This window comes from Streptomyces sp. NPDC054849 (assembly GCF_053610945.1).
This window is the reverse complement of sequence record NZ_JBSGZI010000028.1, coordinates 1-82,291: the sequence shown is the minus strand read 5'-3', so window position 1 is coordinate 82,291 and position 82,291 is coordinate 1. Positions and strand designations below refer to the sequence as shown.

Sequence of the window (82,291 nt, the reverse complement as noted above, 5' to 3'; positions counted from 1 at the left end):
GGGACCCTGTGGGAGAGTAGGACGCCGCCGAACAATCATTGCGGGAAGCCCCGCACCAGACCTTTACCGGTCCGGTGCGGGGCTTTTCTGCGTTCCGGATCAGATGGCGTCCGCAGATCGGCACCCGCAGATCGGCACCCACAGATCGGGGACAAGCATCGGGGACAAGCATCGGGGACCCGGATCGGTGTGGGAGACGGACGACACGGAGGCCGGGGCGGGCACGGCGGAACCGCTCCGCATCCCTTTCCTCCGTAATGTGGGGGTATGGGCTACGACCTCGTCATCTTCGACAACGACGGCGTGCTGGTGGACAGCGAGCCGCTCGCCAACAGCATCCTCGCCGGGTACCTGACCGAGCTGGGGCACCCGACCACCTTCGAGGAATCGGTCCGCGACTACATGGGGTCCGCCGTACGCCGGGTGCACGAGCTCGTCGTCGAGCGGACCGGGGAGCAGTTGCCGGCCGACTTCGACGAAGTGCTGCACGAGCGGACCGTCGCCGCGTTCGAGCAGGAGCTGAAGCCTGTACCCGGCGTCGAGGAGGTGCTGGGGGCGCTGACCGCTCAAGGGGTCGGTTACTGCCTGGTCTCCTCCGGGAGTCACGAGCGGATCCGGGTCGGGCATCGGGTGGCCGGGCTCGACGGGTGGTTCGAAGAAGAGTGGATCTTCAGCGCCCAGGACGTGGGTCAGGGGAAGCCGGCTCCCGATCTGTACCTGCACGCAGCGCGGCAGATGGGCGTGGAGCCCGCCCGCTGCGTCGTCATCGAGGACAGCCCGCTCGGCCTCCAGGCCGCCATCGCCGCCGGCATGGACGTGTACGCGTTCACGGCCATGCTGCCCGCCGACCAGCTTCCCGGGGCCACCGGCTACTTCGGGGACATGAAGCAGCTCACCGGGCTGCTCGGGCTGGAGGCCGGACTCGGTATGTGATCTCTCTACCCACGGGTAGCCCGTGGCCCTACGCTGACGCGCCATGACGGATGATGTGCGGCTGCGGCGGGGCCGCGGCGCCCTGGGGTTCAGCTTCTTCGTGCAGGGTGTCGCCTTCGCGCTGCTCGTGACCCGGATCCCGGCCATCCAGGACCGGTACGGGATATCCGACGCGCTGCTGCCGGCCTTCCTCGCCGCCGTGCCGATCCTCGCGGGCGCGGCGAGCGTGGCCACCGAGCACCTGGTGAAGCGGGTCGCGCCGAGCGTGGTCCTGCGGTGGGCGCAGCCCGTCGTGCTGCTCGCCCTGCTGGGCGTCGGGGCCGGCAGTCAGATGTGGCACGTGGCGGTGGCCCTGGGCGTGTTCGGGCTGTCGGTGGGTGCGCTGGACGCCTCGATGAACATGCTGGGGGTGAGCCTGCAGCGGGCGTACGGACGCAGCATCATGCTGGGCTTCCACGCCGCGTACAGCCTCGGCGGGATCCTCGGGGCCTCGGCGGCCTGGGCGGGGGCGCACTGGCACCTGGGGCTGTTCGTCTCCTATCTGCCCGCCGTGGCCGTGCTGCTGCCCCTCGTCCTGCTGGGGAGCCGCCGGTACGTCGATCAGCAGGACGAGACGGTGGCCGAGAAGGGACTGGGGGCCGGGGGGTTCAAGCTGCTGCTGCCGTTCTGCCTGGTGATGGCGTGTGCGTACATCGGGGACTCGACCGTGGCGAACTGGAGTGCCAAATACCTCCAGGACGTGCTCGGCAGCTCGGAGCAGATGGCGACCGTCCCCTACAACGTCTACATGGTGACGACCCTCATCGGGCGGGCCGTCGGGGACCTGGGCGTGCGGCGCTTCGGTGCGGCGGCCGTGGTGCGGGGCGGGACGCTGGTCGCCGCCTGCGGGTTCGCCGTCGTGGCCGCGGCGCCGGGGGTGTGGACGGGGATGCTGGGCTTCACGCTGCTGGGGATCGGGCTGTGCGTGATCGTGCCGCAGACCTTCGCCGCCGCGGGGAGGCGCGCCTTCGAGCAGTACGGTCCGGGGGCCTCCGACACGGCCGTCGCGCGGCTGAACATCTTCAACTACGTCGGCTTCCTGATCGGGTCACCGCTCGTCGGGGGCATAGGCGACGCCTGGAGCTACCGGGGCGCGATGCTGGTGCCGATGGTGTTGGTCCTGGTGACGCTCCTCCATGCCCGCTCGTTCGGCTCGGACGGCGCCCGATACGGTGGCGGGCATGAGCGGCCGCGGGTTGTTGATGTGGGACGAGGCGGTAACGGGGTATGACTTCGGACCGAGCCATCCGATGGACCCGGTGCGCCTGGCGCTGACCATGGGTCTGGTGCGCGCCTTCGGGCTGGACCGGGCCGTGGAGGTACGGGCGGCCCCTGCGGCCGGGGACTCCACGCTGCGGCTCGTCCACCGGGAGGACTACGTCACCGCGGTGCGCGAGGTGTCGGGCGACCCCGAGACCGCCGACGGGTCGTACGGGCTGGGGACCATGGACGACCCGGCGTTCCACGGGATGCACGAGGCGTCCGCACTGATCGCCGGACAGTCCGTGGCGGGCGCGGAGGCGCTCTGGCGCGGGGAGGCGGAGCACGCCGTGAACTTCGCCGGCGGGCTGCACCACGCCATGCCGGGCGGGGCGGCCGGTTTCTGCGTGTACAACGACGCGGCGCTGGCCGTGGCGCGGCTGCTGGAACTGGGGGCCGAGCGGGTCGCCTACGTGGACGTGGACGTGCACCACGGGGACGGCGTGCAGGCTGCCTTCTGGAACGACCCGCGGGTGCTGACCATCTCCCTGCACGAGCATCCGCGGACGCTGTTCCCGCAGACCGGCTGGCCCGAGGAGACCGGAGGTCCGGCGGCGGAAGGCTCGGCGGTGAACATCGCGCTGCCCGCCGGGACGGGGGACGAGGGATGGCTGCGGGCCTTCCACGCCGTGGTGCCGGAGCTGCTGGCGGACTTCCGGCCGCAGGTGCTGGTGACCCAGCACGGGGCCGATACGCACTTCGAGGACCCGCTCGCGCACCTGGCTGTCTCGCTGGACGCCCAGCGGGCCGTCCAGGAGGCCTGCCACCGGCTCGCGCACGAGCACGCGGACGGGCGGTGGCTCGCGCTGGGCGGCGGCGGTTATGCGGTGGTGGACGTCGTACCGCGGTCGTGGACGCACCTGGTGGCGATCGCGGCGCACCGGCCGGTGGATCCGCAGGCGGCGGTCCCGGCTTCGTGGCGGGACGAGGTGTACGCGCGGACGCGGCAGTCGGCGCCGGCCCGGATGACGGACGGGCGGACTCCACAGTGGCGGGAATGGGACGCGGGCTACGACCCGGCGGACCGTACGGATCAGGCCGTTCTGGCGACCCGGCGGGCGGTCTTCCCGCTGCGCGGCATGCTGACCTGAACACCGGGCGCTTCCGGGCGGGCCGGCGAGGCCGCATCGGGGACTGATGCATCGTTACGCCAACTGTGGGGCTGTTCGCCTGAACTGATGACCCGCCAGGTGCGGTGGGGCAGCATCGGAGGGTGTTGAGCACCGGCGCGCTGCGTGCGCATCTGCTGGCCGCCCGGTTGGCCGGGCCCGTCGCCACCTCCCGGGAGGAGAGCCTGCGCAGTTACCGGCTGTTCGCGGCGCGCGACCCGCGGGTGATGCTGGGGCTCGATCCGGAGTGGGGCTGGGGCGAGGGTGATCTGCTGAGGCTGATGGCCGACAAGTGCGGGGTCTCGGCGGATCCGGCGCACGTCAGCGGGCCGGACGTGATCGACCCGGAGCGGACGGTGGCGGCGCTGGAGGCCTTCGCGGGGCGGCTGCGCGAGGCGGCGAGGGCGCGCTCGCCCGTGCTCTTCGGGACCGGCCACCCGCATCGGCTCCTGGGGTTCTACGCCGGATTGGCCGAGGCGATGTCGGCGGCGGGATGTGTTGTCCTCACCCCGGCGCAGGGGATGAGTGTCGACATGGCGACCCGGTTCGGCGTACGCACGTACTGCATCGAATACGTACGGGGGGTCGCACTGGTGCGGGAACCCGGCGTGCAGGCGCCGGGGAGTGCCACCGGCGTGCACACCCATTCGCCGCTCCCGGTACGGCTCGCTCTGGGGGCCCTCGCCGAGGCCGGCGGGCCGCTGCCGGACCTGGTGGTGGGGGATCACGGGTGGGTCTGCGGCGCAGGTCAGCTCGGTGTGGACGCGATCGGGCTGGCGGACACGGACGATCCCGCGCTGTTCGTCGGCGAGGCCGAGGGGCGGGTCTCGGTGGCCGTTCCGCTGGATGACGCGGTGCGAGCGGACTACTACCGACCGCTTACCCGCTATGTGCTCGGCCGGGCGAGTCTGACGGGGCGGCAGGAGTGGCCGTAGCTCCTCTTCCCCACTCGTATCACGCGCCCCTACTCTGGGGAGTGAGCGTGCGACGACGAGGAGTAACCGGAGGGGAAGCCGGTGCCCGTCATGCGCGGAAGGTCAAGGTGTGTCATGGCTGCTGGCGAGAGGCCTCTCAGCGAGGTTCAGTTCCTGACCGTGGCGGAGGTCGCCTCGGTGATGCGAGTGTCGAAGATGACCGTGTACCGGCTGGTGCACAACGGCCATCTGCCCGCAATCCGGGTGGGCCGGTCCTTCCGGGTCCCCGAGAACGCGGTTCACGAGTACCTCCGAGAGTCCTATGTGGGGGTGGAGTCGGCCTGAGACTGACGGACCCCGACGCCTTCGCAACCCGGGGGAAGCACTCGGATTACAGGCTCAGAGCTCGGGCGGGTAGGCTAGGCCGACGTAGGTCGTGTGGGCCCAGACGCCCCGCACCAGTGAAGAGAAGTGAGCGAGGGTAGTCGTGGGCTCTGTTATCAAGAAGCGGCGCAAGCGGATGGCTAAGAAGAAGCACCGCAAGCTGCTCAAGCGCACCCGCGTCCAGCGCCGTAACAAGAAGTAAACGGCAGCTGTACGTGTTTTCCGCAGCCCCTCCACCATCCTGGTGGAGGGGCTGTGGTGTAGCCGGGGGACTTCTTCTAGGGAGGCGCTGAGCTCGTGGGGAAGGTCGTACTCGTCACCGGGGCTGCCCGGCAGTTGGGCGGCCGCTTCGTGCGCCGGATCCAGCGTGACCCGGATGTCGAGCGGGTGATCGCGGTGGACGCGGTGACACCGCCGCACCGGCTCGGAGCGGCGGAATTCGTCCGAACGGACATCAGACAGTCGGCGATCGCCCGGGTATTGGCCGAGCACGCCGTGGACACGGTGGTCCATCTGGCGGTCACCGGAGGCAGTGCCGTCACCGGCGGGGCGCACAGCACCGTCAAGGAAACGAACGTCATCGGGACGATGCAGCTCCTCGGGGCGTGCCAGAAGTCGCCGACGGTGCGGCGGCTCGTGGTGAAGTCCAGCACGAGCGTGTACGGGGGCACTTCGCGGGATCCGGCCGTCTTCACCGAGACCACGGAGCCGAAGTCGCTGCCGGCGGGCGGCTTCGCCAAGGACGCCGCCGAGGTCGAGGGATACGTACGGGGCTTCGCGCGCAGGCGGCCGGACGTCGCGGTGTGCGTGCTGCGGTTCGCGAACATCCTGGGTCCCTTCGCGGACTCGGCGCTCGCCGAGTACTTCTCGATCCCCGTGATGCCGACCGTGCTGGGCTACGACCCGCGGCTGCAGTTCGTGCACGAGGACGATGTGCTCGAAGTGCTGCAGCTGGCGGCGAAGGAGCCGAGGCGCGGGACGCTGAACAGCGGGACCTTCAACATCGCGGGTGACGGCGTGTTGCTGCTGTCGCAGTGCTCGCGGCGGCTGGGGCGGCCCACGCTGCCGCTGTTGCTGCCGGCGCTGACCTGGGTGGGTTCCGCGCTGCGGACGGTCGGGGTCACCGACTTCTCGCCGGAGCAGATGAGGCTGCTCACGCACGGCCGGGTCGTGGAGACCACGCAGATGCGGGAAGTCCTCGGCTTCGAACCGCTGTACACGACCGCCGAGACCTTCGCGGACTTCGCGCGGAGCCGGGGGAACGGTCTGCTGCCCCCGGAGCGGGTCGGACGGGCCGTGGACCGGGTGGCGGCCATGCTGGACGCAGACGGGCCCAAGGACGACGTCGAGGCTGAAGGAGCGAAGCGATAGTGGCGGACGCCAAGGTCATTCCGTTCGACGAGGACCGGTCGCGCCGGCGGATGCCCCGCCGGGTGCGGGCGGTGGCCGATCCCGAGCCGGTGGTGGAGCCGCCGGCGGCTCCGCAGCGCCCTCCGGCGGAGCCCGGCGACAGCTGGGACCGGCGGATCGCGGGCGGGCTGGCGTTCCTGCGGCGGCGGGTCACCGGGGAGTACGAGGTCGACGACTTCGGCTACGACAAGGAGCTGACGGACCAGGTCCTCATGTCCCTGATGCGGCCGCTGTACGAGAAGTACTTCCGCGTCGAGGTCAGGGGCATCGAGAACATCCCGGCGGAGGGCGGCGCGCTGATCGTGGCGAACCACTCCGGGACGCTGCCGCTGGACGGGCTGATGCTCCAGGTCGCCGTGCACGACCACCACCCGGCGGAGCGGCACCTGCGCCTGCTGGCGGCGGATCTGGTGTTCATGCTGCCGGTGGTGAACGAGCTGGCCCGCAAGGCGGGACACACCCTGGCGTGCGCGGAGGACGCGCAGCGGCTGCTGGAGGCCGGGGAACTGGTCGGTGTGATGCCGGAGGGCTTCAAGGGGATAGGGAAGCCGTTCGGGGACCGGTACAGGCTGCAGCGGTTCGGCCGGGGCGGGTTCGTGTCCACGGCGCTGCGGGCGGGGACGCCGATCGTGCCGTGCTCGATCGTGGGGGCGGAGGAGATCTACCCCATGGTCGGCAACGCGAAGACACTGGCGCGGCTGCTGGGGATTCCCTACTTCCCGATCACGCCGACGTTTCCGTGGCTGGGGCCGTTGGGGGCGGTGCCGTTGCCGACGAAGTGGACGATCCAGTTCGGAGAGCCGATTCCCACCGACGGTTATGCGGCGGAGGCGGCGGAGGATCCGATGCTGATGTTCAACCTGACGGATCAGGTGCGGGAACAGATTCAGCACACGCTGTACAAGCTGCTCGTGCAGCGGAGGTCCGTGTTCTTCTGACCGTGGAACGCCGGGGCCTGTCGCCGGCACTTCACGGGCGGGATGGGGAAGAGGGGCAGGGCTGCCATGGGCAGCCCCGCCCCTCTTCTGCTCCGCTCTGCTACTCCGCGTCCTCCGCGTCGAGGCCCAGGCCCGGGAGGAGACCCGGGAGCAGGGGCGGGAGGGTGATGTCCGGCCCGGGCTTCTCCGGCGTGCCCGAGGAGGGCGGAGCCGACTGTCCCGTGGGCGGGTTGAGCAGGTCGCCCGTACCGCCCAGGAGGCCGCCGGCCGGTGGCCGGGTGCTGCCCGAGGGGGACGGCGCGGGGCTGCTGCCGGAGGGCGTGCCGGCGGCGGGGGCGGACTGCTGCGTCCCGCTGGGGGTGCCCGGCTTGGCGGAGGAGCCGGGCGTGCCGGTGCCGCGGGTCTGCTCCGGGGGCTTGGGGAGCAGGCTCTGGAGCGGCGCCACGTCTTCGTCTATGGCCTGGAAGACCGACTCCACCTCACCGCCCACGTCCGTGAGCTGCGCCGGGAGCCTCTCGCGGAGCTTGCCCCAGGCGTCGCGGTGGGAGCGGGAGAACGACGACAACGTCTGGATCGGGGCGAGCGAGCCGTCCCGTTCGTACGCGAGCTGGAGGAGCCGGTGGCCTTCCTCCGCGTCGTGTTTCACGCCCGCCAGTGCCCGGCGGATCTCGCCGAGGGACTCGTGGTCCAGGACGCCCGTCCGGCCTCGTTCCATCAGCCTGCGGGCTTCCGACAGGCGGTTCGAGGCCTGGTCGAGATAGAGCTCGCCCCGGTCCGAATCGTCGTCGGCCATCCCCAGCTTCAGGTCCTCCATGCCCCGCTTCACGGGGTAGAGGTGGTCACCCGGCAGGGCGTCGGAACTGGCAGCGGCCACTCCGCTGAAGGCCCCCGCGGCCACACCCACGGTGAGGCCGCCCGCTGCGATGCCCTTGGACCAGCGGGAGCGGGGCCGCAATTTCCGGAGCGGGGTCGCCCGGTGGGCGCCGCGGCCGGTCCGCTGTTCGGGCACCTGAGGGTCCGAGGCCGCACCACCCCCGGCCCTCTCCTCCAGCACCATGGTCTCCATGGCGGCAATGAGCTGGGCTCGTTGCACCACTTTGACCTCGGGGTCCAGCACTGGGCGCGGCATTCTTTCGCCGAGCACGCTCGCCAGGGCCAACAACCGGTCGTGGTCGGCAGGTTCGGCAGGTGCCTCGGACTGCTCGGCCGCCGGGTCCGGTTCCGAAAGCTCGGACGGGGTCCGATCCTCCAGGGCCTGGGCGAAGGCGTTCGCCCGCCGGTGCGGGGTCACGTTCGCGATCACTGGCGGCACCTCCTCTCGTCATGACGATCGACTCCCCAAGGTGTCCGGAAGGTTGCCTTCCTTGAGCGCATCCACACTTTCGAGTGAGCGGCTTCGGGCAAAGCGTGTCCACAGGGAGCCTGCATTCCGCACAACGAGCGTCGCGGCACTTGGGTTACGGACGAAGGATGATCGGACCACAGCGTCATCGAGGGGTCACCGAATGTGAGGTCGTGTAGGTCTTGTCGGACCGTCAGCGGGCATCGTCGGGAAGGAGGCGGGCCAGCGTGCGGACCGCCCGGTACTGGAGCGTCTTGATGGCGCCCTCGTTCTTCCCCATCACCCGGGCCGTCTCGGCGACCGAGAGGCCCTGCAGGAAGCGCAGGGTCACGCACTCCTGCTGCTGCGGATTGAGTTTGCGTACGGCCTCCAGCAGGGCCGCGTTGGAGAGGGACTCCAGGACGGAGTCCTCGGGGCTGCGCTCGACCTCGTTCGCGTCGAGCATCTCGCCGGTGGTGACCTCCAGCCGGAAGCGGCTGGACTTGAAGTGGTCCGCCACCAGGTTGCGGGCGATCGTCACGAGCCAGGCGCCGAAGTCGCGGCCCTGCCAGGTGAAGGTGGAGATCCGGCGCAGCGCACGCAGGAAGGTCTCGCTGGTGAGATCCTCCGCCGTCGCCTTGCTGCCGACGCGGTAGTAGATGTACCGGTAGACCGTGTCGCTGTACTGGTCGTACAGGCGGCCGAAGGCGTCGGCCTCGCCCGCCTGGGCGCGTTCGACCAGGTCCATCATGCGGGCCTGGTCGCTGTCCGCCGTGGGGCGGCGGTGGGTGGCCTGGGTGCTCGTGCCGGCGGCGCCGTTCGAGCCCCCGGCCGCGCGGCCTCGTCTGCCCACCGTCGCGCCGCCGTCGGTCAGGGCATAACAAGGACCGGCCGGGCCGAGGCCGGCCGGGGCCGCGCCGGCGAGGGCGGGGACGGCGTACGCGGTGGGGACGAAGCCACGCAGGTGGTCGAGGACCGTTGCGCGCAGCTGAGCCAGGCCCGAGGCGTCAACCCCGACAGGTGGGTACACGGGACTCCCAGAGGCAGAGCTTCCATCACGTGCAGTGCGGGACCGTTCACCCGTCGTGGCGACAGATGGCCGGTGGCATGCGTTTGAGGAGAATAACGCTTCGTACAGGCAGCGCTACACCCAGTTGCTCAAATCACCGCTTCCGACACTTCTGTTGCGTGTCGAGGGCATATTCAGTCGCACTTGGTGATCGTTTCTTGATCGCTTCAGTGCGCGGAATGGACGCTTCCAAGGGGGCTCGCGACCGGGTCGGGCATGCGTGAGTGCCCCGCCGAATGGGGGGTGAGGCTGGGGAGATGCCCCGGGCGGGCGGGGCGGAAACGCGCGGGAAACCGCCCCCCGGGGGCTGTCCCGGAGGGTTGCGGCGCTGGCGGAGGCCGGTGCGGGGCCCGGCGTTGCTACCTGCGGCGGCGGTGCAGGGCGATGGCCGCGGCCGCGCCGCCCGCGATCGCGCCGACCCCGGCGGCGGCCGGGACGCCGACCTTCACGGCCTTGCGGCCGGTCCGATAGTCGCGCAGCCGCCAGTCGTTGATCCGGGCATGCTTGCGCAGTTTTGTGTCGGGATTGATCGCGTACGGATGTCCGACCAGTGACAGCATCGGGATGTCGTTGTGCGAATCGCTGTACGCGGCGCAGCGTTCGAGATCCAGCCCCTCGGCGGCGGCCAGGGCGCGGACGGCCTCCGCCTTGGCGGGGCCGTGCAGCGGCTCGCCGACCAGGCGGCCGGTGTAGACGCCGTCGACCGACTCGGCGACGGTGCCCAGGGCTCCGGTCAGGCCGAGGCGCCGGGCGATGATCGTGGCCGTCTCCACGGGGGCGGCGGTGACCAGCCACACCTTCTGGCCGGCGTCGAGGTGGGCCTGGGCCAGGGCGCGGGTGCCCGGCCAGATCCGCTCGGCCATGTACTCGTCGTAGATCTCCTCGCCGATGGCCATCAGTTCGGAGACCTTGTGGCCCTTGACGATGGACAGGGCGCTGTCGCGGGCGTCCTGCATGTGCTCGGGGTCCTCGACCCCGGCGAGCCGGAACCAGGCCTGCTGCCAGGCGAATCGGGCGAGCTCGCGGCGGCGGAAGAACTCCCGCTTGTAGAGGCCGCGGCCGAAGTGGAAGATCGCGGCGCCCTGCATGACGGTGTTGTCGAGGTCGAAGAACGCGGCGGCGAGATCGTCGCCGGCGACCGGGAAGGCCGGCTCGGCCGGTCGCTCCTCCGGTCGTTCCTCGAGGAGGGTCCCGGGTTCGGCTCCGGGGCTGGTGAGCGGTGGGGCCTCGGCCAGCGCGGTCTTGCGGGCGGCCTCGGCCGAGGCCTCGCCCGCCAGCACACTGCGTGCGGTGGCGGAGCGCCTGCGAGGGGGGAGCCATCCGAGAGCGGCCATGACGCGAGCATAGCCACTGTGTTCGGGAGTTCCCGAACCGATGGGATGCGGAGGCGTGAACTCTGCGGGGCGGCGCTGTTACGCGAAGGCGCGGGAGAATGAGGGCATGAGCCCTTTGTTGCGCCGTAAGGAAAAGAAGCGTCCCGGTGAGCGGATGGTGACGCTCATCGGGAAGCCGGAGTGCCACCTGTGCGATGCGGCGGAGGAGGTCGTCGCGAAGGTGTGCGCCGAGACGGGTGCACAGTGGGAGAAGAAGGACATCTCGCAGGACGAGGAGCTGTACCGGCTGTACTGGGAACAGATTCCGGTGGTGCTGGTGGACGGCGAGCAGCACACCTTCTGGAGGGTGAACCCGGACCGGCTCCGGCGGGCGCTGAGGGACTGACCCTCTTCCCGCTTACCGTCATGGGCGATTTGTGGGGTCTGGGGGCGTATCTGTGAGGAGTGTGCACGGTTTTGCCCCCTTTCGGATTTGAACGGGTTCGGCGTGCCGTTGGTTCCGGCTCCGCGCGGCGAGGTTGCGTGACCCCGGTCACTTTGGGCGGACAAAGCGGACACAATCTTTGTGCACGCGTTCACAAAGGCATAGCCTGCTGTCGACGGGGCGGTCCTGGGACAAGAGGCCGCCTGCAGCCCCGCTCATCCCGCAGGAGCATCGTGGCAACTGGCCGAACTCACCGACCGGCGACCCGCAGCCGAGGTATTCCCGAGGCCACTGTCGCCCGGCTTCCGCTGTACTTGCGTGCCCTCACCGCGCTCTCCGAGCGATCGGTGCCCACGGTGTCCTCCGAGGAGCTCGCGGCCGCGGCCGGAGTCAACTCCGCGAAGCTGCGCAAAGACTTCTCGTACCTGGGTTCCTACGGCACCCGCGGCGTCGGCTACGACGTCGAGTACCTCGTCTACCAGATCTCCCGCGAGCTCGGCCTGACCCAGGACTGGCCGGTCGTCATCGTCGGCATCGGCAACCTCGGCGCCGCCCTCGCCAACTACGGCGGATTCGCGTCGCGCGGTTTCCGTGTGGCCGCGCTGATCGACGCCGACCCGGCGATGGCCGGCAAGCCTGTGGCCGGGATGCCCGTTCAGCACACCGATGACCTCGAGAAGATCATCGAGGAGAACGGCGTCTCGATCGGCGTCATCGCGACGCCGGCGGGCGCGGCCCAGCAGGTCAGCGAGCGGCTGATCGCGGCCGGTGTGACCTCCATCCTGAACTTCGCGCCCACCGTGCTGTCCGTGCCCGACGGCGTGGACGTGCGCAAGGTCGACCTCTCCATCGAGCTCCAGATCCTGGCGTTCCACGAGCAGCGCAAGGCCGGCGAGGAAGCGGCAGCCGCCGCTGCCGCCGGCAGCTCCTCCGTTGGCGGCGCCGCACCCGCCGCGGCCGTGGTGCCGCCGGCCGGGCGGGCCACCGCCGTCGCGCGCAAGGGCAACCCGGAGGGTGACGTGCCGGCGGTGATGCCGGCATGAGTCTGCTCGTCGTAGGGCTGAGCCACCGCAGCGCACCGGTGAGCGTGCTGGAACGCGCCTCGCTGTCCACCGACGCCAAGGTGAAGCTGCTGCACGACACCCTCGCCGCCGAGCCGGCGACGGAGGCGGCCGTGCTCGCCACGTGCAACCGGATCGAGCTGTACGCGGACGTGGACAAGTTCCACGCCGGCGTCGCCGAGCTGTCCACGCTGCTGGCGCAGCACAGTGGCGTCGCGCTGGAGGAGCTCACCCCCTACCTTTACGTGCACTATGAGGACCGGGCGGTGCACCACCTGTTCTCGGTCGCGTGCGGCCTGGACTCGATGGTCGTGGGCGAGGGGCAGATCCTCGGCCAGATCAAGGACGCGCTGGCGCTGGGGCAGGAACTGCACACCGCGGGCCGACTGATCAACGACCTGTTCCAGCAGGCGCTGCGGGTCGGCAAGCGGGCGCACTCCGAGACCGGCATCGACCGCGCGGGCCAGTCGCTGGTGACCTTCGGGCTGGAGCAGCTCGCGGTGCGCACGCCGGTGGCGCAGTGGGCCGTGGGCAAGCGGGCGCTCGTGATCGGCGCCGGGTCGATGTCGTCACTCGCGGCGGCGACGCTGGCGCGGGTCGGCTTCGCCGAGATCGTGGTGGCGAACCGGACCGCCGAGCGGGCGGAGCGACTGGCGGAGATTCTGGTTGCCTCGGGCACCGGGGTGTCGGCCTCGGCCGTGGCGATGTCCACTGTCGCCGATGAGCTGACACGAGTCGATGTGGTCGTGTCCTGCACGGGTGCGACCGGGCTGGTGCTGACCGCCGACGACGTGCTCGGCGCCGTGTCCTGGGGCGCCGCCGGTGGCGCAGCCCCGGCGGGACGAGAGGAGGCCGGGGCTGCGCCCCAGGCCACCGCGGGGCTCCTTCCCCGAACCCCCGCGCCTCGAACGCCGGCGGGGCCGGATACGGCTGCGTCGGCCTCGGCGGAGGTGGATGCGGCCGTCATCGCGCGGCTTGCCGTCGCTGCTCGGGACGGAGGCCGGCTGGCCGACGCCGGGGCTGCGCGGACCATCAGTGCCGCCGTGGAGGCCGACGGGTGCCCCGTGGGGCCCGACGGGCGGGCCGCGCTCACCGGGGTCGACGCCAACTCCCTCGAACTGCACGGGACCTGGGCCGACCAGGGCGAGGCAGCCGCGCAGCGCCAGCCCCGCAAAACCGCCCGTACCCGGACCGACGCGACGGCCGTCCGGCTCGCGCTGCTCGACCTGGCCATGCCCAGGGACATCGACGCGGCCGTGCACCGGATCCCGGGCGTACGGCTCGTGGACATCGAGTCGCTCGCGGAGGCGTCCGCGGACGCCCCGATGGCGGCCGACGTCGACGCCGTGCGCGGCATAGTCGCCGAGGAGGTGGCCGCCTTCGGGGCGGCGCAGCGGGCCGCACACATCACGCCCACCGTCGTCGCCCTGCGGGCCATGGCGGCCGAGGTCGTGGCCATGGAAGTGGCGCGGCTCGACGGGCGGCTGCCCGACCTCGACGAACGGCAGCGCGCCGAGGTGACCCAGACCGTGCGCCGCGTCGTGGACAAACTCCTCCACGCGCCGACCGTGCGCGTCAAGCAGCTCGCGAGCGAGCCCGGCGGCGCCGGGTACGCGGACGCACTGCGCGAACTCTTCGACCTCGACCCTCAGACGGTAGCTTCCGTCAGCCGGGCGGACGCGGCCGATCCGATGAACGACGACGACCCAGGACGGGCATCATGAACACACGTCCCGACCAGCCGCTGCGGCTCGGTACGCGGCGGAGCAAGCTGGCCATGTCCCAGTCGGGGCACGTCGCCGACGCGGTACGGGCGATCACCGGCCGGGCCGTCGAGCTCGTGGAGATCACGACGTACGGCGACGTGTCGCGCGAGCACCTCGCGCAGATCGGCGGGACGGGCGTGTTCGTCACCGCCTTGCGCGACGCGCTGATGCGGGGCGAGGTCGACTTCGCCGTGCACTCGCTGAAGGACCTGCCGACCGCGCAGCCCGACGACCTCGTGATCGCGGCCATGCCGCGCCGCGAGGACGCGCGGGACGCGCTCGTCGCGCGGGACGGCATGACATTCGAGCAGCTGCCCGACGGTGCCCGCATCGGCACCGGGTCCCCGCGGCGCACGGCCCAGCTCAACCACCTGGCGCTGTCGCTCGGCAAGCGGATCGAGACGGTGCCGATCCGCGGCAACGTCGACACCCGCATCGGCTTCGTCCACGACGGCGAACTCGACGCCGTCGTGCTGGCGGCCGCCGGCCTGAACCGGATCGGCCGCGGTGACGAGGCGACCGACCTGCTGTCCGTCGACAGCGTCCTGCCGGCTCCCGGCCAGGGCGCCCTGGCCGTGGAGTGCCTCGCGTCCGACACGGACCTCGTCGCCGCACTCGGCGAACTCGACGACCCGTACACCCGGGCCGCTGTGACCGCCGAGCGTTCCCTGCTCGCCGCCCTGGAGGCCGGATGCAGCGCCCCCGTGGGCGCGTTCGCCGACCTGCTGGCCGACGGACAAGTTGTCAATGAAATGCGCCTGCGCGGCGTCGTCGGAACCCTCGACGGCACGACGCTGGTGCAGCTGTCCACCACCGGTCCCGTGCCCCAGTCGTATGACGAGGCCATGTCTCTCGGTCGCGAACTCGCGGACGAGATGCTGGCCAAGGGCGCGGCCGGTCTTATGGGGGAGCGATCGCTTTGAACCCCTCAAGTCCGACCACCTCCGCTTTTCCGGCCGTCGCCGCCCACGGACGCGTCACCTTCCTCGGTGCCGGCCCGGGCGACCCGGGTCTGCTGACGCTGCGCGCCGTCGAGGCGCTCGCCGCCGCGGACGTACTGATCGCGGAGCCCGAGGTGCTCGAGGTCGTACGGACGCATGCGCGTGCGGGTGTCGACACGCCGCAGCTGACGATTGCTGACGAAATGTCAGCAGCCGCCGGGGTCCCGGTGATCCGTGACGCAGCCAATCTTGTCATGGAGGCCGCACGCTCCGGCAGGCGGGTCGTGCGTGCCGTCACGGGCGACCCCGGGCTCGACGGCAACGCGGCCGAGGAAATGCTCGTCTGCGCCACCGCCGGCATCCCCTTCGAGGTGGTGCCCGGCATCGCGACCGCGGTGGGCGTGCCCGCGTACGCCGGCGTCCCGCTGCGCGACAAGCAGGGTGCGGACGTCCGGTTCGTCGACGCGAAGACCGCCTCGGCGCGCTGCTGGAGCGAGGTGGGGGCGAGCGACGGGATCCTCGTCGTCTCCGCGACGCTGGAGACGGTCTCGGCTGCCGCCACCGAGCTGGTCGGCGCCGGGCGCAAGCCCGACACCCCGCTGACCGTCACCGTCGCCGGCACCACCACCCGGCAGCGGACCTGGAGCGCGACGCTGGGCACCATCGCGCAGGTGTTCAAGCAGGGCAAGGTGCTCCCCTCGCCCGAGGGCGCCCGGCCCGTCATAGCCGTGGTCGGTGAGCACAGCGCCGCCGCGCGGCGCGAGGAGCTGGCCTGGTTCGAGTCGAAGCCGCTGTTCGGCTGGCGGGTCCTCGTGCCGCGCACCAAGGAGCAGGCCGCCTCGCTCTCCGACCAGTTGCGTTCCTACGGCGCGGTGCCGCACGAGGTGCCGACCATCGCCGTGGAGCCGCCGCGCACCCCGCAGCAGATGGAGCGCGCGGTGAAGGGCCTGGTGACGGGCCGCTACGAGTGGATCGCCTTCACCTCGGTCAACGCCGTGAAGGCCGTCCGCGAGAAGTTCGAGGAGTACGGGCTCGACGCGCGCGCCTTCGCGGGCATCAAGGTCGCCGCGGTGGGCGAGCAGACCGCGGCCTCGCTCGTGGAGTTCGGCGTGAAGCCGGACCTGGTGCCGAGCGGTGAGCAGTCCGCGGCCGGACTCCTGGAGGACTGGCCGCCGTACGACCCGGTCTTCGACCCGATCGACCGCGTGTTCCTGCCGCGCGCCGACATCGCGACCGAGACGCTGGTCGCCGGGCTGATCGAGCTCGGGTGGGAGGTCGACGACGTCACCGCCTACCGGACCGTGCGCGCTTCGCCGCCGCCGGCGGACACCCGCGAGGCGATCAAGGGCGGCGGCTTCGACGCCGTGCTCTTCACGTCCTCGTCGACCGTGCGGAACCTGGTCGGCATCGCGGGCAAGCCGCACAACGTGACCGTCATCGCCTGTATCGGGCCGGCGACGGCCAAGACGGCGGAGGAGCACGGGCTGCGCGTGGACGTGCTGTCGCCGGAGCCGAGCGTGGGCAAGCTGGCGGAGGCCCTCGCCGAGTACGGTGCGGCGCGCCGCGAGGCGGCCAAGGAGGCCGGCGAGACGGTGTTCCGGCCGAGCGAGCGCAGGCCGGGGGCGCGGCGTCGTCGCACCACCTAGGGGTGCGCTGAGCAGTACGAGGGCGGGGTCAGGCGCTGGTGCGCCGGGCCCCGCCCTCGTTTTGGCCGGGGGTGGTCGCAGGGGTGGGGCCCGGCGCGCGCCGTGGCGTCTCCTCGGGCGCCGAACCCGGCGGGCCGGGGCACCTTGCGTTCGGCGCCCTGCGGGGAGCGCCCCGACACACACACGGCCCCGCCGGAGCCGCCCCGGGCCACACGACCGTGCCGCAGCCGCGCCGGAGCCGCCCCGGGGGGCCGGGCGCAGGCTGTCGGCCCCTACGCTTGTTCCGACTGTTCTCGATGCTCGAAGAGGCGACTGAAGATGAGCACGTACGGATCCTTCCCCGGCTCGCGGCCCCGCCGGCTGCGCACCACCCCGGCGATGCGGCGGATGGTCGCGGAGAACCGGCTGCACCCCTCGGACCTGATCCTCCCCGCGTTCGTACGGGAGGGGATCAGCGAGCCCCTGGCGATCTCCGCGATGCCGGGCGTCGTCCAGCACACCCGGGACACGCTGCGGAAGGCCGCCGTGGAAGCGGTCGAGGCGGGGGTATCGGGGATCATGCTGTTCGGCGTGCCGGCCGACGAGAACAAGGATGCGCTGGGCACGGCGGGCACCGAGCCGGACGGAATCCTGCAGGTCGCGATCCGCGATGTGAAGGCCGAGGTCGGGGACGACCTGGTGATCATGTCGGACCTGTGCCTGGACGAGTACACGGACCACGGGCACTGCGGGGTCCTCGACGAGCACGGGCGCGTCGACAACGACGCGACGCTGGAGCGGTACGCCGAGATGGCCCAGGTCCAGGCGGACGCGGGCGTCCACGTGGTCGGCCCCAGCGGGATGATGGACGGGCAGGTCGGCGTCATCCGTGACGCGCTGGACGAGACCGGGCACGAGGACGTGTCGATCCTGGCGTACACCGCGAAGTACTCGTCCGCCTTCTACGGTCCCTTCCGGGAGGCCGTCGCCTCCTCGCTGCAGGGCGACCGCAAGACGTACCAGCAGGACCCGGCGAACGCCCGCGAGTCCCTGCGGGAGCTGGCCCTCGACCTGGAGGAGGGCGCCGACATGGTGATGGTCAAGCCGGCCGGCCCCTACCTCGACATCCTTTACCGGGTCGCGCAGGCGGTGGACGTTCCGGTGGCGGCGTACCAGATCAGCGGGGAGTTCGCGATGATCGAGGCGGCGGCGGAGAAGGGCTGGATCGAGCGCGACCGGGCCGTTCTGGAGACCCTGCTGGGCATCAAGCGGGCGGGCGCCGACACGATCCTCACCTACTGGGCGACCGAGGTCGCGGGCTGGCTGCGCGAGACCCGCTGACGGTTGCGCTGAACGCGCGGGGGCGGTGGGCGGTGTCCGGGGTCATGGTGCAGTGAACTCTGTTACGAAAAACCGAACATGGGTGCGTGTGTTCAGGCGCACCGCTCGCTGACCTGCGAAACTCTTGGGCGTGCGTACGTATTTGGTACGGCAGCGTCGAAGAGGGGTGGACATGCAGGACGGCGATCTCAGGGTCTCGGAGGATGGCCTCACCAAGCTCGCGGATGATCTCGACCAGATGCAGGGGCATCTGGAGCGGCAGATCCGCGACATGGACCGGGTGGTCGACAGCATCGCGGCGGGCTGGCAGGGGCCCACGGCCACGGCGTACCGCGCCCTGCACCGGGGGGCCGCCGAGGACGCCGTGCGGATCCGGCAGGTGCTCTCCCTCCTCGAACAGGCGACCAGGGCCTCCCGCGACGGCTTCACGGCCCAAGAGCTGGAGGTCCTGGCCGCGTTCAGGCGCGTCCAGAGCCAGGAGGACGTGTCCGCGTCCGCCGAGGAACTGACCGTGCCGGACCAGCCGGCCGCCCCGCAAAGCCGTCTGCAGGACATCTGAGAGCAGCAAGGAACAGCATCACCATGTCGGACGACGACCGGATAACCGTCGATTTCGCCACCCTGCAGCGCCTGTCGGGGGATCTGGAGGAGATCCTCAAGGACCTCAACGAGAAGCTGGAACTGCTCTACGAGCGTGCCAAGAAGGCCGTTGTGAGCTGGGACGGCGAGGCCCGCGAAGCCTTCATCGACGAGCTGGACAAGTGGGACCGCTCGGCCCAGGACCTCAAGGCCGCGCAGGCCTGGCTGCACGAGGTCGTGGTCAAGGGTCACCTCAACTACGCCGCGGCGAACAGGTCCGTGCTCCAGGGCTGGGGAGGCGGCGCCTGATGGCCGGATCCACTCCGGGCCCCACCCCGGCGCCGCCCGCCGGAGGCGGCACCATCGACGTCAAGCCGTCGAGCCTGTGGACCGTCTCCGGCCGGGTCGCCGGTCAGCAGGACCCCATGATGCGCGGCGGGAACACGCTCGTGCAGGAGCTGCAGAAGTACCCGGACGCCGGCGGGGCGGGCACCAGCGCCGAGAAGTTCGCGCAGGCCTACAAGAAGATAGGCAACCGCTGGCTGGAGGTGTTGGGCAAGAGCGTGGTCAGCATCGGCGGTGTCGCCGTCGGCTTCACGGAGACCGCCAACGCCTACACCAAGGCCGATGCGGCGGCCCACCCGAAGCCGGGACAGGCCCCGGAGCAGCGCCCGTTGCCCACGGTCATCGACAAGGACCCCAAGTTCGCCAGCGTCCCCGACATCAAGTGGGGTGACGACGACGGCGGTGACGACCTGATCCGCGGCGCGATGGAGGGCATACCGGAGATCATCCGGGACGTCCTGCAGCCCGTCGCAAAGCACGTCTTCCGCGTCGGCAAGGTGGCGGACGTCCACCCCTTCCCGCAGCAGCACTACCTCAACTCGCACTGCCACAGCTGGATGAACGCCTCGACCGTCCCGGGCAACACGGCGGCCGAGCTGACGATGATCATCGGTACGATCACCAACCACCAGAAGGCCGACTGGGAAGCCGCCATGCGGACGTTCTGCAGCGCGCTGTGGGGCGCGACGGACTGGGGTCAGTCCGGTCCGTCCCGGCACGGCTACCAGTGGGCGCACACCACCCCGCCGCCCGGGACGCGGACGGCCACGGGCAGTCAGCCGGTGATGAGCGTCCTGAACGACGTGGCGGTCAAGATCAGCGACTGTCTGCTCGAGTACGCGGAAGCGGCCGTCGAGCTGAACCACGACGTCTTCGAGGAGCTCAAGCGGGCCATGAGGGAGGCCGCCACGAGCATCCTCGACGACCTGGAGAAGGCCAAGGAGAAGCCCAGCCTCAAGAGCATCGCCGGCGCGGTCACCAGCGTGGCCAGCGGGATCGGTGGGGCCGCCGGCCTCCTGCTGAAGTTCGACGTCAACACGGTCCTGAAGCTGGACAAGGCCAAGCTCAACCGGATCGTGGACAAGTACACCGGCATCGTGGACGGTCTCACCACGCGCATGGAAGCGCTCGAGGGCGTCCTGAACGAAGCGCACATGAGCGCCCCGAAGTTCGAGGCCGGCGTCGCCCGCGCCCACGGCTTCGGCGCCCGGTCCCTGGAGGACTTCAAGACCACCTCGCAGACCTGGCTGAAGATCGACTCGGCCACCGGCAAGTACGTGCTGGACCTGGCCGCCAACGAGTACATGGCGGACGGCCACACGCTGGACAAGCACGTGGGCAAGACGGACGAGCAGCTGGTGCAGCGCCTGCGCGACCAGCAGGTGGCCGGCCCGACCGCCGCCTGGCCGCACGGCAAGCCGAGGCCGAGTGGCTCCTCTGCCTTTCCGAACTACCAGCGGGCGCAGGAACTCACCCAGTACAACCTCAACCAGAAGGCCGGGGAGATCGAGGCCTGGATCAAGGGGCCGCCGCCACCTGCAGACGGCGCAGTGAAGTCCTTCACGGGGACGGCGCCCCCCGGTGAGACCAGCGGCCGCAGCGTGAGCAAGCAGCCGACCAACCCTGCCGATCCGCTGTCCGGATTCAAGCAGGGCGGCATGCAAGCCAAGGTGGAGGACGTGACGGGCATCGACACGAGGATCAAGTACGACAGCAGCCGCAATCCTCCGTTCACCGTCATGACGTCCATGCCCAGCAAGTGAGAAAGGCCCTTCGAAGATGTCCATCGACCAGGCGTCGTGGGAAGCGGCGGTACGGCACCTCTACGAGGACGGATTCGCGTTCATCGCCACCGGTCCGCGCAAGCACGAGGACTGGCGGGCCGACGTGCTCGCCGTCATGGAACGCGCCGTCCCCGATCCGCGCGGCTGGGCCGGGCTCGACGACACCGCGAACGAGCGCTCCCCGGAACACCCCGCCGTCCCGTTCTGCCGCCCGTCCTTCAGGGACGATCCGTCCCGCCCGCTCACCCCGGCCGACGTCGGGGAACGGTTGCACGAGATCGACCGTGCGAGCGCCGAGAATCTCCTGCTCGCGATCACCGAGGACGGCTGCACCCTGCGGAACCTCGAACGGTTCACCGAGAGCTTCGAAGAGCTGCACGGTATGGCCCGCACCCTCCTCGCCCGCTACGGGGACGCGTTCACCTGCCACACCAACGTCAGCTCTGTCGGGCACGTCGGCACACTGGACTTCGGGGGCACATCCCTGGGCTGGATGCCGATGACCTACTACGGGGAAGACTGCGGCCTGGTCGTGGTCTCCGAGACCGAGGTCGGGCTGTTCTGGGCGTTCGGCGACATCTGATCCCCCAGAGGGGGAATCCATGCCGACCCGTTCAACGCGAATTGAGACGATGATCCGATGCTGACCCGATCCGCCACCTACCCCGACCGGGAGACCGCCCAGTGGGCCACCCAGCAGGTGGTGAACGCCAACGAGCAGGTCATCCACCGCTGGCTCGCCCAGGGGACACGCGCCCGCCTCACCCTTGAGGCCGCCTGGCCGTCCCGTGAGGAGCCCGTCGGCCGGGTGCAGCTGGAGGCGATGCTGCTCGCCGGCCACGGGCCCGTCGACGTCCGCGCCGCCCGCGTCGTTCTGCGCCGTGAGCCCGCCAGCCCGTACGGATTCGTCGTCCTGACGACCGTCCCGTTCTACCCGTAGAGGCGACCGACCGTGTCCATGAAGCCCCTCGAACACGACCGGCGATACGGCGAGCTGGACCAGGTGCTGCGCGCCTACCTCGGCCAGCCCGCCGACGACACGGCGGAGCTGCGCAGCCGCGCGCTGGACGCCTACCTGCGCCACACCTGGCACACCCGCCCCTGGGCCATCGCGGAGGCGGAGCGCCAGCTGCGCGAGTACGGCCGCAACCCCCCGGGGCGCCTGCGGATCGACCTCGGCGAGTTCTACGCAGTCCCCGACGTCGGGATCCCCCAGTCCGCGATCGCCGACTGGCTCTTCGTCCTCGCCGACCACCTCAAGCAGAGCATCGAGAACGGTGAGGTACCGCCGCCTGCGACCCCGCAGACGCACTGGGAGTGGCACGCCCGGTTCCCGGAGACCGGGCAGCTCCTGGGGGGCTGGTTCTCCCAGGACATCGTCGACCAGTTCTCCGACCACGAGGCAGCGGTCGCGGACTACGCCGCCACCACCGACCCCCAGCTCGTCGCCCGCCTCGTCGGTGAGCTCCACGAGCTCCTCGCCCTCCCGATGGACGAGGGCGACTATGCCCTGGCCGCCGCGGAACTCGGCATGGAGGTCAACCCGCCCGCGCCGTTCTCGTACGGAGCGTGGTTCCAGTCGGTGGCGACGGCCCTGACGAGCGGCTGACGGCCCGGAGCCGGGAAGCGCCCGGCTCGCGCTCGCTTGTACGCAGGCGCACTCTGGAGGGAAGGGTGACCCCCTGGAGGTGATGCACCATGGCCACGCTCGTCGGGTGGCATGTGGAGCTCGAATTCACCGAGGAGGGCCACCGCACCAGTGCGGCGGCCCTGGTCAGGCTCGGGGACGGCTCCGAGATCAAGGCGCGAGGCTATGCCTTGCGCCACCCCTCCGACCCGGAGCAGTTGAGGGTCGGGGAAGAGATCGCGGGCGCTCGCGCGCTCATGGATCTCGCGTCGCAGATGTTGCAGAAGGCCCACTCCGAGATCGACGAGGCGACGGGCCGTCATTCCTACCCGCTCAACAGCTGAGCGGGCGGCCTCACAGGCCCGCTGAAGGGCTCCGGCCGGAGCCCTTCAGCGGGTCCTGCCGCGAAACAGGACCGCAGCCAGCGTCACGGCCACGGCCGTGATGCCCGCGCACCAGGTCAGGGCCACCCAGGGGGCGTCTCCCGCGGGCTGTGCCAGGAGCAGTGCGCGCAGGGATTCGATCACCGGGGTCAGCGGCTGGTGGTCGGCGAAGCCGTGGAGCCAGCCGGGCATGGTCTCGATGGGGACGAAGGCACTGGACGGGTACGGCAGGAACATCATCAGGAAGGTGAAACCGCCCGCTGCCTCGGGGGATTTGGCGAGCAGCCCGAGTACGGCGGCCAGCCACGAGATCGCCGTGATGTACGCGAGCAGCAGCCCGGCCGCCGCGAGGAAGGCGAGCGGGCCCGCCTGCGGCCGGAAGCCGATGGCGAGGGCCACGGCGAGGACCAGGGTGGTGGACAGGAGGTTGCGCAGCACGGAGGCGGTGACGTGCCCGGCGAGGATCGGGATGCCGCCGACGTCGAGGGTGCGGAAGCGGTCGACGACCCCGTTCTTCATGTCCTCGGTGACGCTGACGGCGGTGCTCGCCGCGCCGAAGCCCGCGCACAGCAGCATGGCGCCGGGGACCACGTACGTGACGTACGCGGTGCCGGTGTCGATCGCGCCGCCGAAGAAGTAGACGAAGATCAGCATCAGTACGACGGGCAGCATCAGCGCGGTGACCAGCGCGTCCGGATTGCGGCGGCTGATGCGCAGGCTGCGGCCGGCCAGGGCGAGGGCGGCGGTGGAAGTGGTCACCGGGTGGCTCCCGTCAGGGTGAGGAACACGTCGTCGAGGGTGGCGCTGCGGACCGCGAAGCGGGCGACGGCGGTGCGGTCCGGGTCGAGCTCGTCGAGCAGTGCGCGGATGTGCGCGGCGCTCCCGTCGGTGGCCAGGCCGAGCGTGAGCTCGTCCGGGGCGCGGTGCACCGCGCGGGGGGCGAGCGTCTCGTAGGCGGACCGGGTGGTGAGCGTGAGGTCCAGCCGGTGGCCCGCGACGCGGGACTTGAGCGCGGCGGGTGTGCCTTCGGCCGCGATCCGTCCGTCGGCCAGGACGGCGACGCTGTCGGCGAGCCGGTCGGCCTCCTCCAGGTACTGGGTGGTGAGCAACACGGTCGTGCCGTCGGCGCGCAGCTCCCGTACCAGGTCCCACAGGTCCTGGCGGCTGCGCGGGTCGAGGCCCGTGGTCGGCTCGTCGAGGAAGAGCACCTCCGGGCGGGAGACCAGGCTCGCGGCGAGGTCGAGGCGGCGGCGCATGCCGCCCGAGTACGTCTTCGCCGTGCGCGCGGCGGCCTCGGTGAGTCCGAAGCGGGCGAGCAGTTCGTCGGCGCGGGTACGGGCGGCGCGCCGGGAGAGTCCGCACAGCCGGCCCGTCATGCGGAGCATCTCGGCGCCGGTCTGGAGGTCGTCGACGGCCGCGAACTGCCCGGTGAGGCTGATGGCGCGGCGGACGAGGGCCCGCTCGGCGCGGACGTCGCGGCCCGCGACGCGGACGGTGCCGGAGTCGGGCTCGGTGAGGGTGGCCAGGATCCGCACGGCGGTCGTCTTGCCGGCGCCGTTGGGGCCGAGGAGGGCGAGGACGCTGCCGCGCGGGACGGCGAGGTCGATGCCGTCGAGGACGCGGAGGTCGCCGTAGGACTTGGTCAGCCCGGTGGCGTGGATGCCGAGGCCGCCGGAGGCGTGCGTGGTCATGAGGGATGGTGCTCCCTTCCAAGCTTCTGCGTATGCCTTACGCTCTTCTGTGTAAGTAATACACAGAACTAGGATGGGGGTCAATCGAGGAGTGGGCGGTCATGGCGGACGAGGACAGCGGGTCAGGGCTCCCGGCGAGCCTGGAAATGGCCTGGGGCTTGCGCGAACGCCCCGGCAAGGGGCCGCGCCCCACGCTCACGCTGCCCCGGATCGTGCAGACGGCCGTCACGCTGGCCGCCGGCGAGGGGATGGACGCCGTCTCCATGGGGCGGGTGGCCAAGGAGCTGGGCGTCTCGACGATGTCCCTCTACCGGTACGTCTCCGCGAAAGAGGAGCTGTACGTCCTCATGTCGGACGCGGGGGTCGGCACACCGCCGCCCCTGCCGCCCGAGGCGGAGGGATGGGGCTGGCGCGAGCTGCTCACGGACTGGGCGTACGCGCAGCGGTCCGTCCTGATGGCCAACTCCTGGATCCTGCGCATTCCGATCACCGCCCCGCCCGCCTCCCCGAACCAGCTGGCCTGGATGGAGCGGGGGCTCGCGGCGATGGCCGGTACGGGCCTGACGGAGGGGGAGAAGATTTCGACGATCATCCTGGTCGGGGGCCTGGTGCGGAACGAGGCCACCATGGCCGCGGACATGATCGACGCCATCGTGAAGTCGGGGGTCGCCCCGGAACAGGCGCTCGGCCAGTACGTCCGCACGCTGAAGCTGCTGACCCGCCCGGACAGCCACCCGGCTGTGACGCGGCTGCTGGACTCGGACGCCTTCAGCGGCTCCGGCGAGCCGGACTTCCAGTTCCGCTTCGGCCTGGACCGCATCCTGGACGGGCTGGCGGCGCTGGTGGCGGGGAGGACGGGGGCGGCTTCGGCGAGTGCGAGTCACTCAAGCGGTGATCGGTGACGTGCAGCTGGGCCGTCATCGCCCGCGAGGTCAGACGGGCGGCAGTAGATCACTCTCGCTGACGGTGTACGTCAACGGGGGGTAGACGAAGTCCGTTTCGTTGTTCTCGCGGCGCCGCAGTCGGTAGAACTCGCGCCTCTGCTCGTCGTCGGCCGATGTGAGGCGCGCGCCCTGCGGGAGGTGTGCCTGTCCGTCGCGAAACCGGACGAAGGTCTTCGACGTCCGAAACGTCATGCCCAGCCATTGGTTGTCCGCTGTCGAGGCGGGCGCGTCCAGCACGATCTTGTGCTTGAATCGCCGATTCGAGTCGACAGAGAACGCGACGACACTGTTGTGGGTGAGAAGGAACTCGAACGTGTCGGCATCGGACCCCTTTGATTCGAATATCAGCTTCCGTGGTGGGCCCGCTTCGGGATGCCGATAGCAGGAGAAGACGGCGATGAAGGACTCTTCGGCCAGATCCAGGGCCTGGTCGGAATGGCTGCCCATGGTTCTGTAATCATTCGCATAGCTCTCGATGAGGGCGTTGTTGAAGCCGACCGGGATCGCCGTATGTTCCTGAACCTGTCGAGCCAGCCGTTCGTGCACCGCGCGGAAACGCTGCGTCGGGCTGCTGTACTGAGTGGTGGTGCGTACGAGAGGCACACCCTCCGCATCGTCGAGCCTGGTGAGCACGGCACCTTGCCGTCCCTTTCCCACGTCTTCCAGACGAGCCGACGTGGACAGCTCCGCAAAGAAATCCTGCCCGGTCGGCAACGAGCACGAGATGATCTCATCCGAGATCTCATACTCGGGGCGCAACATAGTCTCCCGTGTTCATGCTGAAGAGGAATTCGTCGCCGTAGTCGATGAAGGACGAGGTCCTGTTCTCCTCGGCGTACAGCCTGCGCAGCTCGTCCATGCCCTCTGGCGTGGGTGGCCCCAGCTTCACCCATTCCCCCGCCGCTTTGAGGAACGTGTGTCCGTTCTTGTGAACGGCTTCGGCGCTCGAACAGCGCACCACGTACCCCAGGCGGGTCGGCAGCATCTCGGCGCCCAACGTCGAGGGCCGGATTTCGTGCGTATACAGGCGGTTGGTGGACAGCGGCATGAAGAACACGGAGCCGGGGTACAGAGTCAGGGCGAACTGCGGGGGGAGCGCGGCCCCGTCATGTTCCTCGATCGGCTCCTTGAGGCGAAAGTGGAGTCTGGTCAGCCCGCTGGCACGCTTCACACCGTGGTCGAAGGCGTCTTCGGCCAGAGGCTGCAGCTTTTCGAGCCCGTCATAGAAGGTACAGAAGGCCATGATGCCATTGACGGGCATGTCCTTGGTCTTGTCGGCATGGGCCGATATCTTGGCCTTGGACTGCTTGCGCTCGGCCGTGGCAAGGGTGTTGTGGTAAATCTGCGCGAGGACATGATTCAGCGGTGCCTGGCCCTGGAAGACGGTGGCGGCCTCGCGATTCAGAGCCTCGACCATGCGGATGTCGGTCGCGCGAAAGCCCTCGGTCGGCCCCGAGAGATTCGTGGAGCACCGGAGCAGGCGGAAATGCAGCTCGTCACCGTTCTGCTCGACGGGCGTCAGATAGATTCCGCTGCGATGGGCAGTTCCAGGCTTGGTGGACTCCGTCAGGGACTGGAAGGCGTGCTCCGCACGGATCCGTCCGAAGTGATCGGCGTCGAGGTCGAAGAAGCGGCGGTAGTACACGCCGGCGCCGTGTACCCGGATGGGAACTCGGCCGACATCGACGAGGTTCCAAGGTGTGTCGACGCCCTCGTCGTAACCGTGCGACAGCTCCCGGATGACGAACACCCGGTCCGCGGCCTCCAGTTGGCGGCCGCTGATCCCGGATACGTCGCCACACAGGTAGACGGTCTTCTGTGCGAGGCCGGGCGAAACGGAGGCGAGCTCCTGCGGTGTGATCGTGGACCCGAAGAAGTCCCTGATCAGTTCGTTGTCCCGCAACGTCGAAGGCGCAACCAATATGCTGCTCGCATCATCGATGCGGGCTTCCGTCAGCTCTGTCGGGTACATCAAACGGCACCTGCCATTCGCAGATCGTGACCTGGGTGGGCTATCGGGCAAGCCAGCCGGTCAGCGCCGCCCAGCTCGCGGGCGCGAGCGCCAGGATCGGGCCGTCCTGGACCTTCGAGTCCCGGACGTGGACGGTGTCCGGGCCGGTGGCCACCTCGACGCACTGGCCGCCGTCGCTGCCGCTGTAGCTGGACTTGAACCACTTGAGTGCAGTCGTGGCGCTCATGTCTCTCCTAGCAGGCGGCCCAACAGGCCCCGCGTCTGCTCGGTGTTGAGGGCCTGAGTTCGCAGCATTGCATACCTGCGCGCCATGATGCTGACCTCATCGGGGTCCGAGATGAGCTGGCTGCCGCGCTGGGTTTCGGTGTAACCGAGGAGCTGGTGATCCTGCGTCTCCACGATGGTGAACGGGCCGTCGAGAGCGGCGTGTGAGGTCCGGCCCAGCGGCATCACCTGGAGGCTCAGGTCCGGCAGGTCGGCGCAGATGCGGAGGTGCTGCAGCTGCTCCGCGTGCACCTCGTCCCCGCCGAGCCGGTCGCGGAGTACCGCCTCCCAGACCACGAAGCTGAGGGTCGGCGGCGTGCTGCGGCGCAGAATCTCCTGGCGTGCGATGCGGCGGGCGGTCAGCGCCTCGATCTCTGCTTCAGGGTGAGCTGGGACGCGGCACCTGAAGACGGCCCGGGCGTAGTTCTCCGTCTGAAGCAGGCCAGGTACCACCTGGTTGTCGAACCAGGAGAGTGCGATCGCATTCTCCTCAAGGTCCATGTACTCCTCGGCCCACGGCGGAGTCGCGTCGATCGCCGGCAGCCCGTGGGCCGCTACGGACAGCAGCCCCGGCAGCCCCAGATGCTGGTCCATCAGCTCGGCGACGTTCGGCATCAGTGCCCGGCGGCCCTGCTCGATGGACGCGATGGTCTCCGCGTCCAGCCGGACCAGCTCTCCTAGCTGCTTCTGGGTCAGGTTCTTGGCGATGCGGGCCGCGGCCACCATCGCGCCGACCATCTTCATGGTCGTCGCGTTCGGCCGTGCGCGTTTCCTCGGTGGCATGACAGCGAACTCCCCGCCTGTACACGTGGGCTACCCCGTGCGGACCCGTACTCATCAATGAGTACGGGTCGGCGCTCAGCCACACGCTAGTCACGCAACGCGACGATCGTCCCGTGAATCCAACTATTCAGGCGGCTCTCGTGCGCGAGCGTCTCTACCCGCGCTCACCCCGATCCACCGCAGCTGCGCGGCAGTTCACACGTGACACCCTGCGGGCGTGGGGCGTGGACGAACGTCGCGACGACATGTTGCTCTGCGTGAGCGAGCTGGCCACCAACGCCCTGCGGTACGGGGTTCCGCGCGGCCGCGGGTATCTGCTGCGGCTGTTCGGCTTTGAGGACGCGACAGTCCGGGTCGAGGTGCACGACAGCGGGCCCGGGTTTTCCGGGATCACCGGGCGTCCGCACGGTCACGGCCTGACGCTTGTGGCCGCGCTCTCCGACGACTGGGGGGCGCTGGCCCGGACGCCCGGGAAGGTCGTCTGGTGCGAGTTCCGCCCAGAGGTGACGGCGAGCCGGGCCGCCGCCCAGCCGGCGGTGAGGCAGAGCGGGGTGTAGAGCGCCAGGTTGAGGGTGTGGAAGGGGCTGTCCGGCGGACTGTCGAGGAGGCCGGCGGCCCAGCCCAGGCCCGCGAAGCCCCGTACGGTCAGGCCGGCCGCGACTGCTCCCGTGACGGCGCGGGTCGCCCAGCCGCCGCGACCCCGGGCATGGGCGAGTACGGCGATGGCTCCCGTCAGCAGTACGGCGGCCAGGGGCAGCACAGCGGCCGGTCCGAAGGAGGTGTCCAGACCGAGGACGGCCAGGGACAGCGCCCGTTCGTCCGCGGCGGGCCAGGTCGCGCCGGTGGCCCAGTACAGGTGGAGCAGTCCGTCGGCCGCCAGCAGTCCGGCCACGCCCGTTCCCGCGTGCTTGTTCCTCATGTGAGCCCCCTTCGTGGTGGACGAACCGTCACCGTGAAGGAGGGGGCGCACGGGGAGGACATTCCCTGTGCGCCCGGTCACATCAGGCGGGCTGCTCGGGCGCCGTCGCCGTGATCACCGCGAAGGGGGCGCCCTGCGGGTCGGCCAGGACGGCCATGCGGCCCGCCACCATGTCGAAGGCGGGGGCGAGGACCGTGGCTCCCGCCCGCGTGGCGGCGGCCTGGACGCTGTCGACGTCGTCGGCGTGGAAGTACGGGAGCCAGTTCGGGGGCGTGCCGGGCGGCAGGTTGTCGAGGCCCATCATCCCGGCCACCGAGCGGTCACCGACCTTGAACTCCGTGTACGCCGGGCCGCCTTCCATCTGAGAGGCGGCCGTGGTGACCGGCAGGACGGCGGAGTAGAACGCGGCCGCGCGCGGGACGTCGGCGGTGCTCAGCTCGTTCCAGATCAGGGCGCCGTGCTCGTTGACGATGCCCGCTCCGTCGAAGGTGCCGGGCTCCCAGAGGCCGACGGCGGCGCCGGTCGGATCGGTGATCACGGCCATCCGGCCGAGGTCCATGACGTCCATCGCGCCCATCATCACCGAGCCGCCCGCGTCGGTGACCGCCTTGAGGGTGCCGTCGAGGTTGTCGGTGGACAGGTACGTCGTCCACACGGTCGGAGGCATCGGGTCGGGGACGGTGCCGTCCGGGTTCATCGCCTTCATGATGCCGGCGACCGGCTTGCCCTTGAGCGTGCAGACGGAGTAGCCGCCCTGCTCGGCCGGACCGATCTCGCCCTGCCAGCCGAAGAGGTCGCCGTAGAAGTCGAGGGCGGCCTGTTGGTCGGGGACCATCAGGTCGATCCAGCAGGGGGTGCCGGGCTTGTAGGGGCCGTTCATGTCGGGCACGGATGCCTCCGATGGTCGAGGGGGGAAGGACGGGCCGTCCCCTACCCGGCCGGCACGGCCCGAACCGGGCCGTCCGGGTGAACCCCCGCCCGGCGGGACAAGGAGCGGGCCCACGGGGAGGCGCTCCCCGTGGGCCCGTCGTCATCCGGCTGCGGCTGCGGCTGCGGCTGCGGCTGCGGCTCAGGCGGTGGTGCGGCGGCGGCGGCCGGTACCCGCGACCAGGGCGGCGCCCAGGGCGAGGGCCACGCCCGCACCGCCGAGGGCCCAGGTGGTGGCAGCGTCGGCGCCGGTGGCGGCGAGTTCTCCGCCGGTGTGGCCGGTGGTGTTGTCGACGATCGGCTTGGAGCCGCCGTTCGGCTTCGGCTGGTTGCCGTGGTCGCCGGTGGCCGGGTCGGCGGCGACGATCTTCGTCAGGCGGGCCTTGGAGTGCGACTGTGCCCACGGCGTCGGGGTGTCCGGGCCGACCTGGGAAGAGCCCCAGGAGGAGATGCGCAGGTCGCCGAGCGGCGCGTCGGCCGTCACGCGGATGCGGACCTGGATGTCGAAGCTCTGGCCGGCTGCGACGGGGCCGCCCGCCAGGTCGACCCCGAGGAACACGCCCTCCTCCTCGGACCGGATCTCGGCCTCGTGCCAGCCGGTCTTGCCGTTCTTGTCCTTGCTCAGGACCTCGACCTTGACCTGGGAACCCTTCATCGGGACCCAGTCCGGACGGGCCAGGACCAGGCCGACGTTGAAGCCGTCCAAGGCCTTCTTGCCGGAGTTGTCGACGCGAACGGACAGGTTGGTCCAGTCGCCGCCGGCCTTGACGGTCTCCGGTACGCCGTTCACCGCGAGCGCAGGGCCTTCGACGAACGGGTCCTCGTCCCCGCCCTCGGCGCCTTCGATCTTGGTGTTGTACCAGCTGGCGGGGCCCCAGTTCCAGCCGTCGGCACTGATGCTCACGGCGTCGGTGTACATCTCGAAGTTGATGCGCGGGGCGTCCGCGGTGAAGCGGATCCGCACGTCGAGGTCGTAGCTCGCGCCGCGGTCGAGGGTGCCGACGGTGCCGATGAAATAGCCGAGCGTGTCGCCGTCGTCGCCGTCTTTGCCGAGCGCCGTGGCGGGCCACCAGTAGCTGCTGCCGTCCGTGCGGACGATGCGGGTCTCGATCTCGTAGTGGCCGGACTTGAGCTTGCCGTCGGCCTTGCTCATCGAGAGGTGGGGCTGGAGCCCGTTGACCCAGTCGCCGCCCGAGTTGTCGACCGTCACCTTCAGCTGGGTCCAGTCGCCGCCCGGCTTGAAGCCGTTCTTCGGGAGGCCCGCGACGGTGACCTCGGGGCCCATCATGATGCCGTTGGCGTCGACCTGCTGCTTGTCTGCGGCGGGCTTGGGGTCCTTCGCGGGCTGCTCCGCGGGCGCCGGCGCCGGCGCGGTCGGCGCGGGCGACTCGACGACGGGCGCGGGCTTGTCCGCGACCGGCTTGTCCGCGACGGGCTTCTCGGCGACGGGCGTCTCGACGACGGGCGTGGTCGGCGCGCCGGCGTCGGCGGTGGCGTCGTCCTTCGGCGCCACGTCAGGAACGATCACGGCCGGCTGGTCGGCGGCCATGGCGGGCGTGGCGGTCAGGATGGTCGGTCCGGCCACGGCGACCGCGGCGACCGCAGCCATGCGCTTGATCTTCTTCATTTGTTTCCCCCCAGGCATTTTCTTTTGAACATGATCAGATTAATGGGGGTGGGGGGATGGTTGATGGCTTAAACATCACGAAACGCCAACGACCCCGGCAGCCGCTGCCGGGGTCGTTGACCTTTGGTGCGTTCTGTCCTTCCGGACGTCAGAGCTTCTCGGGCGTCCGGATCCCGAGGAGGGACATGCCCTTGCTGAGAGTGCGCGCCGTCAGCTCGCACAGGAACAGGCGGTTCTCGCCGACGACCAGTTCCGGCTCGGGCTTCACGACCGGGCACTGGTCGTAGAACGTCGTGTACAGCGAGGCCAGCTGATAGAGGTACGCGGCCAGCTTGTGCGGGGCGTGGTCCGCCGCCGCCTCGGCGATGAGCTCGCCGAAGTGGTCCAGGTGCAGGCCCAGCGCACGCTCGGCCGGGGCCAGTTCCAGCTCCGGGTGGGGAACCGCCTTGCGGTCGCCCGCGTTGCGCAGGATGGACCTGATCCGGGCGTACGCGTACTGGAGGTACACCGAGGTGTCGCCGTTCAGCGCGACCATCTGGTCCAGGTCGAACTTGTAGTCCCGCGCGGCCGAGGTCGACAGGTCGGCGTACTTCACCGCGCCGATGCCGACGTACCGGCCGTTCTCGACGATCTCCGCCTCGGTCAGGCCCACCTTCTCGGCCTTCTCGCGTACGACCGCCGTGGCCCGCTCGACGGCCTCGTCCAGGAGATCGACGAGGCGGACGGTCTCCCCCTCACGGGTCTTGAACGGCTTGCCGTCCTTGCCGAGCACCGTGCCGAAGGCCAGCTGCACGGCCTTGACCCCGTCGTTCAGCCAGCCCGCGCGGCGCGCCGTCTCGAAGACCATCTTGAAGTGCAGCGACTGCCGCGCGTCGACCACGTAGATCAACTCGGTCGCGCCCAGGTCGGCGACCCGGTTGCGGATCGCCGAGAGGTCGGTGGCCGCGTAGCCGAAGCCGCCGTCCGACTTCTGCACGATCAGCGGGGTCGGGTTGCCGTCCGGGCCCTTGACGTCGTCGAAGAAGACACACAGCGCGCCGTTGGAGCGGACGGCGACGCCCGACTCCTCCAGCAGCTTGCAGGTCTCCACCAGCATGTCGTTGTAGCCGGACTCGCCGACCACGTCCGGGTCCTGGATGTCCATGTCCAGCTTGTTGAAGACGGAGTAGAAGTAGATCTTCGACTCGTCCACGAACCGCTGCCACAGGGCGAGGGTCTCGGCGTCACCGGCCTGCAGGTCGACCACCCGGGCCCGCGCCCGCGTCTTGAACTCCTCGTCGGAGTCGAAGAGCGCACGCGAGGCCTTGTAGAGCCGGTTGAGGTTGGACATGGCCTCCTCGCCGGAGACCTCCTCGTCGGACTTGTGGTCCAGCTCGTGCGGGTGCTCCATCAGGTACTGGATGAGCATGCCGAACTGGGTGCCCCAGTCGCCGATGTGGTGGCGGCGGACCACCTTCTCGCCCGTGAACTCCAGGATCTCCACCATCGCCGCGCCGATCACCGCGGACCGCAGGTGGCCGACGTGCATCTCCTTGGCGACGTTCGGCTGCGCGTAGTCGATCACCGTGGTGCCCGGATTCGCCGCGAACGGGACGCCCAGACGGTCGTCGCCGGCCCGGGCGGCGAGGGTCTCGATGATCGCCCGGTCGGTGAGGGTGATGTTGAGGAAGCCGGGACCGGAGACCTCGATCTCCTGGATCAGGTCACCCGTCGCAATGCCCTCGACCACGGTCGCCGCCAGCTCGCGCGGGTTGGCCTTCGCCTTCTTCGCGAGCGCCAGGATCCCGTTGGCCTGGAAGTCGGCCCGGTCGCTTCGTCGCAGCAGCGGGTCGGCGGCACCGGCCTCCGGCAGAGCGGAGGCGAGGGCGTCCGCGACGCGCTGATCGACGGAGGAAGCGAGGGAAGGGACCGAGGCCATGAGCTGCCGTTCCTGTGAGGTTGTGCCGGTGGGTGCACTTGGTTGTTCCGACAAGAGCCGAGTATCCCACGCGAGGGCCGCCCCTTTCGCGGGATATCAGACGGTGGAGCAACCTCGGAGCGGCCTCTTCCGTCTGGGAGAATGGCTGAAGCCAGCATTCGAGATAGAAGGACGTGTCGTGGCTCAGAGCAGCACCGAGACCGACTGGGTCTCCCGTTTCGCGGACGAGGTCATCGCCGAGGCGGAGCGCCGAGCACCCGGCAAACCTGTCGTCGTCGCGTCCGGACTCTCCCCCTCCGGCCCGATCCACCTGGGCAACCTCCGTGAGGTCATGACCCCGCACCTGGTCGCGGACGAGATCCGCCGCCGGGGCCACGAGGTCCGCCACGTCATCTCGTGGGACGACTACGACCGCTACCGCAAGGTCCCCAACGGCATCCCCGGCGTCGACGAGGAGACGTACGGCCAGTACATCGGCCGCCCGCTGACCGCCGTCCCCGCCCCGCCCGGATCGCAGTACGGCAGCTGGGCCGAACACTTCAAGGCAGCCCTGGTCGAGGCGCTGGCCGAGCTGGGCGTCGAGTACGACCCCATCAGCCAGACCGAGCAGTACACGACCGGTGTCTACCGCGAGCAGATCCTGCACGCGATGAAGCACCGCGGCGACATCGACGCCGTCCTCGACCAGTACCGCACCAAGCAGAAGCCCGGCAAGAAGCCCCAGCAGAAGCAGGTCGACGAAGCCGAGCTGGAGGCCGCCGAGGGCTCCGGCGCGGCCGCCGAGGACGACGGCAGCAGCGCCGAGGGCGGGTACTTCCCGTACAAGCCGTACTGCGGCCAGTGCGGCAAGGACTTCACCAAGGTCACCTCGTACGACGACGAGACGACCGAGATGACCTACGTCTGCACCGAGGACGAGTTCACCGAGACGGTCAAGCTCAGCGAGTTCAACCGCGGCAAGCTCGTCTGGAAGGTCGACTGGCCCATGCGCTGGGCCTACGAGGGCGTGATCTTCGAGCCCTCCGGCGTCGACCACTCCTCGCCCGGCTCGTCCTTCCAGGTCGGCGGCCAGATCGTGCACATCTTCGGCGGCGAGCAGCCGATCGGACCGATGTACGCGTTCGTCGGCATCAGCGGCATGGCGAAGATGTCCTCCAGCAAGGGCGGGGTCCCCACGCCGTCCGACGCGCTGAAGATCATGGAGCCGCAGCTGCTGCGCTGGCTCTACGCACGCCGCCGCCCCAACCAGTCCTTCAAGATCGCCTTCGACCAGGAGATCCAGCGGCTCTACGACGAGTGGGACAAGCTGGAGGCCAAGGTTGCCGACGGCTCCGTGCTGCCCGCCGACGCCGCCGCGCACACCCGCGCCGTGCGCACTGCCGTCGCCGAACTGCCGCGCACCCCCCGGCCGATGCCCTACCGGACACTCGCGTCCGTCGCCGACATCACCGCCGGACACGACGAGCAGACCCTGCGCATCCTGAGCGACCTGGAGCCGGACAAGCCCCTCACCTCCCTCGACGAGGTACGACCGCGCCTGGACCGCGCCGAGAACTGGATCACCACCCAGGTCCCGGCCGACCAGCGCACCCTCGTCCGCGAGGAGGCCGACGCCGAGCTGCTGTCGTCTCTGGACGACGAGGGCCGCGAGTCCCTGCGGCTCCTGCTCGACGGGCTCGACTCCCACTGGTCCCTCGACGGACTGACCACCCTCGTCTACGGCGTTCCGAAGGTCATGGCCGGGCTGGAGCCCGACGCCAAGCCGACGCCGGAGCTCAAGGTCGCCCAGCGCACCTTCTTCGCGCTGCTGTACCGGCTGCTCGTGACCCGGGAGACCGGGCCGCGACTGCCCACGCTGCTGCTGGCGGTCGGCGCTGACCGCGTGCGCAAGCTGCTCGCCGTCTGAGATCCCGCAGGCACGCGAAAGGGCCCGCACCCCCAGGGGTACGGGCCCTTTCCACTGACCGGGCGGCCTGACCGGCGGACGCTGACCGGTCGGCCTGACCGGCGGACGCTGACCGGCGGCCCTGAGCCGCCGGCGCCCGCCTACGCGATGTGCTCGGCCTCGCGGTCCTTGTTGTAGCGCAGCTTGAACGCCGGGATCATCCGGCGGAGCAGGGAACCGCTCCGCGGGTGAGTCACGCCGTAACCGTCCGAGAGGTGTATGTCGAGCGCCTCGGCCGACGGGTAGTCCTGCTTCTCGTCGGACAGTGCGCAGAACACCTTGTACGCGACCTCGGCGAACTCCGCCTCGTCAGGGGTCTCCGGGTCCGCGCCCTCCCCCGGGGCGGGCGCGCCCTGCGGCCCCTCCTCGCCGCGCGGAGGGGGGATCGGGACGTCCGGCTGCACCTGCCGCTGCTCCTCCGGGCCCATCGGCGGCGACACCGGCGTCGGCTCCAGGCCCTCCACGTACTGCGGGTTGTAACCACCCTCGTACGCAGCCTGCGGGGCCAGCGGCGCGGCGAACCAGGCGCTGTTGTGGGCCGCGGGCATCGCCGTCGGCTCCACCGCGAAGGGCGGCGGGGCGTGCGTGACGGCGGCCGGGGGCTGCACCGCAGCCGGCCCGCGGGCACCGTCCCCGCCCTGCTGGCCCTGCTGGCCCTGCTGGCCCTGCTGGCCCTGCTGGCCCTGCAGGCCCAGCTGGCCCTGCAGGCCCTGCAGGCCCTGCTGGTACTCCTGGGGCTGCTGCTGGGCGAACTCCGGCGCAACGGCCGCGGCCGCCAGGGCCGGCGCCACCGCCCCACCCTGCTGACTCAGCGGAGGCAGCACCGCCGGCTCGATACCCGCCACCGCCAGCGCCTCCGGCGCCGTCTCCTTCAGCGGAACACCGATCCGCGCCAGCTTCAGCGGCATCAGCGCCTCCACCGGGGCCTTCCGCCGCCAGGAGCGCCCGTACCGCGCCTGCAGGCGCGCCTGATAGATCAGCCGGTCCTGCTCCATCCCGACCGCCTGCTCGTAGGAGCGCAGCTCCCACAGCTTCATCCGCCGCCACAGCTTGAACGTCGGTATCGGCGACAGCAGCCACCGAGTGATCCGCACACCCTCCATGTGACGGTCCGCGGTGATGTCCGCGATCCGGCCCACCGCATGCCGCGCGGCCTCCACCGTCACCACGAACAGGACCGGGATCACGGCATGCATCCCGACACCCAGCGGGTCGGGCCAGGAAGCCGCACCGTTGAACGCGATCGTCGCCACCGTCAGCAGCCACGCCGTCTGCCGCAGCAGCGGGAAGGGTATGCGCAGCCACGTCAGCAGCAGATCCAGCGCCAGCAGCACACAGATGCCCGCGTCGATGCCGATCGGGAACACCAGCGAGAAGCTGCCGAAGCCCTTCTGCTCGGCGAGGGTCCGCACCGCGGCGTACGAGCCCGCGAAACCGATCGCCGCGATGACCACGGCTCCCGCGACCACGACGCCGATGAGTATCCGGTGCGTACGAGTCAGCTGCATCGCGGCCACACGCGATCCCCTCCCCTTGTCGAGCACATACCGAGCGCCGGGTACCGGGCGCTGCGCGCCGAGCGCTTATCGAGCCTTTACGGACCTGCGGCAGGCACAGCGTACGGGTGACTGGATATCAGCACCCCAGGAGGCCCCGCCCCACGACCTCTACTGCTGAGGCTGCGGCGACTGCGGCTGCTCCGCGGGCTGCTTGTTCGCCGTGTCGACCGAGGCCACGGCCTCCTTCGCCGCCGTGATCGCGTCCTGCAGCAGCTTCGCCCGGTCCGGCGCCCCGGCACCCTCGTACGCGGCACCGTTGTAGTCGAGCGTGATCACCACGTTCTGCGTGCGCGCCACGATCGTCGTGTTGGAGAAGTCGACCTCCTTCTTCACGGTGTAGACGACCGACGTCCCCTGGTCGCCGATCCCCGCCGCCGCCTCCGCCTTCGGATCCTGCGCACCCTCGGAGGTCTTCGCCGCCTCGACCTGCTTGTTGTACTGCTCCTCGGCACGCGCGTTGGCGGAGCCGAGCGAGGCGTGCGAGTCGTAGCGGAAGAAGGACAGCGAGAGCCAGCGGTACTGCGAGCCCTTCAGACCGTCCTCGTCCAGACCGTTCCAGGAGCAGCTGGCACGGCTGGTCAGGTCGTTCGACTTGGTCGCCGTGCCGTTCTTGTCCTTCGCCTCCGGAACGAGCGCTTCTATCGTCGCCGTCTGGACCGCCTTGCACGGGTCCGGAAGCGCGGCGAAGGCCGCCTTCTCCAGCGCCGGGGAGGATTTCGCGTTGGGCTTCGCGGACGAGGAGGAATCGGACTTCTTGCCGCCGTTCGAGCCCGAGTCCTTGCCCGAGTCGGAGGAACACCCGGCGACGGTGAGGACCACCGGGACGGCTGCGCAGGCGAGAACGCGGGTGAGGCGCGAGGCTGATCGGTGCATGGTTCCTTCAGTACGTTTGGGGGGTGTGCTTCGGACGCGGGATCCGGGCAACGGTAGCCCGACCGGGTACCCGCATGCTGTGCGCGCCGTCACCCCCGGACGCGGCGCGCACCGCTCACTCGTTGAAACGCTCGACCAGAGCCTGCGCCAACTGCCGTGTCCTGTCCTGGGTTTCGGCACTCGGCGGGACCGCTCCGGGCAGGGACGGCTGCACGCTGTACTCGACCGTGACGATGACATTCGAGGTGCGGAACACGATCCGCACGGTGCGCGCCTGCGCCGCAGTGGCCCCGGCCGGGCTGAGCTTGTCCTCCAGGTAGGACTCGCTGCCGAGGCCCTCCAGGACGCGGGATCCCAGCTCGACCGGGGCGGACGGGCCCACGCTGCCGGACGGCGCTCCCGGCGACGGCGCTCCCGGCGACGGAGCACCGGGCGACGGAGCACCCGCGGAAGGCGTGGGGGCGGCGGGCGGAGGAGCCGCGGACGTGGGACTCGCCGGAGCGGGACTCGCGGTCGGGCCGGGGAAGGGCAGGTGCGCGTCGGTGAGCCGGCGGACGTAGACCTGCCTGGCCTTGTCGTCGTCGCTGGTGGCGGCCCGGTCGTAGGAGACCACACGCTCGAAGCGGACCGAAAGCAGCCGCGTCTCCTCCGGCGTCTGCGCCGTCCAGCGGCAGCCGACGTGCCGGTCGTTGTCGTAGGAGGCGTCCGCGACGCCGGCGTACATCTGGTCGCGCTGCTCGGTCGTGAGGGTGTCCGCGGCCGGGAGCATGACCTTCAGCTTCTTGCTGTCGACGCCGGCCTTGCAGGGCGCGGGCAGACTGCGGTACTTCCCCGGTTGGGCGGGCGCGGCGGAGCTGCCCCCGGCCTTCGAGTCGCTGGTGCTTCCACCGCTGCTCCCGCCGGTGCACCCGGTCAGGCCGGCCGCGCCGGCCGCGAGCGCGGTGAGCATCGCGATGCCTGGCAGGACTCGCCCTACCGCCTTGCGCTGCACGTCCACTGGCTCCCTTCGACCGGCGGGCCCCCCGACGGTCAGGAAAATGCGTTGCCGCGACTTGGGCACGGCTGGACACAATGTCTATCGCACACGCTGGTGCTGGCGCCGGTCCCCTGTCGTATTTGGGATCAAGAGCGAGGCTTTTTGCGCATTATGATTTTTCTGCTGGTTTCGGGGGATTGATTCCATATGTCGTATGTAGAGGTACCCGGGGCGAAGGTTCCGATCCGGATGTGGACCGACCCGGCGTCGGTCGAGGACGGCGCGATGCAGCAGCTTCGCAACGTCGCCACCCTTCCGTGGATCAAGGGCCTGGCCGTCATGCCGGACGTCCACTACGGCAAGGGCGCCACCGTCGGCTCGGTGATCGCCATGAAGGACGCGGTCTGCCCGGCGGCGGTGGGCGTGGACATCGGCTGCGGCATGTCGGCGGTGAAGACCTCCCTGACGGCGAACGACCTGCCGGGGGACCTGTCCAAGCTCCGCTCGAAGATCGAGCAGGCGATTCCGGTGGGGGCGGGGATGCATCGCGAGGCGGTGGATCCGGCGAAGCTGTACGGGTTCGCGGAGGCGGGCTTCGGGGACCTGTGGGAGCGCTTCGACTACGTCACGGATGCGGTGAAGTTCCGGCGGGACCGGGCAATGCGGCAAATGGGAAGCCTTGGCCAGGGAAATCACTTTTGTGAAGTGTGTATAGATGTGTCCGGTTCGGTGTGGCTCATGCTGCATTCGGGGTCCCGGAACATCGGTAACGAGCTGGCTGCCTTCCACATCGGCGTGGCCCGTGGGCTCTCGCACAACCAAGGCCTCGTGGACCGGGACCTGGCGGTCTTCCTTGCGGCCACTCCGGAGATGGAGGCGTACCGCAACGACCTTTTCTGGGCGCAGGAGTACGCGAAGTACAACCGTGCCGTGATGATGAGCCTGTTCAAGGAGGTGTTCCGGAAGGAGTTCCGGAAGGCGAAGGTCTCCTTCGACCGGGAGATCAGCTGCCACCACAACTACGTGGCGGAGGAGCGGTACGACGGCATGGACCTGCTGGTCACCCGCAAGGGCGCGATCCGCGCCGGCAGCGGTGACTACGGGATCATCCCAGGTTCCATGGGCACGGGTTCGTACATCGTGAAGGGCCTCGGCAACGAGAAGTCCTTCAACTCGGCCTCGCACGGCGCGGGCCGGAAGATGAGCCGTACGGCGGCGAAGAAGAGGTTCTCGGCGCGCGACCTGGCGGAGCAGACCAGGGGCGTCGAGTGCCGCAAGGACGCCGGCGTCGTGGACGAGATCCCGGGCGCGTACAAGTCGATCGAGCAGGTCATCGATCAGCAGACCGACCTCGTGCAGGTCGTGGCCAAGCTCAAGCAGGTCATCTGTATCAAGGGCTGAGGCCCGGGTGCAGTTGTCGGGGGAGCGGAGGGGCCCGGACCGTGATCGGTCCGGGCCCCTCCGTGTCGTGTCCTCAGACCTTGCCGGTCCGCAGGCGCCAGAGACGCATGGAGCAACTCTGCTCGGTCCGGTCGAGGGCGATTCCGGCTGCGGCGGGGTCGTTCAACGCCAGAAGAGTCTCGTCGTCCTTCGGTGTCCAGCGGCGGCGGGGCGGAGCGATGCGCATATCGGTGGGCCGGACCCAACTGCGGATTACGGCAGCCTTGGCCTTTTTGCGGTCGAGGCCCAGGCAGCCGTCGTAGTACAGGTGCGCGGCCAGTTCCATCGCCGGTTCCTTGGTGTAGAGGATGTTGTAGACGCCGTCCCGGGCGTTGCGCTTGATGGTGCGCTCTGCCCCTGTGACCTTCTTGGCGAAGTGGCACAGGTAAGCACCCACTGCCGTGCTGGCTGTGGTGAGTGAGACGAACGGAAGGCCCTGGCCCGTGTAACCGACGGATCCGTCGGCGTCGATGACCCCTCGAAGGTAGTCGCGGCGCGCGAATTCGACGCGGGGCGGCTTGATCGTCATCGACTTGCGTCCGTAGGGGATTCCCAGTTCGTTGAGCGTGCTCCGGGCTTCGAAGGAGCAGAGGCTCCACGTCACGGAGTTGTGAGACTCGGTGAAGTTGGTCGCCCGGGTGCGCTCGGTGATGGAGCTGTAGTACGGGGTGAGGGCCTGGAAGTCGCGCAGGATGTGGATGTCCCGCTCGTTGATTTCGACGCTCAGCTTCCCCTTTTGCCCTGCTCCCTGTGCGAGGTGACCGTCGGCTTGGATGAAGCCGAACATGTAGGCATAGCGGGGATCTTGGAGGTCCATGAAGTGTGCGGGGGCGCTAGGGTCCTGGTCAGCCATAAGGAAGTCCTTCTTCCCTGTTGGTGAGGCCCTCGGCTGGGACTGCCATCCCGTCGGGGGCCGTTTGTTGAGGCTGAACCTAGGTGGGGGCGCGGCGTGCGGTGGGTCGATCGAGTGTCGTTCACTCGAACGTATGGCGGAATGTCACATGGCCGCGAAAGGACTTAGTCCTCGTCGCCGTCGAGGAGACGGTCCACGGGCAGTTCGAGTGTGATGCCGGTGGACTCGGGGAGGGGGATGGACATGCCGCGCTTGAAGGGCTTGCGGGAGCGGTAGGCGCCGGCGCGGGGGTCGGTGAAGAGGACGGCTTCGTCATGGCGGCGGTCGGCCACGAGGTAGACGGGGACGCCGGCCTGGGCGTAGCAGTCGACTTTGGTGCCCAGGTCGTCGGACCAGTTGGAGGAGGTGACCTCCAGGACCATGCGGAAGGCGTGCGGGGCGAAGCAGTTCTTCTCGACGTGTGCGTCGCGGTAGTCGGCCTCGACGAGGGAGAGGTCGGGTACCGCGAAGTCGCCCGGCCCGGAGGGCAGCCACAGACCGATGCCCTGCAGGTATTTGAGACCTGCTTGACGTGCTCCAGCTGCGGACAGCTCCTCGATGAGCCAGGTCAAGGACTCCGCGTGAGCCCCGTCGGCAGGTGGTGTCACGGTGAGCCTCCCCTGGAGAATCTCCACTCGGTGCCCGGGAAGCTCCCTGGAGAGTCGATCGGCGGCCTCCGCGATCGTGGTCTCGTGCTGTGTCACGGCCATAGCTTCCTCCTGTTCGTGACTCACGCTTTCGGAGCGTAGCCGCGCCTGCCGGCATTCCGCGTGGATTCACCCGTACGGGCCTGCGAGACGTATGCGAGGACAACTTCCGCTTGAAGAAGCAGGGTTATGCCTCGAACGGACTGGACGCTGATCGCGGCACGGGGAGATCTCGCGTGCCGCTTGCCGCGCTCGTGTCGTCGTCGCCCGGGCGGCCCTCGTGCCGCACCTGCGGAGTGCACGGGCCCTCTAGAGCTCGCGGTGGACCTTCGTGTTCGAGGCCTGGGCGCGGGGGCGGACCACCAGGAGGTCGATGTTGACGTGGCTGGGGCGGGTGACCGCCCAGGTGACGGTGTCGGCCACGTCGTCGGCGGACAGCGGCTCCGCGACGCCCGCGTACACCTTCTCCGCCTTCTCCGCGTCCCCGCGGAACCGGGTCTTCGCGAACTCCTCGGTCTTGACCATGCCCGGGGCGATCTCGATGACGCGCACGGGCTGGCCGACGATCTCCAGGCGGAGGGTCTCGGCGAGGACGCGGGCCCCGTTCTTGGCGGCGACGTAGCCGGCGCCGCCCTCGTACGTGGAGTGGCCGGCGGTGGAGGAGAGGACCACGACCGTGCCGTCGCCGGAAGCGGTGAGGGCGGGGAGCAGGGCCTGGGTGACGTTGAGCGTGCCGATCACGTTGACCTCGTACATCGTGCGCCAGTCGGCGGGGTCGCCGGTGGCGACGGGCTCGGCTCCGATGGCGCCGCCCGCGTTGTTGACGAGTACGTCGCAGCGGTCGAGGGAGGCCGCGAGGGCGTCGACGGCGGCGCGGTCGGTGACGTCGAGGGCGTGGGCGGCGGCGGAGTGGCCGGCCTCGGCGAGCTCGGCGGCGAGGGCCTCGATGCGGTCTTTGCGGCGGGCGGTGAGGACGACGTGGTAGCCGGCTGCGGCGAGCTGCCGGGCGGTGGCCGCGCCGATGCCGCTGCTCGCGCCGGTGACTACGGCGGTTCGGGGGGCGGCCGTGCTCATGTGCGGGCTCCTCGGTCGTTCGGTCGTTCGTACGGGCGATTAACCGCCAGCATAGGCGCGGCTCAGCGGCCGCGCGGGGCGTACATGATCACGGCCATGCCGGTCAGGCAGACGAGCGCGCCGACGACGTCCCAGCGGTCGGGGCGGTAGCCGTCGGCGACGACGCCCCAGGCGAGGGAACCGGCGACGAAGACTCCGCCGTACGCGGCGAGGACGCGGGCGAAGTCGCCCTGGGGCTGGAGGGTGGCGACGAAGCCGTAGAGGCCGAGGGCGATGACCCCGGCGCCGATCCAGGCCCAGCCCTTGTGCTCGCGGACGCCCTGCCAGACGAGCCAGGCGCCGCCGATCTCCAGGAGGGCGGCGAGGGAGAAGAGGGCGGCGGAGCGGGCGATCAGCATGGCTCAAAGGTACGCAGCGCAGAGGTGCAGATGGGGGTGGGCGCGCCCTCGTTCGTGTGATGGTCCGACCGGTCCGGGCTGCCGGTGGCTAGCCTCCGCGCGAGGACGCGAGGACGCGAGGAGGTGGTGGCGGTGCGCCGTGGTGCCGTACGGAGTGTGGTGGTGGCGGGGTTGCTGGCGCTCGGCACGGGTACGCCCGCGGGGGCGTCGGCGTGGGCGTCGGCGGCCGGGTCGGCGGGTGCCGGGCCGGAGGCCGATGTGGCGTACCACGGACAGGTGTACCTGTCCGGGGAGCAGTTGCGGATCCGGCTGGTCCCGGAGAACGACGGCCCGGCCGCGCTGCCGAACGCGACGGTGCGGGTGCGGCTGTCGGCCGATCTCGCGGACCGGCAGGAGCTGGCGGGGGGCTGTGCGCGGGCGGGTCTGCACGAGGTGGTGTGCGAGACGGGGCCGCTGCCGCTGCGCGGGCGGGGCCGGCACATCGGGCTGGCGCTGGGGCTGCGGGAGCAGGCGTCGGAGGTGGTGGTGCAGGTGGACACGTGGTGGAACGGCGGCGCGACGGACCGGAACCACATGAACAACGAGCACGTGGTCCTGGCCCTGAACACGGGGGACGCCTACGCCTTCTAGCCGCTCGTGTCCGGCCTGCGTGGTCCGGCTGCCTGGTCCGGCCTGCCTGGTCTGAGCGCCGGGGCCGGGCCGGTCGGGGGAGGCCGGCCGTGCGGCGGCGGTCCGGCCCCGACCCGGCGATGTCAGGCCGTGCCGAATTCGACGAGCGCCTCGTCGACGATCCGTTCCAGGCGGGCGTGGTGGGCGCCGCGCCAGTAGACGCGCTCGCACTCGGCGCATTGCGCGAACACGTCGTAGGTGCGGTGCGTGCCGTGTTCCAGGCGGTCGCCGACGCTGTCCTTGTCGGCTTCGTGGAGCGGGCCGTTGCAGGCGGTGCAGCGGGTCCAGGGTGCGAGGGTCGGGGCGAAACGGCTGAGGACGTCCCGCAGTTGCTCGTCGGGGTTGTCGCTGTAGACGTACGCACCGGCGAACAGTTCGCGGCGGCGCAGCAGGCCGCGGTCGCGGGAGAGCAGGACGCGCTGTTCTGCGGCGGAGCGGGTGGCGAGGGCGGGGTCGCCGATGTCCTCGTTCTCGTAGGCGGCGTCGACGCCGAGCAGGCGCAGGCGGCGGGCGAGCGTACCGAGGTGGACGTCGAGGAGGAAGCGAAGCGGGGCGCCGGGCACCTGTTGGGGCCGGTCGACGCCGAACACCTCGACGTTCTCGCCGTCTTGGGGGACGTAGGAGACGGGCACCTCGTGGCCGTCGACGAGGAGGCGGCCGACCTCGGTGAGCGGGACGCCGGCCGACTCGACGACATGGCCGAGGCTGGAGGCGCCGTCGGTCGGGGTCGGTACGCGTTCGGCGCGCCGGCTGGGCGAGGCGAAGAGGCGCAGTTCGGGCGCGAGGGTGAGCTGAATGCCGGGTCCGTTCACCCTGTCAGCATGCCATTGCCCAGGTGGTCGCCGCGGCCGATTTTACGAGGTCGCGGCGGCCTGGTCGAAGGTGTCGCGATGGGCGCTGACCTCGTCGAAGTGGTTCTCGGCCCACAGCTTCACGGAGGACAGGAGGCCGCCGAGGCTGCTGCCGAGATCGGTGAGCCGGTAGTCGACGCGGACGGGAACGGTGGGGGTGACGGTGCGGGTGACGAGGCCGTCGCGTTCCAGTGAGCGCAGGGTCTGCGTGAGCATCTTCTGGCTGACGCCGGGGATCTTGCGGCCGAGGTCGCTGTAGCGCATGGATCGGTCCTCGGCCTGGCCGAGGGCGCTGACGATGAGGCCGACCCATTTGTCGCTGATCCGGGCCAGGAGCTGGCCGGTGGGGCACTCCCTGAGGAAGGCGTCGTAGGCGAGGCGGGCTTCTTCGCGGCGGGCCGCGGCGGTGCTGGTGGCCATGGGTGCCCCACTTCCGGGTCGGGTACGCACCCGCAAGTACGTACTTACGAAAAGAGAGTACCTCTCCCTAGGTTAGTGCTCATCGCGAATGAGCGAGAGCCAATGAGCCAACGAGCCAACGAGCCAACGAGCCGATGAGCCGATGGACGAATGGGAGAAGTGAGATGAGCGAGCAGACAACGACGACGACGATGCTGGCGGCCGTGGTGACGGACTTCGGCGGCCCTGAGCGCGTCGAGCTGGCCGAGGTCCCGGTACCCCGCCCGGCGGCGGGCCAGGTCCGTGTCCGGGTCCGGGCCGCGGGGGTCAATCCGGTCGACGGCGCGGTCCGCGGCGGCGTCTTCGGCGGCGCCGGGCAGCGGCTCGGCCTCGGCTGGGACGTGGCCGGGGAGATCGACGAGGTCGGCGCGGACGTGACCGGCTGGAGCCGCGGTGACCGGGTCGTGGGGCTGCACTACGGGATGGTGAAGCCGCTGGGCACGCACGCCGAGTACGTGGTGCTCGACGCCACCGCCGTGGCGGCCGCACCGGCCACCGTGGACGCCGTCACCGCGGCGGGGCTCCCGCTCGGCGGGCTGACCGCCGGGCGTGCGGTGGACCTGCTGGGGCTCGCCCCCGGCTCTTCGGTGCTGGTCACCGGCGCCGCGGGCGTGGTCGGCGGGCTCGCGGTCCAGCTCGCGGCTCGGGCCGGCCTGGTGGTGACGGGCTTGGCGGGTGCGCAGGACGAGACCTTCGTACGCTCGCTGGGCGCGACCGGCTTCGTCCCGCGCGGCTCGGCTCCGGCCGGGCCGGTGGACGGGGTCCTGGACGCGGCCGTCCTGGGGGAGGCCGCGCTGCCCTTCGTACGTGACGGCGGGGTCTACGTCGGCCTGATCCCTCAGCACGCCCCGGCCGCGGAGCGCGGCATCCGGGTCGAGGAGCAGGAGGTCGCGGCGGACGGGGCGCACCTGGCCCGTCTGGTGTCCCTGGTCGACGCGGGCGCGCTCACCCTCCGGGTGTCGCGGACCTTCCCCCTGGGCGAGGCCGCGAAGGCGCACGCGCACCTCGGGACGCCGGGGGTCCGCGGCCGCATCATCCTGACGGCGTGATCCCACCCTGCGGCCCCACCGGATCCCCTGGTCCGCGGGGGCCCACCGGCTCGGCCCGGTCCACCGGCCAGACCGGCTCGGCCCGGTTCACCTGGTGGCGCCAGTCGAAGCTCGGGTGGGGCACTCCGGGCGGGTACTCGAAGACGACCTCCCCCAGGCACTCGAACCCGGCGCGCCGGCACACCGCGTTGGACGCCGGGTGGTCGGTGCCAGGGAAGGCGTGAACGCTGTCACGGGAGCCGTGGGTGCGGACGTAGACCAGGAGTTCCGTCAGCGCGGCCACGGCCAGCCCCCGGCCCTGGAACTCGGGCAGGACGCCCCAGCCGGCCTCGTAGACCGACAGGCCCTGCCACTCCCGCTCCCAGAAGCCGACGGATCCGACGCTCTCGTCCCGCCCGGCGGCCTCCCGCACGACCCGGAACATCCGTCCCGCGGCCGGCTCCCGCGCGCTCATGGCCTCGTACCGCCGCTGCCGGTCGGCGAGCTTCGCGGCGGGTTCGGGGCCACCGAGGTGCGCGGTCATGGCGGGCTCGTTCTTCCGCTCCAGCAGCCAGAAGTCGTCGGCGCTCCAGGGCTCCAGGCGTACGCGTGTCTCCATCGGGCCACGCTATGCCAGTGCGGCGGGCGTCGACGTGGGGTGTATCCCAGGGTTGTCCTGCGGCCAGACCGGGCTGGCCGCAGGATCCGGCCTGATCCGGCAGGACACCCACTGGCCTGATGCCGGCCGGCCGGGGGAGGGGCTTCGGTGGCCCGGCCGTACCGTCAGGGCAACACGTCACGGTCTTCCCGTCCGGCGGCGGCGTTCGGGCAGCTACAGGACCAGGACCAGGACCAGGCCCAGGCCCAGGCCCAGGCCCCGGCGCTGAGCCGGTCCTGACCGGGAATGTCGTCGGAGAAGCCATGGAGGCGTACGCAGGCGCGGAGTTCCGGCGAGACGCCCGCAGACGATCGTCGCGAGCACGGCTGAGCCCCTGGACGGAGTGTCCAGGGGCTCAGCCGCCGAACGGCGGACCCGACGTCCCTCTGTGTCTGATCGAGCTTCAGCCCCTGCCGCCGATGAGTACGGAGCTGTCGGTGACCGGACGGGACGGGAGACGGTCACGCCTGCGATCGGCTGGTCCTATCGGGTCGTGGTACCTCGCCGGGTCCACTTCATGGCGAAGATGGCCGAGCCTCCGATGAATGCCAGCGCGGCTGCAGTGGCGGTCATGATGCCGGCCTCGCTGCCGGACTCGCTGCTTGAGCCGGTCGAGGCGAGGTTCGGCGACGCCCCCTTCGGCTGCTGGCCGGTGGTGGCGCTCACGGGCGCGAAGTTGATGCTCTTGGCGGTGTGGCCGGGAAGGAACTGGCCCAGAGGATCGTCGAGGCCGCCCGGCAGGAAGTCGGCCCACGGGGGCTTGCCCTGGCCGGGGCCCTCGGGACCGTGGCCGGGGCCCTCGGGACCGTGGCCGGGGCCGTCGGGACCGTGGCCGGGCTTGCCGTGGTCGTCGTCGCGACCGTGGTCGCCCTCGTCGCCGTGACCGTGGTCGTGGTCGTGATCGCCCGAGTCACCCTTTTCACCCTTGTCGCCGCGAGGCCCCTTGGGCCCGGCGGGTCCTGCGGGTCCAGCGGGTCCGGCGGGTCCGGCGGGTCCGGCAGGGCCGGCGGGTCCTACGGGTCCGGCAGGGCCGGCGGGGCCGACGGGTCCGGCGGAACCCACGGGGCCGGGGGCACCGGTCGGTCCGGGGGCACCGGTCGGGCCGGGGGCGCCGGGGCTGCCGTCGGGACCAGGGGCGCCGGGGCTGCCGACGGGGCCGGGGGCTCCCGTCGGACCAGGGGCACCCGTCGGGCCGGGGGCGCCGGGGCTACCGTCGGGGCCGGGGGCACCCGTCGGGCCGGGGGCGCCGGTCGGGCCGGGGCTGCCGTCGGGGCCGGGGGCTCCCGTCGGACCAGGGGCACCCGTCGGGCCGGGCGCGCCGGTCGGTCCGGGGGCGCCGGTCGGGCCGGGCGAGCCGGTCGGGCCGGGAGGCCCGCTCGGCCCGGGCGGGCCAACGGCGCAGGCCGCCCTCGTGATGGTGTTGGTGTCCAGCGTAACCGCGCCATTGCGCGCCAGGGCGCGGCCCTCGAGCACGGCGCCGGTGTTCAGCGTGATGGATGTCAGGGCCAGGATGTTGCCCTTGAACTGGGTGTTCGTGTCGAGCGTGGCGGAGCTGCCCACCTGCCAGAACACGTTGCAGGCATTTGCTCCGTTGATCAGGGCTACGACGCTGTTCGGAGCCGTGATCAGGGTCGAGGGGATCTGGAAGATGAAGACGGCCTCGGGGTTGTTCTGGCCGTCAAGAGTGACCGTTCCGGTGAGGTTCAGTGTCGACGAGGCCGTGTAGACGCCGGGCGCCAGCGTTTGTCCGCCGATATCGGGCGGAGTGGCGGTGCCGGGTCCCCGGCTTGCCGCGTCGTTGTAGGCGATCACGAGGTCGGACTTCGCCTGAGCGGCGGCGGCGTCGGTGATGTGCTGCGTTCCGTTGACGATGCCGGGCGGGAAGCCGGTCACCGATGTGCCCGGGTGGAGCCCCAGATCGCCGTTGATGACGGTGGGGCCCGTGTTGGTGACCGTCGAACCGGCCAGGACCGCGTAATTGGTGGCGGTCCCCAGGTTCACGGGGGCTTCCAGGGCGTGAGCGAGGTTCGGGACCAGGGCCGCCGCCGCCAGGAGCGCTGCGGGGAACAGGGCGAGCGCTCGCCGTTTGAACAGATTGCGTCTAGGCCGTCTGTCGGGTGGAGCCGACTGGATGACATCCAATGCCATAGCAGGACCTTTCTTGTTGCTTCGGGTCTCAGTCCTCCCGAAGGAGATCCCGAGCGCCCGCGACGATGGCGGCGCAGGGGCCGAGCCCCCTGCCTGCGCCCCCGCGCAGGCACCCCCTGTGAGGGGGCCGAGAGCGGCTCCCGCCCGAGGTAGTGATACGCGGTCATGCGGGAGGAGTCACGCATATTTCGCAGTAATGAGCTGTAAATAAGAAAAAACGGTCTATGTGAGTGACGTGACAGAGCCCGGCCGGGGTGCCTGTGGACCGGCCGGGCTCTGGGGGTGTGGGCGAGTGGTGCTCGGGTCAGAGGTTCTCGTCGTGCAGGTCCTCTTCACGCAGCAGGTCGTCCTCGCGGCGGCGCGAGGTCTGCTTCTGGCCCCGCTTCTGCTCCTGCTCGCGGGACGGCTTGCCCGGCTGCGGGTGCGCGGGGTCTCCGGAGCGCTGGTGCCCCTGGGGTTCGCGGCCCTTGCCCTGCTCCTGACGCCCCTGCTCCTGACGCCCCTGCTCCTGATGCTTGTCCTGCGTACCGTCCATGGCGGCTCTCCTTGTGCTGCGTGGGGTGCGGATTCCGTGCGGATTCCTCGGACCACGCTGACACGCGCGGTGACACTCTGCATCACGTCGACTACGCAGTGAGGGGGGGCGGATGGCGCCCGCCCGCAAGCCGCCCCCGCAGCCGTCTGCACACCTGAGGCGTGAGTCCCCGCGGGCGGGGAGGTGCGAGACGGCCCCGGACGCCGTGCCCGGGGCCGTCGTCGCCTGCGAAGGGGAAACCCCGCGGAAGGCCGCCCACGGGTGGCGGAAGATCAGGTCAGGTCAGGGCCAGACCAGGCAGTACGGCTGGTGGCCCGCCTCGTGGAGGCGGTGGCTGAAATCCTGCCATTCGTGGAGCAGCTGGTAGACGTTGAAGGCGTCGCTCGGGCCGCCGCGGTCCGGGACCGTGGACCAGATGAAGGCGGCCGCGCCCACCGACTCCTCGCCGATTCCGCGCAGCGGGTCGACCACCGTCATCGGGAGCTTGACGACCGCGTAGTCGGGGTGGAGGACGACCAGCTCCAGCGGGGGCACTTTGTGCAGGGGTATGCCCTCGATGCCGGTCAGGACCATCGCGGCGACCGTCTCCGGCTTGATCTTGGTGAAGAGGCCGCCCATGCCGAGTTCGTCGCCGCCGAGCTCCTCCGGCCGCATCGTGACCGGGACCCGGGCCGCCGTGGCGCCGTCCGGGGCGCCGAAGTACTTGTACGTCACTCCCATACCGCGACCCTTGGGGAGGTCGTCCGACGGCGACGCGGGCTCCGGGACGGCGTCCGCCGCCTCGGTGCCGCGGCGGCGGTGCTTGCCCCGCCGGCGGGCCTCGCGGGCTTCGCGGGCGCGCTGCGGATCGAGGCCGTCCGTACCCTCGCCCGGTCCACCACCGCGTTGCATATCTCCACCCGACTGGTCTTGCTCGCCCCGGCTCCGCGGCCCCCGCCACGCAGCCTGATCATCATGGCAGTGACCTCCCCCGCGGCGACGCGGTGAAACGCCCGCCCGCAAGTCTGTCGCGGCCTCTGAGACCATGGCTGGTGTGAGCTACCCGTACCCGTATGAAGCCCCAGTTTCGCAGACGCTCTTCGAGCGCGCCTCCCTCGTGACCCCCGGCGGCGTGAACTCTCCTGTGCGCGCCTTCCGCGCCGTGGGCGGTACGCCCCGGTTCATGGTGTCCGGCACCGGTCCGTACCTCACCGATGCCGACGGTCGCGAGTACGTCGACCTCGTGTGCTCGTGGGGACCGATGATCCTCGGCCATTCCCACCCCGAGGTGATCGAGGCGGTCCAGGCGGCCGTCGCCCGCGGCACCTCCTTCGGCACGCCCGGCGAGGGAGAGGTGGCGCTGGCCGAGGAGATCGTCGAGCGCATCGCACCGGTCGAGCAGGTGAGGCTCGTCTCGTCGGGGACGGAGGCCACCATGTCGGCGATCCGGCTGGCGCGAGGCTTCACCGGCCGCGCCAAGGTCGTGAAGTTCGCCGGGTGCTACCACGGTCACGTGGACGCGCTGCTGGCCGCCGCCGGTTCCGGGCTCGCGACCTTCGCGCTGCCGGACACCCCCGGTGTGACGGGCGCGCAGGCCGGCGACACGATCGTCCTCCCCTACAACGACCTCGAAGCGGTCCGGGCGGCCTTCGCCGCGCACCCGGGCGAGATCGCCTGTGTGATCACCGAGGCCGCCCCCGGCAACATGGGTGTGGTGACCCCCGCCGAGGGCTTCAACCAGGGGCTTGCGGACCTCTGCCGCGAGAACGGCGCGCTCTACATCTCCGACGAGGTCATGACGGGCTTTCGGACCTCCCGCGCCGGCTGGTACGGGGTCGACGGCGTCAGGCCCGACCTGATGACCTTCGGCAAGGTCATGGGCGGCGGCTTCCCCGCCGCCGCGTTCGGCGGCCGCGCCGACGTCATGGGCCACCTCGCGCCCGCCGGCCCGGTCTACCAGGCCGGCACGCTCTCCGGTAACCCGATCGCCACCGCCGCCGGCCTCGCGCAGCTGCGGCTGCTCGACGCGGCCGCGTACGAGAAGGTCGACGCGGTCTCGAAGGAGATCCAGGGCCTGGTCACCGGCGCGCTCGCCAAGGAGGGCGTGGCGCACCGGGTGCAGACCGCGTCCAACATGTTCTCCGTCTTCTTCACCGAGGACGAGGTGCGCAACTACGACGACGCCAAGAAGCAGGAGAGCTTCCGCTTCAACGGCTTCTTCCACTCGATGCTGGCGCAGGGCGTCTACCTGCCGCCGTCCGCCTTCGAGTCCTGGTTCGTGTCCACCGCCCACGACGAGAAGGCGATCGAGCGCATCGCGGCGGCGCTGCCCGCCGCCGCCCGAGCAGCCGCGGAGGCCACCGCATGAGCAACGAAGGCCGCGACGCCCGCGATGCCCGCGACGTGACGCCCGACATCACCGTCGTGCACCTGGTGCGCCACGGCGAGGTGCACAACCCGGACGGGGTCCTGTACGGGCGCCGCGAGGGTTACCACCTCTCCGAGCTGGGCCGGCAGATGGCGGACCGCGTCGCCGAGCACCTCAAGAGCCGGGACATCGCCTACGTGGTGTCCTCCCCGCTGGAGCGGGCGCAGGAGACGGCGGAGCCGATCGCCAAGGCCCACGGCCTGGACCTGGCGACCGACGGGCGGCTGCTGGAGGCGGAGAACGTCTTCGAGGGCAAGACCTTCGGCGTCGGTGACGGCGCGCTGCGCAAGCCCGGCAACTGGAAGCACCTGACGAACCCGTTCAAGCCCTCCTGGGGCGAGCCGTACGTCGAGCAGGTGGTCCGGATGATGAGCGCGGTGGAGGCCGCGCGCGATGCGGCCCGCGGTCATGAGGCGGTGGCGGTCAGTCACCAGCTGCCGATCTGGATCGTGCGCAGCTTCGCGGAGAAGCGCCGGCTGTGGCACGACCCGCGCCGCCGCCAGTGCACACTCGCCTCGCTGACGTCCTTCACGTTCCAGGGCGACAAGCTGATGTCGGTGGGCTACAGCGAGCCGGCCCGGGACCTTGTCCCGGCGCATCTCCTGGCGGGAGCGAAGCCGGTGAAGGGTGGGTCCAAGGCGTTCGGCGCCTGACCGCCTGACCGCCTGACCGCCTGACCGCCTGACCGCCTGACGGCTCGTCGCCTCGTCGTGGTCCTTGATCGGCGCTCTGTTACGAACCGTTACAGCTTTACCTAAATAAATACAAGTTGCGCCGGGAATCACCGTTCCAGTGCTGCAAGTCGCTCCAAATTGTCCGTTCACAGGGGATTTGGCAGGTCTTGCAAGTGACGAGGGGGGGGACGGTGGCATGCGCGACTTCAGTCGAAGGGGAGTGCTCGGGCTCGGACTTGGGGCTGCCGCCGCGGTGGGGATCGCGGGCTGCGGATCACCCGGCAAGGCCGAGCCCGGCGCCCCCGGGTCGATCAGGAACCCCAAGCCCGGCGGGAAGCCGGCGCCCCGGCCCATCGGTGACGGCTCCACCGCCGACACCGGCCCGCAGCCGAACCAGCCGGCCCCGCCCGTGCCGCTCCAGCCGGGTGAGACCCCGCCGCAGTTCGTCGTCTTCAGCTGGGACGGCGCGGGAGAGATCGGCAACGGCCTCTTCCCGCGCTTCCTCAAGCTGGCCAGGGATCACGGCGCCGCCATGACCTTCTTCCTCTCCGGCCTCTATCTGCTGCCCGAGTCGAAGAAGGCCCTCTACCGGCCGCCGAACAACCCCGTGGGGGCCTCGGACATCGGCTACCTCAAGGACGAGAACGTCCGCTCCACCCTCACGCACGTCCGCGAGGCCTGGCTCGACGGGCACGAGATAGGCACGCACTTCAACGGCCACTTCTGCGGGGGCTCCGGCTCCGTGGGCAAGTGGACCCCGGCCGACTGGCAGAGCGAGATGGACCAGGCCGTGTCGTTCGTCACCAACTGGCGCACGAACACCGGCTTCACCGACCTCGACCCGCTGCCCTTCGACTGCCGCAAAGAGCTGATCGGCGCCCGTACCCCCTGTCTCCTCGGCCGGGACAACCTCCTGCCGACCGCCCAGAGGCTCGGCTGGCGCTACGACTCCAGCTCGCCCGGAGGCCTCCAGGTCTGGCCCGTGCGCAGGTCGGGCCTCTGGGACCTGCCGCTCCAGTCCCTGCCCTTCCCGGGACACTCCTTCGAGGTGCTGTCGATGGACTACAACATCCTCGCCAACCAGTCGAAGAACACCACGCACGGCGTGCCCGCCAACTATCCGGCTTGGCGCACCCAGGCCACGGCCACGTACCTCGGAGGCTTCCGGCGGGCCTACGAGACCAATCGCGCGCCGCTGTTCATCGGCAACCACTTCGAGCAGTGGAACGGCGGCATCTACATGGACGCCGTCGAGGAGGCACTCAAGGGCATGGCGGACAAAAGGGATGTACGGCTCGTATCGTTCCGGCAGTTCACCGAGTGGCTGGAAGTGCAGGACCCCAAGGTGCTCGCCAGGCTTCGCGGTCTGGCCCCCGGCCAGGCGCCGGCCGGCGGCTGGAGCGCGTACCTGGCCGCGGCCTGACCGCCGGCGCTCGACTCCCGGCCGGGCCGGCTGCCGTCCATGGCTGTCGTCCGGCGGTCGTCGATGGCGGTCGTCCATGGCGGTCCATGGCGGTCCTCCGGCGGTCCTCCGGCCGCCGCGCCGCCGCCGGCCACATCCCGGCCATCGCCTGACCAGGGCATTGACATCCCCGCGGGGGGCGCGGTAGATCCACGAATTGCTCATGCGAAACTTTTCACATGAGCCTTAGCCGCGCCCGTGTCCGTCGATGTAGCCGCCGTTCGACCAGCGGCCGCGTCCTCCTGCTGACCGCGGCGACCGTCGCGGGCGTCATGACGCTGACGTCCTGCGGCGGATCGGACGGCGGCGGCAAGTCCAGCAGCTCCGGCGGCAACTACGTCACGGGGCCGAGCGGCATCTCCAAGGTGGCCAGGGGCGAGCGGGACGAGGCCCCGAAGCTGGACGGCGAGACCGTCGACGGCAAGACCCTCGACACCACCACCCTCAAGGGCAAGGTCGTCGTCCTCAACGTCTGGGGCTCCTGGTGCCCGCCCTGTCGCGCCGAGGCCCCCAGCTTCGCGAAGGTCTCCAAGGAACTGGCCGACGCCGGCAAGGACGTCGCCTTCGTCGGCATCAACACCCGCGACACCAGCACGCAGAACGCGAAGGCCTTCGAAGAGACGTACGGGATCACCTACCCGAGCCTGTACGACCCCGCCGGGAAGCTGATGCTCCGTTTCCCCAAGGGCACGCTCAACCCGAACGCGATCCCCTCCACGATCATCATCGACAAGGAGGGCAGGATCGCCGCCCGCACCCTGGCCCCGGTGGGCGAGGAGCACTTGCGTTCGATGATCGACCCGATCCTCGCGGAGCAGTGACCTCGTGGTCGAGTACGTACTCGCCGCCGAGGTGACCGGCGTGAACACCACCGTCCTGAGCGGGGCCCTGCTGCTGGCGCTGCCCATCTCGGTCCTCGCCGGACTGGTCTCCTTCTTCTCGCCCTGCGTGCTCCCGCTGGTCCCCGGCTACCTCTCCTACGTGACCGGCGTCAGCGGCGCCGACCTCGCCGAGGCCCGGCGCGGACGGATGCTGGCGGGCGCGCTCCTGTTCATCGCCGGCTTCACCGCGGTCTTCGTCTCCACCGGAGCGCTCTTCGGCTACTTCGGCGAGACCCTCCGGGAGAACAACGAGATCATCTCGCGGGTCCTGGGCGGCCTGGTGATCGTTCTCGGCCTCTTCTTCATGGGAGCCATCCCGGGTCTGACGATGCGGGAGTTCCGCTTCCACAAGAAGCCGACGGCGGGCCTGGTCGGCGCCCCGCTGCTCGGCGTGCTCTTCGGCGTCGGCTGGACCCCCTGCATGGGCCCGACCCTCGCCGCCGTCACCACGCTCTCCCTCGACCAGGCGAGCGCCGGCCGGGGCGCGCTGCTGACCGTCGCCTACTGCATCGGGCTCGGCCTGCCGTTCATCCTCACCGCGATCGCCTTCCGCAAGGCGCTCGGCGCATTCGGCTGGGTGAAGAAGCACTATGCATGGGTGATGCGCATCGGCGGAGGCATGCTGATCCTGACCGGCCTGCTGCTCGTCACAGGAATGTGGGCCAGCATCGTGAGCGACATGCAGAGCTGGACCCAAAGCTTCACGGTGGGGATCTGAGGACTACACGGACATGAGTACGACTGACAAGGCACCCACCGAGGCGTCCGGCGACCCCTCCGACGAGGCGGCGCGCGCGCCCGCCGCCACGGACCCCTCCGAGGCCGCGGCCGGTGCCCAGCTCTCCACCGCCCCGCTGGAGGACAGCCCCACCGGGCCGGCCGCCGGCATCGGCGTGATCGGCTGGGTCCGCTGGTTCTGGCGGCAGCTCACCTCCATGCGGGTGGCGCTGATCCTGCTCTTCCTGCTGTCCTTGGGCGCCATCCCCGGCTCCCTCATCCCGCAGACCAACGTCGACCCGATGAAGGTCGCCCTCTGGAAGAGGGACAACCCCTCCTGGGTGACGGTCGCCGAGAAGCTCCAGCTCTTCGACGTCTACAGCTCGGTCTGGTTCTCCGCGATCTACCTGCTGCTGTTCATCTCGCTGATCGGCTGCATCGTGCCGCGCTCCTGGCAGTTCGCCGGCCAGCTCCGCGGCCGCCCGCCGGGCGCCCCCAGGCGGCTGGACCGGCTTCCGGCCCACACCACCTGGCGCACCGGGAAGACCCCGGACGAGGTCCTCTCGTACGCGAAGACGCTGCTCGGCGGGAAGCGTTTTCGCACCGAGCGCGGCGAGGGCCACGTCGCGGCGGAGAAGGGCTACCTCCGCGAGGCCGGGAACCTGATCTTCCACGTCGCGCTGATCGTGATGCTGGTGGCGTTCGCCTGGGGCCAGTACTTCAAGTCCGAGGGCGGCAAGCTGGTCCTGCGCGGCAGTGGCTTCTCGAACACGCTCACCCAGTACGACGACTTCAAGTCGGGCACGCTCTTCAACCCGGACGACCTGTCGCCGTTCAGCTTCACGCTGGACAGGTTCGACGCGACGTACGAGATGAGCGGACCGCAGCAGGGCACCCCGCGCGACTTCAAGGCGCACGTCACCTTCTCCGCCGGCGCCGACGGCAAGCCGCAGAAGCGCGAGATCCAGGTCAACGAGCCCCTCGAAGTCGACGGCTCCAAGGTCTACCTGCTCGGCCACGGCTACGCGCCGATCATCTCGGTGACCGACCCCACCGGCAAGGTCGTCTTCAAGGACGCCGTGCCGGTGCTCCCGCAGGACGCCAACCTCACCTCCACCGGAGCCATCAAGGTCACCGACGGCTACAAGGACAAGGACGGCAAGCAGGAGCAGCTCGGCTTCAACGCGGTCTTCGTGCCGACCTTCGCCGGCGACGGCCACGGCACGATGTTCTCGCAGTTCCCGGCCCTGCTCCAGCCGCGGCTCATGCTCAACGCCTGGCACGGCAGCCTCGGCGTGGACTCGGGCCTGCCGCAGAACGTGTACCAGCTCGACACCACGAAGATGCAGTCGTTCAAGGACGAGTCGGGCGAGCTGTTCAAGCAGAAGCTGGCGCTCGGCGAGACGATGACCCTGCCGAACGGTGCGGGCTCCGTGAAGTTCGAGGGCATCGAGCGGTGGGCCACCTTCTCCGTCACCCAGCAGCCGGGCAGCGGCCTCGCCCTCGCGGGCGCGGTCGCCGCCATCGCGGGCCTGGCCGGATCGCTGTTCATCCAGCGCCGCCGGATCTGGGTCCGCGCGGTGACCGGCAAGGACGGCGTGACCGTCGTCGAGATGGCGGGCCTGGGCCGCAGCGAGTCCACCAGGCTTCCGCAGGAGCTGGCGGACCTCGCCGCCTCGCTGCACCGGCAGGCGCCGTCCGCGCCCGCTGCAATGGCCGAACCACGTGTTGAAGAAACCCCTGAAGGAGAGCGCGGATGACGCCGCTCGCAGCCGCAGCCAACGAGAATCTGGCTGAGATCAGCAATTACCTGATCTATTCGTCGATGGCGGTCTACACGCTCGCCTTCTTCGCGCACATCGCCGAGTGGACCTTCGGCAGCCGCAGCAAGGTGGCCCGTACGGCCGCCGCGCTGACCGCCGCCGAGGAGGACCGGGCCGCCCCCGCCGTGCAGGTCCGCGGCAAGGGCGCCGGCACCGCCGTCCTCGACAAGCCGAAGGTCGTCACCCGCTCGGCCGCCGGGACCCGCGACGTGCCGGACGGTCCCGGCGCCGCCGGCGGCACCGTGCAAGGTGACCTGTACGGGCGGATCGCGATCTCGCTGACCGCGCTGGCCTTCCTCGTCGAGGCGGCCGGAGTCGTCGCGCGCGCGATGTCGGTGGAGCGGGCCCCCTGGGGCAACATGTACGAGTTCTCGATCACCTTCTCCACGGTGGCCGTCGGCGCGTACCTGGTCCTGCTCGCCCTGAAGAAGAACGTCCGCTGGATGGGCCTGATCCTGGTCACCACCGTCCTGCTGGACCTCGGCATCGCGGTCACCTGGCTCTACACCGAGAGCGACCAGCTGGTCCCGGCCCTGCACTCGTACTGGCTGTGGATCCACGTCTCGACCGCGATCTTCTGCGGAGCCGTCTTCTACCTCGGCGCGGCCGGCGTGGTCCTCTACCTCTTCCGCGACGCCTACGAGGGCAAGCTCGCCGGCGGCGGGAAGCCGGGGAGGTTCGCCACGTCCGTCCTGGAACGGATGCCCTCGGCGGCGTCGCTCGACAAGTTCTCGTACCGCATCAACGCGGCCGTCTTCCCGCTGTGGACCTTCACGATCATCGCGGGCGCGATCTGGGCGGGCGACGCCTGGGGCCGCTACTGGAACTGGGACCCCAAGGAGGTCTGGTCCTTCGTGACCTGGGTGGCGTACGCCTGCTACCTGCACGCCCGCGCCACCGCCGGCTGGAAGGGCCGCAAGGCGGCCTACCTGGCGCTCTTCGCCTTCGCCTGCTGGATCTGGAACTACTACGGCGTGAACATCCTGCTGAGCGGCAAGCACTCGTACGCGGGCGTCTGACCGCCGGGAGTGGGACGCTGGTGGCATGTCCCTCGTGAGCCATGCCACCAGCGAGCGCCGCGGCGAGGACCACTGGCTGCTCCGCTTCGAGCTGCACCTGCCCTACGCCTACGAGGCGTTGTGGCCCGCCCTGACCACGGAGGACGGACTGCGCGGCTGGCTGGCCGCGGCGGACGTCCTGGAGCGCAGGCTCGGCGGGGCGGTGACCCTGCGCTGGCTGAACACCGGGACCGTGGCGACCGGGCGGGTCACCGCCTGGGACGTGGAGCGGGTCGCGGAGTACACGCTCGGCGAGCACGGGCGGATGCGCTTCCACCTGGAGGCGGTCGGAACCGATTCGACGGTGATCCGCTTCGTGAACGAGCGAGGTGGGCCGGAGGACGTCCGCCTCGACTGCCTGGCCGGCTGGCACGAGCACTTCGAACTGCTGGAATCGGCACTGGCCGGGCGGCCGGCGGACTGGTCCGCCTGGACGAACGCGCGCCGGGCCCGGCTGCGCGAGACGTACGCGGCCTTGACCCGGGCGTAGGCGCGGCGCTTCCCCTGGGCCGTCTCTTCCGGATCTTGCCTGACCCGCGACGCCCGATGCACCGCACCAGACGCCGCGGGGTCAACCGGCAAGATCCGAAAATGACGGCCTAGTCCTTGTCCTCGTCCTTCTTCTCCTGCTCGTCGCGCAGGGACTTCAGGAATTCCGGGTTGTCGTCGGGTGCGACCCACTGCGCCCGGCCCCGAGGGCGCCGCCCGCCGCCGCCGACGGCCGACCGCTTCTTGCCCGCGAACAGCCACACCACCGGGCCCACGATGGAGAAGATCAGGATGATGAGCACCCAGACCGCCTTGGGAAGGTGCTTGACCTCCTCCTCCGGGGTGTTCAGGCAGTCGATGAAGGCGTAGATGGTCAGCGCGAGGATCAGCAGGAACGGCAGATAGCGCAGCACGGTGTGGGACCGACTCCCGGGCAGTGGCGGCGGGGCCGCACAGGGCCCCGGTGACGCTTCCAGGGTAGTAGGTGACGGATACTGACCCCTATGGCTTACGACGATCTCCGCTCGCTGCTCCGGGCTCTGGAGCGGGAGGGCGACCTCAAGCGCATCAAGGCCGAAGTCGACCCGTACCTGGAGGTCGGGGAGATCGTCGACAGAGTGAACAAGGCGGGGGGCCCGGCGCTCCTCTTCGAGAACGTCAAGGGCTCGGCGATGCCGCTGGCCATGAACGTCTTCGGCACCGACCGCCGCCTCCTGAAGGCCCTCGGCCTCACGTCGTACGGCGAGATCAGCGAGAAGATCGGCGGCCTGCTGAAGCCGGAGCTGCCGCAGGGCTTCATCGGGGTCCGCGAGGCCTTCGGCAAGCTCGGCTCGATGGTCCACGTACCGCCGAAGAAGGTGAAGGGCGACTCCGCGCCCGTCCAGGAGGTCGTCCTGACCGGCGACGACGTGGACCTGGACCTGCTGCCGGCCCTCTTCACCTGGCCCAAGGACGGCGGGTCCTTCTTCAACCTCGGCCTGACCCACACGAAGCACCCCGAGACGGGCGTGCGCAACCTCGGTCTCTACCGGCTGCAGCGCCACGACAAGCGCACCATCGGGATGCACTGGCAGATCCACAAGGACAGCCGCAACCACTACGCCGTCGCCGCGGCGAAGGGTGAACGGCTGCCGGTCGCGATCGCCTTCGGCTGCCCGCCCGCCGTGACGTACGCCTCCACCGCGCCGCTCCCGGGTGACATCGACGAGTACCTCTTCGCCGGCTTCGTCGCGGGCAAGCGGATCGAGATGGTCGACTGCAAGACCGTCCCGCTTCAGGTCCCCGCCCACGCGGAGGTCGTGATCGAGGGCTGGCTGGAGCCCGGGGAGATGCTCCCGGAGGGTCCCTTCGGCGACCACACCGGCTTCTACACCCCGCAGGAGCCCTTCCCGGCCCTGAAGATCGACTGCGTGACGATGCGCAGGCGTCCGCTGCTGCAGTCGATCGTGGTCGGCCGGCCCCCGACGGAGGACGGTCCGCTGGGCCGTGCGACGGAGCGGTTCTTCCTGCCCCTCCTGAAGATCATCGTTCCGGACATCGTGGACTACCACCTGCCGGAGTCGGGCGGCTTCCACAACTGCGCGATCGTCTCGATCGACAAGAAGTACCCGAAGCACGCGCAGAAGGTCATGCACGCCATCTGGGGCGCGCACATGATGTCGCTGACCAAGCTGATCATCGTGGTCGACAAGGACTGCGACGTCCACGACCTGCACGAGGTGTCCTGGCGGGCCCTCGGCAACACCGACTACTCCCGCGACCTCACCGTCGTCGAGGGCCCGGTGGACCACCTCGACCACGCCTCGTACCAGCAGTTCTGGGGTGGCAAGGCGGGCATCGACGCCACGAAGAAGCTCCCCGAGGAGGGCTACACCCGCGACGGCGGCTGGCCCGACATGGTCGAGTCCGACCCGGCCACGGCCGCCCTGGTGGACCGACGCTGGAAGGAGTACGGCCTGTGAGCCCGATCGCGGTGGGCGGACCCGTCCTGTTCATCGGCAGTGACACGCCCTGCGTGGCGCTGATGCGTCCCGAGATCGACCCGAACCAGCCGGGTGTCCGGTTGGCCGCCGAACGGGCGGGCGTGACGCCCGAGGAGTTCGCGGGGCCGTCCGACGTCTGGCAGCTGATCGCGGACCGGACCGACGGGGAGGGCCGCGAGATCGACCTGACCGGGCTCGGCGACGCCGACGCGGCCGCCTTCGCGGACCGCCTGCTGGCCGCCGTCACCGGCCCGGAAGCCGAGTTCTCGGTGGAGCTCACGGCGGACGGGCACGAGGTGCTGCGCCTGGACGGCCGCCCCGCCGGCGAGGGCTTCGCCTTCCTGGCGTCCGTCGTCCCGCCGCCCTCCGAGGAAGCGTCCCCACTGGAGGTGGAGATCGGCCCGGCGTCCGTCACGGACCTGCGCGCCGAGATCGAACAGTTTCGGAGGTCCCTCGGATGACATCGGCAGCCGAGGGCGTCCTCGGACCCGGGCCCGTTCCGGAGGCGAGCGGCAAGGTCAAGGCCTTCCTGCGGCTCGTGATGATCGAGCACTCGGTCTTCGCGCTGCCCTTCGCCTACATCGCGGCGCTCACCGCCATGTTCCAGCTCGACCGGAACGTGCACTGGGGCAAGCTCCTGCTCGTCACCGTCTGCATGGTGGGGCTGCGGACCTTCGCCATGGCGGCGAACCGGATCATCGACCGCGAGATCGACGCGCGCAACCCGCGCACGGCCGGCCGTGAGCTGGTCACCGGCGCGGTGTCGGTCCGCTCGGCCTGGACCGGCGCCGGGATCGCGCTCGTCGTCTTCCTCGGCTCGGCGGCGCTGCTGAACCCGCTCTGCCTGATGCTGGCCCCCCTCGCGGTCGTGCCGATGGTGGTGTACCCGTACGGCAAGCGGTTCACGAACTTCCCGCACGCCATCCTGGGCCTGGCCCAGGCGATGGGTCCGGTCGGCGCCTGGCTGGCGATCACCGGCGCGTGGTCGTGGGACGCGGTGATCCTGGGTCTGGCGGTGGGCGTGTGGATCGGCGGCTTCGACCTGATCTTCGCCTGCCAGGACGTGGCCGCCGACCGTGCGGAGGGCGTCAAGTCCGTCCCGGCCCGCTTCGGCGTCCCGGCGGCCCTCTGGGGGGCGCGCGGCGCGCACGTCGTGACCACGGCCCTTCTGGCCTGGTACGCCCTCGCCACCGACGCGGGCGGGCTGTTCTGGGCCGGCCTGGTGATCGTGGCCGCCGCCTTCCTCTACGAGCACACCCTCGTGAAGCCGCACGACCTGTCCCGCCTCAACCGCGCGTTCTTCACGGTCAACGGCTTCATCGGGATCGCCCTCTTCGTGTGCGCGCTGGTGGACCTGTCGGTCCGCGGCCTCACGCCGTGAGCACGCCGCGCTCCGCCGCCCGGTCGGGGCGGCGGTAGTAGAGGGCGGTCAGCACGCCGGCCACGAGGCCGATGAGATGGGCGTACCAGCCCACCCCGGAGTCCGTTGGCAGGACGCCCAGGAAGATCGTGGAGCCCCAGACGGCGGCGACCACCACGCCGACGACCGCGTTCATCGGCCTGCGCTCGACGAAGCCGCGGACCACCACGTAGCCGAAGAGGCCGAAGACCAGTCCGGAGGCGCCGGCGCCGAGGGTGTTCGGCGGGGCGACGATCCAGGCGCCGACGCCGACCGCGAGCGTGATCAGGGCGCTGACGGCGAGGAGGCGGCGGATGCCGCTGAGCGCGGCGATGAAGCCGAAGACCAGCAGCGGCCAGCTGTTGGACGCCACGTGGCCGAAGCCGAAGTGAAGGAACGGGTGGGCGAGCACGCCGATCAGGTGATCCGGGTCGCGCGGGGTGATGCCGTACGGGTCGAGGGCGTGACCGGTGGCCAGATCGACCGCCTCGATCAGCCACAGCAGGGCGATCCAGGCCGCCATCAGCTTCCCTGCCGCCTTGGCCCGCCCGGTCCGCGTCCAGGCCGGATCCGCCGTCGTGCTCATCGTCGCCCCCTCGAAACGTCCCACCCCTGGAACGTCCGGACACCTTACCGAGTGCCCGCGCGGGGTGGCCGGATAGTCTCGGAGGTATGACTGAGCGCAAGCGCACCCCGTGGGTGGTCGGGGTTTCCGGGGCGTCCGGGACGCCGTACGCGGCGGCGGTGCTCCGCGGGCTGCTCGCCGCGGGGGAGAGCGTCGACCTGGTGGTGAGCCGGGCGTCGCGCCTCACCCTGCTGGACGAGACCGGGATCGCCTTCCGCGACGCGCACTGGCGCGAGGACCTCGCGGAGTGGCTGGCCCGTGGTGCCGACGGCAAACCGGGGACCTTCGAGGCCCCCGCGGGTGACGCGGACGTCCGCTACTGGGGAGCCGGGGACCTGGCGGCCGGCCCGAGTTCGGGCTCGTATCCGGTCAAGGGGATGCTCATCGTCCCCGCGTCCACGGCCTGTGTGGCGGGGGTGGCGCTCGGACTGTCGAAGGACCTGCTCCAGCGCGTGGCGAGCGTGACGCTGAAGGAGCGGCGCCGACTGGTGGTCGCGGTGCGGGAGACCCCGCTGAACGGTCAGACGCTGAAGCATCTGGTGGCGCTGGACGAGGCGGGCGCGATCGTGCTGCCCGCCTCTCCGGCGTTCTACGCGGGTGCGACGCACATCCAGGATCTGGTGGACTTCGTCGCGGGGCGGGTGCTGGACGCGGCAGAGGTGCCGCACCGGCTGTACCGCCGTTGGGAGGGGGAGTTGGGAGGGTCCCGGTCTCCCCAGGGGGACAAGCCGCGGTGACTAGGCCTTCTTGGCGCCGAGCGGCTTGCGGGTCTTGTCGACGCGGTAGGCGGCGGCGGGCTGGTGGGCACGGGATCGGTTGGCCAGCTCCTGGAGCTGTCGCATGTGTGCGTGGGCCATCTCGATCGTGAACACGGTGAACCACTCCTGAAGATCGTTACTGATCTGCTGAAAGAATTCACAGGGCGTTGACCCTGTGTGCCTTAGATTCTATACCTAGACTTGCAGGATCGCCGAATAATGGAAGGCTCCACGTAATGGACACGGTGGACAGGCAGCTCATCCAGGCACTCCGGGAGAACGGTCGTGCCTCGTACGCGGAGCTGGGCCGTCTCGTGGGCCTCTCCGGCCCCAGCGTCACCGACCGCATCAACCGTCTGGAGACGGCCGGCGTCATCACCGGCTACCGCGCGACGGTGGACTCGCGTTCGCTCGGCCTCGGCGTCACGGCGCTGATCGGACTCTCCATGTCCGATGCCGCGGACCACGAGGACGTGGCCCGGCGGCTGCGCGACCTCGCCGAGATCGAGGACTGCTGGTTCATCGCGGGCGACGACTCCTTCATGCTGAAGGTGCGCGCCAACGACGTGGACGGCCTGGAGAAGATCATCCGCAGGCTCTCCGGCACCAAGGGCGTCTCGCGCACCCGCACCACCATCGTGCTCTCCACCAAGTGGGAGAACCGGGTCGGGGAGCTGCCCGAGGAAGCCTGAGAGTACGGTGGGCCAGGGCTTGCAGGACCGTGCAGGACAGGTAGAGGCATCTAGAGGAGGCGACCGGTACATGGACGCTGGGCTCAAGCGTGAGCTGGAGGAGAAGGTCCGCTCCGGCGAGCGGCTGACCCGTGAGGACGGCATCGCCCTCTACGAGTCGGACGACCTGGCCTGGCTCGGTGGCCTCGCCCACGAGGTGCGGACGCGCAAGAACGGTGACGTCGTCCACTTCAACGTCAACCGTCACCTCAACATGACGAACGTGTGCACCGCCTCGTGCGCGTACTGCTCGTTCCAGCGCAAGCCGGGCGAGAAGGACGCGTACACGATGCGCATCGAAGAGGCCGTGCGCCTGGCCAAGGCCATGGAGAACGACAACCTCACCGAGCTGCACATCGTCAACGGCCTGCACCCGAACCTGCCGTGGCGCTACTACCCGCGCTCGCTCTCGGAGTTGAAGAAGGCGCTGCCGAACGTCTCACTGAAGGCGTTCACGGCGACCGAGATCCACCACTTCGAGACGATCTCCGGCATGTCGGCCTCCGACATCCTGGACGAGCTGATCGAGGCCGGCCTGGAATCGCTCACCGGCGGCGGCGCGGAGATCTTCGACTGGGAGGTCCGGCAGCACATCGTCGACCACCGCACCCACTGGGAAGACTGGTCGCGCATCCACCGGCTCGCGCACTCGAAGGGGCTCAAGACCCCCTCGACGATGCTGTACGGGCACATCGAGGAGCCGGGCCACCGCGTGGACCACGTGCTGCGGCTGCGCGAGCTCCAGGACGAGACCGGCGGCTTCCAGGTGTTCATCCCGCTGCGCTACCAGCACGACTTCGTGGACATGCAGGACGGCAAGGTGCGCAACAAGCTCCAGGCGCGCACGACGATGGCGACCGGCGCCGAGGCGCTGAAGACCTTCGCCGTCTCGCGACTGCTCTTCGACAACGTGCCGCACGTCAAGGTGTTCTGGGTGATGCACGGCGTGCAGACCGCCCAGCTCGCGCTGCAGCACGGTGCGGACGACATGGACGGCTCGGTCGTCGAGTACAAGATCACCCACGACGCGGACAACTACGGCACCCCGAACAAGCTGGGTCGTGAGGATCTGCTGGAGCTGATCCGGGAAGCGGGCTTCCGCCCGGTCGAGCGCAACACGCGCTACGAGATCATCCGCGAGTACCCCGGTCCGGACGCGAACCTGCGCGAGACCCCGCAGGCGATGCGCGTCTGACCGTCGTCCGACTTCTCGGCGCGTCGAACCCCGGTCCCAGGGCCGGGGTTCGGCCATTCCTGGACGGTCCGATGAGGTAATAGATAAGCTGGCTCTATGCCCCTTACCTTCACCCTGGACCCGGTCATCGACCCCTCCTTGCGGGCGGGAATCCTCGAACTGTGGGCCGACGTCTCCAACGCGGGCGGCGCCGTGGGCTTCGTGCCGCCGGTCACCTGCGACGACATCCGCCCCGCGCTCGAGCAGCAGCTCGCGGGCGCCGCCGACGGGAGCTGCCGGCTGCTCGTCGGGCGCACCGAGGACGGCTCGGTCGCCGCGACCTCCTTCCTCACCCACAACACGCACCGGCTGCAGCTCCACTGGCTGTGGGCGTACACGGTGATGGTCCACCCTCGCCACCAGGGCAGGGGCCACGGGCGCGAGCTGATGGCCGCGACGGAGGCCGCGGCCCGCTCCATCGAGGGGATCGACGCGATCCGCCTCGGCTGCCGCGGCGGCCACGGCCTGGAGCACTTCTACGCGGCCTGCGGCTACAAGGAGGTCGGCCGCGTGCCGGGCGCCATCCGGGTGGGCCCGGGCGACGACCGCGACGACATCACGATGCTGCTGCCGCTGCGCTGACGGCATCGGTACATGCGGCGGTACCTGCGGCCGTACGGGCGGCGGTGCGCGCAGTCGTTCCCACGGCGGTACGCGCGGTCGTACGCGCGGTCGTACGTGCGGTCGTGCCGGCGGACCGGCCGCATCGCCCGGCGCCGTACCCCGGAGGGCCGCGGCCCGGTCCCGTCGTGCTTCACTGGACGGGCACCAGCCGCCGTACGACGTACGACCACGACGAGAGAGAAGGGGTCACCGTGTCCCTCAAGCCGAGCGCAACGATCCGCTACACCGCGATGCGCCTGGGCATCTTCGTCGGATGCCTCGTCGTCGTCACGGGTCTCGTCCGGCTCCGCTGGGTGCCCGCCGGGCTCGGGGACGCCAATGTCGCCTGGGTCGTCCTGCTCGCGCTCGTGCTCTCCGCGCCGCTCTCCTTCGTCCTCCTGCGCAAGCAGCGCGACGAGATGTCCCAGCAGATCTCCGGCCGTGTCGCGGGCGCGAAGCAGAAGCTCGCCGCGAACCGCAGCCAGGAGGACCAGGCCGACGACGCGGCGCGCGTCTAGGGCGTAACGCCCCAGTTGGCTTCATCACACATCGAACCGCCCCAGCACCGGGTAAACCGCCCGTGAACGCTGGGGCGATCGTGTTTTCCGGGCCGGCGCAAGAGGGCCTCGTGCGCCGCTGTCTCAAAGTGCCCCTTTGAGTTTCCCAAAGCAGAAGTGTTAGCGTGCTCGACATGTTGACCCCAGTTGCGCACCCGATCACCGCGAGCGTCCCGCTCGTGGGGCGCCTGCACGTCGACCTCTGCCGCCGCGCGTCCGCGGCCTGTTGCTGTTGAGCTGAATCGATACAGCAGCGGTCCCGGCCGGCCCTTCCTGGCTGCTGCCGCACCGCAACACCCCGCAGAACCTCCCCCCTCAGTCTTTGTGCGTCACCACCGGAGAGTGTCCGTGTCCGCGACCCCCCAGGCCCCCGCCAAGGCCTCCTTCACCTTCCCCTTCTGGGCCCAGATCGTCGCCGGTCTCGCCCTCGGCGTCCTCTTCGGGTGGATAGCCCGCAGCCAGGACGTCAGCTGGCTCGCCACCACCCTGGAGAAGACCGGCGACATCTTCGTCCAGCTGCTGAAGCTGGCCATCGCCCCGCTCGTCTTCTTCGCGATCCTCGTGTCGATCACCAACCTGCGGAAGGTGAACAACGCCGCACGGCTCGCCTCCCGCACGCTGCTCTGGTTCATGATCACCTCGCTGATCGCGGTCGGCATCGGCATCGCGATCGGCCTGCTGACCGACCCGGGTGCGGGCACCGGCCTCACCGCGGCCGACGGCAAGGAGCCGAAGAAGGCCGGCTCCTGGATCGACTTCCTGACCGGCATCGTGCCGACGGACATCGTCACGCCGTTCACCGAGCTGAAGGTCCTGCAGATCGTCTTCCTGGCCGTCGTCGCCGGCATCGCCGCCCTCCAGCTGGGCGCCAAGGCCAAGCCGGTCCTCGACCTCGCCGAGTCCGCTCTGGAGCTGCTCCAGAAGGCCCTGTGGTGGGTCATCCGCCTCGCCCCGATCGGCACCATCGGCCTGATCGGCACCGCGATCGCCACGTACGGCTGGGAACTGATCGGCAAGTACGCGACCTTCACCGCCGACATCTACATCGGCTGCGCCCTCGTGATGTTCGGCGTCTACCCGCTGCTGCTCGCGACGGTCGCCAAGGTCAACCCGCTCCAGTTCTTCAAGGGCGCCTGGCCCGCCATCCAGCTGGCCTTCGTCTCCCGCTCCTCGGTCGGCACCATGCCGGTCACCCAGAAGGTCACCGAGCGCCTCGGCGTCCCGAAGGAATACGCCTCCTTCGCCGTCCCGTTCGGCGCGACCACCAAGATGGACGGCTGCGCCGCGATCTACCCGGCGCTCGCCGCGATCTTCATCGCGCAGATCTTCGACGTGCAGCTGGGCATCAAGGAGTACCTGCTCATCGTCTTCGTCTCGGTCATCGGCTCGGCCGCCACGGCCGGTCTGACGGGCGCGACGGTCATGCTGACGCTGACCCTCTCCACGCTGGGCCTCCCGCTGGCGGGCGTCGGCCTGCTGATGGCGATCGACCCCATCCTGGACATGATCCGCACGGCCACGAACGTGGCCGGCCAGGCTCTGGTCCCGGTCATCGTCTCGGCCCGCGAGGGAATCCTGGACAAGGAGGCCTACGCCTCCGCCTCGTCGGCCTCCCCGCTGGACGACCCGGCCCCCGCCGTCGCCGACGCCGCGCCGCAGCCGGTCGCCGCGACCGCCTGATCCGCCCGGCAGCCGTACGCGCCGCAGCCCCCGCCCCCGTCCGGGCGGGGGCTGCGGTGTTCCGTCTCCCGGAGGCGTGCCGCAGACGTCAGACCGTCTGCGCGCGCACGTACGCGGCCGTCGCGAGCAGGAACGGCGCGGCGAACCACCATCGGCCCAGGGTCCGCCGGAACACCGGGGTGATGGTGATCAGCAGCCCCACGAGACACAGGACCAGGGAGAAGCCGGACATGAACCGGACGGTGTCGCGCAGCCGGCCGTCGTCGGCGTCCGGGCGCAGGGCGAAGGCGAGGTAGCACGCGTACAGCGCGGGGCCGTAGACGAGGGCGAGCGGAATCCCGAGCACCCACTGCAGGCAGCCCCGGTCCTCCGGCCGGTCGGCGTTCTCCCGGGGAAGCCTCAGCCGAGCGTCGCGCCACGCACCCACGCGATCACCCCCAGGACGAGCGGCGGGACCAGCCACCACAGGCCCATGGCCCGGCGCACGCTCGGGAGGAGGGTGATCAGCAGGCCCAGCACACTCAGGGACACCGCGAGGAAGCACATCGCGCCGACGTTCTCGTAGCCCTGGTGGTCCCACTCGGCCTGGGGCCCGGCGAACAGGGCCAGGGACACGGCGGCGCCGTTCAGCAGGTGGATGATCCCGAGCGGAACACCCAGCACCCACCGCAGACGTCCCCGGTCCCCGGGCACGTCGGTGTTCTCGCGCAGGTCCGTCATCGCATCGCGTTCCTTGCCTGCCCGAGGTCGTCGACGAACCGGTCGCCGTAGCCCTGGGCCTTGGGGAGGTCCCAGTAGGGTCCTCCGTTGTACCGGGCGGCGATCTCGCGCATCTGGGCCTCCGTCATCTCATCGGCCGGGACGTCGGCGAGACCGCTCTCCGCCTTGATCTGGGCCAGGTAGCCGGCCGCTATGAACGCATTCTGCTTGGGGTCCTGGAGTGCCTCCTCCACCAGGGTCCGCTGGTGGTCCGTGAGGTTCGCCGGATCGTAGCCGAGCACTTCGGCGCCGCGCCGGAGCTGAATGGCGATCGGGCCGTACGAGGTCTCGTCGAGGCCGCCGCCGAGCCGCCACGGCAGGTTCTCGGGGGTGACCGGGCTCAGTCCCCACGGAGCCGCGGCCTGCTCGCGGATGGTTCCGGTCACGTCGTCCATGAACCCGGGCTGCAGACCTCCGACCTCCTGCCAGGCCACGCCGGCGAGGAGTTCCTCCGGGAGCCCCGCGTTCTTGGCCGCCGCCCGCAGGAGTTCCTTGTTCTGGGCGATCCAATCCGCGTGCATGCCGTCCGTGGCCACGGGGATCCAGTAGTTGTCCGCGGCATCCGGCAGGCCCGACACCCGCATCCGGATGTCGCGGAGCTGCGGGGAGACCGGCGTGTCCGCACCGACCGGCCCCGGCATCTCCCGTTTCGCGGCGCTGCCCGGCAGGTGGGTCAGCGGGCTGGTACGGGCCTCCACCGCCTCCTGGCGGATGTCCGCCATCGCCGCGTACAGGTCGGGCCGGCTGTCACCGCCCTTGACCTTGAACTCCGGCAGCAGCTCGTACGCCTGCTTCAGCGCGTGCACGCACGTGCTGCGCGCCTCCTGCTCGACGGTCTTCGCCAGGTGGAAGTCACCCCCCGCGGCGTCGTGGAGGCGGTTCGCCTCGTCGCGGATGTCGTCCACGTCCATCGTCAGCTCGGCCAGCCCGTCGAGGAACCCGGTCGTCGCCCGCATGTCCTCCCACTGCCGCATCGGCTCCGCCTCCTGCGCCGTGCGGGTGATCGCGGTGCCCTTCGTCCCGATCAGCGCGGCGAGTGCGCGCTCCGAGCGCTTGCCGTTGTCGTAGTGGGTCTTGGCGGTGGCGAGGGCGAGGGCGTACGCGTTCAGGGCGCTGGCCGCCTTGTCGTAGCCCTCGGCCATGTGGGTCACCAACTGCCGGGCCTCGGCGAGGCGGCCGGTGTAGGTGTGGCTGCCGTCGCTCTGCCACTGCGTCCCGGTCTCCGCGCGCCGCGCGGGTTCCCCGACCTGGACGAGGAGATCGCGCAGCCGCCGGAACTCCGCCGCGTTGCGCTCGACGAGCGGAGGATTGCACTCCTGCAGGAACTGGACGTCCTTGCGGTAACTCAAGCCGCTCACTTGGCCTCCGGCTTCACGTACGTGCCCTCGTCCACGATGCGGTTGAGGAAGGACGCGGCGGTGCCGTCGTCGACCCGGGCGAAGCTGGTGCCGGTGGTCTTCAGACGGGTGGCCAGGCCTGCGAACAGGGCGACGGTGTCCTTGAACTGGTCGTCGGCGAACCGGGCGAAGCGGAGGGCTTCCTTCGCCACGTCGTCGTGGGCGCGCGGTGCACGGGCCATGGTGCCGGCGTCGCCGTCGGGCCGGCCCTCGTGCAGAAGCGCGGCGATCTCGATCAGGAGGTTCGCGTTGCCGTTGATGGAGGTGGCCCCGGCCAGCAGACTGCCCGCCGGGCCGCCGCCACCGCCCGGCTCGGGCGCCACCTGGTTCAGCCGCATGCCGGGCGACTGGGTTCCGGCGAGCGCCGCCGCCTTGTGCTGTGCCCACTCCGCGTCGAATGACATCTGGTTCCCCCCGACTTGATCCGGAAGCACTGGATCATGTCCATGCTAATACGTGGAAATCAGCCACGCCGACGTGAAGAAGCCGTCCTGGGGCGGCCGGTGGCGGGTAGGCGGAGCCGACGCTTCCACCGCGGGGGGCCTGCCGTCGTCCCTGGTGGCACCGCGTCCCGCGTATCCGAGACGCGGCAGAAGGCGTGAAGGGTGGGGGCGGAGGTCTTCTTCCTCGCCACCGGGTCGCGGCGGGCCGTGACCCGGTGCGCTTGGACGTATGAGAACCCAAAGAACCGGGGGAAAGAACCACCCCACCCCACCCCACCGGCCCCACGTCGCTCGGATGGGTGAAACGTGCCAACTGGGCTGGATTTCAGACTGGTTGGCGGGCATATGCTCGCCCCGACAACCGCAGACATGAGACGGCCCCCGGCGGGACTGCAATCCCGGCCGAGGGCCTGACCAACCAGGAAGTGGCTTCTTCCCTATGGCTCTCCAGCACCCTAGCGCGCCCTCGCGCGCAGCGTCCCGTGTTCGAACCGGGACCGCCCGATCCGGTGTCACCCACGTCAACACAGGGCACACGCGTCACTTCACCGTGGTCGGCAACCACCTGCTCCAGCACCGCGAGTTGTCGGCGACGGCGATCGGGGTCGCGGCACACATCCAGTCGCTGCCGGACGGGACCCGGGTCGGCGTCAAGGCCCTCACCGACCGGTTCCCGGAGGGGCAGGACCGGATGGCGTCCGCCCTGCGGGAGCTGGAGCTGCACGGCTATCTGGAGCGGCGGCGCGAACGGCTGGGGAACGGGCAGGTGGTGACCCGGACGTACTCGTACAACAAGCCGGGGTCCGTCGCCCCGGACGATGCGCCGCCGGACCCGCCGCCTGCGCCGGACCGGGAGCCCGTACCGGAGCCGGAGCCCGTACCGGAGCCCGTACCGGAGCCGGAGCCCGTACCGGAGCCGGAGTGTGGTCCCGTACCGGAGCCTGCTCCCGGACTCGGACTCGGACTCGGACCCGGACCCGGAATCGGGCCCGTTCCCGGACTCGGACTCGGGGCGGTGGACGTCTGCGAGCCCGTTGCCGCGTCCGTCCCGCGGCGACTGCACCCGGGTGCGGCCGATCTGCTCGCCGGCCTGCGGCGGTACGACCCGCGGCTCCTGCTCGCCGAACGGGATGTACGGCGGCTCGCGCCGGGCGTGTCGGACTGGCTGGAGCGCGGGGCGGAACCCGAGGCGGTCGGCCAGGTCCTGTGCGCGGGCCTGCCCGCACGCATGCGCCATCCCGCGTCCGTCCTCGCGTACCGGCTCAGGGCGCTGGTCCCCCCGCACCTGCCACCGGCCCCGGCGGCCGGACGGGTCCGGCGCCCGGAGCCCTTCCAGACCTGCGACGGGTGCGACCGCGCCTTCCGCGCCCGCGAGCCCGGCCGCTGCCGCGACTGTCCGCCCGGCCCGGCGACGCAGCCGGCCACCTGAGCCGTGCCGTCGAAGTCCCGTCTGGCTCGCGGGGTCCGGCACGCACGCTCCTGGGCGGTCGGATCACACTCCCACGAGCCCGAGGCCCTCGGGCCCCGCCAGGCGGGCGAGTTCCGCTGTGGCGGCGGCCGAGAGGGCCTCGACGGCCGCCGTGAGCTGCGCGGCCAGGTCCGGGAAGGGGGCCCAGGCCCCGGCGGGCAGGGCGAGGGCGGCGAGGAGCAGGTCGCCCTCGTAGAAGTACGCGTCCAGCATCGGGTCTTCGAGGAGCAGCGCCACGGCGAGGGGGAGGACGTACGGGAGGCACACGCTCTGCGCGACGAGCGTGCGGAGGTCCGCCGGGGTCAGGGTGCACAGCGGGCGGCGGCGCAGGGCGTGGATTCTGGTGACGAGCGCCGTCGCGTGCGGCGGCGGGGCCGCCCACGCCGGGCCGTCGAGCTCGTCGAGGGTGCGGTCCAAGTGGAGGAGGCGCGGACGGTTCATACGGCCATGGTGGCCCCGCCCGGTCGAGGGGCGGCATGCCGCTTGCTCAAGTCCGCCGCGCGCCACGGGCGGGCGGGCGTGCGGCGGACGGTGAGGCGTGAGGGGCGGCCGCGGCTCAGGAGCGGGTGGCGCGGACCGAACCGGTGCTGGAACCGCTGGGGTCGCCCACGAAGCAGGTGACCTCACGGTCGCCGAGGAGCCAGGTGGAGGACTGCGGGTAGTAGTAGTACACCTCGAGCTTGTCGTCGAGCTTCGCGTCCTTGCCCACGTACGTCGTGAGCGCCGGTCCGGCGCACTTCTCCTCGACGATCGAGATGACCTTCTCCGTGCCGGGGTACGGTCCCTCCTCCAGCTCGAAGACGGAGTACGCCTCCCCCTCGTGAGCCTGGTCGCAGGGCACGATGCTCACTGAGAACGAGGCCTGTCCGCCGTCCTTGTCCTCGTACTCCGCCAGGTCGTCGTCCGTGTTGAAGCAGTCCCCCATGCGGATGTCGTTGACCTTGCTGGAGCCCGAGTCGGTGACCTGGCCACTGGTGTCGCGCTTCGGCGCGGCGCCCTCGTCCAGCGCCCCGGAGAGTCCGAGCACCAGCACGACCGCGTAGAACGCGATGGTCAGGCCGTGGATGACGATGGCCGCGACAGCGAGCCCCTTGCCCTTCTCGCCGCGGGTCCGGATCTGGGAGAGGGCGACGATGCCGAGGATCAGCGGGATCAGCGGCAGCGCGCAGGCGAGCGACATGACGAACGCCACGATGGCCAGCGCGTTGGTCTTCTGCGACGCCGGCGGCGCGTACCAGCCCTGAGGGCTGCCTCCGTACGGCCCGGGCTGCCCCGGCTGTCCGTACGGTCCCGGCTGTCCGGGATGTCCGGGCTGCGGGAACGAATCGTGGGGCGGCGGCGGCGGTATGGACATGCGCGTGGAGCTCCTTGCTCAGAGGGTGAGACACGATCAACAGGCAGGCGGTGACACCGCGGCCGCCGGGTGGGGACCGATGGGCGCAGGGTGCGCGGACCGTCCCTCGGCTGGTTCCCGGGTCCGTCCGCGCGAGCCGGCCGACGCCGCGGCGGCAACGTGGCCGCTCCCTGTCGGGCGTGGTCGTGGACGCCTTCGGCGGGCGGCAGTCGGACCGCACCGACGCATGCCTGCCGCCGCTGGTGTGGTGCCGCCTCTACGCTACCTGCCGTGTCCGACAGGCCGTGGACTGCCTGCCGGTGAACCGGCCACCTGCCCCAACGCCCGTCGGCCACAGGGGCGGTTGGGGGGCCGGTCGGGGGCCGGTCGTGGATCAGCCGCGGCGCCCCCCGCCCCGGGGTCGCCGAGCGCGCGGCACCAGCCGGGCGGATCGGCCTCCTTGGCGGGTGAACCACTCCCGCAGGGTGGACAGCGGCGACAGGTCCAGGAGCCGGTCCAGGACGGCCTGCCGGCCGGGGTCGTCCCGGCTTACCTCCATGACAGTGAGGTCCGGGACGGGATCGGGCGTGCCGCCGGATCGGGGTGGCCGCGGGGCACGGCGATGGCCCGGGCGGGGGGTGCCCGCCGCCTGCGCTCCGTCGTGGGGTGGTCGCGTGGAGCGTCCGTGAAGAAGGGCTCCGAGGTCTGGCCGGGCGCGGTCGCCGCTCCGTAGATTACCGGCGGTAACCGTCGCGCCGAGCCGAGGAGACTGCGCCGTGGAAGCCGAACTGAGGCTGGTCAGGCCCGTCGAACCCGTCAAAACCATGATCGACGGGGTGGTGCGCGAGGTGAGAGTTCCCGCGCTGGTGGGCCCGCCGGGGCGGGGATCCCTGGGGGACATCCCGTTCGACAACGCGCGCGAGGCCCCCCGCGAGGCGGTGCTCGCCCGCAAGGAGCGGGACGGGAGCTGGCGCGATGTCACGGCCGCCGAGTTCGCCGCCGAGGTGCTCGCCGTCGCGAAGGGACTGATCGCCGAGGGGCTGCGTGAGGGGGACCGGCTCGCGATCATGGCCCGTACGACCTACGAGTGGACCCTGCTCGACTTCGCCGGATGGGCCGCCGGGCTGGTCACCGTACCGATCTACCCGACCTCCTCCGCCCTCCAGGCGCGCTGGATCATCCAGGACTCCGGCGCCGTGGCCTGCGCCGTCGAGGACACGGCGCAAGCCCGGCTCATCAGCAACGAGCGGGCGAACCTGCCCTGGCTGGCGCACCTGTGGGAATTCGACACCGGCGCGATCGCCCGGCTGGTCAGGGCCGGGGAGCGGATCCCGGAGGCGCTGGTGCGTGCTCGACGGGCGGCCCGCACCCCGGACTCCGTCGCCACCCTCATCTACACCTCCGGCACCACCGGGCAGCCCAAGGGATGCGTGATCACCCACGCCAACTTCTTCGCCCAGGTGGACAACGCGGTGGAGCTGCTGCACCCGGTCTTCAAGTCCGTCAGCAAGGACCCGGCGTCCACCCTGCTGTTCCTGCCGCTCAGCCACGTCTTCGGGCGGATGGTGGCCGTCGGCTGCATGCGGGCCCGCGTCAAACTCGGGCACGCGCCCAGCATCCGTACCGAGGACCTCCTCGCCGACCTCGCCGGCTTCCGGCCGACCTTCCTCCTGGCCATTCCGTACGTGCTGGAGAAGGTCTACAACACCGCCCGGGCCACCGCGGAGAAGATGGGCCGGGCCTCCTCATTCGACCGGGCCGCCCGCATCGCGCGGCGCTTCGGCGAGGTGGCCGAGGGCAAGGCCGCCGGCCTCGTGCTGCGCGCCGCACGGGCCCTGTACGACCCGCTCGTCTACCGGCGGATCCGGGCCGCGCTCGGCGGCCGCGTCCGCTACGTCCTGAGCGGCGGATCACCGCTGGGCCGGCGGCTCGCCGCCTTCTACACCGGCGCCGGCATCGAGGTCTTCGAGGGTTACGGCCTCACCGAGACCACCGGCGCGAGCACCGTGACCCCGCCGCAGCGGCCGCGGCTCGGCACGGTGGGATGGCCGCTGCCGGGCACGGCCGTACGGATCGCTGACGACGGAGAGGTGCTGCTGGGCGGCGCACACGTCTTCGCCGGCTACTGGAACAGCGGGCACGCCCTCCCGTACGGAAGCTGGCTGGCGACCGGCGACATCGGGGACCTCGACGCCGACGGGTACCTCACCATCACCGGCCGCAAGAAGGACCTGATCATCACCTCCGGCGGCAAGAACGTGGCCCCGGCGCCGCTGGAGGACTGGCTGCGGGCCCACCCGCTGGTCGGGCAGTGCATGGTGCTCGGTGACAACCGGCCGTACATCACCGCGCTGATCACCCTGGAGCCCGACGGGCTGCAGCACTGGCGCCAGATGCACAAGAAGCAGGGGGTGCCGATCCGCGAGCTGGTACGGGACGAGGAACTGCGGGCGGACCTCCAGCGGGCGGTGGACGACGCGAACCGGCTGGTGTCACGGGCCGAGTCGATCCGGCGCTTCGCCGTGCTGCCGGGCGATTTCACCGAGGCGCGCGGACACCTTACCCCGTCGCTGAAGCTCAGGCGGGCGGCGATCGCCCGCGACTACGCGGACCGGATCAACGAGCTGTACCGAGGACCGCGCCAGGGGTGAGCGGGGCCGGGCGGTCGCCGGCCGAGGCCGCGGGAGGGGTGACCACGGTCCGTCACCACGGCCGGGGGGCGGGGTCCGGGGAGCCGGTCTATGGTGGGCTGATGGTCCGGGGGGCCACCGAGGAGGGTGCTGTGCACCGTTCCCACGCCAGTACCGCCATCGTCGCCGGGACCCTGTTCCTGGCCTCGCTGGTGGCCGCCCCGGCTCCCGCGCCCGCGCCGCCGCCCGCCCCCATGCCCACGCGCATACCCACGCCCACGTCCACGTCCACGTCGACGCCCGTGCCCACGTCCACCGGGGGCGACCCGCTGGCACGATTCCACGCACAGCGCGTCCGGTGGGGCGACTGCCCCGACCGGCCCGTCCCCGCCGCAATGCAGTGCGCGACCGCCGACGTCCCACTCGACTACGCGGCCCCGGGCAAGGGCACGGTCAAGGTGGCCCTGGCCCGTCTCCCGGCCACCGACCGCAAGAACCGCCTCGGCTCGCTCCTGCTGAACTTCGGCGGCCCCGGCGCTCCGGGCGCCGCGAGCCTGGCCGACAGTGCCAAGTTCTTCGCCGACCTCGGCGAACGGTACGACCTCATCGGCTTCGACCCGCGCGGGGTCGGCCACAGCGAACCCGTCTCCTGCGGCGGACCCCAGCAGGCCGATGAGGAGATGATCCCCGACGCCGCCTCGCTGCTGGCCGCCCTGCGTGCCCTGGCCCGGCGCTGCGAGCTCGCCTCCGGCCCGGTCCTCCCGTACATGGGGACCGTGAACGTCGCCCGCGACATGGACGTGATCCGCCGGGCCCTCGGCGACGAGAAGCTCAACTACCTCGGATTCTCCTACGGGGCCCGGCTCGGCTCCGTGTACGCGGCGCAGTTCCCCGGCAGCACCGGCCGCATGGTCCTCGACGGCGTCGACACCCTCGTCGCGCCGCTGGCGGAGCGGGCCCTCGTCTCCACGCGCGCCCAGCAGCGGGCCCTGGACAACTTCCTGTCCTGGTGCGCCCGCCGGCAGGACTGCGTCTACGGGACCAACACCCGCACGGCCAAGGAGAAGGTGACCGCCCTGGTGACCCGGCTCGACGAGGAGCCGCTGGTCGGCAAGGACGGCACGTACCTCACGGGGCAGGTCGCCGCCGTCGCCATGGGCAACGCCCTGTACGCGCAGCAGACATGGCCCGCGCTCGCCGACGCGCTGGCGCGAGTGGAACGCGACGGCGACCCGCAGGGCCTGCTCGAACTCAGCGGACCGCTGATCCCGTCCGACGACGAGGAACAGGACGCCGGCCCCGGCACGGTGCCCGCGGACAACGCCCTGGCCGCGCTCGCCGCCGTGAACTGCGCGGACGATCCGGACCGGTCGCGCGACAAGGCCGACCCGGCGGCCATCGAGCAGGAACTGCTGGACATGGAAGGCGAGTTCCTCAAGGCCTCGGAGATCTTCGGACCGCGCCAGCTGATGACGGTGCTCTCCTGCTACGGCCGCCCCGCCGGTACCGACTTCATCCGGAAGATCGACCGGCCGGGCGCCCCGCGGATGCTTCTGGTGGGCACCCGCGGGGACCCGGCGACCCCGTACGAGTGGACGGAGGAGACGGCGGAGCGGCTCGGCTCGGCGGTGATCGTGGACCACAAGGGCGAGGGGCACACCGCCTACGCGGTCTCCTCCTGCGTCAAGGAGTACGTGGACCATTTCCTGCTCGACGGGCGGCTGCCGTCCGGGACGCGGTCCTGCCCCGCCGAAGAAGGACCCGCCGAGCAATGACCCGCCGGGGGCCGGCCCGGGGACCGGCCCGGGGACCGGGACCGGCCCGGTGGGGGTTGGCCGGTGGGTCGTCGGACGCTCCGCCGCTAGCAGTTGGCGTGTGTGGGGCGGCCGGCGAAGCGGTCCGCCAGCCAGTTCACGGCCGCGAGGGACTGGGTGATCACGCCGCTGACGTGCTCACCGACCCAGACGGTGTCGAATTCGACGTTCGCGCCCCGCGCGCACCAGTCGGAGCGCAGCCGGCGGCCCACCCCGTACGGGATCAGCTCGTCGCCCAGCGCGTGGTACTGGTACACGGGCGCGGCCGGGGCGGTGCCCCCGAGCCTGCTCTGGTTCAGCCGGGCCTGCCAGTCCGGCTGGTCGAGCGGGTTGCGGGTGGTCAGGTCGGAGATCCGCTTGAAGGAGCCGGCGATCGAGTTGATCGCCACACAGTTCTCCTTCATGCCGTCGACCAGCAGTTTCCCGGCAGGGTTGAGGTAGGAGTCCAGCCTGAGCTCGGGGAAGGCCGCGTCCTGGCCGGCCGCCGCCATGAAGATCAGCCCGGAGCCGAAGGAGCCGTTGTTGAAGTCGGCCACCTTCAGCAGGTCGGCCGGGACACCGCCGGTCGCCGTGCCCTTCACCTGGAGCTCGGGGGCGTACGAGCCCTGCAGCTCGGCGGCCCAGCCGCCGGCCTGGCCGCCCTGGGAGTAGCCCATGATGCCGACCGGCCCGCCCGCCGACAGGCCCGCCTCGGGCAGTCGCTGGGCGGCGCGTGCCGCGTCGAGGACGGCGTGCCCGGCGGAGGGGCCCACGGTGTAGGTGTGCACGCCCGGGGTACCGAGGCCCTCGTAGTCGGTGACCACCACGGCCCAGCCGCGCAGGGTGAGCTGCTGGATGAGGTTGGCCTCCATGGCGGTGCCGTACGGGAGGTTGTTGCTCGGCGCGCAGGAGTCGCCCATGCCGACCGTGCCGACGGCGTACGTGATCAGGGGGCGGGGGCCGGTGCGGCCGTCCTGCGGGACGACGACGGTGCCGGAGACGACGTTCGGGGTGCCGTCGGCGGTGGTGGAGCGATAGTGGATCTTCCATGCCTTGGTGCGGGTGGGCTGCCCGGGCAGGGGGTGGAAGGCGGACGGGGTGCCGGCGACGACATCACCCGGGGCGCCGGCGGTCGGGGCGTCGGCGGTCGGGGCGCCGGCGGTGGACGAACTGGCGGCGGTGGCCGTGGGGAGGGCGGCCGGGGCGGCCGAGACGGCCAGGGCGGCCACGGTGGCGAGTGCGGTGCTGCGGAACCGGGTGGGGGCGAGGAAGGACACGGCGGGTCTCCCGAAGGGGTTGATTCCGTGCGGGGCAGGTGAGGTGAAGGTAGTGACCGACCGATGGCGAGGTCGCTGACCGCGCAGCTCACCTTTCCTGGCCCCGATTCGCACCCGCGGTCGGCGCCCCCGGGCGCTGCCGGCGGCAAGCGGGGGCCGGCGCGGCCCGGTCATCCGTTTGCCGATAATCCGCGACGGATCGGTTGTCGTTACGCTGGCAGCCATGACAGCCATGGCACCCGCCCGCACCGAACCGGATCTGTCCTTCCTCCTGGACCACACCAGTCACGTCCTGCGGACGCGGATGAGCGCGGCGCTCGGCGAGATCGGGCTCACCCCGCGTATGCACTGTGTGCTCGTCCATGCCATCGGAGAGGAGCGCACCCAGGCGCAGCTCGCCGAGATCGGGGACATGGACAAGACCACGATGGTGGTGACCGTCGACGCACTGGAGAAGGCCGGCCTGGCCGAGCGCAGGCCGTCCGGCACCGACCGGCGGGCGCGGATCATCGCCGTCACCGACGAGGGGGCGAAGGTCGCGAAGGAGAGCCAGAAGATCGTCGACCGCGTCCACCGGGGCGCCCTCGACGCCCTGCCCGTCGATGAGCGCGAGGTGCTGCTCCGCGCACTGAACCGCCTGGTCACAGGACATCTGGAGACGCCCGTGGAGGGTGCGCGGCCGGCCCGGCGGGCCCGCCAGAAGGGGTGACGGCCGGAGCCTCGGCCCCGGCCGTCGATCCGTAGAAGATAGTCTGCAACAAAACTATCTGCTACGGTCTTTCCTGTTGCCTCCCATCGACAGGAGAGACCGGCATGCCCGCCCCTTCCGCCTCCGCACCCGGATCCGCATCCGCATCCTCATCCGCCCCGTCGCGCTCCCGCCGGCTCGCCCTCGGCGTCCTGGCCACCGGGATGCTGATGACGATCCTCGACGGCAGCATCGTGACCGTCGCCATGCCGGGCATCCAGGACGACCTGGGCTTCACCCCGGTCGGGCTGAGCTGGGTCGTCAACGCCTACCTCATCGCCTTCGGCTCGCTGCTCCTCCTCGCCGGCCGGCTCGGCGACCTCATCGGCCGCAAGCGGATGTTCCTCGCCGGCACGGCGGTGTTCACCGCCGCCTCGCTCCTGGCCGGCGTCGCCGCCACCCCCGGCGTGCTCATCGCCGCCCGCTTCCTGCAGGGCGTCGGCAGTGCGATGGCCTCCGCCGTCAGCCTCGGCATCCTCGTCACGCTCTTCACGCAGCCGCGCGAACGGGCCAAGTCCATCGCCGTCTTCAGCTTCACCGGCGCGGCCGGCGCCTCGATCGGGCAGGTCCTCGGAGGTGTGCTCACCGACGCCCTCACCTGGAACTGGATCTTCTTCATCAACCTGCCCATCGGCGCCGCGGTCCTCCTCGTCGCCCTCCGCGCCCTGCCCGCCGACCGCGGCCTCGGCCTGAAGGCCGGCGCGGACACCCTCGGCGCACTGCTCGTCACCTCCGGGCTGATGCTCGGGATCTACACGGTCGTCAAGATCGAGGAGTACGGGGCGGCCTCGGTCCACACGCTCGGTTTCGGCGCCCTCGCGCTCGCCCTGCTCGGCGGCTTCCTCCTGCGCCAGGCCGCGGCGGCCACCCCCCTCATGCCCCTGCGGATCTTCCGCTCACGCAGCGTCTCCGGCGCCAACCTGGTGCAGATGCTGATGGTCGCCGCCCTCTTCTCCTTCCAGATCCTCGTCGCCCTCTACATGCAGAACGTCCTCGGCTACAGCGCCTCCGCTACCGGCCTCGCGATGCTGCCGGCCGCGGCCGTCATCGCAGTGGTGTCCCTGACCGTCTCGGCCCGGCTCATCGCCCGCTTCGGCGAGCGCAAGGTGCTCCTGACCGGTCTGGTGCTCCTGGTCGGCGTACTCGGTCTGCTGACCCGCGTGCCCGGCCGGGCCGAGCAGGTGAACTACCTCACCGACCTGCTGCCCGTGATGCTGCTCGCCGCCGGATTCGGCCTCGCCCTGCCCGCCCTGACCTCACTGGGCATGTCCGGCGCCAAGGAGGAGGACGCGGGCCTCGCCTCCGGCCTCTTCAACACGACCCAGCAGATCGGCATGGCCCTCGGCATCGCGGTCCTCTCCACCCTGGCCGCCTCCCGCACCGAGTCCCTCACCGCGGCCGGCCGCCCCGCCTCCGAAGCCCTGACCGGCGGCTACCACCTGGCCTTCGCGGTCGGCGCCGCCCTCCTCCTCGCCGCCCTGGCCGTGGCCTTCACGGTCCTGCGCCGCCCGCAGGAGGCCGCCCGCGCCACAGCCGGACGGGAAGCCCGGCTCGCCGCCCTGTGACCGCACGCAACGAC

The 82,291-nt window shown here is 70.8% G+C and carries 85 protein-coding genes and 1 pseudogene; 49 read left to right on the top strand and 37 right to left on the bottom strand.

Going from position 1 to position 82,291, the window contains the following annotated elements; all coding sequences use genetic code 11:
• The first annotated feature begins 267 nt into the window (after positions 1-267).
• The 8 genes from ACWGIF_RS15590 to ACWGIF_RS15555 all read left to right on the top strand — a co-directional run bounded on the left by ACWGIF_RS15590 (position 268) and on the right by ACWGIF_RS15555 (position 6,987).
• Positions 268-933 carry an HAD family hydrolase gene (locus ACWGIF_RS15590; protein WP_453496786.1) on the top strand — a complete coding sequence of 222 codons (666 nt, stop codon included), beginning with the start codon at positions 268-270 and terminating at the stop codon, positions 931-933.
• Between the two features lie 43 nt (positions 934-976).
• Positions 977-2,203, top strand: coding sequence for an MFS transporter (locus ACWGIF_RS15585; protein ID WP_453496783.1), 1,227 nt, complete (start codon positions 977-979; stop codon positions 2,201-2,203).
• Positions 2,154-3,323, top strand: a complete 1,170-nt coding sequence (locus tag ACWGIF_RS15580) for an acetoin utilization protein AcuC (protein WP_453496780.1) — start codon at positions 2,154-2,156, stop codon at positions 3,321-3,323. Before ACWGIF_RS15585 ends, ACWGIF_RS15580 begins: the two co-directional genes overlap by 50 nt.
• A 122-nt stretch (positions 3,324-3,445) precedes the next feature.
• Complete coding sequence (locus ACWGIF_RS15575; RefSeq protein WP_453496778.1) at positions 3,446-4,276, top strand: phosphatase; 831 nt, start codon at positions 3,446-3,448, stop codon at positions 4,274-4,276.
• 114 nt (positions 4,277-4,390) lie between these two features.
• On the top strand, positions 4,391-4,600 hold the full coding sequence (locus tag ACWGIF_RS15570) for a helix-turn-helix domain-containing protein (protein WP_008738568.1): 210 nt from the start codon (positions 4,391-4,393) through the stop codon (positions 4,598-4,600).
• A 142-nt stretch (positions 4,601-4,742) separates the two neighbouring features.
• Complete coding sequence (locus ACWGIF_RS15565) at positions 4,743-4,841, top strand: 30S ribosomal protein bS22 (RefSeq protein ID WP_003948845.1); 99 nt, start codon at positions 4,743-4,745, stop codon at positions 4,839-4,841.
• Positions 4,842-4,936: 95 nt separating this feature from the next.
• Positions 4,937-6,010, top strand: a complete 1,074-nt coding sequence (locus tag ACWGIF_RS15560; RefSeq protein WP_453496775.1) for an NAD-dependent epimerase/dehydratase family protein — start codon at positions 4,937-4,939, stop codon at positions 6,008-6,010.
• A complete protein-coding gene (locus tag ACWGIF_RS15555; RefSeq protein WP_453496772.1) occupies positions 6,010-6,987 on the top strand; it encodes a lysophospholipid acyltransferase family protein in 978 nt (325 codons plus the stop codon). Before ACWGIF_RS15560 ends, ACWGIF_RS15555 begins: the two co-directional genes overlap by 1 nt.
• A 100-nt stretch (positions 6,988-7,087) precedes the next feature.
• On the opposite strand, the gene ACWGIF_RS15550 is transcribed toward ACWGIF_RS15555, so the two are convergent.
• The 3 genes from ACWGIF_RS15550 to ACWGIF_RS15540 form a co-directional block, all read right to left on the bottom strand.
• Positions 7,088-8,290, bottom strand: coding sequence for a DUF5667 domain-containing protein (locus ACWGIF_RS15550; RefSeq protein WP_453496769.1), 1,203 nt, complete (start codon positions 8,288-8,290; stop codon positions 7,088-7,090).
• A 232-nt stretch (positions 8,291-8,522) separates the two neighbouring features.
• Positions 8,523-9,338 carry an ECF subfamily RNA polymerase sigma factor, BldN family gene (locus ACWGIF_RS15545; RefSeq protein WP_453496766.1) on the bottom strand — a complete coding sequence of 272 codons (816 nt, stop codon included), beginning with the start codon at positions 9,336-9,338 and terminating at the stop codon, positions 8,523-8,525.
• A 398-nt stretch (positions 9,339-9,736) separates the two neighbouring features.
• The gene (locus ACWGIF_RS15540; RefSeq protein WP_453496763.1) at positions 9,737-10,711 is read right to left on the bottom strand and encodes an HAD family hydrolase; all 975 of its coding nucleotides are present in this window, start codon (positions 10,709-10,711) and stop codon (positions 9,737-9,739) included.
• Positions 10,712-10,817: 106 nt separating this feature from the next.
• Between ACWGIF_RS15540 and ACWGIF_RS15535 the strand changes: the two genes are divergently transcribed.
• The 13 genes from ACWGIF_RS15535 to ACWGIF_RS15475 all read left to right on the top strand — a co-directional run bounded on the left by ACWGIF_RS15535 (position 10,818) and on the right by ACWGIF_RS15475 (position 22,548).
• Complete coding sequence (locus ACWGIF_RS15535) at positions 10,818-11,096, top strand: glutaredoxin family protein (protein ID WP_453496760.1); 279 nt, start codon at positions 10,818-10,820, stop codon at positions 11,094-11,096.
• A 272-nt stretch (positions 11,097-11,368) separates the two neighbouring features.
• Positions 11,369-12,178 (top strand): redox-sensing transcriptional repressor Rex, encoded by an 810-nt coding sequence (locus ACWGIF_RS15530; RefSeq protein ID WP_453496757.1) that lies wholly within the window; start codon positions 11,369-11,371, stop codon positions 12,176-12,178.
• Positions 12,175-13,920: a glutamyl-tRNA reductase gene (locus ACWGIF_RS15525; protein WP_453496754.1), complete on the top strand. Its 1,746-nt coding sequence runs from the start codon at positions 12,175-12,177 to the stop codon at positions 13,918-13,920. Before ACWGIF_RS15530 ends, ACWGIF_RS15525 begins: the two co-directional genes overlap by 4 nt.
• Complete coding sequence (gene hemC, locus ACWGIF_RS15520) at positions 13,917-14,885, top strand: hydroxymethylbilane synthase (protein ID WP_453496751.1); 969 nt, start codon at positions 13,917-13,919, stop codon at positions 14,883-14,885. Before ACWGIF_RS15525 ends, hemC begins: the two co-directional genes overlap by 4 nt.
• Positions 14,882-16,549, top strand: a complete 1,668-nt coding sequence (locus ACWGIF_RS15515; RefSeq protein WP_453496748.1) for a uroporphyrinogen-III synthase — start codon at positions 14,882-14,884, stop codon at positions 16,547-16,549. The genes hemC and ACWGIF_RS15515 overlap by 4 nt, the downstream gene beginning before the upstream one ends.
• Before the next feature lie 318 nt (positions 16,550-16,867).
• On the top strand, positions 16,868-17,869 hold the full coding sequence (hemB, locus tag ACWGIF_RS15510; RefSeq protein WP_453496745.1) for a porphobilinogen synthase: 1,002 nt from the start codon (positions 16,868-16,870) through the stop codon (positions 17,867-17,869).
• A 172-nt stretch (positions 17,870-18,041) separates the two neighbouring features.
• On the top strand, positions 18,042-18,428 hold the full coding sequence (locus tag ACWGIF_RS15505; protein WP_453496742.1) for a WXG100 family type VII secretion target: 387 nt from the start codon (positions 18,042-18,044) through the stop codon (positions 18,426-18,428).
• A 23-nt stretch (positions 18,429-18,451) separates the two neighbouring features.
• On the top strand, positions 18,452-18,757 hold the full coding sequence (locus ACWGIF_RS15500) for a WXG100 family type VII secretion target (RefSeq protein WP_453496740.1): 306 nt from the start codon (positions 18,452-18,454) through the stop codon (positions 18,755-18,757).
• The gene (locus ACWGIF_RS15495; RefSeq protein WP_453496737.1) at positions 18,757-20,556 is read left to right on the top strand and encodes an RNase A-like domain-containing protein; all 1,800 of its coding nucleotides are present in this window, start codon (positions 18,757-18,759) and stop codon (positions 20,554-20,556) included. Before ACWGIF_RS15500 ends, ACWGIF_RS15495 begins: the two co-directional genes overlap by 1 nt.
• A 16-nt stretch (positions 20,557-20,572) precedes the next feature.
• Positions 20,573-21,160 carry a hypothetical protein gene (locus ACWGIF_RS15490; RefSeq protein ID WP_453496734.1) on the top strand — a complete coding sequence of 196 codons (588 nt, stop codon included), beginning with the start codon at positions 20,573-20,575 and terminating at the stop codon, positions 21,158-21,160.
• Positions 21,161-21,217: 57 nt separating this feature from the next.
• Entirely contained in the window at positions 21,218-21,517 is a 300-nt protein-coding gene (locus ACWGIF_RS15485; protein WP_453496731.1) for an RNase A-like domain-containing protein, read from the top strand.
• A gap of 12 nt (positions 21,518-21,529) precedes the next feature.
• Positions 21,530-22,186, top strand: coding sequence for a contact-dependent growth inhibition system immunity protein (locus tag ACWGIF_RS15480; RefSeq protein WP_453496728.1), 657 nt, complete (start codon positions 21,530-21,532; stop codon positions 22,184-22,186).
• An 89-nt stretch (positions 22,187-22,275) separates the two neighbouring features.
• Positions 22,276-22,548 carry a DUF1876 domain-containing protein gene (locus ACWGIF_RS15475; protein ID WP_374775241.1) on the top strand — a complete coding sequence of 91 codons (273 nt, stop codon included), beginning with the start codon at positions 22,276-22,278 and terminating at the stop codon, positions 22,546-22,548.
• Positions 22,549-22,593: 45 nt separating this feature from the next.
• On the opposite strand, the gene ACWGIF_RS15470 is transcribed toward ACWGIF_RS15475, so the two are convergent.
• Both ACWGIF_RS15470 and ACWGIF_RS15465 read right to left on the bottom strand, forming a co-directional pair.
• Positions 22,594-23,346, bottom strand: a complete 753-nt coding sequence (locus tag ACWGIF_RS15470; protein ID WP_453496725.1) for an ABC transporter permease — start codon at positions 23,344-23,346, stop codon at positions 22,594-22,596.
• On the bottom strand, positions 23,343-24,278 hold the full coding sequence (locus ACWGIF_RS15465; RefSeq protein WP_453496722.1) for an ATP-binding cassette domain-containing protein: 936 nt from the start codon (positions 24,276-24,278) through the stop codon (positions 23,343-23,345). The genes ACWGIF_RS15470 and ACWGIF_RS15465 overlap by 4 nt, the downstream gene beginning before the upstream one ends.
• A 101-nt stretch (positions 24,279-24,379) precedes the next feature.
• Between ACWGIF_RS15465 and ACWGIF_RS15460 the strand changes: the two genes are divergently transcribed.
• Positions 24,380-25,180, top strand: coding sequence for a TetR/AcrR family transcriptional regulator (locus ACWGIF_RS15460; RefSeq protein ID WP_453496719.1), 801 nt, complete (start codon positions 24,380-24,382; stop codon positions 25,178-25,180).
• A gap of 30 nt (positions 25,181-25,210) precedes the next feature.
• On the opposite strand, the gene ACWGIF_RS15455 is transcribed toward ACWGIF_RS15460, so the two are convergent.
• The 4 genes from ACWGIF_RS15455 to ACWGIF_RS15440 are packed head-to-tail and all read right to left on the bottom strand — an operon-like array spanning position 25,211 to position 28,241.
• The gene (locus tag ACWGIF_RS15455) at positions 25,211-25,984 is read right to left on the bottom strand and encodes an alpha-ketoglutarate-dependent dioxygenase AlkB (protein ID WP_453496716.1); all 774 of its coding nucleotides are present in this window, start codon (positions 25,982-25,984) and stop codon (positions 25,211-25,213) included.
• On the bottom strand, positions 25,965-27,194 hold the full coding sequence (locus tag ACWGIF_RS15450; RefSeq protein WP_453496713.1) for a hypothetical protein: 1,230 nt from the start codon (positions 27,192-27,194) through the stop codon (positions 25,965-25,967). The genes ACWGIF_RS15455 and ACWGIF_RS15450 overlap by 20 nt, the downstream gene beginning before the upstream one ends.
• A gap of 40 nt (positions 27,195-27,234) precedes the next feature.
• Positions 27,235-27,420, bottom strand: a complete 186-nt coding sequence (locus ACWGIF_RS15445) for a DUF397 domain-containing protein (RefSeq protein WP_453496710.1) — start codon at positions 27,418-27,420, stop codon at positions 27,235-27,237.
• The gene (locus ACWGIF_RS15440; RefSeq protein ID WP_453496707.1) at positions 27,417-28,241 is read right to left on the bottom strand and encodes a helix-turn-helix domain-containing protein; all 825 of its coding nucleotides are present in this window, start codon (positions 28,239-28,241) and stop codon (positions 27,417-27,419) included. The genes ACWGIF_RS15445 and ACWGIF_RS15440 overlap by 4 nt, the downstream gene beginning before the upstream one ends.
• A gap of 113 nt (positions 28,242-28,354) precedes the next feature.
• Between ACWGIF_RS15440 and ACWGIF_RS15435 the strand changes: the two are divergent.
• A pseudogene (locus ACWGIF_RS15435) lies at positions 28,355-28,663 on the top strand (ATP-binding protein); the annotation flags it as partial.
• Here the strand turns inward: ACWGIF_RS15435 and ACWGIF_RS15430 are convergent.
• From ACWGIF_RS15430 to argS, 4 genes are all read right to left on the bottom strand, one after another.
• Positions 28,651-29,160, bottom strand: coding sequence for a DUF3995 domain-containing protein (locus ACWGIF_RS15430; RefSeq protein WP_453496704.1), 510 nt, complete (start codon positions 29,158-29,160; stop codon positions 28,651-28,653). The pseudogene ACWGIF_RS15435 and the gene ACWGIF_RS15430 sit on opposite strands and share 13 nt — an antisense overlap.
• An 82-nt stretch (positions 29,161-29,242) precedes the next feature.
• The gene (locus ACWGIF_RS15425) at positions 29,243-30,040 is read right to left on the bottom strand and encodes a VOC family protein (RefSeq protein ID WP_453496795.1); all 798 of its coding nucleotides are present in this window, start codon (positions 30,038-30,040) and stop codon (positions 29,243-29,245) included.
• Between the two features lie 189 nt (positions 30,041-30,229).
• Positions 30,230-31,714 carry a hypothetical protein gene (locus ACWGIF_RS15420; RefSeq protein WP_453496702.1) on the bottom strand — a complete coding sequence of 495 codons (1,485 nt, stop codon included), beginning with the start codon at positions 31,712-31,714 and terminating at the stop codon, positions 30,230-30,232.
• 148 nt (positions 31,715-31,862) lie between these two features.
• Entirely contained in the window at positions 31,863-33,632 is a 1,770-nt protein-coding gene (gene argS / locus ACWGIF_RS15415; RefSeq protein ID WP_453496699.1) for an arginine--tRNA ligase, read from the bottom strand.
• 178 nt (positions 33,633-33,810) lie between these two features.
• Between argS and lysS the strand changes: the two genes are divergently transcribed.
• Positions 33,811-35,538, top strand: coding sequence for a lysine--tRNA ligase (lysS, locus tag ACWGIF_RS15410; RefSeq protein WP_453496696.1), 1,728 nt, complete (start codon positions 33,811-33,813; stop codon positions 35,536-35,538).
• Between the two features lie 140 nt (positions 35,539-35,678).
• Here lysS and ACWGIF_RS15405 read toward each other — a convergent pair whose 3' ends face one another.
• The 3 genes from ACWGIF_RS15405 to ACWGIF_RS15395 form a co-directional block, all read right to left on the bottom strand.
• Entirely contained in the window at positions 35,679-37,094 is a 1,416-nt protein-coding gene (locus tag ACWGIF_RS15405; protein WP_453496693.1) for a DUF2637 domain-containing protein, read from the bottom strand.
• A 150-nt stretch (positions 37,095-37,244) separates the two neighbouring features.
• Positions 37,245-38,009, bottom strand: coding sequence for a DUF3558 family protein (locus tag ACWGIF_RS15400; protein ID WP_453496690.1), 765 nt, complete (start codon positions 38,007-38,009; stop codon positions 37,245-37,247).
• A 115-nt stretch (positions 38,010-38,124) separates the two neighbouring features.
• Complete coding sequence (locus ACWGIF_RS15395; RefSeq protein WP_453496688.1) at positions 38,125-39,000, bottom strand: DUF3558 domain-containing protein; 876 nt, start codon at positions 38,998-39,000, stop codon at positions 38,125-38,127.
• A 192-nt stretch (positions 39,001-39,192) separates the two neighbouring features.
• Between ACWGIF_RS15395 and ACWGIF_RS15390 the strand changes: the two genes are divergently transcribed.
• Positions 39,193-40,386 carry an RtcB family protein gene (locus ACWGIF_RS15390; protein ID WP_453496685.1) on the top strand — a complete coding sequence of 398 codons (1,194 nt, stop codon included), beginning with the start codon at positions 39,193-39,195 and terminating at the stop codon, positions 40,384-40,386.
• 73 nt (positions 40,387-40,459) lie between these two features.
• Here the strand turns inward: ACWGIF_RS15390 and ACWGIF_RS15385 are convergent, their stop codons facing one another.
• From ACWGIF_RS15385 to ACWGIF_RS15370, 4 genes are all read right to left on the bottom strand, one after another.
• Positions 40,460-41,278, bottom strand: a complete 819-nt coding sequence (locus ACWGIF_RS15385) for a hypothetical protein (RefSeq protein ID WP_453496682.1) — start codon at positions 41,276-41,278, stop codon at positions 40,460-40,462.
• Between the two features lie 164 nt (positions 41,279-41,442).
• Positions 41,443-42,027, bottom strand: a complete 585-nt coding sequence (locus ACWGIF_RS15380; RefSeq protein WP_453496679.1) for a Uma2 family endonuclease — start codon at positions 42,025-42,027, stop codon at positions 41,443-41,445.
• A gap of 246 nt (positions 42,028-42,273) precedes the next feature.
• Positions 42,274-43,038 carry an SDR family NAD(P)-dependent oxidoreductase gene (locus ACWGIF_RS15375; RefSeq protein ID WP_453496676.1) on the bottom strand — a complete coding sequence of 255 codons (765 nt, stop codon included), beginning with the start codon at positions 43,036-43,038 and terminating at the stop codon, positions 42,274-42,276.
• Between the two features lie 62 nt (positions 43,039-43,100).
• The gene (locus tag ACWGIF_RS15370) at positions 43,101-43,436 is read right to left on the bottom strand and encodes a YnfA family protein (RefSeq protein ID WP_453496673.1); all 336 of its coding nucleotides are present in this window, start codon (positions 43,434-43,436) and stop codon (positions 43,101-43,103) included.
• 132 nt (positions 43,437-43,568) lie between these two features.
• On the opposite strand from ACWGIF_RS15370, the gene ACWGIF_RS15365 reads away from it, so the two are divergent.
• Complete coding sequence (locus tag ACWGIF_RS15365; protein WP_453496671.1) at positions 43,569-44,066, top strand: hypothetical protein; 498 nt, start codon at positions 43,569-43,571, stop codon at positions 44,064-44,066.
• Positions 44,067-44,188: 122 nt separating this feature from the next.
• Here the strand turns inward: ACWGIF_RS15365 and ACWGIF_RS15360 are convergent, their stop codons facing one another.
• Positions 44,189-44,917 carry a Mut7-C RNAse domain-containing protein gene (locus ACWGIF_RS15360; RefSeq protein WP_453496668.1) on the bottom strand — a complete coding sequence of 243 codons (729 nt, stop codon included), beginning with the start codon at positions 44,915-44,917 and terminating at the stop codon, positions 44,189-44,191.
• Between the two features lie 42 nt (positions 44,918-44,959).
• On the bottom strand, positions 44,960-45,376 hold the full coding sequence (locus ACWGIF_RS15355) for a winged helix-turn-helix transcriptional regulator (protein ID WP_453496665.1): 417 nt from the start codon (positions 45,374-45,376) through the stop codon (positions 44,960-44,962).
• 191 nt (positions 45,377-45,567) lie between these two features.
• Between ACWGIF_RS15355 and ACWGIF_RS15350 the strand changes: the two genes are divergently transcribed.
• Positions 45,568-46,464 carry an NADP-dependent oxidoreductase gene (locus ACWGIF_RS15350; RefSeq protein ID WP_453496792.1) on the top strand — a complete coding sequence of 299 codons (897 nt, stop codon included), beginning with the start codon at positions 45,568-45,570 and terminating at the stop codon, positions 46,462-46,464.
• Here the strand turns inward: ACWGIF_RS15350 and ACWGIF_RS15345 are convergent.
• The 4 genes from ACWGIF_RS15345 to ACWGIF_RS15330 all read right to left on the bottom strand — a co-directional run bounded on the left by ACWGIF_RS15345 (position 46,448) and on the right by ACWGIF_RS15330 (position 50,675).
• Entirely contained in the window at positions 46,448-47,062 is a 615-nt protein-coding gene (locus ACWGIF_RS15345; protein ID WP_453496662.1) for a GNAT family N-acetyltransferase, read from the bottom strand. The genes ACWGIF_RS15350 and ACWGIF_RS15345 overlap by 17 nt on opposite strands.
• A gap of 522 nt (positions 47,063-47,584) precedes the next feature.
• Positions 47,585-49,249 (bottom strand): ice-binding family protein, encoded by a 1,665-nt coding sequence (locus ACWGIF_RS15340; RefSeq protein ID WP_453496659.1) that lies wholly within the window; start codon positions 49,247-49,249, stop codon positions 47,585-47,587.
• Between the two features lie 304 nt (positions 49,250-49,553).
• Complete coding sequence (locus ACWGIF_RS15335) at positions 49,554-49,784, bottom strand: hypothetical protein (protein WP_453496656.1); 231 nt, start codon at positions 49,782-49,784, stop codon at positions 49,554-49,556.
• 282 nt (positions 49,785-50,066) lie between these two features.
• A complete protein-coding gene (locus ACWGIF_RS15330) occupies positions 50,067-50,675 on the bottom strand; it encodes a hypothetical protein (RefSeq protein ID WP_453496653.1) in 609 nt (202 codons plus the stop codon).
• 133 nt (positions 50,676-50,808) lie between these two features.
• Here ACWGIF_RS15330 and hemL point away from each other — a divergent pair, with 133 nt between their 5' ends.
• From hemL to ACWGIF_RS15290, 8 genes are all read left to right on the top strand, one after another.
• A complete protein-coding gene (gene hemL / locus ACWGIF_RS15325; protein ID WP_453496650.1) occupies positions 50,809-52,131 on the top strand; it encodes a glutamate-1-semialdehyde 2,1-aminomutase in 1,323 nt (440 codons plus the stop codon).
• Positions 52,128-52,844: a histidine phosphatase family protein gene (locus ACWGIF_RS15320; RefSeq protein WP_453496647.1), complete on the top strand. Its 717-nt coding sequence runs from the start codon at positions 52,128-52,130 to the stop codon at positions 52,842-52,844. Before hemL ends, ACWGIF_RS15320 begins: the two co-directional genes overlap by 4 nt.
• Before the next feature lie 217 nt (positions 52,845-53,061).
• Complete coding sequence (locus ACWGIF_RS15315) at positions 53,062-54,288, top strand: hypothetical protein (RefSeq protein ID WP_453496644.1); 1,227 nt, start codon at positions 53,062-53,064, stop codon at positions 54,286-54,288.
• Between the two features lie 218 nt (positions 54,289-54,506).
• Positions 54,507-55,148 carry a TlpA family protein disulfide reductase gene (locus tag ACWGIF_RS15310; protein ID WP_453496641.1) on the top strand — a complete coding sequence of 214 codons (642 nt, stop codon included), beginning with the start codon at positions 54,507-54,509 and terminating at the stop codon, positions 55,146-55,148.
• A gap of 4 nt (positions 55,149-55,152) precedes the next feature.
• A complete protein-coding gene (locus tag ACWGIF_RS15305; protein ID WP_453496638.1) occupies positions 55,153-55,926 on the top strand; it encodes a cytochrome c biogenesis CcdA family protein in 774 nt (257 codons plus the stop codon).
• A 13-nt stretch (positions 55,927-55,939) separates the two neighbouring features.
• Entirely contained in the window at positions 55,940-57,685 is a 1,746-nt protein-coding gene (gene resB / locus ACWGIF_RS15300) for a cytochrome c biogenesis protein ResB (protein WP_453496635.1), read from the top strand.
• Positions 57,682-58,767 carry a c-type cytochrome biogenesis protein CcsB gene (ccsB, locus tag ACWGIF_RS15295; RefSeq protein ID WP_453496632.1) on the top strand — a complete coding sequence of 362 codons (1,086 nt, stop codon included), beginning with the start codon at positions 57,682-57,684 and terminating at the stop codon, positions 58,765-58,767. Before resB ends, ccsB begins: the two co-directional genes overlap by 4 nt.
• Before the next feature lie 25 nt (positions 58,768-58,792).
• Positions 58,793-59,296: an SRPBCC domain-containing protein gene (locus tag ACWGIF_RS15290; RefSeq protein ID WP_453496629.1), complete on the top strand. Its 504-nt coding sequence runs from the start codon at positions 58,793-58,795 to the stop codon at positions 59,294-59,296.
• A 109-nt stretch (positions 59,297-59,405) separates the two neighbouring features.
• Here ACWGIF_RS15290 and ACWGIF_RS15285 read toward each other — a convergent pair whose 3' ends face one another.
• Positions 59,406-59,708, bottom strand: coding sequence for a PLD nuclease N-terminal domain-containing protein (locus tag ACWGIF_RS15285; RefSeq protein ID WP_453496627.1), 303 nt, complete (start codon positions 59,706-59,708; stop codon positions 59,406-59,408).
• Between the two features lie 90 nt (positions 59,709-59,798).
• Here ACWGIF_RS15285 and ACWGIF_RS15280 point away from each other — a divergent pair, with 90 nt between their 5' ends.
• The 3 genes from ACWGIF_RS15280 to mqnP are packed head-to-tail and all read left to right on the top strand — an operon-like array spanning position 59,799 to position 62,658.
• The gene (locus ACWGIF_RS15280; RefSeq protein ID WP_453496624.1) at positions 59,799-61,256 is read left to right on the top strand and encodes a menaquinone biosynthesis decarboxylase; all 1,458 of its coding nucleotides are present in this window, start codon (positions 59,799-59,801) and stop codon (positions 61,254-61,256) included.
• Complete coding sequence (locus tag ACWGIF_RS15275; RefSeq protein ID WP_453496622.1) at positions 61,253-61,738, top strand: hypothetical protein; 486 nt, start codon at positions 61,253-61,255, stop codon at positions 61,736-61,738. Before ACWGIF_RS15280 ends, ACWGIF_RS15275 begins: the two co-directional genes overlap by 4 nt.
• A complete protein-coding gene (gene mqnP / locus ACWGIF_RS15270; protein WP_453496619.1) occupies positions 61,735-62,658 on the top strand; it encodes a menaquinone biosynthesis prenyltransferase MqnP in 924 nt (307 codons plus the stop codon). Before ACWGIF_RS15275 ends, mqnP begins: the two co-directional genes overlap by 4 nt.
• Here mqnP and ACWGIF_RS15265 read toward each other — a convergent pair.
• Positions 62,648-63,262 (bottom strand): rhomboid family intramembrane serine protease, encoded by a 615-nt coding sequence (locus ACWGIF_RS15265; protein ID WP_453496616.1) that lies wholly within the window; start codon positions 63,260-63,262, stop codon positions 62,648-62,650. The genes mqnP and ACWGIF_RS15265 overlap by 11 nt on opposite strands.
• Before the next feature lie 86 nt (positions 63,263-63,348).
• Between ACWGIF_RS15265 and ACWGIF_RS15260 the strand changes: the two genes are divergently transcribed.
• Positions 63,349-64,038, top strand: a complete 690-nt coding sequence (locus tag ACWGIF_RS15260; protein ID WP_453496613.1) for a UbiX family flavin prenyltransferase — start codon at positions 63,349-63,351, stop codon at positions 64,036-64,038.
• On the opposite strand, the gene ACWGIF_RS15255 is transcribed toward ACWGIF_RS15260, so the two are convergent.
• A complete protein-coding gene (locus tag ACWGIF_RS15255; RefSeq protein WP_453496798.1) occupies positions 64,039-64,173 on the bottom strand; it encodes a hypothetical protein in 135 nt (44 codons plus the stop codon).
• A 122-nt stretch (positions 64,174-64,295) separates the two neighbouring features.
• Here ACWGIF_RS15255 and ACWGIF_RS15250 point away from each other — a divergent pair, with 122 nt between their 5' ends.
• From ACWGIF_RS15250 to ACWGIF_RS15230, 5 genes are all read left to right on the top strand, one after another.
• Complete coding sequence (locus ACWGIF_RS15250) at positions 64,296-64,751, top strand: Lrp/AsnC family transcriptional regulator (protein WP_030388096.1); 456 nt, start codon at positions 64,296-64,298, stop codon at positions 64,749-64,751.
• A gap of 70 nt (positions 64,752-64,821) precedes the next feature.
• The gene (gene mqnE / locus ACWGIF_RS15245) at positions 64,822-65,985 is read left to right on the top strand and encodes an aminofutalosine synthase MqnE (RefSeq protein WP_453496610.1); all 1,164 of its coding nucleotides are present in this window, start codon (positions 64,822-64,824) and stop codon (positions 65,983-65,985) included.
• A 96-nt stretch (positions 65,986-66,081) separates the two neighbouring features.
• On the top strand, positions 66,082-66,606 hold the full coding sequence (locus ACWGIF_RS15240; protein WP_453496607.1) for an N-acetyltransferase family protein: 525 nt from the start codon (positions 66,082-66,084) through the stop codon (positions 66,604-66,606).
• A gap of 167 nt (positions 66,607-66,773) precedes the next feature.
• A complete protein-coding gene (locus ACWGIF_RS15235; protein ID WP_453496604.1) occupies positions 66,774-67,145 on the top strand; it encodes a DUF4229 domain-containing protein in 372 nt (123 codons plus the stop codon).
• 381 nt (positions 67,146-67,526) lie between these two features.
• Positions 67,527-68,864 (top strand): dicarboxylate/amino acid:cation symporter, encoded by a 1,338-nt coding sequence (locus ACWGIF_RS15230; RefSeq protein WP_453496601.1) that lies wholly within the window; start codon positions 67,527-67,529, stop codon positions 68,862-68,864.
• Between the two features lie 88 nt (positions 68,865-68,952).
• Here the strand turns inward: ACWGIF_RS15230 and ACWGIF_RS15225 are convergent, their stop codons facing one another.
• The 4 genes from ACWGIF_RS15225 to ACWGIF_RS15210 are packed head-to-tail and all read right to left on the bottom strand — an operon-like array spanning position 68,953 to position 71,424.
• Positions 68,953-69,291 carry a hypothetical protein gene (locus ACWGIF_RS15225; RefSeq protein ID WP_453496598.1) on the bottom strand — a complete coding sequence of 113 codons (339 nt, stop codon included), beginning with the start codon at positions 69,289-69,291 and terminating at the stop codon, positions 68,953-68,955.
• Positions 69,264-69,584, bottom strand: a complete 321-nt coding sequence (locus ACWGIF_RS15220) for a hypothetical protein (protein ID WP_453496595.1) — start codon at positions 69,582-69,584, stop codon at positions 69,264-69,266. Before ACWGIF_RS15220 ends, ACWGIF_RS15225 begins: the two co-directional genes overlap by 28 nt.
• Complete coding sequence (locus ACWGIF_RS15215) at positions 69,581-70,981, bottom strand: hypothetical protein (protein ID WP_453496592.1); 1,401 nt, start codon at positions 70,979-70,981, stop codon at positions 69,581-69,583. Before ACWGIF_RS15215 ends, ACWGIF_RS15220 begins: the two co-directional genes overlap by 4 nt.
• Positions 70,978-71,424, bottom strand: coding sequence for a hypothetical protein (locus ACWGIF_RS15210; protein WP_453496589.1), 447 nt, complete (start codon positions 71,422-71,424; stop codon positions 70,978-70,980). Before ACWGIF_RS15210 ends, ACWGIF_RS15215 begins: the two co-directional genes overlap by 4 nt.
• 589 nt (positions 71,425-72,013) lie before the next feature.
• Between ACWGIF_RS15210 and ACWGIF_RS15205 the strand changes: the two genes are divergently transcribed.
• On the top strand, positions 72,014-72,892 hold the full coding sequence (locus tag ACWGIF_RS15205) for a helix-turn-helix domain-containing protein (RefSeq protein WP_453496586.1): 879 nt from the start codon (positions 72,014-72,016) through the stop codon (positions 72,890-72,892).
• A 63-nt stretch (positions 72,893-72,955) separates the two neighbouring features.
• Here ACWGIF_RS15205 and ACWGIF_RS15200 read toward each other — a convergent pair whose 3' ends face one another.
• The 3 genes from ACWGIF_RS15200 to ACWGIF_RS15190 all read right to left on the bottom strand — a co-directional run bounded on the left by ACWGIF_RS15200 (position 72,956) and on the right by ACWGIF_RS15190 (position 75,090).
• Complete coding sequence (locus ACWGIF_RS15200; RefSeq protein WP_453496583.1) at positions 72,956-73,372, bottom strand: contact-dependent growth inhibition system immunity protein; 417 nt, start codon at positions 73,370-73,372, stop codon at positions 72,956-72,958.
• Positions 73,373-73,487: 115 nt separating this feature from the next.
• Complete coding sequence (locus ACWGIF_RS15195) at positions 73,488-74,285, bottom strand: DUF4190 domain-containing protein (protein WP_453496580.1); 798 nt, start codon at positions 74,283-74,285, stop codon at positions 73,488-73,490.
• Positions 74,286-74,658: 373 nt separating this feature from the next.
• Positions 74,659-75,090, bottom strand: a complete 432-nt coding sequence (locus ACWGIF_RS15190) for a cupin domain-containing protein (RefSeq protein WP_453496577.1) — start codon at positions 75,088-75,090, stop codon at positions 74,659-74,661.
• Between ACWGIF_RS15190 and ACWGIF_RS15185 the strand changes: the two genes are divergently transcribed.
• Both ACWGIF_RS15185 and ACWGIF_RS15180 read left to right on the top strand, forming a co-directional pair.
• Complete coding sequence (locus ACWGIF_RS15185; RefSeq protein WP_453496789.1) at positions 75,089-76,915, top strand: AMP-dependent synthetase/ligase; 1,827 nt, start codon at positions 75,089-75,091, stop codon at positions 76,913-76,915. The genes ACWGIF_RS15190 and ACWGIF_RS15185 overlap by 2 nt on opposite strands.
• A 131-nt stretch (positions 76,916-77,046) precedes the next feature.
• Positions 77,047-78,669: an alpha/beta hydrolase gene (locus ACWGIF_RS15180; RefSeq protein ID WP_453496574.1), complete on the top strand. Its 1,623-nt coding sequence runs from the start codon at positions 77,047-77,049 to the stop codon at positions 78,667-78,669.
• A gap of 86 nt (positions 78,670-78,755) precedes the next feature.
• Here the strand turns inward: ACWGIF_RS15180 and ACWGIF_RS15175 are convergent, their stop codons facing one another.
• Positions 78,756-79,964, bottom strand: coding sequence for a lipase family protein (locus ACWGIF_RS15175; protein WP_453496571.1), 1,209 nt, complete (start codon positions 79,962-79,964; stop codon positions 78,756-78,758).
• Positions 79,965-80,187: 223 nt separating this feature from the next.
• Here ACWGIF_RS15175 and ACWGIF_RS15170 point away from each other — a divergent pair, with 223 nt between their 5' ends.
• Positions 80,188-80,673, top strand: a complete 486-nt coding sequence (locus ACWGIF_RS15170; RefSeq protein ID WP_453496568.1) for a MarR family winged helix-turn-helix transcriptional regulator — start codon at positions 80,188-80,190, stop codon at positions 80,671-80,673.
• Positions 80,674-80,777: 104 nt separating this feature from the next.
• Positions 80,778-82,277 carry an MFS transporter gene (locus ACWGIF_RS15165; protein WP_453496565.1) on the top strand — a complete coding sequence of 500 codons (1,500 nt, stop codon included), beginning with the start codon at positions 80,778-80,780 and terminating at the stop codon, positions 82,275-82,277.
• Positions 82,278-82,291 lie beyond the last annotated feature (14 nt).

Excerpts from the sequence above, each read along its gene's own strand:
- ACWGIF_RS15190 (WP_453496577.1), bottom strand. The coding sequence starts at position 75,090 with ATGGTTTTGACGGGTTCGACGGGCCTGACCAGCCTCAGTTCGGCTTCC.
- ACWGIF_RS15345 (WP_453496662.1), bottom strand. The coding sequence starts at position 47,062 with ATGGAGACACGCGTACGCCTGGAGCCCTGGAGCGCCGACGACTTCTGG.
- hemB (WP_453496745.1), top strand. The coding sequence starts at position 16,868 with ATGAGCACGTACGGATCCTTCCCCGGCTCGCGGCCCCGCCGGCTGCGC.
- resB (WP_453496635.1), top strand. The coding sequence starts at position 55,940 with ATGAGTACGACTGACAAGGCACCCACCGAGGCGTCCGGCGACCCCTCC.
- ACWGIF_RS15475 (WP_374775241.1), top strand. The coding sequence starts at position 22,276 with ATGGCCACGCTCGTCGGGTGGCATGTGGAGCTCGAATTCACCGAGGAG.
- ACWGIF_RS15525 (WP_453496754.1), top strand. The coding sequence starts at position 12,175 with ATGAGTCTGCTCGTCGTAGGGCTGAGCCACCGCAGCGCACCGGTGAGC.
- ACWGIF_RS15490 (WP_453496734.1), top strand. The coding sequence starts at position 20,573 with ATGTCCATCGACCAGGCGTCGTGGGAAGCGGCGGTACGGCACCTCTAC.
- ACWGIF_RS15450 (WP_453496713.1), bottom strand. The coding sequence starts at position 27,194 with ATGTACCCGACAGAGCTGACGGAAGCCCGCATCGATGATGCGAGCAGC.
- ACWGIF_RS15505 (WP_453496742.1), top strand. The coding sequence starts at position 18,042 with ATGCAGGACGGCGATCTCAGGGTCTCGGAGGATGGCCTCACCAAGCTC.
- ACWGIF_RS15580 (WP_453496780.1), top strand. The coding sequence starts at position 2,154 with ATGAGCGGCCGCGGGTTGTTGATGTGGGACGAGGCGGTAACGGGGTAT.
- ACWGIF_RS15170 (WP_453496568.1), top strand. The coding sequence starts at position 80,188 with ATGACAGCCATGGCACCCGCCCGCACCGAACCGGATCTGTCCTTCCTC.
- ACWGIF_RS15220 (WP_453496595.1), bottom strand. The coding sequence starts at position 69,584 with ATGACGGACCTGCGCGAGAACACCGACGTGCCCGGGGACCGGGGACGT.
- ACWGIF_RS15280 (WP_453496624.1), top strand. The coding sequence starts at position 59,799 with ATGGCTTACGACGATCTCCGCTCGCTGCTCCGGGCTCTGGAGCGGGAG.
- ACWGIF_RS15400 (WP_453496690.1), bottom strand. The coding sequence starts at position 38,009 with ATGCACCGATCAGCCTCGCGCCTCACCCGCGTTCTCGCCTGCGCAGCC.
- ACWGIF_RS15185 (WP_453496789.1), top strand. The coding sequence starts at position 75,089 with ATGATCGACGGGGTGGTGCGCGAGGTGAGAGTTCCCGCGCTGGTGGGC.
- ACWGIF_RS15200 (WP_453496583.1), bottom strand. The coding sequence starts at position 73,372 with ATGAACCGTCCGCGCCTCCTCCACTTGGACCGCACCCTCGACGAGCTC.
- ACWGIF_RS15380 (WP_453496679.1), bottom strand. The coding sequence starts at position 42,027 with ATGGCCGTGACACAGCACGAGACCACGATCGCGGAGGCCGCCGATCGA.
- ACWGIF_RS15385 (WP_453496682.1), bottom strand. The coding sequence starts at position 41,278 with ATGGCTGACCAGGACCCTAGCGCCCCCGCACACTTCATGGACCTCCAA.
- ACWGIF_RS15495 (WP_453496737.1), top strand. The coding sequence starts at position 18,757 with ATGGCCGGATCCACTCCGGGCCCCACCCCGGCGCCGCCCGCCGGAGGC.
- ACWGIF_RS15485 (WP_453496731.1), top strand. The coding sequence starts at position 21,218 with ATGCTGACCCGATCCGCCACCTACCCCGACCGGGAGACCGCCCAGTGG.
- ACWGIF_RS15165 (WP_453496565.1), top strand. The coding sequence starts at position 80,778 with ATGCCCGCCCCTTCCGCCTCCGCACCCGGATCCGCATCCGCATCCTCA.
- ACWGIF_RS15465 (WP_453496722.1), bottom strand. The coding sequence starts at position 24,278 with ATGACCACGCACGCCTCCGGCGGCCTCGGCATCCACGCCACCGGGCTG.
- ACWGIF_RS15310 (WP_453496641.1), top strand. The coding sequence starts at position 54,507 with ATGAGCCTTAGCCGCGCCCGTGTCCGTCGATGTAGCCGCCGTTCGACC.
- hemC (WP_453496751.1), top strand. The coding sequence starts at position 13,917 with ATGAACACACGTCCCGACCAGCCGCTGCGGCTCGGTACGCGGCGGAGC.
- ACWGIF_RS15585 (WP_453496783.1), top strand. The coding sequence starts at position 977 with ATGACGGATGATGTGCGGCTGCGGCGGGGCCGCGGCGCCCTGGGGTTC.
- ACWGIF_RS15320 (WP_453496647.1), top strand. The coding sequence starts at position 52,128 with ATGAGCAACGAAGGCCGCGACGCCCGCGATGCCCGCGACGTGACGCCC.
- ACWGIF_RS15500 (WP_453496740.1), top strand. The coding sequence starts at position 18,452 with ATGTCGGACGACGACCGGATAACCGTCGATTTCGCCACCCTGCAGCGC.
- ACWGIF_RS15425 (WP_453496795.1), bottom strand. The coding sequence starts at position 30,040 with ATGAACGGCCCCTACAAGCCCGGCACCCCCTGCTGGATCGACCTGATG.
- ACWGIF_RS15335 (WP_453496656.1), bottom strand. The coding sequence starts at position 49,784 with ATGGACGGTACGCAGGACAAGCATCAGGAGCAGGGGCGTCAGGAGCAG.
- ACWGIF_RS15570 (WP_008738568.1), top strand. The coding sequence starts at position 4,391 with ATGGCTGCTGGCGAGAGGCCTCTCAGCGAGGTTCAGTTCCTGACCGTG.
- ACWGIF_RS15420 (WP_453496702.1), bottom strand. The coding sequence starts at position 31,714 with ATGAAGAAGATCAAGCGCATGGCTGCGGTCGCCGCGGTCGCCGTGGCC.
- ACWGIF_RS15340 (WP_453496659.1), bottom strand. The coding sequence starts at position 49,249 with ATGGCATTGGATGTCATCCAGTCGGCTCCACCCGACAGACGGCCTAGA.
- ACWGIF_RS15330 (WP_453496653.1), bottom strand. The coding sequence starts at position 50,675 with ATGCAACGCGGTGGTGGACCGGGCGAGGGTACGGACGGCCTCGATCCG.
- ACWGIF_RS15265 (WP_453496616.1), bottom strand. The coding sequence starts at position 63,262 with ATGAGCACGACGGCGGATCCGGCCTGGACGCGGACCGGGCGGGCCAAG.
- ACWGIF_RS15390 (WP_453496685.1), top strand. The coding sequence starts at position 39,193 with ATGTCGTATGTAGAGGTACCCGGGGCGAAGGTTCCGATCCGGATGTGG.
- ACWGIF_RS15240 (WP_453496607.1), top strand. The coding sequence starts at position 66,082 with ATGCCCCTTACCTTCACCCTGGACCCGGTCATCGACCCCTCCTTGCGG.
- ACWGIF_RS15210 (WP_453496589.1), bottom strand. The coding sequence starts at position 71,424 with ATGTCATTCGACGCGGAGTGGGCACAGCACAAGGCGGCGGCGCTCGCC.
- ACWGIF_RS15195 (WP_453496580.1), bottom strand. The coding sequence starts at position 74,285 with ATGTCCATACCGCCGCCGCCGCCCCACGATTCGTTCCCGCAGCCCGGA.
- ACWGIF_RS15260 (WP_453496613.1), top strand. The coding sequence starts at position 63,349 with ATGACTGAGCGCAAGCGCACCCCGTGGGTGGTCGGGGTTTCCGGGGCG.
- ACWGIF_RS15350 (WP_453496792.1), top strand. The coding sequence starts at position 45,568 with ATGCTGGCGGCCGTGGTGACGGACTTCGGCGGCCCTGAGCGCGTCGAG.
- ccsB (WP_453496632.1), top strand. The coding sequence starts at position 57,682 with ATGACGCCGCTCGCAGCCGCAGCCAACGAGAATCTGGCTGAGATCAGC.
- ACWGIF_RS15455 (WP_453496716.1), bottom strand. The coding sequence starts at position 25,984 with ATGTTGCGCCCCGAGTATGAGATCTCGGATGAGATCATCTCGTGCTCG.
- mqnP (WP_453496619.1), top strand. The coding sequence starts at position 61,735 with ATGACATCGGCAGCCGAGGGCGTCCTCGGACCCGGGCCCGTTCCGGAG.
- mqnE (WP_453496610.1), top strand. The coding sequence starts at position 64,822 with ATGGACGCTGGGCTCAAGCGTGAGCTGGAGGAGAAGGTCCGCTCCGGC.
- ACWGIF_RS15430 (WP_453496704.1), bottom strand. The coding sequence starts at position 29,160 with ATGAGGAACAAGCACGCGGGAACGGGCGTGGCCGGACTGCTGGCGGCC.
- ACWGIF_RS15590 (WP_453496786.1), top strand. The coding sequence starts at position 268 with ATGGGCTACGACCTCGTCATCTTCGACAACGACGGCGTGCTGGTGGAC.
- ACWGIF_RS15445 (WP_453496710.1), bottom strand. The coding sequence starts at position 27,420 with ATGAGCGCCACGACTGCACTCAAGTGGTTCAAGTCCAGCTACAGCGGC.
- ACWGIF_RS15250 (WP_030388096.1), top strand. The coding sequence starts at position 64,296 with ATGGACACGGTGGACAGGCAGCTCATCCAGGCACTCCGGGAGAACGGT.
- ACWGIF_RS15355 (WP_453496665.1), bottom strand. The coding sequence starts at position 45,376 with ATGGCCACCAGCACCGCCGCGGCCCGCCGCGAAGAAGCCCGCCTCGCC.
- ACWGIF_RS15375 (WP_453496676.1), bottom strand. The coding sequence starts at position 43,038 with ATGAGCACGGCCGCCCCCCGAACCGCCGTAGTCACCGGCGCGAGCAGC.
- ACWGIF_RS15370 (WP_453496673.1), bottom strand. The coding sequence starts at position 43,436 with ATGCTGATCGCCCGCTCCGCCGCCCTCTTCTCCCTCGCCGCCCTCCTG.
- ACWGIF_RS15315 (WP_453496644.1), top strand. The coding sequence starts at position 53,062 with ATGCGCGACTTCAGTCGAAGGGGAGTGCTCGGGCTCGGACTTGGGGCT.
- ACWGIF_RS15540 (WP_453496763.1), bottom strand. The coding sequence starts at position 10,711 with ATGGCCGCTCTCGGATGGCTCCCCCCTCGCAGGCGCTCCGCCACCGCA.
- argS (WP_453496699.1), bottom strand. The coding sequence starts at position 33,632 with ATGGCCTCGGTCCCTTCCCTCGCTTCCTCCGTCGATCAGCGCGTCGCG.
- ACWGIF_RS15440 (WP_453496707.1), bottom strand. The coding sequence starts at position 28,241 with ATGCCACCGAGGAAACGCGCACGGCCGAACGCGACGACCATGAAGATG.
- ACWGIF_RS15535 (WP_453496760.1), top strand. The coding sequence starts at position 10,818 with ATGAGCCCTTTGTTGCGCCGTAAGGAAAAGAAGCGTCCCGGTGAGCGG.
- hemL (WP_453496650.1), top strand. The coding sequence starts at position 50,809 with ATGGCTGGTGTGAGCTACCCGTACCCGTATGAAGCCCCAGTTTCGCAG.
- ACWGIF_RS15460 (WP_453496719.1), top strand. The coding sequence starts at position 24,380 with ATGGCGGACGAGGACAGCGGGTCAGGGCTCCCGGCGAGCCTGGAAATG.
- ACWGIF_RS15290 (WP_453496629.1), top strand. The coding sequence starts at position 58,793 with ATGTCCCTCGTGAGCCATGCCACCAGCGAGCGCCGCGGCGAGGACCAC.